Genomic DNA, 111467 nt, shown 5'->3' with positions numbered 1-111467 from the left:
GACCTCGATCACTGGCTGACCCCGGGTGCCGCACACGAGGTCGACTCCCCCGCGGCGACGGCCTACGCCGAGCGACTCGGCGCCCTCACGTGGGGTGGCGCCCTGGTGGCCCACCACTACACGCGCTATCTCGGGGATCTCTCCGGAGGCCGGGGCATCGGCAAAATCCTCGATCGCACCTTCGATCTTCGGGGCGCGGGACTTGCATTCTATGAATTTCCGGTGCGGCCCAAACCGTATAAGGACGCCTATCGTGCCCGCCTCGACGCGCTGCGTCCCGACGCCGACGAAATCGATCGCATAGTCGGCGAGGTGAAATACGCCTTCGGCCTGAACCAGGCCCTCTTCGATGAACTGTCCGACGGCGTGCCGGACCGTCGGCGCTGAATCACACTTCGGCGGAACCCCAGCGAACCCGTGCGGCAACGAACCAGGTGCCGTCGAAGAGCGCCTCTCCCCCGAGTTCGTCGGCCAGTTGCCGGCCGCCGAGGTAGCGCTTGTAGACGCGGTGACGCGATCCGTCATTCAAGGTCCGCTCTTGCCATTGCTCGGGTTCCACGCCGGCGCGAAGCGCTGAGTCGATGACGATCAGCTCCCCCGCCACCCGGCGTACCTCAGTCAGAAAGGCTTGGCGTTCATCGGCCGGCAGGTGCCCGTAGAAGTGGCCGGTCAAAACGCGGTCGAAGGCCTTGCCCGCGAACGGCAACGACAACGCGTCAGCGACGATCGCCACGCCGTGCGGCAACCGCGATTGGGTCAACTCGACCATCGCAGGGCTTTGGTCCGCTCCCACCACGAGGCCACGCAGATGACGGGTCAAAAAACCGCTACCGCAAGCAACGTCCAGCGTGCGCGCGGCCGGCAGGTCGGCAACCAAGCTGACCACCCGATCGACCTCGGCGCTCCACCCTGGCCGGTCACGCTGGGCGAAATGCCCTTGTCCTAAATACCATTCGTCGTATTCGGCGGCGCGCCGATCGTAATAGGCTGCGGTATCAGGGTCTCGGGCAAAGGCCGGGGATGTTCGCGACATATCGTCAGTCTTATCGACGCCACCACCGCTGGCCACCCATTTACGCGCGCTGACTCTTCTAATGGGTCAGACCTGGTTGAATCCGCCATCGGCGGTGACGGTGGATCCGGTGGTGAAGCTGGACAGATCGCTGGCCAAAAACACTGCGGCATTGGCGATCTCGGTGGGCTCGGCGAAGCGGCCCAGCGGGATGGTGCCGATGCGGCCGGCGCGGAACTCCTCGATCGAAGCGTCGGGATCGGTCTGCGCGGCCAGCGCGTCGCTGCCGGGGGTGGCCGTGGACCCGGCCACGATGACGTTGACCCGGATGTTGCGGCCGGCGAGTTCGTTGGCCCAGGCGCGGGCCAGGGATCGGACGGCGGCCTTGGTGGCGGCGTAGATGCTCAGCCCGGGGCGGCCGCGGTCGGCGGTGGTGGAGCCCGTCAGAATGACGGAGGCGCCGTCGTTGAGCAGCGGCAGCGCCTTTTGCACGGTGTAGACGACGCCCTTGACGTTGGTGGTCAGCAGCGCGTCGAGGTCGTCATCGGTGATTTCCCCCAGCCGCGCCACCCTCGTCGATCCGGCGTTGGCCATCACGATGTCGAGGCCGGTACCCGCTGCCACGACCTCGGCGTAGAGCCGGTCCAGATCCTCCGGCGTTCCGACATCTCCGCGCACGGCGGTCACGCGAGGGCCCAATGTGCTTGCCGCAGCATCGAGTTCAGGCTGGCGCCGACCCGTGATGAACACCCGGGCGGCACCCTCGGCAAGAAATCGTTCGGCGGTGGCCAACCCGATCCCGGAGTTGGCGCCCGTGATGACAGCGGTCTTGTGGTCGAGCAATCCCATTCGGTTCTCTCCTCGAGTCGGCGTGCCGTCACCGTTGAAACCGCGGCCGCGAATTCGCGCGCGCCGCCGCCTCGATGATGCCGTGGATGACCTGCGCCGACACCATCGCCCCCGTGCGTCCTGCCCGTCGAGCACGGGATCACCGATCGTGAACCCCGAAACCTCACCCGACACGTTCTCATCCGAACTCGTATTCTCTGCAGCATGATCGCCGCCTTGATCCTGACGCCGAGGTCAGCGCGCAGCCCGCTGCGGGCGGCCGGCAAATCCGCGCGCTAGGCCCGGTGCGGACGCGTGGCGGCTCTGGCACTGGCGCTTGCCGGTCTGGCGTTTCTCGACTCGCTCAACGTGCTCAACGTGGGAGTGGTTTCGGCGGTCATCTTCGACAGCCGGCTGGGGCGCCGGTCTCCGCTTCCCGGCGCCTTGAGTTACGTCGCGGGCGTGTTCGCGGTGACGACCACATTCGGCGTGTGCACCGTACTGGGCATCGGCTTCATCACCGAGGTCCTCGACTTTCACCTGACACCGGCCATTCGTTTCCGGGGCGAACTGCTGCTGGGCATCGCGTTGATCTGCTTGGCCTTCTTTCCGTTGACCGCACAGTCGTCGGCACCCGGCTGGGCGCTGGCGGCGATGCGGCAACGGCCCTGGCTGCTCGGATTTCTGGGGCTGGCGGTGGGCAGTGGCCAGGCCCCTACCGCCGTGCCCTATCTCACCGGCTTGGCGATGCTCGCCGCGGTGCACCCGCGGCCGCCGCTCTGGCCGTTGGTCATCCTCGTCTACTGGGCCATCGCCCTGTCGCCGCCGCTGCTGATCCTTGCCCTCTCGATGAGAAAAACCATGCGGGCCCAGCGCATTCAGCGCGCGATCGTGCGCGCCCTCACTCGCTACGGGCCGATGTCGGTGCGGCTGTTGTTCCTGGTTTTCGGAACCGGGCTCATCGCCGACGCAATCGTCAACCACAGCGCGCTGTGGTGAGGTGGTACGACTTCTCATCTGATGCACAGCGAGCTGGATTACCTTGTCGCGTGTGACCGATCGCCACGAACGCGCAATGTCCTTCGGCTCGATCGCCGAGGACTACGACGGGCTGCGGCCGCAGCCTCCGCAGCAGGCGGTGGACTGGCTGCTGCCGTCGGACTGCGAGCTGGCCGTCGACGTCGGTGCGGGCACCGGCCTGTTCACCCGCACGCTCGTCGGCCGGGCAGCGCAAGTCGTCGCCGTCGAGCCCGATGCGCGGATGCGAGCGGTGCTGGCCGAGCGGTCCCCCGGAGTTCGCGCCGTGGCGGGCACCGGTGAGTCGATTCCCCTCCCGGACAACTCCGCCGACGCGGTCTTCGTCTCCTCGGCGTGGCACTGGATGGATCCCGACCGGGCCGTCCCGGAGATCGGCCGCGTGCTGCGCGACCGCGGTCCGTTCGGGCTGATCTGGACCAGTCGCGATCGCGACGTGGACTGGGTCCGCGACCTCGAGGTGCTGCCCAAGGACGACACGTCCGATCTGGATGCGCCCGACCGCTTCCGCCGGCGCCACGAGAACGTCGTACTGCCGGATCCGCAGATATTCCACAACGTCGCGCGCGAGACGTTCGATTTCGTGCGCACGATGACGGTCGACGACATCGTCGCGATGCTCGCCACCTACAGCCGGGTGATCATCGCCTCCCCCGACGACCGCGCGCAGCGGCTCGACAACGCCCGAGCCATCTTGACCGAGCGTTTCCCCGGCGCCGACGTGATCGACGTCCCCATGCAGTCCCGGTGCTGGCGCGCCGATCGGATCGCCCGCGGCCGCTAAGCGCCGCTTGGACGTTCCGTTTGCCGATGTCGTAGACAGCGGGGGGTTAAGCGCGTAACTTCTGCCGCATTCACTTAGGAGACGCAATGACGGTGCAATCCGTATTGGCCGAGGTCCGAGAAATCCCCGGTACCGGTGACGTGATCCCGATCTTCGATCCCTCCACCGAGGAACAGATCAGCCAGTTCACCGACGGCGGTACCGAAGCCGTCAACGAGGCGGTCGCGCGCGCGAAAGCGAGCGCCGAGTCCGAAATATGGTCCGGGAAGCCCGATTACGAGCGAGCCAAGGTCCTGTGGCGGGTCGCCGACCTGATCGACGAGAACGCCGAGCTGCTCGCCGAGCTCGAAATGCTGAACGCCGGGATGTATCCCGCTCAAGCGCAGATGCAGGTGAAAATCGGCGCCGAGTGGTTCCGCTATTACGCCGGCTGGTGTACCAAGATCGACGGCATTGCGCGCGATGTGAACACCGGCGGCCTGACCGGCGTCGATTCGCACATGCACACCTATACGGTGCGCGAGCCCTACGGCGTGGTCGGGCTGATTTTCCCGTGGAACGGCCCCGTGTTCAATTTCTGCGCCAAGCTTGCGCCGTCGCTGGCGGCCGGGTGCAACAGTGTGGTGAAACCCGCTGAGGAGACGCCACTTTCGGCGCACGTGCTGATGCGCCTGCTGGCCGAGGCCGGAATCCCGGACGGGGTGGCCAACCTGGTCAACGGATACGGACACACCGTCGGCGCGGCGATCACCGCGCACCCCGACGTGGAGAAGGTCGCCTTCACCGGCTCGACAGAGGTGGGCCGCGCGATCGTGCACGCCGCGGCCGACAGCAACCTCAACAAGGTCACCCTCGAGCTCGGCGGCAAGTCACCGGTGCTGATTTTCGACGACGCGAAACTGAAGAAGGCCGTCCCGATGTCGGCGTTCGGCACGTTCGTCCACTCGGGGCAGGCCTGCGTGTGCGGCTCCCGCATTCTGGTGCAGCGTGGTGTGTACGACCAGGTCGTCGAGGGCATGGCGATGGTGGCGAATGCGATGAAGATGGGCGGCCCCAACGAAGAGGGGACCATGAGCGGACCGCTGATCAGCCAGAAGCAGCTCGACCGGGTGCTGGGCTACCTGGAGCAGGGCAGGTCCGACGGCGCGGAAATCGTCACCGGCGGCCACCGCCTCGATCGCAAGGGCTACTTCGTGCACCCGACGGTCGTCACCAACGTCGATCCCGACACCAGCCGGCTGTTCCAGGAAGAGATCTTCGGGCCCGTCGTCACGGTCCTGCCCTTCGACGACGAGGACGAGGCCGTCGCGTTGGCCAACAACAGCACCTACGGGCTGGCCGCCACGGTGTGGACCAAGGACCTCGCCCGCTCCCATCGACTGGCCAAGCGGCTGGCGGCCGGAACCGTCGGGCTCAACTGCGCTTTTCCCTACGACCACTCGATGCCCTTCGGCGGCTACAAGCAGTCCGGCTGGGGCCACGAGTCAGGCAAGGCCGGCATCGAGACCTACCTACAGACCAAGATCGTCTGGGCACAGATGTAGCGGCCTCACGCCTGCGGCCCCTCCGGCGGCCAGACCGTCCCGGGCGACGCCTCGCCGGGGCTCTCGAAATCGCCGCGAGACAGCGGCACCCACCGCTCGCTCGGTGCGGGCTGCTCCGACGACGGGAAGTCGCGCAGACTGCCGGTCGGCTTGGCGTCCCACTTGGCGAACGTCAGCGGCGTCTGCAGCCAGGCGTGCAGCAGGTTGTAGGCCGACTCGAGCGAATCGATGTGAGTGCGCTCCCAGCCATGGCTGCCGTCGAGGCCGAAGCCGACCAGCGCGGCGCGGGTGTTGGCACCCGCTTCGATCGCCGCCGCGGCATCGGACCGGTAGTAGCGAAAAACGTCGCGGGCGAATGGGATTCCCTGCTCGCGGGCCAGCCGGCAGAGTTTGCGGGTGAGGTGGTAGTCGAACGGGCCATGCATGTCGGCCATCGGGATCGTCACGCCGTCCTCGAGGGAATGCTGGCCGGGCGCGCACACCGCGTTGTCCACCGAGACCAGCTCGGCGACATCGGCGGGCAAGCCGTGACTGGCCCCGTGGCCGACCTCCTCGGTGATGGTGACCATGATCGTGGTGCGGTGCGGCAGCACCACCTTGTTCTCGGAGAAGTTCTTGGCCAGCGCGAGCGCTATCGCGACGCCCGCCTTGCCGTCCAGATGGCGTGAGACGATGAAGCCGTCGGCGGTGAGCTCGGGGCTGGTGATCAACGCCACGAAGTCACCGACCTGCAGGCCGAGCCGAACCAGGTCCTCGCGCGAGGACACTTTGCGGTCGATGCGGACCTCGACGTGCTCCCAGTTGGTGGGTTGTGTGTCGATCTCATCGCCGAATGCGTGCCCGCTGGCCTTGAGCGGCATGACCGTGCCGGTGATGAACTCATCGGGGTCGTCGATGAAAATGCGCACCCGGGCGCCCGCGGCGAACCGCGCCGAAAAGGTGCCGACCGGGACCAGTTGAAGGCGGCCGTTGTCCTTCAGGTCGCTGACCATGCAGCCGATGGTGTCGGAGTGAACCACTATGGCGCGGTCGATGGTCGCGGACTCACCCGGCAGTTCGGCGGTCAGCGCGCCGCGCCGGGTCAGCGTGAACGGCACCCCGAAGTGGTCGAAGATGTCGCCGATCACCTGCATCACCGCATCCGTGCGTCCCGACGGGCTCGGGGTCTGCAGCAGCGCCAGCAGGGTGTCGATCATCCAGGTGCGGTCGGCCTCGGCCATGGCCGCGATCTGGCCCACGTTATCTCCTCTCGAGTCGCCTCCGAACGCGTTCAACCTACCGTGTGAGCGGCACCGAACGCCCGTCGCGGCGGGCGCCGCACCACGGCTGCGGGCGTTCGATATGTCCGCTGCCCCTAAGAAGCGGATTCCATCTGGGCGATCAGATCCGCGAGGGTGAGGATGCGCTGGGCGTCGCGCACATGCAGGCTCTCGATCATGCGGCCGTCGACGGTGATGACGCTGGTGCCGGACGCCTGCGCCTGCTCGTAGGCCGAGACGATCTTGCGGGCGTCCTCCACTTCCTTGTGTGAGGGACCGAACAGCTCGTTGGCGGGGGCGATCTGCGACGGGTGGATCAGGGTCTTGCCGTCGAAGCCCATCTCGCGGCCTTGCCGAGCCTCGGCCCGGAATGCGCCGTCGTCGGTGACGTCGTTGAACACGCCGTCCAAGATGACCTTTCCGGCCGCCCGGGCTCCCAGCAAGGCCAAGCCGAGGGCGGGCACCGCGGGTGCGCGCCCGGGCACGTGCAGGCCGTGCAGCTCGTTGACCAGGTCGTTGGTACCCACCACCAAACCGGCCAGGCGATCGCTGGCCGACGCGACCTCCTCGGCCCGCAGAAAGGCCCGGGGCGTTTCGATCATCACCCACAGCTGCAACGACTTCGGCGCTCCCAATGCGTCCAGCGCGTCGGCCAGCGCTCGAACCTGTTGACCCGTCTCGACTTTCGGCACCAGCACGCCGTCGGCGGCGGAACCGGCCACCGCCGCCAGGTCGTCGTCGTGCCAGTCGGTGTCCAAGCCGTTGATGCGCACCACGACCTCGCGGGGCCGGTAGCTCTCTGACGAGATCGCGTCACACACCGTCATCCTCGAATCGGCTTTCGCGTTGGGACCCACGGCATCCTCGAGGTCGAAGATCAGCACGTCCGCCGGCAGCGTCTTACCCTTCTCCAGCGCGCGCGGCTTGTTGCCGGGGAGGTACAGGGCGGATCGGCGCGGGCGCAGGGTCGGTGCCATGAAAGCGATTCACTTCCTGTCGTCGTTGGAGCGGGAGAGTCACGAGCGTGCGCGACGGGTGTGGGGTGCGCGCGGCCTAGGCAGAAAGTACCCTTCGGTACCGGTGGAGCCGTGCGCCGGTGGTCAGCGGTCCGGCAGGCGAAATGGCCGACGCCGCGAGTGGATCGGCGGAAGGGGAAAACGAATGTCATCATTAGGCTCGGCGCGGAGCGAGGGCGACAGCTGGGACCTGGCGTCCAGCGTGGGGGCGACCGCCACGATGGTGGCGGCCTCCCGAGCGCTGGCGTCCCGTGAGCCGGACCCGTTGCTGGACGACCGATTCGCCGAGCCGTTGGTGCGGGCGGTCGGGCACCCCTTCTTCACCCGCATGCTGGACAACGAAATCCCGCTCGAGACCGACGACATGCCGATGACCCTGCAGCAGCGGCGCGAGCAGATGACCGTGCGGACCCGGTATTTCGACGACTTCTTCGGCGCCGCCACCGCGGCGGGCATACGGCAGGCCGTCATCTTGGCCGCCGGGCTCGACGCGCGGGCCTATCTGTTGGCGTGGCCCTCGGGCACCGTGGTTTTCGAGGTCGACCAGCCCGAGGTGATCGCCTTCAAGACGAACACGCTCGCCCGGATCGGTGCCGAACCGACCGCCGAGCGCCGCACCGTCGCAATCGACCTGCGCGACGACTGGCCAACGGCGCTGCGGGACAGCGGCTTTGACGCCGACTCGCCCACCGCCTGGATCGCCGAGGGTCTACTGCCCTACCTACCGCCCGACGCCCAGGACCGGCTGCTGGACAACATCACCGCGCTCAGCGCGCCGGGCAGCCGGCTGGCCACGGAAAACATCACCGACATGAGCGTGTTCACCGACGAACGCGCTCGGGCGATGCGCAACACCTGGCGTCAGCACGGGCTCGACATCGACGTCGCCGAGCTCGTCTGGCTTGGCGAGCGCCGCCCGGCCGGCGAGCACCTGGCCGACACCGGTTGGAACGTCACCCGCCACCCGACCGAACAGGTCTATGCCGAGTACGGATTCGTGCTGCCGGACAACGAAATCCTCAAGGAGTTCCGTCACTCGATCAGTTACCTCAGTGCCGAATTGGGCTGAGTCCCAGCGGTTTCGGTGGTAATCCACGTCCGCTAGGACTTGGCTTCGCGCCACCCCCGCTCGAACGGCAGCCGCCATGCGTTGGGCGCGATGAGTTGGTGAATCGCGTTGGGCCCCCATGTGCCTGGCTGATACAGCTTGGCGGGCGGCGGGTCGCTGAGCAGATCTTCGGAACGCTCCCATAATGATTCGATGCCCTCCGCGGTGTTGAACAGCGTGTGGTCGCCCCGCATCGCATCGAGGATCAGCCGTTCGTAGGCCTCGAGCACGTCCACGACGGTGTCGATCTCCTGGGAGGAAAACTGCATGGACAGCTTGTCCAGCTTCATGCCCGGGCCGGGCCGCTTGCCATAGAACGACAACGAAACCTTCGAGTTGTCGGCAAGGTCGAACGTGAGGTGATCGGGGCCCTGCGTGCCCACACCCGATCCGGGCGGAAACATGGTCCGCGGCGCCTCTTTGAACGCGATCGAGATGATGCGGATGCCCTCGGCCATCTTCTTGCCGGTCCGCAGGTAGATGGGCACCCCCGCCCACCGCCAATTGTCGATGCCGACCTTGAGGGCGATGAAGGTTTCGGTGTCGGAATCCTTCGCCACGCCGTCCTCGTCGCGATATCCGTTGTACTGACCCCGAACCACGTTGGCCGGCTTGACCGGCAGCATCGACCGGAACACCTTGTTCTTTTCCTCGCTGATGGCAAACGGCTCGAGCGCCGTCGGCGGCTCCATCACCACGAACGCCATCACCTGGAACAGGTGGGTCACCACCATGTCCTTGTAGGCCCCGGTCTCTTCGTAGAAGTTCGCCCGCTGCTCCAAGCCCTTGTCCTCGGGGATGTCGATTTGAATGTGATCGATGAAGTTGCGGTTCCAGATCGGCTCGAAGAGGCCGTTGGCGAACCGAAACGCCAAGATGTTCTGCGCGGCTTCCTTGCCCAAGAAGTGGTCGATGCGGAAAATCTGGGATTCCTCGAAGGTTTCGTGCACGAAGTCGTTCAGCGCCACGGCGCTGGCCAGATCGGTGCCGAACGGTTTTTCCATCACCACCCGCGACCGTTCGACCAGCTTGGCGTCGCGCAGCATGGTGATCACGGCGCGCGCCGCCTTGGGTGGAACCGACAGATAATGCAGGCGCCGAACGTTAGCCCCCAGATTCTCCTCGGCCTGGGCCACCGCCTCGGCCAGTGCCTCGGGTCCGGCGCCCTGCGGGACGTAGCTGATGATGCCGGCGAAATTGGCCCACTGCTCGTCCGTCAGCTTGTGCGAGCCGAAGGAATCGATCGCCTCCTTGGCGATCTCGCGGAATTCCTCCTGACTCAGGTCCTCCAACGACGTGGCGACGATTTGAATATTGGGCGCTAATTCCGACTGGTCCAGGTAGGCCAGGCCGGGGATCAGCTTTCGTTTCGCCAGATCGCCCGTCGCACCGAAAAGGACGATGACATGCGGGTCGAGCGCATCGGCGTGGTGGCGACGCGGGCGGGCGTCGGCAGCTGGGTAAGCGATGGTCTGAGGTTTCTCGGTAGCCACTCTTGCGATACTTCCACCGTCGCGGCGCTGTGTCTCGTCCGTCTCACGGCCGCCCGATTCTGGTTAGCAATCGCCCGATCGGGTATGGAATAGCGGCGGGTTCCCGGCGCCGGGGCCCGTCTCCCCACCCACGCCAGTTGGAAAGCGATATGACCAAACCCGACAAAGACCCGCTGAGCCGCGCGCAGGAGCTGGAAAACATCGTCGACCAGCTCGAGGAGAAGGTTACCGAGGAAAGCGAAGCCGAAGGCGTTCCCGGCAACCGCAGCGACCGGGAGCAAGCGGCCGTCCGAGGTGCCACCAACGAGCCGCCGGACTGATCGGCCGCCGGCCCGGCTCGCCGAGCACGCTCATTCGCTCGGGAGGTCGATGGCGTGCGCCTTCAGCGTCGTCAGCAGCTCGGGCGCGGGCCATTCGTTGGCCCGGTAGCGGACCGGACTGATTCCGGCAACGGGCAGGATGCCCACCACGTCGACGACCGTCGCGAATGGCACGGTGAACTTGTCGGACACGTTCGACGGATCGCCGACCAGAAAAGTCACGTAATCGGTCTGCGGCAGCTCCCACGGGATGCCCTGACCCCACGCCGCGGTGCTGCGCCGGCCCCAGGCCGTTTCGATCATCTGTGCGTCGCCGACGTATTGCGGGAACAATTCGCGCTCATAGTGCTCCCGCAAGAATTCGGTCTGGTGGCGGTATTCCTTTGTGGCCAAGAGTGTTCGGGCCCGCAGCGCCAGCTCGCGCAGCGGGTGCGGCCCGGCCTGATCAAACGGCGCGATGATGGTGCCCTCGATGGTGTAGCCCTGCGGCGAGATCGGCTGCTCGGCATCGAGGTACATCTGCTCGGCGACCTCGAAGAGGTCCCCGGCGTCGTCGGGCGCGTCGGTGCCCAGCAGCAAGACACCGTCGCCCGGGAAAAACACCAGCGGACGGGGGCCGCCGGCCACCGCCAGCGAACCCAGCCACCCGGTGGCCAGGATCATCGAATCGATATAGGTGCCGCCATCGGCGTCCTTCAACAGGAACTTCTCACCGGGCGCGAAGGTCTGCTGCTGCGCCGACAGGTTCTCCCGGGCGACCGCGAAGGCCTGATCGCCGGTGATGCCCCAGGCACCCGTTTCCGCCGGTGTCACCATGGCCCGCACGGTCGGCAGGTCGACCACGACCATCTCGTTGATGAAGGGAAACACCGGGCGCACCCACGGCTGGGCGCCGGTGTTGACCAAGTGATTGACGTAGCTCTGCGGGCGCAGCACCGGCCTGAGCAAGGGTTGGGCCTCGGCCCAATCCTGCGGCGCCGTCGGCGGTTGCTCGGTTGCCATGTCCACGATGAGTGCTTTCCTGCTCTTGAACAGCGAACACGCACGTTACACCCTGCGCGGGCCGACACAAGTCACCTTTTTCGGCGTGGGCGCGGTCGGCCTCAGGTCGCGACGGGTGGGCCGAACCAGGTGCCGAGGGCCCGGTGCAGCGCCGTGTCGGCGCGGGCGCCGACCCAGGCGACGTGCCCGTCCGGTCGGATCAGCACCGCCGGCGGCGCGCTGACCGCCCCTAGCGCCGGAAGTTCGCATGGGCCAACATGTTTCGCGTCGACCAGGTGCACCCGGTCCGCCCAGGACACGATGTCGATGCCGCCGGCGTCGCCGAAATTAACCAGCACCGGACGGGCGTCTCGCAGCAGGTCGAACACGCGCGACGAACCGTCGGCGGTGAGTAGATCCAGGTCGGGCATGCGGCGCCCCACCAGCGGGTGCCCCTCCCCCAGGTCGTAGCGGATGTCCAAGCCCGACATCATCGCCGCGAAACGCGAGCGGGGTTCGTCCATGTCGAGCAACTCGGTCACGGTGTCGCGCAGCGCCTGGGTGCGGTCGTCGGGGCGAAGGAGCGCCATCTGCGCCAACGCGTTGCGCAGCACACGCTGGGCGACCGGATGCCGTTCGGCGTGATAGGTGTCCAGCAGACTGTCGGGTGATGTCTTGGTGACCACCTGGCCCAGCTTCCAGCCCAGATTCACCGCATCCTGCACGCCGGTGTTCAGGCCCTGCCCACCCACCGGGTGATGGATATGCGCGGCGTCGCCGGCGAGCAGAACCCGCCCGCGCCGATAGTTCGCGGCCTGTCGCGCCGCGTCGGTGAACCGGGAAATCCAAGCGGGACTGTGGATCCCGTAGTCGGTTCCGTATACGGCGACGAGCGCCTCACTCAGCTCGCGCAGCGTGGGTTCGGACGGCGGCCCGAGGCGCCGCTCGGTGACCATGATCCGAACCGGTCCCCCCTCCTCGGCAACCGAAAGGGCATGGACACCGAGCGCGTCGTGGCGGATGCCCCACTGCGGGGATTGCTCGGCCGCGGAGTCCATTTCGGCTTCGGCGAGCAAATAGCTCGTGGTCGCCTCCCAGCCCGGAAACTCGATGCCGGCCGCCTTGCGGACGACGCTGCGTCCGCCGTCGCACCCCACGACATACTGCGCCCGCAGCATCCGGTGATCGGACAGTCCGACGTCGGCGCCGTCGTCGTCCTGCGCGACGGTCGCCACCTCTTCGCCCCGATAGATCGGCACGCCCAGCTCGTCGACCCAGTCCGCCAAGATACGTTCGATCTCGTTCTGCCACAGCGCGAGTCCGTAGGGATGCCGGGTGGGAAAGTCACTGATGTCCAACCGGATCTGGGAGAAGCCGGCGACCTGAGCCACCTGGCCCCGGGACAGAAACCGATCGGCGATGCCACGCTGATCGAGAACCTCGATCGTGCGGGCATGCAGCCCGCCGGCCCGCGTCCCGACCAGGTCCTGGCTGGTGCGCCGCTCGATTATGGCGGCGTCGATTCCCGCCAAACCCAGTTCGCCCGCCAGCATCAGCCCCGTCGGGCCGCCCCCTACAATGAGCACCGCGTGCTCCATGTCGCCGTGCGAGTTCTCCGCTGACCGCCAAACGCCCACTTCGCTACCCCGATTCGATTGAATTCTGGTTGAGGACAGCGATTTTGCATCAGCACCCGGGTCTTGCGGCAAGCCCCCGGATGCGCTATAGGTTGAAAGTGGCGGGGAACATCGATCACCAGCGGTCGCGCAGGGCGTCGATCGCGCGGTAAATCCGCTGCTCGCTGACCGGGCGGGGCGTGCCGAGTTGCTGGGCCCACAGGCTCACCCGGAATTCCTCGATCTGCCTGGCGACATCCCGGACGTCGGCGGCCGCCTTGGCCGCCTGCGGCAGCTCGCGCATCAGCTCGGCGTAGGCATCCTGCACCGCGTGCACCCGGCGCATGCGCTCCCGATCGGCCTGGACCGCACGGGACAGGCCTTCTAGGCGGCGGCGGATCGCGAGCAGGTAGCGGGCGAGATCGGCGAGGTGGGCGGCCCCGGTAGCGGCGACGAAACCGGCCGGCAGCAGCCGATCCAGCTGCGCGCGGACGTCGGCAATCGCGTCGACCTGCGCGGCCGGCGGATTCGCGGGCACCTGGAGCTGCACCTCCTGGGCGGCGGTCAGCACCTTCTCGACCCGGCCCACGATGTCGACGGTGGTGGGCGACAAGGACTTTGCCGCCCGCTGCTGCAGCGCGGCGAACTCCGCGCGCGTCCACACCGGCGCCGACACGAGCGCGTCGGCCGCGGCGTCGGCGCAGTCCTCCAGCAGCGCGGACAGGTCACCGTCCGGATTGCTGCCGAGAACCAACCGGGTGCGTGGATCAAGTTGACGCACAATGGCTTTGGTCGGCGACGCGATGCTCAGGCGAATCAACCGCCGGATCCCGGGTCGCATCGCCTGCTCCTGCTCGAACGACGTGGCGAACACGCGCAGGTCCACGCCGCCGCCCGCGTCGACGAATGCGGGAAAGCCCCGCACGGTGCGCCCGCCGACCGTGCGTTCGGCGACCCGCGGCAGTTCGTCGAGGTCCTCGGGCCAGCCCCGCAACCCGGTCCGCTCCAGATCACCCGCGACCGCATGGGCGACGGCCTGCTGGGCCGGCGTCGTGAGCCGTTCCTGCAGCACCCGCAGATCCTTGCCGCGCGCCACCTCGGCGCCGTCACCGGACTCGACCGCGAACGTCACCCGCAGATGCGACGGCAGCTTGTCCAAGTCGAAGGCATCGACGGGCACCAATACCCCGGTGCGACGGCGTAACTCGCGTTGCAGCGCCGGCAGCAGCGGCTCACCGCCCGGGTCGATTGCCGCCAGCACCGCGCGCGCGGTGTCGGGGGCGGGAACGAAGTTGCGGCGCAAGTCTTTCGGCAGTGAGCGGATGAGCGCGGTCACCAGCTCCTCGCGCAGCGCCGGCACCTGCCAGGCGAACTCGTCGCCGCCCAGGCGGGCCAGCACGTCGATCGGCACGTGCACGGTGACGCCGTCGTCAGCGGCGCCCGGCTCGAAGCGGTAGGTCAATGGCAGCGCGACATCGCCCGTCCGCCACGTGTTCGGCCGATCCGCGGCGGCCGTCTCGTTCGTGCGCAGCAGGTCGGCGCGGGCGAAGGTGAGCAGGTCCGGCGTCTGGTGGCGCTGCTTTTTCCACCAGGCGTCGAAGTGCCGCGCCGAGACGACATCGGCGGGGATGCGGGCGTCGTAGAGCGCATAGATCTCGCCGTCGCCGACCAGGAGGTCGCGCCGCCGGGCGCGCTCCTCCAGCTCCTCGAGCTCCGCGCGCAGCCGTGCGTTGTCGCGAAAGAAGTGGTGACGGGTCTGCCAGTCGCCTTCGACCAGCGCGTGGCGAATGAACAGCTCCCGCGCCAACATCGGCTCGATGCGTGCGTATCCGACCCGGCGGCGCGCGACGAGCGGCAGCCCGTACAGCGCCACCCGCTCGTAGGCCATCACCTCGCCGCGCTTGGCGTCCCAATGCGGTTCGCTGTAGGTGCGCTGCACCAGGTCACCGGCGGCCCGCTCCACGAGCTCGGGCTGGATGCGGGCGGCGGTGCGCCCGTACAGCCGGCTGGTCTCGACCAGCTCCGCCACGACGACCCAGCGCGGGGGCCGCTTGCTGAGCGCCGAGCCGGGCGCCAGCACGAAATGCGAGTTGCGCGCGCCCAGATACTCGCGGGTGTCTTCGCGGCGCATACCCACATGCGACAGCAGCCCGGCGAGCAGCGCCGCGTGCACCCGGGCCGGATCGGCCGGCTCGTCGGACGCGGCGTCCTCCACGATTCCCAGGTCGCGGGCGATGCTGCGCAGCTGCCCGACCAGGTCCTGCCACTCGCGGATGCGCAGGTAGTGCAGAAAGTCCGAACGGCACATCCGCCGAAACGCATTGCCGGATAACGACTTCCGCTGCTCGCGCAGATAGCGCCAAAGGTTGAGATAGGACATGAAGTCGGAGTGCTCGTCGGCGAAGCGGGCATGCTTTTGACGGGCCGCCTCCTCGCGGTCGCTGGGCCGCTCCCGCGGGTCGGGAATCGTCAACGCAGCGGCCAGCACCAGCATTTCGCGCACACATCCCTCGGTCTGTGCCTGCAGGATCATCCGGCCCAGCCGCGGGTCGACGGGCAACCGCGCGAGGCGGCGGCCGAGGTCGGTGATCGCGCCGTGCTGGTCGAACGCGCCCAGTTCGGCCAGCAGCTGCACACCGTCGCGCACGCTGCGCCGGTCTGGCGGATCGAGGAAGGGAAACTCGTCGATGTCGCCGAGCTGCAGCGCCGCCATCTGCAACAGCACGGCCGCCAGGTTGGTCCGCAGTATCTCGGGATCGGTGTAGCGCGGCCTGGTCGCGAAGTCCTGTTCGGAGTACAGCCGGATGCACACGCCGGGCGCCACCCGGCCGCACCGGCCGGCCCGCTGCGCGGCGGACGCCTGCGAGACGGGCTCGATCGGCAGCCGCTGCACCTTCAGGCGCCGGCTGTAACGGGAGATGCGGGCGTTGCCCGGGTCGATCACATAGCGGATCCCGGGCACGGTCAACGACGTCTCGGCGACGTTGGTCGCCAGCACGACGCGGCGCCCGGTGTGGGGCGCGAACACCTTCTGCTGCTCGGCGGTGGGCAGCCGGGCGTACAACGGAAGCACCTCGGTGTGTTTGAGGACGCCGCCCAAAGCCTCTGCGGTGTCTCGGATTTCGCGCTCACCCGACAGAAAGACCAGGATGTCCCCCGGCGGCTCGGCCTCGAGCTCGGCGATGGCGTCGACGATCGCCTCGACCTCGTCGCGGGTCTCGGTGCGCACGATCTCGTGGTCGGGGTCGTCGGGATCATCCTGCGTGTCGACCGGTACGGCAACCTCCAGCGGCCGGTAGCGGATCTGCACCGGATACGTGCGTCCCGACACTTCGATGATGGGCGCGGTGGTGCTGAGCCCGTGCTCGGCTCCGCCGCTGGGCCCAGGTTCGGCTCCACCGAAGTGGGCGGCGAAGCGCTGCGGCTCGATGGTCGCCGAGGTGACGATCACCTTCAGGTCGGGCCGGTGCGGCAGCAACTCGCGCAGGTAACCGAGCAGGAAATCGATGTTGAGGCTGCGCTCGTGGGCCTCGTCGAGGATCAGGGTGTCGTAGCGCAGCAGGCGGCGGTCGCGCTGGATCTCGGCCAGCAGGATCCCGTCGGTCATCAGCTTGATCAGCGTGCGGTCGCTGACCTGGTCGGTGAACCGCACCGTGTAGCCGACGACGTCGCCGAGCGGGCTGCCCAGCTCGTCAGCGATGCGTTGTGCGACGGTGCGGGCGGCCAGCCGGCGCGGCTGGGTGTGCCCGATGGTTCCGCGGACACCGCGGCCGGCCTCGAGGCAGATCTTGGGCAGCTGGGTGGTCTTCCCCGACCCGGTCTCGCCCGCGATCACCACCACCTGATTCGCCCGGATCGCCTCGGCGATCTCCTGCCGCCGCTCGCTGACCGGCAGGTCGGGGTAGGCGATCGCGGGGACCGCGGCGTGGCGCGCGGCGACGACCGCCTGCGCGGCCGCGATCTGGTCGGCGAGCCGCCGCAGCTTCTCGGCCGGGGCCCCGCGCAAATTCTTCAGGCGCCGGCCGAAGCGGGCCGCGTCGCGCAGCGTCACACCGTCGAGCTGTGTGCGCAACTGCGCGACAGACGGTTCGGCCACTGCTGCCACGATAGGCGTCATCCGGCGGCGCCGGCCACGAGGTGTCGGCGACGCTGCAGAGGTCGACGTGGTGTCAGAATGGCGATGCAGCAATTCGCCGCACGTCGCCAGCACGGGGGTGACGAGGAGACTTAACGGAATGCGTCACAGTTTCGGTGGCCCGTACGGCGGTCGGGATACGCGCCGATATCGATTGCGCCTGCGCGCCGATGCGGGGACGGTCTTCTACCGCACACAACAGGCGCGGATGCTGCGAATCTTCTTGGGAGCCACCACATTCCTGTACGCCTACGGGGTGGTGTTCACCTTGTTCCCGATCCGTTCGGGGCTCACCCTGTCCAATCCGACAGGCGGAATCGTTGCGGTCGGGCTCGGTGTGGGTGCGCTAGCCTTACTGGCCGCCCGGCCCGACAAACCAGCGCCCGCGACGGTAGCGGCGATCGTGGCCACACCCATCGTGATGGCGTTCCACCGCGCGATCGTTGCCGAGTTCGTCTGCCTGATCGGACCGATGTTCCTGGCGATGTACCTGCGCGCGTTTTACTCGCCACGCCGCGGAGGGACCCTGGTGGCTGTGCTGACCGGGCTGTCGGTTGCGGCACTCGCGGTCGCGCCCACGCCGAAGTTGTGGATCGACTACGTCATTTTCGTGGTCGCGATCATCGGCGCGGCTGAATCATTCGGGTTGCTGACGCGCGCCCTCGTCGCAGCGGCGTGCACCGATCCCCTCACGGGCCTGCTCAACCGCGCAGGGTGGGAGATCGCCACCGCGGACCTGTTGGCGCGATCTCGTTCTGCCGCAACCACTGTCACCGTGATCGCGATGGACATCGACAACTTCAAAAGCCTCAACGACACCCAGGGCCACGTAGCCGGCGACCAGCATCTGATCAGCTGCGCGGCTTTATGGCGACAAGTCGCGCCCGCCAATGCCGTTCTGGCCAGGTTTGGCGGCGATGAGTTCGCGGTGTGCATCGCCGACCGTCGTCCAACGGGTGCCGAAGCGGAGAGGTTCATTGCTTGCGTCCACGAACACACGCCAGGCACCAGCGTCGGCACCGCAACCCGCAGCGGTGAGGGCGCGGACATCACCTCGATGTACGCGGCTGCCGACGCGGAGCTGTACAACGTCAAGCGTGAGAGACGCGGCCCCGATCTGCGGCCGTCGCGAGGTTGACGGCGGCTGAATCCGGGTATCAGGTGGCGAGTGCATCGAATTTGGATGCCGGCTTGCGGGGGAAGTGATCGGCGATGGTCGGTTGGCTGGACAGGCTGCAGCGACGTAATCGAGTCGTCGGCGTGATCGTCGGTGTCGTCTACAAGTACAACGACGATCAGGGCGGTTACCTCGCCGCCCTGATCACCTATTACGGGCTGGTGTCGCTGTTTCCGCTGCTGCTGCTGTTGACCACCGGCCTCGGGGTGGTGCTGGCCGGCAGACCCGATCTGCAGGCGCAGGTGCTGCACAGCACCCTGAGCCAGTTCCCGGTACTCGGCGACCAGCTGCACCACCCCCAGGGGCTCAGCGGCGGAGCGGTGGGCGTGGCCGTCGGGTTGCTCGGCGCGCTCTACGGCGGCCTGGGCGTGGGACAGGCGCTGCAAAACGCGATGGACACGGTGTGGGCGGTGCCGAAGCACAAGCGCCCCAACCCGATTCGGTCCCGGCTGCGTAGCCTGCTGTTGCTGTTGGTGCTCGGCTCGGCCGCCATCGCGGCCACGGTGTTGGCCGCGGCGGGCCACGCCACCAGCGCGCTCGGCGTCTTCAGCAAGATCGGCCTCGCACTGGCCGCGGTGGCGATCAACGCGATGATCTGCCTGGTGGCCTTTCGCGTGACGACCGCACGCGCACTGACCTACCGGCAGGTGTTGCCCGGAGCGGTTGCCGCGGCGTTCATTTGGCAGATGCTGCAGTGGTTCGGCGCCGGCTACGTGGCGCACACCGTGAAAAGGGCCAGCGCCACCAATAGCGTGTTCGCACTGGTGTTGGGGGCGTTGGCGTTTCTGTTCCTGACCTCGGTGGCGCTGGTGATGTGCGCCGAGATCAACGTCGTCCTGGTGGAGCGGCTGTACCCGCGCGCCCTGCTCGGCGCATTCACCGACGACGCGGATCTGACGATGGCGGATCGGCGGACCTACACCAAGAAGGTCAAAGCCGAACGGGTCAAAGCCTTCGAGCGGGTGCATGTTCATTTCGACGACATCAAGCGGTTGCCCGCGAAAACCGTTGGGCGCCTTGGCGCGGTCCATGACTTTCGCCGCCCGCGCACGCCATGATGCGGGCTTGTTTCCCGGTGTGTGGCGAGGGCGTTGGCGTGGCGCAATAGTCTGCAGTGATGAGTCTGGTCACCTATGAGCTGCACGACCACGTTGCCACCATCACCCTGAACCGCCCGGAGGCCCGCAACGCCATCAACGGCGCGCTCCGCCAGGACCTCAACGCCGCCTGGGATCGCTTCCGCGACGACCTGGACGCCTGGGTCGGGATTTTGACGGCCAACGGCGGCGTCTTCTGCGCCGGCGGCGACCTCAAGGACGGGGAAGGCTCGGTCGGGACCTTCGGTGGCACCTTCTGGGAGAAGCCGACCATCAACTCCTTCGAATCCGGCATGGAACTGTTCAAGCCGACCATCGCCGCCGTGCACGGTCCCTGCATCGGCTACGGGGTGACCGGGGTGTTGTTCTGCGACTTCGTCATCGCCAGCACCGAGGCCACGTTCTGCTTTCCCGAGGTGTCGATCGGGGTGCCCACCATCGTCGGGGCCATCCGGCTCCCGCAACGGGTGGGCTGGGCCAACGCGATGGAGTTGCTGTTGACCGGAAAACCCATGAGCGCCGAGCGGGCCAAGGAGGTCGGTCTGGTGTGGAAGCTGGTCGAGCCCGACCAGCTGCAGGCCGAAGCCCAGGCGTGGGCCCGCACGCTCACCGAGGCCGCACCGCTGGCCCAGCGGGCGACCAAGGAAGTGGCGTGGCGGACCGCGGACATGGGCTGGATCGAATCGGTGCGCTTCGGCGAGACCATGCGCAAGGTGGCCGGTGCGACCGAAGACGTCGCCGAGGGATTGCGGGCCTGGGCCGAGAAGCGCAAACCGCAGTGGCGTGGGCGTTGACGCTCAGAAGGCGTACCGCACTCGGCACGCGGGCAGCGTGACCGCGAGCAGGTCGGTCAGGTCCTGCACCCAGCGTCCCTTCCACGGGCTCTTGTAGCGGACGTTCCACTGCCCGCTCTGGCTGCGCTTGAGCTGTTGCAGGTCCGGCCGCCACAGCAGCTCCTCCCCCTTGGGATGCCAGCCGAGGTTGACGTCGTGCAGCTCCTGGTTGTGTGTCAGGAAGGTGACCTCGGCCGCCAGCTGGCGCTTGGTGCGCTCGCTGGTGTTGTCGGCGACCTGTTGCAGCAGCTCGGCCCAGTCGTCGCGCCAGCCGTCGTAGACGATGACCGGGCTGAGATTCAGATGCACCTCGTAGCCCGCCTCGACGAAGTCGTCGATGGCCGCGATGCGGTCGGCGATCTTCGAGGTGCGGATGTCGACCAGGCGCGATGCCTGCGCCGGCATCAGGCTGAACCGCACGCGGGTGCCGCCCCTGGGGTCAAGGTTCAGCAGGTCGCGGTTGACGAGCTTGGTCGCGAAGCTGGCCTTGGCATTGGGAAGGCGGGCGAACAGCTCGATCAGGTCGGCCACGTTGTCGGACACCATCGCATCGGCCGAGCAGTCACTGTTCTCCCCGATGTCGTAGACCCAGTCGACGGGATCGCATTGATTGGGCTCGGGTTTGACGCCCTGACGGGCGGCGTGGCGTTCGAGGTAACCGGTGATCTTCTCGATGTTCGCAAACACGGTGATCGGGTTGGCGAAGCCCTTGCGGCGCGGGACGTAGCAATACGAGCACGCCATCGCGCACCCATTGGCCGTCGAGGGCGCGATCCAATCGCTGGACCGCTCGTTGCGGCGCGCCGACAGGCTCTTCTTCTCGCCCAGGACGAGCACTTCTCGTTTGATGCGGACCCAGTCCTCGACGTTGCCCTCGTTGCCATACAGGCCCGGAATCGCCTGGTGCGAGGCGACCTGGATGCGCTCGGCGTCGGGAAATCGGTCCAGCACCTGGCGCGCGCGGGGGAACCGGTCGATGTCGGGCTCGTGGTAGATCCGCTTGATGTCGAGAAGACGGTCCGTGAGGTCGGCCGGCGCCCGGTGCGCATTCGTGTCTTCGGCGAGCGTGGGCGGCATGTTTATCCAACGCCCGCCCGCCGGGCGCGGTTCCATCGGGCGGTGGCGAACCGGTGACGCCGTGGCCTTGACTGGTGGGATGGGTCAGCGATTGCGTGACGAACTGGTTCGAGTGCTCAGCGATGGCGGCCGCGGCGCCGACCACGCCGAGACCGCCCTCGGCGACGGACCGATCGGGCAGCGGCTGGAGGCGTCGATCCGCGCGTTGGCCGAGCATCGCGGGCCGCGCAGCAGCATCTGCCCGTCGGACGCCGCCCGCGCGGTGGGCGGCGACGACTGGCGCGCGTTGATGGACGACGCCCGCCTGGCCGCCCGGCGCCTCGCCAGATCGGGTGACGTGGAGATCACCCAGCGCGGCAACGCCGTCGACCCCGACGGCGACTGGGCCGGACCCATCCGCATCCGCACCACCGGGACCTAGCAATTAGCACTGGGGCGCAACGTCTTTCGTCTTCCCACCGGCGTCCGGCCGGCCTAGCGCCAACCGCCGGAACCGCCGGAACCGCCGATATGACAGGATTTCGGCATGAGTGCACGCGGACTTGCTCGCTTGGTTGGTATCCCGGTTCTGATGATGTGGGCGCTGCTGAGTGCACCCATCGGCGGCCCCACAGCCGCCGCCGATCCCTGCTCGGATGTCTCGGTGGTTTTCGCCCGGGGCACCCATCAGGAGCCCGGCCTCGGCAACATCGGACAGGCCTTCGTCGACTCGCTCACCTCGCAGCTCGGCGGTAAGTCCGTCGACGTCTATGCGGTCAACTACCCGGCCAACGACGACTATCACAACAGCGCCAACGCGGGCGCCGCCGACGCAAGCACACACATCCAGGACGTCATCGCCGGCTGCCCGAACTCGCGCATCGTGCTGGGCGGCTACTCCCAGGGCTCGACGGTGATCGATCTGGCCACCAACGCGCTGCCACCCGCGGCGGCAAACCACGTCGCCGCCGTCGCCCTCTTCGGCGAGCCCACCAGCCAGTTCTCCAGCATGCTGTGGGGCGGTCAGCCGCTACCGACAATCAATCCTGCCTATAGCGGCAAGGTCACCAGCTTGTGTGCGCCCGACGACCCGATCTGCTCCGGCGGCGGCAACATCATGGCCCACGTTTCCTACATCGACGCCGGGATGACGGCCCAGGCCGCCACGTTTGCGGCCGACCGGATCAACCAGGGCTCGCCGCAAACCTAGAGGCGGCCTCAGTCCTTCGCCCGCTCCTCTTGCCGTTGCCGCTTCTCGGCGGCCGCCAACTCGGCCACCCGATCCGCCTCGGCGCGCGTGGCGGCCGCCTCGCCGAGCTTGTCCTCGGCTTCGTCGACCTTGGCGGCCGAGGCCTTGGCCGCGGCCTTCTCGGCGGCCTGAGTCCGGCTTTCCACCTGGCGCTTGGCTGACTCGACCCCCTGCTTGCGCTTGGCGGCCGCCTCGTCGGCGCGCTGCTTGGCCGCGGCGCTCTGCTGCTGCGCCGACTGCGCCGCCGCACGCTTGCGCTGCTCGGCGTTGACGCGTGCCTCTTTGACCTCCTGCTTGGTGGCCTGCTGCGCCTCCTCGCGCTCGCGGATCGCCTCGTCGCGGGCGCCCTTGAGCTTCGCGTCGGCCTGTTCCTTCCGGGCGGCGGCCCTGGCATCCAATTGAGCCGCACGGCCCAGCGCGTCGCTGCGATCGACCAGGGCGGTCCCCCGTTCGACGATCGCCGGATCACCGAGCGCGTTGCCCACCGTGGTGTCGAGCATGCCCAGGGAGCGCTCGTAGAGCAGTCGCGCGGGAGCTTCCGTCGGGATGCGGTTGACCACCCGATCCTCGATCAACTGCAGCGGGAACCGGGCGAGCTGGTAATGAAACCGCAGAACTGCCAACGGGACTTCGGAAATTTTCATCAACTTCTCCTGGGTAAGGCCCGCCGTCAGGGCAGGTCGGCTTCGTCGGTCACGTTCTGGGCATGGCGTCGCAGACGGTCGGCTTCCGACCCGTCGTTGCGGGCCACCTGAACCGAGGTCTGATGCTCGGCGACGGCGTCGACGATGTCCTCGGACGCTTCGCGGATTTCCGCGCGCTCTTCAGCCTTGGCTTGCTGGATCTCGCGCTGCGCGTCCACCTCGGCCTGGGTCTTCGCGGCGGTGGCCTGCTGAAGGGCCGCGCGGTCGGCCGCGCGCTTCTGCGCGGCCTCCTGGGCCTCGATCGAGTTCTCGGCGGCGACGGCCTGGGCGTTCGCCGCCAGGCGTTGCTGGGCGCCTTCGACCCTGGCCTCGGCCGCGTCCTCCTGCGCCTGCTTGACCTGGGCTTCTGCCACGGCCTCCGCCGCGTTCGCTTCCTTGCGCTCATGCGCCTGGGTCTGCTCGAGTTGGCCCTCGGCGGTCAGCGATTCGTTGCCCGTAACAGCGCCGACGACCTCTTTTGCCTTGCCTTTGACCGAGTCGATCAGGCCCCTGCGCGCTTCGTCGGCCTTGTTGTGCTCACTCATCGAAATACTCCTTGAGGGTTGGCCAAGAACGTTCGTTCGTGCCACGGTGTGTGATTCCACGGACGGGGCCGCTCAAACATCGGCGTGTCCGGGGTCATGCGCAATCAAGCGGCCCGAGCGCGGGTATTGGTGATGAATTGCCAAGCGCCATTGGATGTTTCGTGTGGATCGCCCGGTGTCGTGCGTGATCCCAACAAAGGGCGATACCCTGGCCCGCATGGCCGTCGAGTCCACCATGCTCGCCCTGGGCACTGTCGCGCCGGATTTCACGCTGCCCGAGCCGGCCACCGGCCGCACGCTGCGCCGCGACGACCTGTCGGGGCCGGCCCTGGTCGTCACCTTCATCTGCAACCACTGCCCGTATGTGAAGCACGTCGCCGACGGGCTTGCCGCGCTGGGGCGTGACCTCGCCGAGCAGGGCGTTGCAATGGTGGGCATTTCGAGCAATGACGTGGCCACCTACCCGCAGGACGGTCCCGAGCAGATGGTCGCGGAGGCCCGCGACCACGGCTGGACCTTCCCCTACCTTTACGACGAAACCCAAGACGTCGCCCGCGCCTTCTCGGCCGCCTGCACGCCCGACACGTTCGTTTTCGACGGCGACCGCCGGCTGGTCTATCGCGGCCAGCTCGACGATTCGCGACCCGGCAACGGCCGGCCGGTCACCGCCGCGGACGTCCGTGCCGCCGTCGACGCGGTGCTGGCCGGGCGACCGGTGAGCCCCGAACAGCGTCCGTCGATCGGATGCGGCATCAAATGGCGCTGAGGCGCGGTTAACAGCGGCGATTGCGGGTAGCTGGGCCCTTGAGCGGGTCGCCGAGGCCTACGGCGCCATGGACGAGCGTCGCGCCATTCAAGACCTTCCTGCAACCCTAGGTGAGGTCGGTCACTGACCCGGCCGGCCCGGGCAGCGGCCGCGTCTCTTCGGCTAACGTCGACCCTATGTCCAAAGTCTCCGGAAACGACCTGATCGACGACGTCACCCCTGGCGACATCATCGCCGTGGACCGCGGTTCGGGTGAACAGCCCTACAAGGTCGTTTTCAAGGATTCCAGCGACGCGGGATATCTCGTCACGTTCGAGGCCGATGGCGGCGAAACATTTCAGCTCGAGCTGCCCGCCGGCACCAGGGTGACGAGATCGCTCGAGGCCAAGTGGGAGTCCGCGCAGAGCCCCACCCAGAACTCGCAGAGTTAAGGCCGCCAGCGCGGCAAGCGCGCCCGAACATGTTGTCGGGCAGGGCTTTCCGCTAATCGACGCGCACCGTGCGGGGGCCGGCGCGGACTGACACCGTCGCGTGCGCCGATCGGTTCGGCCAACTCGCTGCAGCGCGCTCGGTTTGGGTGGCCCGTGGGCGGGTACCGCCATGCCCCGACGGAGGGAGCACGCGGTGAGCTATCTAGAGTCCGCCAAGAAGCAAGTACTGGGCGCCGTGAACAAGGTGATCGACCTGCCGTCCCGGCAGGGCAGGGCGCAAACGGTCACCATCGCGTGCCCGGTCGAGCGCATCGAGCAGTTCTGGCGCGACCCCGACCAGTTGTCGGTGGTGCTCGGTGACATCGCGGAGATCGACGTCGACGAACGGGATCGCTATCGCTGGAAGATGTCGGCAGAGCCGCCCGTTGAGTGGAAGTCCACGCGGGTAGCCGAGCCCGGCGCAGTGCGCTTCGTCGGCCAGGGCAACGAGATCGCCGTCCGGTATCGGCCCGCCCCACACGAGCTCGGCACCGAGGTGACGCTGCGGATCAAGGCCCCGGCGCCCGCGCTGTTGTCCGGCGCCGCGGCTTTCAAGATCCTGTACCGGCTGCGCGCGTTGATGCAGACGGGCGAGGTGCCGACCATCCGGTCCAACCCCAGCGCGCGGAAATCCGCGCGGTAAGCGAAGGCTCAACATGCGTGCACTGTGCTGGAACGGCGTCAATGACCTGTCCGTGGAAACGGTCGATGACCCGAAAATCCTGAACCCGCACGACGTGATCGTCGAAGTCCGGCTCACCACGACCTGCGGGTCGGACTTGCACTTCATCGACGGCTATCTGCCGGGCATGCGGGCCGGCGACGTGTTCGGCCATGAATTCATGGGGGTGGTGGCGGAGACGGGTCCGCAGGTGCGCGACACCAAAGTCGGCGACCGCGTCGTGGTGCCGTCCTTCATCGCATGCAACCAGTGCTGGTATTGCGATCATGAAATGTATTCGTGTTGCGATACAACGAATCCCAATGCCGAACTGCAACAGCCGTTGTTGGGATACCCGTCCGGCGGTATCTACGGATACACGCACCCGTTCGGTGGCTACGCGGGTTCGCACGCCCAATACGTCCGGGTGCCTTTCGCCGACGCGAATTGCTTTGCGATTCCCGGTGATATCACCGACGAGCAGGCGCTGTTCTTATCCGACGCGGTGCCCACCGGCTTCATGGGCGCCGACTTCTGCGACATCGCCGGTGGCGACACCGTCGCGGTCTGGGGTGCCGGCGGCGTCGGCCTGATGGCCGCCAGGAGCGCCCTGCTGTTGGGCGCCGAGCGGGCCATCGTCATCGACCGCATCCCGGAGCGGTTGGCCCTGGCGCGCAACGAGTTCGGGCTGGAGACCATCGACTACAAGGCGGTCGACAGTGTGCACGAGACGCTCAGGGAGATGACCGGCGGCCGCGGACCCGATGGCTGCATCGACGCCGTCGGCATGGAGGGCCACGGCACCGGGGTACAGCAGCTCTACGACCGGGCCAAGCAACTGCTGCGCATGGAGACCGACCGCGCTTCCGCGCTTCGCCAGGCGATCCTGGCCTGCCGCAAAGGTGGAGTGGTGTCCGTGCTCGGGGTATACGGCTTGACCGACAAGTTCCCGACTGGGGTGTTGACCAATAAGGGCCTCACCCTGAAAACCGCTCAACAACACGGACAACGCTATATAACCCGGCTGTTCGATTACGTCGAGCAGGGCGACCTCGACCCCGCCAAGCTGATCACCCACGACGTGTCGCTGGAGGACGGGGTGCGGGCCTACGAGCTGTTCAAGAACAAGAAGGACAACTGCATTCGGGTGGCGATGCGACCGAATGTCCCCAGCGCCGCCCGCGACGAAAGGGCCGCAGCCGATCATGACCGCGCAACCTCCCGATCCTGACCCGACGCAGATCCCCGGCCTCGAGCCCGGAGGAGGCACCGCACCGGGCGCCACCCCCCCGGCCGCGCCCCAGACCTCGGGGGTGTCTGCGCCGCAGCCGCCGAACACCCGACGATTCACTCCCAGTCTCGTGCTGACCGTGGTCGCCGTCGGCGTCTTCGTCCTCGCGTTCATCGCGGTGGCGGTGTTGCTGGTGATGAAGATGACCGGGGCGGCGGGCTAGCATGCCGAAACCTTTCGCGCCGGCTCCTGATTACGTTGGCCGGGTAGCGGGCATAGCCAAATGCATGTCCGACGATGCCGCGCAGGCGCCACAGGAGAATCCGGAGAAGGACCAGTCGCAGTGGGTGACCGGCGACGAGCCCATGACCGGCCCGCAGCGCAGCTACTTGAACACGCTGGCGCAAGAAGCGGGCGAACAGGTCCCCGAGAATCTCACCAAGGCCCAGGCCTCCCGCTTGATCGACGAGCTGCAACAACGAACCGGGCGGGGTGGCTCATGACCATCGGTGCCGACGACGTCCGGCGATTGCTCGCCAGCAAGGACGCGGACACAGCGCTGGTGGTGGTCGAGGGGCGTGCCGCGGTCGTCGCGCCGGCGGATCTGAACTCCGACGAGTACCGGGGCGCCCTGCAGGTCGCGACGCGCGAGGAACTGGTGCAGCGAGTCGGGCACGCAGAGCTGTCCGACCGCGAGTTGGTCGAACAGGCCGAAGAACTCGACACGGCGGTGCGCAATCTCGGTGGCTGACGCCACGAAGGCGGTGCGCCGATTCGGACGGCCGGTCTATGGCGCGATAGTGACGGCGTCACCGACGCGGATGACGCCGTTGGTCACCACGGCGAGGTAAACGCCCGCGCACGCCTGTTTGCCGTGACCGCCTGTGTCCAAACGGTTTTCGGCGGCGGGGATCCGAAGCGCCTGCGGAGCCCGGGGTAACGGGCCGTGCTCGAGCGTGGGCACCACGCAGCGTGACGTGGCCGTCAGGACGCGCAACCGCGTCTGACCGACGGCCATTTCGCCGCCAACCCACTCGTTTTCGGCGTATGGCGGATAGTCGGGCGGTGTCGCGATCACCACATTCGGGCGGTAGCGCAGCGCCTCCACACCGATGTGATCGAGGGTGGCCGTCGTGATCGCGTGCAACGGGGCCTCGTCGGTGAACGATTCACCCGGGGTGGTGGCGGCGATCCGCAGAATGCGGCCACCGACCTCGGCGTCCAGACCGAGTTCGAGCAGTTGCTCCGGATCGGGGCGCACCAGTGTCGCACCGTCGGGGCGCTGGGCGATCAGCCGCACCCGCCGTCCCGTCAAGCGGGAGATCAGCTCGTCGACGCCGGGATCGTCGGCGGCCACGTCGGTCCCATCGGGCAGCCTGATGCGCACTCCCCGGGCGTCCGCGTGCGCGGTGCACGTCAGGAGATCGCGCCATAGCCGGGGATTCTTGGCGCTGGCCACGTGCCCCGTCTCACCGTCGAGCAGTGCCAATCGTCGGTCGCCGTCGGCGCCACGCTCGTCGACCGGCAGGCAATCGAGGGTCTCGCCCAGCATCGACTTGACCGGATACCGAAGCAATGCCTGCACCCGCATCGGCACCGCCCCGGAAGCGTTGGGGACGGACGACTTCTCCATGAGGTACCTCGCTCGGTAGTACTGCACACTGTGCCCGAAACCGCCTGGCGTTACCAGTGATCAGCCGCGGGACGCCGTGACGACGATCGACTGATCACTGGTCTGCCAGGCGGCCATGAACGCGGTGACGCTGACCTGTTCGTCGGCGTGGTCGATGCCGGGGTCGTTGAGATGAACGATATCTCTGCCCGTGTCGATGCCGGTGACGACCAGGAAGTGGTCGGCCTTGGTGCGCTGGTCGTCGGCGTTCAAGATCACCGAGGAGTTGACGAACGCGATGATCTTGCGGTCCTCCGCCAGATATTGCTCGAGCAGGGGCAGGCCGTTGCGATCCCGGTCGGACTCCGCGGTCATCTCCGCTTTGATACCGAAGTGGTCGAGCAGGATGACCAAGTCGGCCATCGAGACGCCGCTGTCCGGTCCGGAGTGGCTCGGGTCGTTGCGCGGCGCGTAGATAGGCCCCGGATTGGCCCCCGACGGTGTCGACTCCGCCAGGTCCAGCATCTGCCGCTCGGTCGGCGCGTTGCCGGTGAGTTCACCCACGACGTCGGCGACCGAGACGAGGCCGCAGTTGTCCTCGAGCGACTGCGCCACCCAGTGCTTCGCCGCGGCGGCGGGGTCGCCGTACACGCCGGATGCCGTCGTCGGCGCAGGGCCGCCCGAACGGGCGAGAGGTGTACTGCTCTGTGCCGCAACGACTTTCGTCACTGAGGTGGTAGCGGCCGTGGTCGCCGGCGGGGCGGAGCCGCACGCCACCAGCGGCGCACCGGTCAGGGCGATGCACGCGCCCGCCACCGCCACTCGGGCGAGCCGGAAGGTGAACATGAGGGCTAGGAGAATCCCGTCGACGGTCGGATGGCCAGCAAACGGTAACACCCGTACCGCGCCGCCATGGCCGATTGACCGGTGAACCGTTGTGCCCGGATCAGCTCGGCAGCAGGCGCTTTTTCTGCTCTTCGAATTCCTGCTGCGTCAAAATCCCCGCGTCACGCAGCGACGCGAGTTCGCGCAACTCGGCGGCGATGCTGGTGATGGGACCCCCGGCCACAACCTGCGGCGCGGCCGGCTCGTTCGCCGGGTCCTTCTTCGGCTCGCGCTTGGCCTTGCCGGCGTCGGCGGTCCGGGCCCGCTCGCGACCCAGCGCACCGCCGGTGCCGGCCATTGCGCGCCCGGCCATGCTCGCCACGGCCATCTCGCCGAACAGGCTCCCGGCGCCGCTGGGCGCGGCCGCGGCGGCCGCCTCCGCGGCGGCACCGGCGGTGGTGGTCGGAAGCACCAGGGCGGCCGGGCGAATTGCCGGGGCGGCCGCGGTCCAGCCGGGCGGCACCGAGAGGCCGCCGACCGTGTTCGCCTGGCCCAGGCCCGCCGACGCCAGCGTTCCGAAGCCCCCCGCCGGGTTGGTGATGACCGGAAACGGCGACGGCGGCACCGGGCCCACTCCCGGAAAGGACTGGACCCCGGCCCAGCCACTGACGATGTCGTCGGTGTGGAAACCGGTCAAGGTGCCCGCGATGTCGAACGGAAGGGCGACCGTGGCCATGGGCGCATCGACGCCGATCCCAACCACTGATGCCGGCCCGTCGAGGAAATAGGTGATGAGATCGGCTCCCAAGTCCAGCCCATCCAGGGCCGTGGGGTCGGCGGCGACGGCGTTGGGCGTGGCCGCAAAGTTGCTCAGCAGGTTGGGCACCGCCGAGAACGATTGCTGGGCCACCGCATTGCGGGTGCTGCCGGCCGCGGTGCCGGTGGCCTGGGCTACCGCCTCGGATTGCGCGGCGTCGGAGTTGGTCGTCTGGTCGGGTGGGGTGAACGGCGTCAGCCGCGTCGCCGCCGCCGCGGAACCCGCGTAGCCGAACATGGCCCCGGTGTCGCGCGCCCACATCTCGGCGTACTCCGCCTCGGTCGTGGCGATCGCGGGCGTGTTCTGCCCGAGAACGTTGGTGGCGACGAGCGTCGCCAACAGGGTGCGGTTGGCCGTGACCACCGGGGGCGGCACCGTCTCGGCGAACGCCGTCTCGTAGGCGAACGCCGCGGTTCTGGCTTGGTTGGCGGCCTCTTCGGCCTGGGCGCCGGTGGCCCGCATCCAGTCCAGGTAGGGGGTGATCGCGGCGACCATGGACGCCGCCGACGGGCCCACCCACGGGCCGGACGTCAGGGCCGTGATCTCGGCCTCGTACGAGGTCGCGGTCGATTGCAGCGCGGCGGCCAGTTCGTCCCAGGCCATCGCGGCGGCCAGCATCGGTCCCGACCCCGGACCGGCGTACATCCGCGCGGAGTTAACCTCCGGCGGTAGTACCGCGAAGTCCATGTCGTTCTCCTCCGATTGCCTTCACTGACCGCGACGACCTCGATGCGCGTCGTATGGGGATAACCAGCCGAGCAGCAAACAAATCGCATTCCCTCCGGTGCTGCCAGTGCCGCGAGCGAAGACGGCGGAATAAGACCGTCCCCAGCGCTAGCGGACCGGTCTTACGCGTTGCAGGTGCCCCCACGTCAACGATTACAGCGAAACTGTTGCCGTGGGTTAACGATAGGTTACCTGCACATGACGGCGGAAACTCACAAGGGTTCTGCTCGTATTGCGCAAATCACTCTCAGCCGGCCCTCAACGGCATCTGCCCGGGCCGCGCTAGCCGCTCCCACGCGGTTACCCGCAGCCTGCCCGTCGACAAATCCGTGGTCAGCGGAGTACCCGCGCGCCCAGACAGTCGGGCGGCCCTCCCTTCTGCTTGGATTTGATCCCATCCCCGCGAGTGAGGTCTGTTGATGAAAGTTGTGCTGGCCGGCTACGGCAGCCGCGGCGACGTCGAGCCCTGCGTTGCCGTCGCCCGCGAGCTGCGTGGGCGAGGACACGATGTCGTGATCGCGGTCCCGCCCGACAAGCTCGCCGTGGCCGAGTCGGTGGGGCTGGCTGCGGTCGCCTACGGGCCCGACAGTCGCGAGCAGATGAACATGGCCACCACCTTCGTCCGTAATGTGCAGAACCCGATGAGCGCGTTGCCGCAAGTCATCGAGCGGGTCACCACGGTGTGGACCGGCAAGAGCGAGACGCTGGCCTCCCTGGCGGCCGGTGCCGACCTGCTGGTGGCCGGGATGAACGAGCAGCGGCTCGCCGCCAACGTCGCCGAACATGTCGGCATCCCACTGGCAGCGCTGCACTTCTTTCCCGCCGAGACGTTGGAACTGGGCCGGCTGCAGTCGGACGTCACCAGCGCGGCCGAGGGCGCGCAGCGGCGGGCGCTCGGACTGCCCGGCACCCCGTCGGCGCAATCGTCGCTGGAGATCCAGACCTACGACGAGCTGCTGGCGCCCGAGCTGGCCAAACAATGGGCCAGGTCGGGATACCGGCGGCCCTTCGTCGGGTCGCTGACCCTCGGTCTGCCCACCGACGCCGACGACGAGGTGTTGTCGTGGATCGCCGACGGGACGCCGCCGATCTATTTCGGATTCGGCAGCACGCCCGTCACCTCCCCCGCCGAGACGGTCGCCGTGATCAGCGCGGCCTGCGCGCAGATCGGCGAGCGGGCGTTGATCTGCAGCGGCCCAAACGATTTCACCCATATCCCGGCCGCCGACCACGTGAAGATCGTGGAGACGGTGAACCACGGCGCGGTGTTTCCGGCCTGCCGTGCGATCGTGCACCACGGCGGTGCCGGCACCACCGCCGCGGCCCTGCGGGCGGGCGTGCCCATGCTGATTCTCTGGCTGTGGCTCGATCAACCAATCTGGGCCGACGCGATCGGCAAGCTGGAAGTCGGCGTGGGACGGGCGTTCTCGGCCTCCACCCTGGATTCGTTGGTCGCCGACCTGCGCTCGGTGCGTTCTGCGCACTACCTCAGCCGCGCCAGGGAGGTCGCCACCCGGCTGAGCAAACCCGCCGAAAGCGTGGCGGCGGCGGCCGACCTCCTCGAAGGCGCCGCCCGCCGGGCGTAGCGGAGCGCCGGTTCATCCCAGCGGTGGTGCAAAGCCGGAAGGTCGTGTAGAAGGTTCTGGTGCAGGATCCGCCGAATGCGTCGTTCGACCCGCTGATGCTGCGCGAAGCGATGATCCGGCGGCTGTATCGGCGCTTGTCGGCCGAGGGCCACATCAGGGTGCCTGCCGTGCCGGCCCTCATCGACGAGTACGTCGCGCTGTGCGGCAACGTCTGCGCCACCCTGGGCGTCTGGTACACCCCGGAAAACTCCGCTCGGTTGCGGGCGGCGCTGGAAGTCGAGTTGGCGAAGGCCTTCAAGGCCTCCCCCCGTTCGGAGGTATTGATCTCGTATCAGGCTCCGTTCGGGACGGACGTGAATTTCCGGGTCCAAGCCGACTGGCGCACGGTCGAGGCCGATTACGACCAGTGGGTGCAGGTCCGCCCGCCGCCGTTGTTCGGCACCGAGCCGGATGCACGCGTGCTCGCCCTGGCGGCCGAGGCGGCCGACCCTTCGGCCTATCGGGTGCTGGACGTCGGCGCGGGCACCGGACGCAACGCGCTGGCCCTGGCCCGGCGCGGGCATCCGGTCGACGCGGTCGAGATGACCGCCAAGTTCGCGGAGGTGATCGTCGCCGACGCCGCCGGCGAATCGTTGAGCGTGAACGTCATTCAAAGCGATGTCTTCACCGCGATGGAGGGTGTACGCGAGCGCTATCAGCTCATGGTGCTCTCGGAAGTGGTGTCCGACTTCCGCACGACGCGCGAGTTGCGCGGCATGTTCGAACTCGCCACCGAATGCCTGGCGCAAGGCGGCCGGCTGGTGTTCAACACCTTCCTGGCCCGCGACGGCTATGTCCCCGACGACGCCGCCGTGCAATTCAGCCAGCAATGCAACAGCATGATCTTCACCCGCGACGAGGTGGCCGCCGCGGCGGCCGGCCTGCCCCTCGAACCGATCGCCGACGACTCTGCCTACGAGTACGAGAAGGCCCGGTCGGCTTCGGACACCTGGCCGCCCACGGGATGGTTCGAGGGATGGGCCGGCGGCCTCGACGTGTTCGACGTCGAGCTTGGCGACTCCCCAATCGAATTGCGCTGGCTCGTCTTTCAAAAGAAGGGCTGAGTTCGGGCGCCGGTCTATGCGGTCAGATCGCGGGTGGCCGGCCCTTCCAGCAAGGTGCCGTCGGGCGCGAACCGCGACCCGTGCAGCGGGCACTCCCACGCCTTGTCGGCGTCGTTCCAGTTCACGATCCCGCCAAGGTGCGTGCACACGGGCGAGACGCGATGCTCGGTCCCGTCGACGCGGCAGCGCGCCTCCAAATGCCATGGCGGGCCGCTCACCACGCCGCCTTCCCCGTTGACGGGGCTGCGGCGGTGAGTCCGTATCGACGGGGTGATCCAGCCCTTCGTCAGGTTGAAGCCGACCTCGAGGTTGGCCTGCAGGGCGGTCGTCAACCCGGTCAACTCGTGCGGACTCCAGCTGGCGAACGCGCGGGCCCAGTCCATCCGCCCGCCCAGGATGCGGCTCGACAGTGCCAGCGCCGCGGCGGCCCCGTTGGTCATCCCCCACTTGTTGAAACCCGTTGCGACAAAGATGGTTTCGCTGTTCGGCAGGATCGGACCCACATAGGGTAGATGGTCGATCGGGGTATAGTCCTGCGCCGACCAGAAGTGGGTCTGCACGGCGCCCGGGTAGTGCTTGCGTGCCCACGCCGACAGTTCGTCGAGCGCCTGGGACGGACTCTTCTCGCGCCCCACGGTATGACCGGCGCCGCCCACGATCAGCCGCTCCCCGTCCGCGACCGGGGCGTACCGCACCGAACGGGTCGGCGAGTCGGTGGAGATCATCATCGGGCGGGTGATGTTGCCCGGAACCTTGAAGGCCAGGCAGTAGGACCGGCTGGGCTTCACCCGAGCGAAATAACCGCCGCGATCCAGGATCGGGATGCCGGTGGCCAGCACCAGCTGGCGAGCCTGCAGTTCGACGTCCCGCTCGGCGGCGTCGTTGACCTGCACGCGGACCTGCTTGCCGCGCCAGGAGACCCGACGCACCCGGGTGCGCTCGACCAGCCGTCCGCCGCGGTCGAGCAGCTCGACGGCCAGCGAGTCGAGGAAGGGCATCGGGTCGAACTGCGCCTGGTCGGCCAGCCGCACCCCGCCGTGATAGGGGAACGGCACGTCGGCGTCGTCGTCCCACACCGCCGGCAGGCCCACCGCCTGACACGCGGTCAGTTCGGCACGCGCCCGCGGAACGCCCCGCACCGACTGGGCGTAGGTGTAAGCGTCCTCGCGCTGCACGGCGACGCCGTTGGCCTCGCAGTGCGCCAGCACCCACTCCTGGCCTTCGCGGTTGCCGTCCACGTACGCGCGCGCGAGGTCCCGGCCATGCCGTGGTAGCACCTTGGAGAGCTGACTGCCTTGCAGCAGGCTGATTTTGGCGGTGGTGTTCCCGGTCGCGCACGCCCCCACCGTGCGCGCCTCCAGCACCAGCACGTCCTTGCCGGCGCGGGCCAGTAGGACGGCCGTCATCAGGCCGGTGATGCCGGCGCCCACCACGATGACATCGGCGGACACCGAACCTTGGTCAAGCGGGCTGGCGGTCCAGGGCTGTTCGCTTCGTTCTGTCATCCACAAAGAGGTCACGGCTTTGCTGATACCCCGGCCCGGCCCGTGGAAACGCACCCGGCGGGCTCACGCCCGCTTCAACCGCGCTTTGGCCTCCTTCACCGACTCCGCGGCGGCTCGGCTCACCTGCCGCGCCTCGTCGTAGTCCGTTTCGGCGCGGTCGAGTTCCCGTTCGGCCGCCCGCAACGCCCGCGCCGCATCGTCACGACGCCGGCGGGCGCCATCTCGTTCGGCTTGTCGCAGCGACAACGCGTCATCGGCCTCGGCCTTGACGCGTTCGGCGGTGTCGACGGCCGCGCTCAGTTTCTCGCGCCGTTCGGTTTGCGCCTTGGCGTCCGCCGACCGCTTCGGAGCCGGGGCGCCGGGGCGCTTCGCCGGTTCGCTCGGAGTCCCCGCCGGTTCCGGCGCGGCCTCGCCGAAGCCACCGAAACCCGACCACTGCTCGGGCCGGGTCAACCGGCCCAGGCGGTCCCCGATCTGCGGGTCGGCGATGGCGGCCTGCAGCGTGCTGGTGAGGTCTTCGCGCACCGCCGCCGACGGTTGCTTGAGATCGGCCTCCTCGAGCGCCTTGCGGGTGAGCTCGTCGATGAGTTTGCGTTGCTCGGCCGTCAGGTCCCGGATCCGTCCGCCATCCATCGCCGCATGCGCGGCGCGCAGTCGCTCCCCGAGGTCGGCGAGTCGCCGCCGGGTGTCCGCGTGCCGCAGCGCCAGCCGGTTGACGACCCAGGCGGCCGTCGTCGGTTTGTTGGCGGCGGAAATCCGTTTCGCCGCGGCGGTATCGCCGCGCTGTTTGGCGGCGGCGGCCAGTTTGGTGCGTTGCGCGGTGAACTCCTTCGGCGCCACCTCATAGAGGCTGTCGAGTTCGTCATCGGCCATGACGCCATGATCTCGCGCGCACGCCGGTTGCCGGCCCCGGTTACCCCGGGCGGTTTAAAAACCGCATGTCGCGGGATACCTCACCTACAACATCGACTTCGCCGGGCAGAATTCTCAGGCCTGCGAGAACCAGAAAGCAGGGATTCGGCAGCTTCATGATGTCCAAGAACAGCGATCAGTTCGTCGGCCGGATCCTGCGGGTCAGCCGGCCTCGCCGACTCTTGCTCGCGGTCTGCGTGATCGTCGCCGCGGTGGCCGCGATATACGTTGTGTCGACCACACATTGTCTGGGCGCTCACTGCGGGCAGGGCGGCGCGCCCGCGAAAACCGCTGGGCCGGCGCAGATAACGATCACTCCCGCCCCCGACTCGCATGACGTCGACCCGGTCGCCCCGGTCACGGTCAAAGCCGAGAACGGAACCCTGACCGGTGTCGAGATGGTCAACGAGAGCGGCAAGCCGATCGAGGGCGTCATGACACCCGACAACACGGTGTGGAAGCCGACGGTCCCGCTGGGCTACGGACGCACCTACACCCTGACCGTCACCAGCAGTGGCGTCAGTGGTGTTGCGGCCAAGCAGGTTTCGTCGTTTTCCACGCTGAAGCCGTCCAATCAGACCAAGGTGTCGTTCACCGCCACGTCGGAGGCCGCGCTGCGCGACGGCGGCACCTACGGCGTCGGAACGGTGATCGTGGCGCACTTCGACGAGAAGATCGCGGATCGCGCCGCCGCCGAGCGACAACTGTCGGTGACCACAAACCCGAAAGTCGAGGGATCCTGGTACTGGGTCGACGACCAGAACGCTCATTGGCGGCCCGAGCACTACTACGCGCCCGGCACGACCGTCACCGCGGAGGCGAAGATCTACGGAATAGCGTTGGGCGACGGCCTGTTCGGGCAGGACGACACCAAGGTCTCGTTTCGGATCGGCGACGCACACGTCTCGATCGCCGATGACGCCACCCACCAGGTCAGCGTCTTCGACAACGGAAACCTGGTGCGCACGATGCCGACCAGCATGGGAATGGGCGGCACGGAAAACGTCGGCGGCAAGACTATCTCGCTGTGGACCCCGTCCGGGGTCTACACGGTGCTGGACAAGGGCAATCCCGTCATCATGGACTCCTCGACCTTCGGCCTACCCAAGAACTCCCGGCTCGGATACCGCGAAACCATCAACTGGGCGACCAAGATCAGCAGCGACGGCATATATCTGCACGAACTCGACGCGACCGTATGGGCCCAGGGCCACCGCGACACGTCGCATGGCTGCCTGAACCTCAACGCCGACAACGCGAAATGGTTCTTCGACTTTTCGGTACCGGGCGACGTAGTCGAGGTCCGCAACAGCGGCGGGCCACCGCTGACGCTGGCCCAGAACGGCGACTGGACGCTCAGCTGGGACGACTGGCGCAAGGGCAGCGCCCTGAAACCGACCTGAGCCCGCAGGTGATCCACCTCATTCGTCGCCTCGTGTTGTGCCCCACTTCACAATAAACTCTTGACTCGTTCCAATTAAGGCGTCATATTGGTGGCGTGTCATCGACGGCCGATTACGCGGGCAGGTTGCGGATGGCCGATCTGCGGGTCACCCGGCCCAGGGTTGCCGTGCTGGAAGCCGTGGACGCCAATCCGCACGCCGACACCGAGACGATCTTCTCGGCGGTACGGGTTGGCCTGCCCGATGTTTCGCGTCAAGCCGTGTACGACGTGCTCAATGCGCTGACCACCGTCGGTCTGGTTCGGCGCATCCAGCCCCTGGGCATGGTCGCGCGCTACGAATCGCGCGTCGGCGACAACCACCACCACGTCGTGTGCCGATCCTGCGGGATCATCGCCGACATCGACTGCGCCGTCGGTGACGCTCCCTGCCTGACGCCCTCGGACGACGACAACGTTCTCGATGGCTTCGTTCTCGACGAGGCCGAAGTCATCTACTGGGGCCTGTGTGCCGATTGCTCGACGACAGGTTCTTAGATCACAGCCCGTGATCGCAGCCCGATTCACCCACCCTCGAAAGGAATGCTGTGTCATCTGATACATCCGCCAGCCGCCCTCCCCAACCCGACGCCGGGTCGGCTAGCAACAGCGAAAGCGAAAACCCAGCAATCCCTTCACCGCAGCCCAAGTCGAGCGCCCCGCGGACCAACCAGGACTGGTGGCCCAACCAGGTCGATGTGTCGCGCCTGCACCCGCATGCTCCCCAGTCCGACCCGCTCGGCGAGGACTTCGACTACGCCGAGGAGTTCGCCAAGCTTGATGTCGAGGCGCTCAAGGCCGACATGATCAAGCTGCTGACCACCTCGCAGGACTGGTGGCCCGCCGACTACGGCCACTACGGTGGCCTGTTCATCCGGATGAGCTGGCACGCCGCCGGCACCTACCGCATCTATGACGGCCGCGGTGGCGGCGGCCAGGGCATGCAGCGCTTCGCTCCGCTCAACAGCTGGCCGGACAACGCGAGCCTGGATAAGGCGCGCAGGCTGCTGTGGCCGCTGAAGAAGAAGTACGGCAACAAGATCTCCTGGGCGGACCTGCTGCTGTTCGCCGGGAACACGGCCCTGGAATCCATGGGGTTCAAGACGTTCGGCTTCGCCTTCGGCCGCGAAGACGTCTGGGAGCCCGAGGAGATTCTCTTCGGTGAAGAGGAAGAGTGGCTGGGAACCGACAAGCGCTACTCGGGTGAACGCGACCTCGCGCAGCCCTACGGTGCCACCACTATGGGTCTGATCTACGTCAATCCGGAAGGCCCCGAAGGCAAGCCGGACCCGGTCGCGGCGGCGATCGACATCCGCGAGACCTTCGGCCGGATGGCGATGAACGACGAGGAGACGGCCGCGCTGATCGTCGGCGGCCACAGCTTCGGCAAGACGCACGGTGCCGGCGACGCCGACCTGGTCGGTCCGGAACCTGAGGCAGCCCCGATCGAACAGCAGGGGCTGGGCTGGAAGAGCTCGTTCGGCAGCGGCGTGGGCAAGGACGCCATCACCAGCGGCCTCGAGGTGGTCTGGACGCCGACGCCGACCAAGTGGGACAACTCCTTCCTGGAGACGCTGTACGGCTACGAGTGGGAGCTCACCAAGAGCCCCGCCGGGGCCTGGCAGTTCACCGCCAAGGACGGCGCGGGCGCCGGGACCATTCCGGATCCGTTCGGTGGGCCGGGGCGCGCCCCGACGATGCTGGTCACCGACATCTCGTTGCGGGAAAGCCCGATCTACCGCGACATCACGCGGCGCTGGCTGGACCACCCCGAGGAGCTGGCCGACGCCTTCGCCAAGGCGTGGTACAAGCTGCTGCACCGCGACATGGGACCGGTCACCCGCTTCCTGGGGCCGTGGATTCCCGAACCGCAGCTGTGGCAGGACCCGGTGCCGGCCGTCGACCACGCGCTGGTCGACGAGACGGACGTTGCGGACCTGAAGAGCAAGGTCCTGGCGTCCGGTCTCTCCGTTCAGCAGCTGGTCAAGACCGCCTGGTCGGCCGCGGTCAGCTACCGCAACACCGACAAGCGCGGTGGCCCGAACGGCGGGCGGCTGCGACTCGAGCCGCAGCGGAGCTGGGAGGTCAACGAGCCCTCCGAACTCGACAAGGTGTTGCCCGTGCTGGAGCGGATCCAGCAGGACTTCAACGCCTCGGCCTCCGGCGGGAAGAAGATCTCGATCGCCGACCTGATCGTGCTGGCCGGTTCCGCGGCGGTCGAGAAGGCGGCCAAGGACGCGGGCTACGAGATCTCGGTGCATTTCGCCCCTGGGCGCACCGACGCCTCGCAGGAGAGCACCGACGTGGAGTCGTTCGCCGTGCTCGAACCGCGGGCCGACGGGTTCCGCAACTACGCGCGGCCCGGCGAGAAGGCCCCGCTCGAGCAGCTCTTGTTGGACCGGGCCTACATGCTCGGTGTGACCGGTCCGGAGCTGACGGTGCTCGTCGGCGGGCTGCGCGCGCTGGGCGCCAACCACGGCGGCAGCAAGCACGGTGTGTTCACCGACCGGCCGGGCGCGTTGACGAACGACTTCTTCGTCAACCTGCTCGACATGGGCACCGAGTGGAAGGCCTCGGAGACCGCGGAGAACGTCTACGAAGGGCACGACCGGGCCTCCGGCGAGCTCAAGTGGACCGCGACCCCGAATGACCTTGTGTTCGGCTCGAACTCGGTGCTGCGCGCGCTGGCCGAGGTTTACGCCCAGGACGACAACCACGGCAAGTTCGTGGAGGACTTCGTCGCGGCGTGGGTGAAGGTCATGAACAACGACCGGTTCGACCTCAAGTAAGACCCGGTCACCGGCAAGAAACGGCACCCCGCGAGCCATGCGCTCGCGGGGTGCCGTTCCTTCATGCCGCCCTCTCTCATGGACGATGCGCCCGCGATCTCGCGACACGTAAACCACGCACACGACACGCCGCGATCGGTCGCCCTGGTTTATGTCTCGTGCGGCGGAGAAGGACTTCTAGGTCAGCGATCCAGGTCCCACTGCCCGAAATCGGCGGCGAGGACATCGTCGACGTCGACATTGATGCCGCCCAGCAGCGGGCCCGGATTTCCCGGGCTGTTGACGACCGTTTGGTAGAGCACAGCGGCGGGTTCGCGCTCGCCGTGCGACCACGACCTGGTCTGCCACGCCCACTGGTGCCCGGCGCTGGTGGACGGCCCGATCACCCCGTCCCTGATGGCCCACCCGCACGCCCGGGCATGCCCGTAGATGCCGGTGCGACCCACACCCAGCACCGAGTTGATGCCTCGAAACCATTGGACGGCAACGCTATTCCACGTGTTGGCGTCGATGTCATCGTCGACGCTGAAAAAGATCGGGGCCGAGTTCGGGCCGCCGGCCGCCGAGTGCAGCTGCATGGCCGTGTGGGCGTCCGCGACGCCGCCGTCATAGCCGCGGGTGAGATCCGACGGGTCCGGCCAACCGGGCTTGCCGTATTGGAAGTTGCTGACGATATGCAGGCCCGCCGCGCGCAGCGCATCGGCGTACTCCCGGGTCAGCGGCTTGGCTTCGAAGTTGGCGCCCGGCCGCGACTGCGACACGTAGTTCACCACGCCGTCATAGCCCGCCGACTTGATCTCCTCCGGTGCGATCCTGCGCTCGGCGAAATCGATCAGCCTCATGCCGGCCGCCGAGGCTTTCGGGGCGGCGGGGCTTGCCGCCACCGCGCCCAGGCTGAGCAGGGCCGGCGCCACGACATAGGCGCCGGCGTATTTGAGGACCTCGCGCCTCGACGGCGACCACCGATCGCCGCGTCCACCCGGTCCGGCCGAATCCCGCACCGCGCGATGGTAACAAAAGGCACGGGCCTTCCTCAGAGCGATCTTCGCCGGTCAGCGCCGCTGGGCCGAGGCGCCTCGCGTGCGGAACCGACCGGTCGGAAAGCGGGCGGACACCGGCCAGTGGCATGATCTTTGCGTGTCGGACATCCCGGGGGCCGCCTGCGCGAGGGACGGTGGGTTTCCGGCTCGTTGCGCACGATTAGGTGATCGAACTATAGTCTGGACACATGTCCAGTTTGCTGTCGCGGAGTTCGGGAGTCCGTTGACCGCGATGTATTCGGCGCCATTCCGCGGTCATTTTCCAGCAAAGAAGAGTTGAGTATGCGAATTGCCCTGCTGTCCTACCGTAGTAAGACACATTGCGGCGGACAGGGCGTCTACGTGCGCCATCTCAGCCACGGCCTGGTGGAGCTCGGCCACGACGTCGAGGTGTTCTCCGGCCAGCCGTATCCCGACCTGCTCGACCCGCGGGTCCGGCTCACCGAAGTGCCCAGCCTCGACCTGTACCGGGAACCCGACCCGTTCCGGGTGCCGCGGCCCAGCGAGATTCGCGACTCGATCGACCTGCGGGAATTGCTCACCACGTGGACCGCGGGCTTTCCCGAACCGCGGACGTTCACGATGCGGGCCGCGCGGTTACTTGCCCAGCGCACAGCCGATTTCGACGTCGTCCACGACAACCAGAGCCTGGGCACCGGATTGCTGCGCATCGCCGAGGCGGGACTTCCCGTGGTGGCCACCGTGCACCACCCGATCACCCGCGACCGGGTGCTGGATCTGGCGGCAGCGCGATGGTGGCGAAAACCGTTGGTGCGCCGCTGGTATGGGTTCTTGGACATGCAGCAGGAGGTCGCCCGCCACATCCCCGACCTGTTGACGGTCTCCTCGTCGTCCGCGTCCGACATCATCGCCGACTTCGGCGTCGCGCCCGACCAACTCCACGTGGTGCCGCTGGGCGTGAACACCGAACTGTTCAAACCGGGATCGGGCCCCCGCGAGCCCGGCCGCATCATCGCGATCGCCAGTGCCGATACCCCGCTCAAGGGCGTCCGCACCCTGCTGCAAGCGGTCGCCCGGCTGCGCACCGTGCGTGATCTCGAGCTGCGGCTGGTTGCCAAGGTGGAACCCAACGGCCCGACCCACAAACTCATCGCCGAACTCGGGATCTCCGACATCGTGCACATCACCAGCGGGCTGTCCGACGCCGAGCTGGCCGCCCTGTTCGCCTCCGCGGAGGTCGCCTGCATTCCGTCGCTCTACGAAGGCTTTTCGCTCCCAGCCGTGGAAGCCATGGCCAGCGGCACCCCGATCGTCGCCAGCCGGGTCGGTGCCCTGCCGGAAGTCCTCGGGACCGACGGTGCTTGCGCCGAACTGGTGCCGCCCGCCGACGTCGATGCGCTGACCCACGCGCTCGGTGAACTGCTGGACTCACCGGAAAAGCGCCGCAGCCTCGGGAAGGCGGGACGAACCCGCGCCGTCAACGTCTTCAGCTGGGAAGCCGTGGCCGCGCAAACCGTTCGGGTCTACGAGCGGGCGATCGCACGCAACGCGCAGAGCGAAGCGCCATGCTGACAGTCGATTTCGACCGGCTGGGGATCGGACCGTCGAGCAAGGTCATCGACGTGGGTTGCGGAGCCGGCCGGCACGCGTTCGAAGCGTATCGCCGCGGCGCCGACGTCGTGGCCTTCGATCGCGACGAGGCCGAATTGCGTTCGGTGGACACCATTTTGCGCGCGATGGCCGAAGCCGGCGAGGCGCCCGCCGGTGCCTCGGCGAAGGTGGTCGTCGGTGATGCGCTGAAGTTGCCCTACGCCGACGAGACGTTCGACTGCGTCATCGCTTCGGAGATCCTGGAGCACATTCCCGACGACGACGTGGCGATCGCCGAGCTGATCAGAGTGCTCAAAGCCGGTGGCACGCTGGCGGTCAGCGTCCCACGGTGGCTGCCCGAGCGCCTGTGCTGGTTGCTGTCCGACGAGTACCACGCCAACGAGGGTGGCCACGTACGCATCTACCGGGCCAGCGAGCTGCGCGGCAAGATCGCCCGCGACGGAATGGCACTGACCCACACCCATCACGCCCATGCGCTGCACTCCCCGTTCTGGTGGCTCAAATGCGCTGTGGGAGTGGAGAACACCGACCACCCCGCAGTGACCGCCTACCACAAGCTCCTGGTTTGGGACCTGATGCAGCGGCCCAAGATCACCCAGCTGGCGGAGTCGCTGCTCAACCCGCTGGTGGGCAAAAGCGTAGCGATGTACTTCGTCAAGCCGCAGGAGGCGAAAAGCCAGGCGACTGAGGGATATTCAGTTGCATCGGTCTAGTGTGCCAGCCGTTGCGGGGGTGTTGACTCCCGAGCAGTGCCGCCAGACCGCGCTTTCCATCGCCGCCGCACAGGAATCGACTGGTGCCATCCCCTGGTTCGAGGGCGGGCACACCGATCCGTGGGACCACATCGAGTGCGCGATGGCGCTGACCACCGCCGGACTGCTGGAGCCGGCGCGCGCCGCGTTCGACTGGAGCCGGCGCACCCAGCGCTCGGATGGATCCTGGCCCATCCAATTCCGGTCGGGGGTCATCGAAGACGCCAACAGCGACAGCAATTTCTGCGCCTACATCGGCGCCGGGGTGTGGCACCACGTGCTGGTCACCGGCGACGAGTCATTCGCGGCGGAAATGTGGCCGGTGGTGCACAAAGCAATCGACTTCGTCATCGACATGCAGGTCGGTTACGGCGAGATCGGTTGGGCCCGAAGCGAAGCCGGTGTGTTGCCGGAGGCCCTGCTGACCGGGTGCTCGAGCATCTACCACAGCATCCGCTGTGCGCTTGCCCTGGCCGCGTTGGTCGGCGACCCGCAGCCGGAGTGGGAGTTGGCGCTCGGCCGTCTGGGGCACACCATCTCCGCGCATCCCGAGGTGTTCACCGAAAAGGACCGCTACTCGATGGACTGGTACTACCCCATCCTCGGTAGCGCCTTGCGTGGCCCGGCGGCGGCCGCGCGCATCAAGCAGCGTTGGGATGCCTTCGTGGTCGACGGCCTGGGCATCCGGTGCGTCGGCGACCGCCCGTGGGTGACGGGTGCCGAAACCTGCGAGCTGGTGATGGCGCTGGACGCGATCGGGCAAAGCTCCGACGCCCACCGTCAGTTCGCCGCGATGCAGCATCTGCGCGAGGACGACGGATCTTATTGGACGGGACTGGTTTTCGCCGACGGCAAGCGGTGGCCGGAAGAGCGCACCACATGGACGGGCGCGGCCGTGATCTTGGCGGCGGACGCCCTGTCGAACACCACCGCCGGTGCGGGCATCTTTCGCGGCGACGAACTGCCACTGGGTTTGCAGACCGACTTCGACTGCGAATGCGTGGTCACCGGCCCCGGCCGGTAAGCCCCGGGCTGGCTAGACCCGCTCCCCCGGCTGACCGCTGACTCGTTCGAGCAGCCGCAACGATCCGGTGGCCGATACCTCCCGGAACTGTCCGGAATCGAGTGCGCGGCAGTAGATGTAGTAGGGCGGGCGCCCGCCGTCCTTCGGGTCGGGAAATACGTCGTGGATGACCAGCGCCCCACCGGGGGCGACCCACTTGGCCCAGCCGTCGAAGTCCTGGTTCGCGGCGGCTTCGCTGTGGCCGCCGTCGATGAACAGGAACTGCAGCGGCGCCCGCCACGCCCGTGCCACCAGCGGCGACTTGCCGACGATCGCGACGACGTGATCGTCCAACCGGGCGGTGTCGAGCGCCCGGCGAAACGTCGGCAGCGTGTCGAACAGGCCCGTCACCTCGTCCACCATCGACGCGTCGTGATACTCCCACCCGGCCTGGTGCTCCTCGGACCCGTGGTGGTGGTCGACCGTGTAGAGCACGCTGCCGGTTTGTTGGGCGGCCGCACCCAGCAGCAGGGTGGATTTGCCGCAGTAGGTGCCGATCTCGACGCCCAGACCGCCGCCGAGATACCGCAGCGCGGCGTCGTACAACGCGCGCCCCTCGTCGGCCGGCATGAAACCTTGTACCTGCTCGGCCAGCGCGAACAAGCGCTCGGGCGCACTCGCGTCGACGTGACTCATCAGCTGAACCTATCGCCTCGATCGCCGCTGCCGACACCGTGGTCGCTGTTCGCGCTCAGCGATCACCGGAGCTCTGTTGACCGGGTGTGCGGCGGCCAGAGCGCCTTCGCCTTAACATCATGGACGTGCGCGCCTTGCTTATCCGCAAATTTGCTGGTGTCGGACTCGCCGCGGTCACGGCCGCGGCCGTCGCGTTGCTGCCCGCCACGGTGCTGCCGCCCGGGGCCCCGGGGGCGGCGCCACCGGCCGCGGCCGCGAACTGCCCGCCGGTACAGGTCGTGTTCGCCCGGGGGCGCAACGAATCGCCGGGGCCGGGTGTGCTGGGCAACGCGTTCATCAGCGCCCTGCGGTCCAAGGTGAACAGGACCGTGGGCGTGTACGCCGTGCAATATCCCGCCGACACCGAGGTCGCCCAGGGCGCCAACGACATGAGCCACCACATCCAGGACATGGTCAACAGCTGCCCAGACACCAGGTTGGTGCTGGGCGGTTATTCGCTGGGCGCGGCGGTCACCGACGTTGTGCTGGCGGCGCCCATCGGCGCGTTCGGTTTCGACAGCCCGCTGCCGCCGGGCATCGATCAGCACGTCGCCGCCGTCGCCCTGTTCGGCAATGGCAGCCAATGGGTGGGTCCGATCACCAACTTCAGTCCCGTCTACAACGACCGGACCATCGAGTTGTGCCACGGTGCCGATCCCATCTGCAACCCCGCCGACCCGAACACGTGGAAGGAAAACTGGCCGCAGCACCTCGCCGGGGCCTACATCGACGCGGGCATGGCCAATCAGGCCGCCGACTTCGTCGCCAACAAGCTCTGAGTCAGGCGGCCGCCGCTTGCGTTTAGCCCGGCACAGACGGGTACTAGGAACTCCAGGTGCGCGCGGAGGGACTAGCCATTGCCGGATGACCAGATCGTCGACCTCAGATCCGCGCTGGCGCGACTGGCGCGCCACGACAAGCAGCTGATCGAGACCGACCATCCGATCGACCCGATCGGGGAACTCGCCGGCGTCTACCGCCGCATCGGCGCCGGCGGCACCGTCGAACGACCGACGCGCATCGGACCGGCCATGATCTTCAACAACGTGACCGGCTTTCCGGGCTGGCGGGTGCTGGTCGGGTTGATGGCCAGCCGCAAACGCGTCGGCATCCTGCTCGAGTCGCCGGCCGACCGGCTTACCCAACGCATGGCCGATGCCTACGAAAACGCCTTGGGCCCAGCGGATTTCACTGGTGACAATGCGCCCTGCCAAGAGGTGGTCCATCGCGCCGATCACCCGGACTTCGATCTGCGTACCCTGCTGCCCGCGCCCACCAACACCGACCTGGACGCGGGGCCGTACTTCTGCCTGGGTTTGGTGCTGGGCAGCGACCCCGAACTGGGCACCGATGTCACCATCCACCGGCTGTGCGTGCAGGGCCGTGACGAGATGACGATCTTCTTCGCACCCGGCCGCCACATCGACGCCTTCCGGCAACGCGCCGAGGCCGACGGACGCAAGTTCGAGATCACGGTCAACATGGGCCTGGACCCGGCGATCCCGCTGGGCGCCACGTTCGAGGCGCCCACCACCCCGCTCGGCTACGACGAGCTCGCCATCGCCGGCGGCTTGCGCGGCAAACCCGTCGAACTGGTCAAGGGCGTCACGGTCGACCAGAAGGCGATCGCCACGGCCGAGGTCGTCATCGAGGGCTACATCATCCCCGGCGAACGGCAGGCCGAAGACCAGAACACCCACACCGGACACGCCATGCCGGAGTTCCCCGGCTATGACGGCCCGGCCAACCCGGCCTTGCCGGTGATCAAGGTGACCGCGGTGACCACCCGCACCGATCCGATTCTGCAGACCCTGGTGGGCCCCGGCGAGGAGCACGTCAGCCTCGCCGGAATCCCCACGGAGGCCAGCATTTTCCACGCCCTGCACGCCGCCATGCCCGGCTTCGTCACCGACGTCTACTCCCACAGCGCCGGCGGCGGTAAGTTCCTGGCCGTCCTCAAGTGCAACAAGACCAAGGCCTTCGATGACGGCCGCGCGCGCCAAGCCGCGCTGGTGGCGTTGGGCGTCTATTCGGAACTGAAGAACGTCATCCTGGTCGACGGCGACGTCGACATCTTCGACAGCGACGACGTGCTGTGGGCGATGCAGACCCGGATGCAGGGCAACCGCGACATCGTCACCATTCCCGGGGTGGCCGGTCATGTTCTGGACCCGACCCAGCAGCCCGAGTACGACCCGACGCTGCCGGCCAAGGGCACCACGTGCAAAACGATTTTCGACGCCACCGCACCGTTTCGCATGCAAGCCCAGTTCGAACGGGCGCACTTCCGCGATGTCGACCCCCGCCCGTATGCCCCCGATCTGGACTTGGAGTATCCGTGATGACCCAGCCGAACCAGCCCGACCGCGTCATCGTGGGCATCACCGGAGCCACCGGAATCGTCTACGGCGTGCGGGCGCTCGATGTGCTGCGCAGCGTCGGCATCGAAACCCACCTCATCGTCACCCGTGCCGGGCACCTGACCCGCGCCTACGAAACCGATCTCACCCGGGAGCAGATCGAGGCCCGCGCCGACCACGTGTACAGCGTCACCGACGTCGGCGCCCCCATGGCGTCGGGTTCCTTCCTGACGCGGGGCATGCTGATCGCGCCCGCATCGATGCGCAGCGTGGGCGAGATCGCCAACGGCGTGTCCAGTTCACTGCTGTCCCGGGCCGCCGACGTCGTCCTCAAGGAGCGTCGCCGCCTGGTGCTCATGGTGCGCGAGGCTCCGCTGAACCTGATCCACCTGCGCAACATGGCGACGATCAGCGAAGCCGGCGGCACCATCTTCCCGCCGGTGCCGGCCTTCTACTTCCGGCCCACCAGCCTCGAGGACATCGTCGATCACTCCGTCGGCCGGGCCCTGGACCAATTCGGCATCCACACCGATGTCTTCCCGCGCTGGGACGACGACCTGCGCCGGACCGTGATGCAACACGAGATGCAACACGAAACGCCGGAAGTGCCGGAATCGCAGAAAGCACCGGAAGTGCCGACGGGCCACGCCTAACGCAGGTTGGTGGGGTTGAGGTCGTCGGGCATCTGCTGGCCGGCGTCCTCGTAGGCCTTCTTGATCGCGGCCATCGCCGGCGCGCCGTAGTCGCGCTTCTTCGCGACCACCATGTCGTAGCTGGTGCGCAGCGAATCCAGCTGGCCGCGGAATTCGGGAATCACGTGGCGGCCCATCAATTCGTAGCTGCGCAGCGTGGCCTCGCGGTCCGCCCAATCCCCGGCCAGCACCAAAAAGCCCCCGAACCCGCCGGTGATGTTCTGCAACCGGTGCAGGGCCTCGATCATGTCGTCGGGTGTGCCCACGATGGCGGCGTCCTCCTCGATCTCCTGCTCGAGCGTGTAGTCGTTCTTCAGCCCGGCGACCCGTTTGAAGTATCCGACGCGTTCGGCCTCGCGCCCCTCGATCACCTCGGCCTTGGCCTGTTCGCGGGTGGGCGCGAGATGGGCCCGGATCACCAGGCGCCATTCGTCGCGGCGCAGTTGCTTGCCGCTTTCGGCGGCGGCCTTCTCGCCGAGCGCCCAGTGCGCCGCCAGGTCCTTCTTGCCGCCGATCAGGCCGGCGCCCAGCGATAACACCCCCACGCCGTGCGTGCCCGCGGCCGTCATGCCCGACGGCGAGGTGCTGGACGCGACGGCGATCGGCATCGACCCGTTGACCGGAAGCAGCTGCAGCCGAGCCTCATTCAGGGTGAACCAGTCGCTGTGATGGGTGACGACCTCACCGGCGAGCAGCCGGATGATCACGCCCAGGGCCTCGTTCATCCGCGGGCGCTGCGTGCTGGGATCGATGCCCATCATCGTGGCGTCGGAGATCAGCGCCCCGGGCCCCACGCCCAACATGGCCCGGCCGTGGGTCAGGTAGTCGAGCTGCACGAACCGGTCGGCCACCATCATCGGGTGGTGATACGGCAGGCTGACGACCCCGGAGCCGAGCTTGATCCGCCGGGTCCGTTGCCCGGCGGCCGCCAGGAACATCGCCGGATCGGCGATGTTCTCCCATGCCGCCGAGTGGTGCTCGCCCACCCACGCCTCGTCGAAGCCCCACCGGTCGCACCATTCGATGAGCTCGAGGTCCCGCTCGTAGGTGGTCAACGGGCTCTCGCGGACCGGGTGGTAGGGCGCGATGAATGTTCCGAACCTCAACATGCCGTCCTGCTCCTATGATCTACGTCAACGTTCATGTTCAACTGATGACAGCAAGGGGCGCCTCGATGCTCGATCCCGCCGCATACCGCACCATCGATGTCGCCGTGGACGGCGCGACCGCCGTCGCCGTGCTGACGCTGAACCGGCCGGACAAGGCCAACGCCGTCGACGACGTGATGCATTCGGAGCTGTCGCGGGTGTTCGCGGCGGCCCAAGACGACGTCCGGGTGCGCGCCGTCGTGCTGACCGGGGCGGGCCGGACCTTCTCCGCCGGCGGCGACGAGTCCAGCGATCGGCAGTACGCGTCCAGTTCGGGACGGACCCCGATCGAGGAGGCGCGCCACATCGTCGACGACATCGTCGGGCTGACCAAGCCGCTCGTCGCCGCCGTCAACGGCCACGCCATCGGGCTGGGCGCGGTGCTGGCCACCCTGGCCGACGTCTCCTACGTCTCGGAGCGGGCGAAACTCGGTGACCTGCATGTGCACGCCGCGCTGCCGGCGGGCAACGGGGCCGCGGTGATCTGGCCGCTGCTGGTCGGGCTCAACCGCGCCAAATACTTGCTGATGACCGGCGAGGTCCTCACCGCGGCGGAGGCCGAACGCCTCGGGCTGGTCACCCGCGTCGTCCCGCCGGCCGATGTGGTGCCGTCGGCGCTGGCGATGGCGCAACGACTCGCCACGCTGGCCCCCCAGGCGGTGCAGGGCACCAAGGCCGCGGTGAATCGGCTCCTCGCGATGGCCTCGGGCGCGGTCCTGCCGTTCTCCCTCGCGCTCGAGGCGGCCGCCATGGAGCATGACGACTTCCGCGCCGCGATGGCGAAGTTGGGCCGCGCGTGAGGCTTGCATCAATAGGGACGCTAGGACCCTCCCTGGGAATTGTCAACGTCAACGTTCACGTTGACAAGCGGGTTAATCCTCAGGTCAGTCCCCCGGATGGCGTATTTTGACAACGCGACACCCGCACACCAGGAGGCCGACGATTCCCGCCGCACGCCAGCAGAGCGACAACGCGCGGCGCCGCCACGAGCGGCGCACGGCTGACCGCCGCGCGTCCAACGAGCGCTGGCAGACCATCCTCAAGGGCGCCGCGGAGGTGTTTCGCCGAGAGGGGTTCGCCCGCGCCCGGCTGGAGGACGTCGCGGTCGAGGTGGGCATCAACCGCGCCTCGCTCTACTACTACGTGGGCACCAAAGAGGAATTGCTGGTCGCGCTCATCGAGCAGCCGGCCTACGAGATGACCCGGCACTGCCGCGACGCGCTCGAATCGGATGCGCCACCCGAGCAGAAGCTGCGTCGCGCGCTGGACTCCTACATCAGCGACTTGGCCACCTATCCCGAGCTCTTCCTGCTGTTCGGCGAAAGTCAGCACATCGCAACGATTCCGGAGGCACAGGGCATCGTCGCCAACGCCGACGCCTACGGCAAGACGCTGCTGGCGATCATCGAAGAGGGTGTGGCCGGGGGCGTGTTCCGCTCGGATCTGGATCCTCGGCTGGCCATGCTCGGCATCCTGGGCATGCACAACTGGATCCACCGTTGGTATGTCCCCGGCGGGCGCAACTCGCTGACCGAGATCGGCGACGCCTTTGCGGCCATGGTGCTGTCCAGCCTGCGGCCCTGATCCCCAGACTGTACGCAATCGCACCCTCTGTGCGGCGACGAACTGCGTTGACGCGGCGCTTGAGCCTAGGATTGAATGCAATCTGCAGTAATGCTTGGTCCATGCCGTCAGCCGAGAGGAGACGCGATGCCGCGTCTGAAGCCGATTCCGCGCGATGAAGTCACCGACGAATTCACGTTGAAGATGTATGACTTCATGTTCGGCGACCGTGACCCGGTGGCCGAGCCCGGCACGGTGGGCGGCACTCCGGGCAACTGGTGGACGGTGATGGCGCAGTCCCCCGCCGCGCTGCGCCACGCCGTGCGCGGCTTTCGCCTCTACCGCGAAGAGGTGTCCATCCGCGCCGATCACCGCGAGCTGGGCCAGATCCGGGCGGGCTGGGTGGTCGGCAGCCAGTTCGTCTTCTCCCAACACTGCAAGGCGTGCCGGTCGGCGGGGTTGTCCGAGGAGAAGATCGAGGCGATCCCGTCCTGGCAGACGGCGGACTGTTTTGACCCGGCCGAGCGGCTGCTGCTGGCCTACACGGATTGCCTTGCGGGACAGCACGGCCGGGTGCCCGAGCGGCTGATGACCCAGCTGCGGGAAGTTTTCAGCGACACCGAGATCCTCGAATTCACCTACACCACCACCATGTACGTGATGCACGCGATCATGTCCCGGGCATTGCGGCTGGAATTCGACGATGTCGACGACCCGACCGTCGAGGTCGTCGACCCGGAAGGCGGCGGTGTGCTCGACATCGGCGCAGCGACGTCCGGGGGTGACTGAGGTGAGCGAGATGGACGGCCGCTCGCAGCTGGCGTACCGGCTGATCAGGCGTGCCATCGCCGAGGGCGAGTTCGAGCCGGGCTCGCGCCTGGTCGAACAACGCATCGGCGAGATGTTCGACCTGTCCCGCACCCCGGTGCGAGAAGCGTTGCGGGCCTTGGCCGCCGACGGCCTGGTCACCATCGAGCGCAACCGCGGCGCCATCGTGGCCACCATGTCCGAGACCGACATCCGCGACCAGTACGAACTGCGCGCCCGCCTGGAGTCGCTGGCCGCCGAACGCGCCGCGACCCGGATGCGCGACGATGGCATCGCGGCACTGGACGCCGCGATCGTCGAGTTCGACCACGGCATCGAGCTGGTATCGAAGGGTTCGGCCGACGCCGGGCTGCGCCGGATCACCGCCGCCAACAGCGCCTTTCATCAGGCCATCGTGGTGGGCGCCCAGCATCGGCGGCTATCCGCTCTGCTGGAGCACGCCGTCGATATCCCCCTGGTGTATCAGGTGTTTCGGCATCAGACGCGGGAGGAACGGGAGCGGTCGAATCTGTTCCACCGCATGGTGCGCGACGCGATAGCGGCGGGGGAACCGCTGCGCGCCGGTGCGCTGATGGCCGAGCACATCCTGCAGGGCCGCGATTCCCTGCTGTCGTTGAGGTCGCAGCGGGGTCGCGAGACCGAAACGCACGCTTCGTGACCGTCGGCCTCGGTGACCGGTTTCGGCTGGACGGCCGCGTCGCCGTCGTGACCGGGGCGACGTCCGAATTGGGGCTGGCGATCGCGCGAGCGCTCGGGGCGGCGGGCGGGCGAATTGCGTTGGCAAGCCGGCGCCTCGATGAGCTCGAAGGGCGCTGCGCCGAACTGCGCGACGACGGCATCGACGCCGCCGCCTTCCGGGTGGACGTGAGCGATCACGAATCGTGCACGGCGGCAACGGATCTGATCATCGATCGGTTCGGCGGCGTGGACGTGCTGGTCAACAACGCCGGTGTGGGCACGGCCGCACCGGCGACGCGCGAGGACCCGGCGCAGTTCCGGCGCACCGTCGAGGTCAACCTGATGGGCGCCTACTGGATGAGTCAGGCGTGCGGGCGATCGATGCGGCCCGGTTCGGCCGTGGTGATGATCAGCAGCATCCTGGGGCTGACCACGACTTCGCTGCCGCAGGCCGGCTACGTGTCGAGCAAGGCGGGGCTGCTGGGACTCACCCGCGACCTGGCCCGACAGTGGACCGGCCGCAAGGGCATTCGGGTCAATGCGGTGGCGCCGGGATTCTTGTCGACCGGCCTGACCGAACTCACCCCCGACGGGTTCAACGACGACTTCGTCGCCACCCGGGTACCGGCGGCGCGGTTGGGTGAACCCGACGAGGTCGCCGCCGCGGTGCTGTTCCTCGCCAGTCCGGCGGCCTCATTCGTCAGTGGTGCCGTGCTGCCCGTTGACGGTGGCGCCCTGATCACCTGACCGGCGAGCGAACAGCAGGCCGCGCAGGTGTTCGGTGACGGCGGGGTCGATCAGTTCCGGCTCGTAGAGCAGGTCCGGCGGGAAGTACAGCACGATCTCGTCGATGCCCGCCTGCTGCCACCCGGCCACCCATTCGTCGAACGCCTGCACCGACGACCAGATGGGGTCGGCCGTGGTGGCCGGGCTGCCGGCCAGAATCTGGCGACGGATGGTCGCGGGGTCGCGGCCGGATTCGGTGCAGAACTCGTCGAGGGTGGCCGATCGCCGCGCGGTGAGCTCCAGCAGCCGCGGCGACGACAGCCCCCATCCGCCGAACGAGCTCCAGATATCGCCGAACCGGGCCACCAGCTGCAGGCTCGAACGGGCATGCGCGGCAACACAAATCGGGGACCGGGGCCGTTGCAGCGGCGGCGGTCGCAACCGGAAATCACTCACCCGGTAGTGGGCGCCGGAAAAGTCGACCGGTTCGGCGCGCAGCAGCGCATCGATCAGTTCGACCGCTTCGGCGAATCTCTCCGCGCGTTCCGCGCGCGGCCAGGCCGCGCTGCCGACCATTTCGTGGTCGGTGGGGGCATAGCCGGCGCCGAGGCCCAATTGCAGCCGCCCACCCGACATGTTCTCGACGGTGAGGGCCTGGCGCGCCAGCATCACCGGGTGCCGCAGAACGACGTTGGACACCAGCGGCCCGAGCAGGATCCGGCGGGTGCAGTTGGCCAGACCGGCCAGCGTGGTGAACGCTTCGAACCAATTCGACCTGGGTGCTTGCGGATTGGCGCCGTGATCGTCGATCCAGAGGCTGCGAAAGCCCATCTCCTCGGCCCGTTCGCAGCGGTCCACCAGCGTGGCCCAGGAGACATTGGGAAACAGCAGCGCCCCGAAGTCGGTCACCGGCCCGCGGGCAGGGTTTTGGTGTGGGCTTCGTCCTCGGCGCGGCGACGGGCGTCGCGCTCCTGCAGGAATTGCTGGGTGGCACCGACGATCGCGTTGGTGATGTTGCCCATCAACGTCTCCCGGTGAAAGATCGTCCAGTCGCGGCTGCGTTCCAGCGGCTCGAGGCAATCCTGAAACACCGGCATGACGTAGCGGCTGATCATCTCGTAGGAGCGCAGCGTGGCCTCGCGGTTGGCCCACTCGTGGGCCATCAACAGATAGGTGCCGAAGCCGCCGGATTGCCGCTGCAGCCGGCGCAGCTGCTCGATCGCCATGTCGGGAGTGCCGATCACGCCCACGCCGGTCTCATTGACGGCAGACACGATGTCTTCGCCGGGGTCGAAATCGCCCAAAATCGGTATGGCCCCGACGTTTTGGAAGTAGTCCACCCACTGCGCCAGACCCACCTCGACATCCTTGCGGGCCTGTTCCACGGATTCGGCGATGTGCATCGGCCCGCACATCCGCCAGCCCTGACGGCTCACCGTGGTTCCGTGCGCGGCGGCGGTTTCGGTTGCGGTGCGCCAGTTGCGGGCCAGCGCATCGAAGGCCTTCTTCTGGGTGGCCGCGATCGAGAGCAGTCCGATGCCGAACTTGCCGGCGGCCACCGGGCCCGACGGCGACGCCGTCACCGCCACGCTGACCTCGATGTTGGGCTTGCTGTACGGGCGCAACTGCAACCGGGCGTCACGCAGCCTGAACCAGTCGGTCTCCCGGTTGACCGGGGCTTCGTCGCGCCACAGTTCGAGCACCGCCTCTAGGGATTCGAGCATCATGTCGCGCTGACGGGTGGTCTCGATGCCCATCATGTAGGCGTCGCCGGGCAGCGCGCCCGGTCCGACGCCGACGATCAGGCGCCCGCGGGTCAGGTGGTCGAGTTGCACCATGCGGTCGGCGAACATGAACGGGTGGTGATACGGCAATGAGGCCACCCCGGTGCCCAGCCGGATGCGCTTGGTGCGGGCCGCGGCCGTCGCGATCATCAGGTCGGGCGCGCCGATGATTTCTGTTCCGCCCGAGTGGTGTTCGCCGAACCACGCCTCCTCGTAGCCGAGTTCCTCGACTGCTTCGACCAACTGCAGGTCGCGCTCGAATGCGAGCGTCGGATTGTCGCCGACCATGTGGTACGGCGCGATGAAGACACCAAAGCGCATGGCCTGAATCTACGTCTACGTTCACGTTCATGCAAGCAGCCGCCGTCGTGACGATCAACGGCAGGGCGGGATGGGGGTCTCAGTCCAGCGCGGCGGCGTGCCGCGCCAGGCGCTTGGCGCGTTCCATGTCGTAGTGCTTGCGGGTCACGAGCCGCTGTGCGAACAGTCCGCCGCCGGATTGCACGTTGGTCACCAGGTGCCAGCCGCCGTAGGAATCGGCGGTGGTGTCGCGGATGGCGTGGAACAGCTTGGCGCGGGCGTCGCCGGACACGTCGGCCGCTCCGGTCAGGTATTTGCGCAACTGGGGGCCGATGTCCGGGTTGTCCAGGTCCGCCATCGACGGTGTGGTGATCACCCCGCCGCCGGCGATGTCGTGCAGATGCCGGATCATCAAATTGAAGTTCGCCGCGCCTAGGTATTTGGTCGCGTTCGTGTACAGGTCGTCGGGATAGTAGTAGCCCTCGGGCGTGGTGTGGGCGTTGCTGATCGCGGCCTCCATGCCGGCCCGCAAGTTGGTGGCATGGATCATCATCTCGTCGATCTTCTCCCGGATGTGTGACACCCGTGCGGTCCCATTGGCTTCGGCCATCAACTGCGCCAGGCCCACCATCTCGTCGGCCTGTTCCACCATCACCGCGGTGCCGCCGAGGCGCTCCCACAGGCCCAGCGAGTGCGCGAAGATGCCGGCCTGTGCGGCAACGCCATCGAGGAACACGTGCTCGGTCGGGACGAACACGTCGTCGAAGATCACGAACCCGTCCGGCATGCTGCGCCGCGCGCTCACCGGGTAGTCGCGCTCGTCCCCGCCGCGGGCTTGCACGGTGCGGCTGATGACGTGCACCCCCGGGGCGTTGACCGGTACCGCGCACGCGATCGCGTAGTCCTCCTCCCCCGGCTTCATCGACTTGGTCGGCATCACCATCAGGTGATGGGCGAACGGTGCCGCGCTGATGTGAAGTTTCGCGCCGCGGATCACCACGCCGTCGTCGCGGCGCGCCACCACGCGCACGTACTGGTCGGCATCGTCCTGCGCGGCTGGCGCCTTGGATCGGTCGCCCTTGGAGTCGGTGATGCATTCGGCGATTCGGATGTCGTCCCGGCGGGCTTGTGCCACATAGGAGTTGATGCGGGCGACGTACTCGGGGTGGGCGTCGGCCAGCCGCGCCGCCGCCACCACGAGCGTCATGAGCGACTGGTAGGTGACGTTGAGCAGCAGGTCCATGCTGGTGAGGATCGGCACCCGGTCACGTAGTTCCGCGACGCTGCGCGGCGCCTCCACCAACGGGTTCACCGCGTCGCCGTCGGGCCGGTAGTACTGGTCGTATCCGGCGGCCACCGCGTCGAGCGCCGGCGCCAGCAGCGGATCGGTGTCCATGTCGGCGACCAGCTTGCCGTCCTGGTAGACCCGCCGTCCGTCGCGGAGTGAGTTCTTGTACTGCTCGCCGGTCATCATGGTCGGTGCGCTCTCCTCTATCGGCTGGTCCGCTGGTTGAAGGGTGTGTCACGGTCGGGGTCGGCCTCGCGGGGCAGCCCGAGCACGCGCTCGGCGATGATGTTGCGCTGGATCTCGGAGGTGCCCCCGGCGATGCAATACTTCTTCATCTCCAAGAATGACCGCGTGCCCGAAGGCATTTCGGTGTCGACGGGCCAGCCCATGGTGAGTTCGGGAAGCAGATCGACGCGGATGCGCCCCGCGCGCTCGTGCAGGTCGGCGCTGACGAGTTTGCGGATGGAGTCGATGGCCCCGGGGTTGCGGTCCGCGGCGACGCTGGCCCGAAAGCCGGCGCTCTGCAGTGCGCGTTCGTCGACGAGCATGTGCTGCAGGCGATCTCGCACATCGGCCCGTTGCCATGCGCCGCTGCGCACCGCCTCCGCGATGAGCTGGTCGGCCACGCCGGGGCCGACGACGGGAGGCCCGGTGAGGCTGTTGCGTTCCTGCATCAGGGTGCTGATGCCCACCTTCCAGCCGGCGTTGAGCGGACCCAGGCGGGCCGCGTCCGGCACTATGACGTCGGTCAGGAAGACCTCGTTGAATTCGGCGTCACCGGTCATCTGCCGAAGCGGCCGCACGTCCACTCCGAGCGTGCGCATGTCGAGCAGGAAATAGGTGATGCCGGCATGTTTGGGCAACGTCGGATCGGTGCGCGCCATCAACAGCCCGAAATCGGCCGTGTCGGCGAACGAACTCCAGATCTTCTGGCCGTTGATTAGCCAGCGGTCGTCATCGATACGCACGGCCGAGGTGGACAGCGACGCCAGATCCGATCCGGCGCCGGGCTCGCTGAACAGCTGACACCAGCGGTGATCGCCGCGGGCCAGCGGCCGCAGGTAGGTGTCTCGCTGCTCGTCGGTGCCCCACTGCAGAATGGTCGGACCCGCCAGCCATACGCCGACGAAGTCCTCCTCGGGCCGGTCGACACCGCGGCGGCGCAACTCCTCCACCGCGGCACCGCCTTCGTCGCGACCCAGGCCGCGGCCGCCGTATTCGGTCGGCCAGGTTGGTGTGGCCCAGCCGGCCTCGCCGAGGCGGCGATACCAATCTCGCTGCACCGCAGAGTATTTCTCGCCCGGCGGCGGCGGGGCGTGATCGCGCACGATCGCGTCGGTCAGGTTGTCGGCCAGCCAGCGGCGCAGCTCGTCGAGCGCCGGCGATTCGCCCCGGGCCTGATCGGATACGGTTTCCGTTGCGGTCGAACGGCTTTCGGCCACGGCCGTGCCGAGCCGGTGGCGGTGGGCCGACGGCGTCCCGAACAGGTACTGGTTGGCCTTGGCGCGGCGCAGGTACAGATGTGCGACGTGCTCCCAGGTGTAGCCGATTCCGCCGTGCAGCTGGATCATCTCGGCGGCGTTGTGCAGTGCGGCTTCCCCGCACGCGGCCGCGGCGACGCTGACGGCGAAGTCCGCGTCGGCCGCGCCGCCGGCCAGCTGCCGGATGGCATACCAGGCGCTGCCGGCGCACAATTCGGCCCGTACCGCGGCGTCCGCGAGGCGGTGCTTGAGGGCTTGGAACGCCCCGATCTGCCGGCCGAACTGCCGCCGATCCAACAGGTACTGCTTCGTCAGGGCGACGCACTGCTCGGCGAGCACGGCCTGCTCGGCGGCCAGCAGCGCCGTCGCGCGCAGCCGCACCCGGGCCAGGACCGCTTCGGCCGCCGCCACGGCACCGACCTGTCGGGCCGGTGCGCCGCTCAGCCGGAGATTGGCGAGGCCGCGGCTGGTGTCCAGGGTGGACAACCGCTCCCGGTCCACGCCGTCGGAGCCGGTGACGGCGTACAGCGTGGTGCCCCCGCCGGTGTCCGCAGCGACCAGGACGATCTGGGCGTCGGCGCCGTCGGGGACGTGGTGGAATTGGCCCGACACCACCCAGTTCGGCCCGTGCCGCTCGGCGTGGCCGGTGCCGTCGGCGAGGGTGGCGGTCAGCTCGCCGGCGACCAGGCCGGGCAGCAGTTCGGCGCACACGGCGTCGTCGCCGCAGGCCAGCAGCGCTTCGGCGGCCAGGCAGGCGGTGGGCAGGTAGGGCACCGCGCCCAGTTCCCGCGCGAGTTCTTCGCAGACGACGGCCTGTCCGTACAGCCCGGCGCCGCTGCCGCCGTACTGCTCCGGCACCGCGATGCCGAGCAGCCCCAATTCGGCCAGCTCGGCCCACCCCGCGCGGCGTGCGGCCGCAGCACCGACGTGCCGCGTCTCATGCAGCGGAAGGCGCTTGGCCACGAGTTTGCGCACCATGTCACGCAGGTCGTCGAGTTCGGAGGCAGACGACAGCGCGTCCAGCGAGACGGCCATTTTGTATACAGTAGGGCCGATTTGACGGGTGTCAATGTTCGATGGCCAGCACGGTATCGCCGTGCGCCGCTCGTTGTATGCAATCTCGGCCCGGAGCGCGGCGGGTGACAATGCCCGATGCCGCAGCCGGGGTCAGCCGGGAAAAGCGGTTTACGTCGCTGGTCGGTCCCGGCGGCCGGCCGGCTTCAAATACGGAAGAATGCCGGTGGCATGCGCACCGATCTACGGAAACGCACGGTAGTGGCACCCGGATATCTCTCGACTTGGACTTGAGACTTTGCGACCGAAGCGGCGTGCGCAATTCGATGGCTGCGCGTCAAATGCCACGGACCGCCTTTTCAGAGATGAGAAACGCGGCCACCACAATTCGTGGCGGAATTCAGGCCGGGGTGTTGCCGCTCGAGTAGAGCTTGAAGTTGCGGACCAGCGGAACGACCGGGTTGCCCGCTGCGGCGCGCTGGCGCGCGCGAAATGAGGGATGACGACGCATTGCCGCATTGCGTTCGCGTTCGCGACGCTGCGCGGCGGCCCATGCTGGATGGGACTGAAGGAAAATAACCGTGCCTTCTGGTGTATTCGCCACGATCGTCACTCCTCTCAGTACCACCCGCAAAAGCTACAACAGTGTGGTTATCGGATCGTGATTCCAGAATGCCCGCCGAATCCTGAGACCAAACCACCCGCCAAGGTGAGAATTGGCCGTGAATTTGCGCGCGTAATCCGTTGCCACTGCCGTGCTGTCGTCCACGCTGGTCCGACCGCGATCAGAACCATAGCGACGGGCACCGACAGAATTCCGTTTCAACCTCGTGCCCGGTGGGCTGCTAGGGTCCCTTGCTTATGCCGGAGATTGATCGCCGCCGCATGATCTTGACGACCGGGATCGGGGTGCTGGCAGCAGCGCTGCCCACCTCGAACGCCTGGGCCTCCCCTGCCAGACAGGACGAGCCTGCCGGCCGGATACCGCCGCCCGCCGCGCCCAGCGGCCAATCCGGGAACTACATCTTCTCGGACGAATTCGATGGTCCGGCGGGGTCGGCCCCCGACGCGTCGAAGTGGGCGGTGGCCAAAGCCCGCGAGACGATCAAGGACCCGACCTATTGGGAGCTGCCCGAGCACATCGGGCAGTACCGCGACGATCGCCGCAACGTGTTCGTGGACGGGAATTCCAACCTGGTGCTGCGCGCCGCCAAGGACGGCCCCACCTACTTCAGCGGCAAGGTGCAGAGCCTGTGGCGCGGCGGCGTCGGCCACACCTGGGAGGCCCGGATCAAGTTGAACTGCCTGACCGCGGGCGCCTGGCCCGCGTACTGGCTCGGCAACGACGATCAGGGCGAGATCGACGTCATGGAGTGGTACGGCAACGGCAAGTGGCCGTCGGCCACCACCGTGCACGCCAAGGCCAACGGCGGCGAATGGAAGACGCACAACATCGCGGTGGACAGCGCCTGGCATACCTGGCGCACGCAGTGGGACGAGGCGGGCATCCGGTTCTGGAAGGACTACACCGAGGGCGCCGCGCCCTACTTCGACGTGCCGGCGAGTTCGCTGCCGGACTGGCCGTTCAACGGTGCGGGCTACACGGTCTATCCGGTCTTCAACCTGGCGGTGGCCGGATCGGGCGGGGAAGACCCGGGCCCGGGCAGCTACCCCGCCGACATGCTCGTCGACTGGATTCGCGTCTGGTAGGGCGGCGCGCCCTCAGTGCGTCAGCAGCGCGACCGCCGTCGTCGGCCTGCCACCCGGACGGCGCAAATCCGATCGCAGCCAGGCGAACGGGCGCATGAAGATCGGTAGTCGGCCGAACCGTTTGGCGGCCACCAGCAGCGATTCCGCTTCGACGGCTCGCCAGCCGAGGTCTTCGAAGAAGGCCAACCCGTTTTCGGGCGCGAACTTGAAGGGTGCGTTTTCCGAAATCCCGGCGACGTTCTTGTTGATCCGCTCTTTGAGACCGGGAAAGGCGAAATCGATCATCCACCAGGTGACCTCGGGTCGCTTGATCGCACCTGAAATGGCGGCGACGTCGGAGGCCTCCAGGTACATCGACAGCCCCTCGGTCAGCACGAAGGCCTTCGTCGCGCCGGCCAGCGCCTCGTCGAGGAAGGCGTCCCGGGCGTGTGGGTCGGCGAGGTCGACCGCGACGCGGTTCAGCCGGCAGCGCGGTGTCTGATCGGCGAGGATTTGCGTCTTTTCGGCGAGCAGCTTGGGTAGGTCGGCCTCGATCCAGGTCAGATCGGGTGGGAGCTCCAAGCGATAGGGCCGCGTGTCCAGGCCGGCGGCCAGGTTCAGGACGCGGTCACAGCCCTGGGCGAGTGCGGCTGCGATGGCATCGTCGATGAGCTTGGTCCGTGCGACCAGCCACCAACCGCTGCGGTCCGTCCAGGGAACTCCCGCGACGATCGCGCGGCCGTGCTCTCCCGCGAGACGTTCGGCGAGCGGGTCGCTGAACAGCGCGTCGGGGCGCAGCGTTTCGGTTGCCCGGTGCAACGCCGTCCACCGGGCGGTATCGGAAACATGGGTGATCGTGTGCCCTGGACCAGACATACGTTGCGTTATAGCAGTACCGGCGCCGCCCTATTGGCCGGCCCTGCCTCCCGCGAACCACGCGGCGGTCACCCCACGGGTCGCGGGCGGTGGAAGAACGGCGTCGGGCGCGCCGAGGCGACCGACTTTGACGGTCCACGCCGACGACGAGCGATCGATGCAGGATCCGGCACCCTGACTGGGCAGCCACAGCACGGCCAGGTCACTACCGGCGCCGCCGCATCCGTAGACGCCGACGTACCCATCGGCGCGCCCGCCCCACGCGCCACCGTTGCGCAGCAGGCAGCGGGTGCCGTCGTCGAGGGTGAGCGCGAACGGGTCCGGGTCGGCGGTCGGGTGCACGGGCGGAAGGTGACCGTCGAAGGTGACCCGGTGCATTTGCATGTCCCACGGATTGTCCACGCACAGAAGCGATCCCGGCGTGGAGGGCCAGCATGTGCCGGCTCCGGCCGCGCTCGGCGAACAGTAGTAGACGTTGTCGGCCACCGCCGACGGCGACGGTTCCGAGCAGTCGCTCGCCTGCCCGACGTTGCCCGGCCCGGACGCCACGTGGTAGCCGTTGATCGCTTCACCGCTGGGCCCGACGGCCATCACCGTGATCGACTGGGTGGGCGGCGGATCCGCCGCCGCGGGCCCGGCCGCCGCCGTTGACAGCGTCGGCAGGGCGAGCGCGGCAACGGTGAAGATCCGGGCCACACAGCGCGTCACGTTCATCGAGCCAACCCCTTCGTCAGGCCCCCTCCTCCAGGGTAGGACGCGCCGTGGATTCGGCGGGCCGGTTTGGGCGGCGACGCGTGATTGGGATCGGTAGCCGCGGGCCGGGGCTGTACTTGCTGCCATGACGCCGCCAAGGAGGTGGCGACCCAGGAAAGGAAGACAGCAAATGAACATCGTGCCGACCAGCATCCAAGAGCAGATCAACCGCGTCGATCGGCAGCGCAGCCTGTACATCGGGATCAGCACCGGGCTGCTTGCGCTCTGGAGCGTCTACCGACTGATCTGGATGCTCTACCTCGGAATGACTTTCGGCTGGTTCTTCGGCGCGATGGCCTTCCAGGTGGTGTTGTGGGGTGTGATCGGCACGGCCGCCGCGGTGGCCTCCGTCGGATTCCTCACCCGCTACAACAAGGGATCTTGACTCGTCTGACGGCCGTCGGAGAAGTCCCGGACCTGGTACGGGTCCGGGACTTTCCGTTGTGGCGCAATTGCTTTAGAGCTGAGCCCAGACCGACTTCGTCTTGAGGTAGATCTCGAGGCCCTCTTTGCCGAACTCGTGACCCCAGCCGGACTGCTTGTACCCGCCAAACGGGACATCGTGGTCGAACACCAGCTGGCAGTTGACCTGCACGCTGCCGGCCTGCAGTCGGCGCATGATCCGGTGGGCCCGACCGAGGTTCTCCGTCCAGGCGGTGGCCGCCAAGCCGTAGGTGGTGTCGTTGGCCAGCGCCACCGCCTCGTCTTCGTCGTCGAACGGCAGGATGGTGACCACCGGACCGAAGATCTCCTGCTGGTAGAGCCGCATGCTGGTGTCGACGTTGGTGAGCACCGTCGGGTGGACGAAGTAGCCCCTGCGGTCCAGCCGGTGGCCGCCGGTGACCACCTCGACGCCGTCGCTGCGGCCTTCGTCGATGAAGCCCATGACCCGGTTCAGCTGCTTCTGGCTGATCAGCGGCCCGCTGACACAGCCCTCCTCGCTGGGGGCGCCCAACTTGAACGAATTCGCCATCATCGCAATGCCTTCCACGACCCGGTCGTAGACGCCGCGCTGGGCGAAGATGCGCGACCCGCATACGCAGCCCTGGCCGGAGTGCACGAAGATGCCCAGCGACGCCATCATGATGGCGTTGTCCAGGTTCGCGTCGTCGAAGATCAGCACCGGCGACTTCCCGCCGAGTTCGAGCGTGACCTTCTTCAGGTTGTCGGCGGAGGCCCGCACGATCTCCTTGCCGACTTCGGTCGAGCCGGTGAAGGCCACCTTCTCGACATCGGGGTGCGCGGTGATCGCGGCGCCGGCGGTGTGGCCGTATCCGGTCAGCAGGTTGACCACCCCCTCGGGCACCCCGGCCTCGTGGATGAGCCGGTCCAGCAGCAGCGCCGACAGCGGGGTCTCCTCGGCCGGCTTGACGAGCAGGCTGCCGCCCGCCGCCAGGGCCGGTGCCAGCTTCGCGCTGGCGTTGAAGATGGGGCCGTTCCACGGAAAGATCAGTCCCACAACGCTGTACGGCTCCTTCAGCGTGTAGGCGTGCATGTTGACGTAGTTGTCGGTGGCGATGCCGTCGGTCTTCACGTCGTAGGCGACGCCGTTGATCTTCGAACACCAACCGGCGTAGTAGCGGAAGAACTCCGAGCAGGTCGACATCTGCAATTGGGCCTGCAGCAACGGCATGCCGGTGTTGAGCGAGTCCAGTTGGGCGAACTCCTCGGCGTGCTCGTCGATCAGTTCGCCGATCCGCCACAAGATCTTGGCCCGCTCGCGGCCCGGCAGCTCCGCCCAGACGCCGGACTCGAAGGTCGCCTTCGCTTTGGCCGCTGCGTCATTGACCGCTTCCTGCCCGCAGTCGGTGAACTCGGTGATCGTCTCCTCGGTCGCGGGATCGATGACCGCGATGACGTCCCCCGTTCCGGGGCGCTTGCGAATGTCGTCCAATACCGCCTGCACCGTCATCTGATCCCTTTCGTCTTGCCAGTCGTGGCGCCCCGGCGCCCCGTGCGCTCAGTGCTGAGCACTTGCTTAGCATTGTGCACACGGCTGGTCAAGCATCCGCACGCGGATGGGCTCAGCGCGATTCCTGGATGCGGATGAGGTTTCCGGCGGGATCGCGGACGGCGCAGTCGCGAAGCCCATACGGCTGGTCGGTGGGTTCTTGGACGATGTCGACGTCGCCGGCCTGCAGCCGTTCGAAGGTGCCGTCGAGATCCTTGGTGGCCAGCAGCAGCGTGGCGTAGCTGCCCTTGGCCATCATCTCGGCGATGGTGCGGCGCTCCTCGTCGGTGATGCCGGGATTGGCGGCCGGCGGGTTCAAGACGATGGACGTGTCCGGCTGGTTTGGCGGACCCACCGTGATCCAGCGCATCGTGCCCTTCCCGACGTCCAGACGAACTTCAAAGCCGAGGACGTCGCGATAGAAGGCGAGCGATGATTCCGGGTCCGTGTGGGGAAGGAAACTCGAGTGAATGGTGATGTCCATGCGGTCAGGTTAGGTGCGGTCCGATGGCGGCTGCTTCTCGATTCCTGATCGGTCTGGTCACCTGTTTGACCACGCATGGCGGCATGCCCGCCAGCGCGTCAGCAGCCTGGCGGCGGTAGGTGCTGGGCGGCACACCGACCAATTCGGTGAATCGGGTGCTGAAGGTGCCCAGCGACGAGCAGCCGACCGCGAAGCAGACCTCGGTCACGCTCAGGTCGCCCCGGCGCAGCAGCGCCATCGCCCGCTCAATGCGACGCGTCATCAAATACGAATACGGCGATTCGCCGTAGGCACGCCGGAATTCGCGGCTGAGGTGGCCGGCGGACATGTGCACCCCGCGCGCGAGCGCTTCGACGTCCAACGGCTGCCGGTAGTCCCGGTCGATGCGGTCCCGAACGCGGCGCAACAGGACCAGGGTGCGCAGGCGCTGCGCTGCGGCGTCCGGTGTGTTGGTCACCTACGTGATGCTGCCACCCCGACCTGTTGAGGGCGCACCTCTCTCGGGGTGTTTCGTCCTCAGGCCATTGTGGCGCTGCGCCAGGCCAGCGGGTTCAGCCCGCGGTAGGGGTCCTGCCCGCGCAGCCGGAGCAGGTCGGCCAGGATGGCTTCCAACTGCAGCCGGGCCCGCTCCCTGACGATATCCACCCACTGTTCGTTTTCGACGCCGAGCGGCGTCGTGGTGTCGATCGCAGGGCCGAACCGCAGATACATCCGCTGCGGGCGCGGGATGAGCGTCGGCCCGATCCCCCGCAGCCACGGCATCGCCATGTCCTCCCGGCCATTCAATCGCCGGCTCAGGGCCGCACTGACTTTCGCGTATGCGCTGTCGCGGGTGGTCCAACTGCGATACACGTCGTCGCCCCCGACCAGGCCGACCGGCACGATCGGGTAGCCATTTTCGACCGAAAGGCGGGCGAAGCCCGAGCGCCCTTGCCAGCGCAGCGTGTACTCCTCGCCTTTGAATTTCGCGATCTCGCCTCCGCCGCCGGGGAACACCAGGATGGTTTCGTCGTGGCGCATCAGTTCACGCGCATTCTCGGGTGCGCCGATCACGCCGCCGAACGCCGCCATCAGATCGGCGGGCAATCCGCGCAGCCGCCCGAAATTCCGGTCGGCCAGTGGCCGTACCCGCGTTCCGATGCTGCGCCGCACCGCATCCGCAATCAGAAAGACCTCGGAGCCGAGCTGAGTGTGGTTGCCCACCAACAGGAATCGCCCGTCCGGCGGCAGATTCTCCAGCCCGTCGACGTACGGACGGGACAGGTTCAGCACGGGGTGCAGCCCATCGGTCACCGCATCGAGCACCCGGCGCAGCGCCCGGACACGCTCGCCGGGGTCGGTGATGGCGACGAGATCGGGTCCGTCACTCATGGTCGGCGGGTCCCTCCGGACGCGAGAACACGACGGCGTGCGACGGCATCCCGCGTCGCCGCGGCGAAGCCAACACCTGCATCCGGATGTCGGGGCCGGCGCTGTGGCCGAGGGCCTCGAGCGCCGACGTGCTGTAGGCCCGCAACGCGCTGATGAACCCGTCGTGCAGGCACGGGTGTATCCACGACCACGGCAACAGCACCAGGTTCACCGGCAGCGTCACCACCGGAAACAGCAACGTGGCCAACGGACTTCGCCTCTTGAGGTCGATGACCAAGAACCGCTTGCCTACCCGGGTGGCCTCGGCGATGGCACGACAAGCCACTGCCGGCGACAGGTGGTGAAACGCCATCGCGAACACCACCAGGTCATAGCTGTCGTCCGCGGCGTCGATCGCCGTCGCGTCGATCAGTTTTGCCTGCGCGCGTGGATGAGCGCCGAGCGCACCGGCGCCGATGTTGGCCACCGAGGTCGCGTCCACATCCGAGACGGTGACCGTCGCCGTGGGGTGCAGCTCCAGAATTTTGGCGGACAGTTTGCCGTGACCCGCGCCCAGTTCCAGGACGCGGGGGTTGGCGATGTCGGCCACGACATCCAGGGCCATCCGCGCGAACGTCTTGCTGGTTGGTCAGCGTGCCGATGCGATCCAGCATCCCGATGACCTTCTGCTTGACCTCGTCGGCGACGTCCTCGCGATCGAGGTACTCCGGCGTATTGGTCTCGAACCGGCGATCCAGCCACGACGCATCGGGTCCGCCCCGCGGCATCGTCGCGACCGCAGCTTGATCGAGTGTTCTGGCCGTTCCCATCGCCCCGTCTCCTTTGCGCTTTGCGGTGTGCTCCCACCACCGTAACAAACGAACCAGTTCGTCCGCCTATGATGAGTCTGTGAGGACCACCACTGAGCTGCGCGGCGAAATTCTCGCCGCCGCTCGCGCGGAATTCGCGCAATACGGATTGGCGGGCGCCCGGATCGACCGCATCGCGCGGGCCGCCAGTGCCAGCAAGGAACGTTTGTACGCGCATTTCGGCGACAAGGAGACCCTGTTCCGCGATGTGGTCGCCGCTGACGGCGCGGAGTTCTTCCGCGCCGTTCAGGTGCGCCCCGACGCGGTCCCCGAGTTCGTCGGTGACATTTTCGATCTCGCCCAGAACCGGCCGGAACACCTGCGGATGATCACCTGGGCGCGGCTGGAGGGCTTTCCGCTCGACAAGCCCGAGTTCGACGGCGAGTCCCCGCCCGACAGGGCGGTCGCGGCGCTGGAACGCGCCCGCCTAGACGGTCACGTCGATCCGTCGTGGGACCCGAGGCAGCTGCTGGTGCTGCTGTTCGGCATCGGGCTGGCCTGGGCCCACTGGCCCGACCCCGACGCGGCGACCACGGACGCGGACGTCATCGCACGCCGCCGCGCCGCCGCGGTGGAGGCCGCGGCCCGGCTTATCCAGGGCCGAGCCTGATGTGTTCGCCGATAATGTTGTGCCGCAACCGGTTAGACGCCAACGAGCTCCGGGTGGTACTTGGCCGCCATGCGACGGATTCCGTCGCGCCAGTCGACCGAGGTGCCGCCGATGAGCTCGTGCATCCGGTCGATGGTGGTGGGATTGCCGCGTAGCGCTTGCTCGCTCGGCTCGAAGACCGGTTCGGCGCCGATTAGGGACCCGAGGTAGTCGCACCACTCCTGCAAGCTGACGGTCTGGTCTCCGCACCAGTTGACCGTGGTCGCCGGGACCGACGCGGCCTCGAGCAGCTTGGGGATGGTGGCGATGATGTCGTCCTCGTGAATGGGGTTGTAGCGCGCGGGCTCACCGGGCGGGACGGGAATCGGGATGCCGCCCAGCATCATCTCCATGTGATAGAACGGCCAACCACCGTTGTTACCGTAGGGAACGTTGAGCCGCGCGATCGTGGTGGGCAGGCCGAGAATGCGAGCCGCCGACCGGGCCACCACTTCCCCGGCGATCTTGGAAATGGAATAGGTCGGAAAGAGTGGCTTGTGGTTGTCGCCCAGGGCGGACCGCTCGCTGCGCGGCTCGTCGTCCGGCGGGTCGTAGACGGCCGCCGACGAGCAATGCAGGAAGGCCTTTGCGGTGCGACAGTGGGCCATCAGCAGGCCGACCGACTCCGCGTTGGCCGCAAGGTCCTTGTCCCAGCTTCCGCTCTTGGCCACCGCCAGGTTGAGGACATAGTCGAAATCGGTTGGCACACCGGTGAAGTCGCCGGCCGCGAGATTCACCTTCTCGCAACGGATTCCGGCCTTCTCGAGGCCTTCACGCGCGGCGGTGTCGGTGAACCGGGCGATCCCCCAGACCTCGTTGTCGCCGGCAAGCGCCCGGGCGATCGGGGTGGCGATTTGACCGGTCGGGCCGGTGATCAGGATTTTTGCGCCGCGCATGGGCGCAATGGTATGCGGTGACGAAACTGGATGTTGCATAACCGTCCACCCTTGTTTGGGGTGGTTGCGGCCCCACGTCGTGAACTTTCGCGCATTTTGCTCACGAGAGCGATAGGGTCTTTGCATGGCCGCCACAGGCCGCATCGACCTGCGACTCGGCACCCAGGTACTGCTGGTGCAGCTCGTCGTCGTGACGCTGACGTTGATCGTCGCGTTTGGTTTGTTCGCCGCATTCAACCGTCACCGTCTCGACGTCGAGTACGGCGTTCACGCCTTGGATATAGCTCGGGTAGTGGCCTCTTCCCCGACGGTCATCAACAACATCTCCCGCTACAACGACACCCCGTTGACCGCAAGCCCTGCACTGGTCGACGAACTTGCGGTCGGTCCAATTCAAAGCGTTGCGTCACACGTCGAACAGCGCACGCACGTGTCGTTTGTGGTGATCGCCAACATGCGTGGCATCAGGCTCGCCTCTCCCGATCGGCACAATTTGGCCCGGATGGTCGGTAGCGATATCACGCAGGCCCTTGCCGGGCGCGAGGAGACATTTCATGAAATCACGGTCTACGGCCGGTCGATAGTTGCCAGGGTTCCGGTGCTGGACGCGGGTTCTGATCGTGTGCTGGGTTTCGTCGGCGTTGGCATCTCCACGAGGGCGTTCGATGAACAGTTTTCTGGCAATCTGCGCGTGCTGGCCGCGATGGGAGGAGTTCTCCTGGTGGTCGGTGTGGTCGGCTCCGTGTTGCTGGCCAGGCGTTGGCGAGGGCTGACGCTGGGTTTGCGGCCGGCCGAGATCGTCGAGCTGGTGCGCAGCCAGACGGCGGTGCTGCAAGGCATCGGCGAGGGCGTGCTGGCAGCCGACACCTCCTGGAACATCACCTTCGTCAACGATGAGGCGTGCCGGCTTCTCGAGATCGGTAGCGACACAGGCGGCTCCGTCGATGACATCGGGTTGACCCCACGGGTCCGTGACGTTTTCAAAGCGGCCGATTCGGCGCCAACGCTGGCCAATGTCAGTGGTCGCATCGTAGTGGTCTCCGCGCGGCCGGTATTGCGAGAAGGACGCGAACTGGGAACCGTGCTGGTGGTGCGGGACAGAACCGATGTCGAATCACTGACGCGGCAACTCGACGCGGTGCAGGTGATGAGCACCGTGCTGCGCGCACAGCGCCATGAGTTCGCCAACCGTCTGCACCTACTGAACGGGCTGTTGCACGGCGGCCATGTCGACGAGGGGTTGCAATATCTGGAAGAGCTTCTCGGCTCCGGCCCGTTGGGATCCGCGCTACCGGGCATCGACTCGATCCGCGATGCGTACCTGCAGGCCTTTTTGGCGGCCAAGGCTGCGGCCGCGCGCGAAGCCGGCGTGACGCTGAAGATCGGTGAGAACACCTGGGTGTCAGGCCGGCTCGTGCTGCCAGTCGACGTCACCACCGTGGTGGGCAACCTGCTGGACAACGCCATCGATGCCGCTCGGGTGAGCGATACCGAGCCCAGAGAAGTGGAAGTCGAGCTATTGCAGGACGGTTCGACGCTGCATGTCACGGTGGCCGACAGCGGCGACGGCGTCGCGCCCGAGTTCGTTGGCGATCTGTTCACCGAGGGCAGGACGACCAAGCCGGACTCCGGCATCCCGGGCGGCCGGGGTATCGGGCTCGCGCTGTCGCGTCAGATCAGCCGCTCGCTGGGCGGCGATCTATGGCTGGCCAGTCCCGGGAACACCGAGATGCAGCTGCAGGGCGCGGAGTTCATCGCTCGACTGCCAGGCGTGATGGTAGAGGAGGCGCAATGGGCGACGCAGACCTGACGGTGCTGGTCGTCGATGACGACTTCCGCGTCGCCAATATGCACGCGGAGGTCGTCAATACGCTTGGCGGCTTCACGGTGGTCGCCACCGTCAACACGCTCGACGCCGCGCGCAAGGCCGACGCCGTCGATCTTGCGTTGGTGGACGTCTACCTACCCGACGGGTCCGGAATTGATCTTGTCCGTGAATTACGCGGCGACAGCATGGTACTGACGGCGGCAACCGAGGCCGCCACGATCCGAGCAGCCATGTCGGCCGGGGCTCTGAGCTATCTCGTGAAGCCGTTCGCGACCACAGACCTCGCCGCGCGGCTGGCCGGCTATGCGCGGTACCGCAAAATCCTTTCCAGCCCCAATCTGAGCTCCAGCGACGTGGACGCGGCACTCGACGCGCTGCGCCCGAGGATTGCTCCTTCCCAGCCGGCCACCCTGGCGGCTTCCTCCACCAAACAGCTTGTGCTGCAAGCCTTAGGAACATCGAACAAGCCGATGTCGGCGGCGGAAGTTTCTGCTGCGATCGGGATATCGAGGGCAACCGCCCAACGGTATCTGGCGGCGTTGGCCAGCACCGGTGACCTCACCGTGGGCCTGCGTTACGGAGCCACGGGACGACCCGAGCAGGAATTCGTAGCGATCGACAAGCGACGAAGGCGTCTACCCCGCTGAGTGATCGCCTTGCCGGGCCACCAGTTCGCCCGGCCGAGCATTGCCGCCAGAGCCGGCACCGTAATGGTGCGCACCACAAAGGTGTCGACCAACAGCCCTACACCGATGATCATCCCGGTTTGCACCATGGAAGACAGGCCGCCGAATAGGAGCCCGAACATCGAGGCCGCGAAAATGATGCCGGCCGAGGTGATGACACCACCGGTCGAACGAACGGCACGGATGACTCCGCTTTGGACGCCCGAGGCTGACTCCTCGCGAATTCGTGAGATCAATAGCAGGTTGTAGTCCGCTCCGACGGCGACCAGCACGATGAACGCCATGGCCGGCACGTTCCAATAGATGGCCTGATGGAGCACGAATTGGAAGACGACGACTCCCACGCCCAACGCCGATAGAAACGAGATCACCACGGAGGCAATAAGATACAGCGGAGCCACGATGGAGCGCAGCAGTGCGACGAGGATAAAGAAGACAACCGCGAGCGTCACGATGACGATCAGACGAACGTCGTCGTTGAAGTAGCTCCGCATCGCGCTGTACATCGCGGTGGTGCCGACGACCGATATCGATGCATCCGCGAGTGAGGTATTGGGCTGGGCGCCGCGAGCAGTATTGAGGATCGACGCCACCTGATCCATTGCGGTTGTGCTGAACGGATCGAATTTCGTCTCGACGATGAAGCGCACCGAACGCCCGTCGGCCGAGATGAGCATCTTCGCGGCGTTTTTGAAGTCGTCCGACGTGATCACCTTGGGCGGGATGTACATGCCCGCCATGGCGGTTTGCGACGCGTCACGATTCATCGAGAGCAGCAGGTCGGCCGCCTGGTTCATTCCGACGCCCATCTTCTTGGTCTGTTCGACGAGTGTGCGCACTCCCTGGTCCAGCCGCTGGCTCCCGTCGGCGAGCGCGTCGGCACCTTGTTGCAGCCGAACCAACCGTTGGGGCACGTCGGTATTGCCTGCCGCCGCCAACAGTGCGCTCAGCCGCTGCATCATCGTCGCGAGCCGTTGCACCACAGGGGCTATCTGCGCAATCAACGTACCGCCGTTTCGCGCCGGGGCTAGCTGTTGCAGTTGCGCGCGGCCAGCAGTGCACGCAGGGTCTGCATTGCATTGCGGACTCACGTTCAAGGCGTCGATCATGGGGCCGACCGCGTCAACGGCACCGTCGACCAGCGCCGCGGCGGACCTGGTGTTCGCCAGCCCATGCAGGGTGTCCAAGAGCTGCGACGCGGCGGCCAGCTGCTGTCGCACCTGGTTCAAGGTCGTGCCGAGTTCCATTGCTGGCCTGGCGGCAATATGGGTCTGGTCGCGAACCTGGCCGAGACTTGCCGCCAGTTTGTCCGCGCCAGCGGTCAATGCGTCGAGGTCGTCGCTTCTGCCGGAGACTTGGGTTGAGGCATTCTCGAGGTTGGTGCCGACCTGTCCGGCTTGAAAACTCAGTTTTGTCTGATCGAGCGGTTGGCCGTTGGGTCGCGTGACGCCGCGCACCGCAGCGATATCGGGCAGCTGCGAAACGCGTTGGGCCATCTGCTCCAGGTCGGCCAAGGCTTGTGGGGTACGGAGGTCACGTGGCGAGCGCACGTAGATGTACTGCGGCAGCAGTGCACTGGTCGCGAAATGACGTTCCATCGCGGTGAAGCCGACATTGCTCGGTGCCGATTGCGGCAGCTGCATACGGTCGTTGAAGGTAGGAGATAGGAAGGCGGCGCAGGAGGCCAGCGCGACCAGCAGTGCCAGACTGATCAGGAGATGCATCTTGGGCCGGCGAACGATCAGCACTCCTGACCTCTGCCACAGCCGGCCAGTCAGAGCTTTTCGGGGCGCCACCCAACCGCGCCGGCCTGCAAGGACGAGCGTGGCGGGCAACAACGTGATCGCGGCAAGAAAGGCGATCAGGATCGAGATAGCAAGTGCCGGGCCAACAGTTGTGAACGCGGGTAGGCGGGTGAAGATCATGCCCAAAAAAGTGAGGGCGACCGTGGCCGCCGAGCCGGCAATGACCTTGCCAATGGAGGTCAACGCTTTCTGTACTGCGAGGTCGGAGTCGGCACCCGACCGCAGGTACTCGTGGTAACGGCTGATCAAGAAAACGGCGTAATCGGTGCCGGCGCCGACGATCATCGCGGTCAGCAGTGCGATCGTCGGTGCGGACACACCTAACCCCAGCTGATTCAGCGCGGACACTATGCCCTGGGCCGAGGCCACCGAAAATCCGATGGTGAGCAAGGGCACCAACACGGTGACCGGGCGCCGATAGATCACCGACAGGATGGTGAGCACCAATGCGGCGGTGGCGATTTCAATCAAGTGCGTGTCGTGGGCCGTCACGATTGACATGTCACCGACGATGGCGGCTTGTCCGGTCACCTGCGCGGTCAGCGCGGAGCCCGTGGCGGAGCGTTCGGTGACTGCTGCGATCCGCTGATAAGCCTGAGAGGACTCCGGGGAGCCCGCGGGCGCTTTGAGGTCCACCGCAAGGTAGAACGCCTTGTTGTCGGCACTGACCATCGAAGGGCGCAGAGCGGGCATGGTGACGAGGTCGTGCACGCCGGCCACATCGCGGGTATCGGCGCGCAACCTGGCGGCCAGCCTGCCATAGACCCCCTCGTCGGCGGGTGTCAGCCCGTTGCCATCGGTGAGCACGACGATCAGGATGTTCTGCGCGGATTCACCGAAATCCTTGGCCATCTGGTCGGCCGCCGCCAGGTCTTTGGCCGGAAGTGCCTGAACGGTTTGATTTTCCACCACCTTCGTCAGGGAGGGGAAGGCCACCGCCAGAACGCCGACTGCCGCGAGCCAGACGGCGATCACGAGCCAAGGTGCACGGCTGATGAGGCGACCCAGCACAGCAAACGCGTCGCTGCCTGTCGAGACCTTGGGGGTGATCGATTGCGTGGCCATGGCCAACCTTCATTCGTGTGGGTGCGGTCGAGGGGGCGGCTTCTGATGCCGCTTTCGTGGGTGGCCTTTTACCGGCGTCTATCCGGCGGCCACGAATTCGGGGCTTCGCCAGTTCGTGGTGCAGGTGAGCGAGAAGTCGCTCAGCGTGTCCGAAATCATCTGCTGCAGTTCGTCTGTCATGTTTCCAGGTTGGTATGCAACGACGGAGACGAAGACCCGTCCGTGTGTTATGCCGGAGAGCAAGCTGAGCAGCCCGCCGGTATGGTGCATCGTCGCCTTGGTCATGCTGGGGTAACGCATCTTCATGGCGAAGTAGTCGGCGTCGGTGCCGTCTGGCCGGTTGGCGGCCGGGTTGACGACTCCGAGGTTGGACGACGCGGTGGTCGTATTGCCAACGGCCAGGCCGATCATTCGCTTTACCAACCACTTCGGTACCAGGGGAACGATGGGCAGCAGCGCGAACCGTTCGTCGGGCACCTCCTGGCGGTGAGTCAGCGCGTGCTTGGTTGCGGCGCGGATCTCCTGAAGGTCCGTCGCCGCTGACAGCGGGTCGACAGTGATGTCGATACCGGTGATCGCGTTGGCGCGGGTATCACCGGGCACGCGGTCGTTGACGGGTATTGCCACCACCGCCGAACCGTCGGCTGCGACCCGCCCCATTCGGTGGGCCAGGCGTGCCGCCAGTCCCACAAGCAATGCGTTGCCAGTTCCCCTGAGCGTCTGTGCGCGTCCGTACCACTCCTGCGCGTCGACGAATACCGTTGCCGTCGGGACAGTTACGAGTTCGTCAGTCCCGACGAAAGGCAGCTGTGTCCCATCCGGTGCAGGGGTGCCAGACCCGTCACGACTCTGGCTGCGCAGTAGCGTCCGTGTGCCTGCGGTGATGGCGCGACTGATCGCGGGGATGTCGCGCATCGTCTGGCGGCTGTCCTCGCGAAGCGCGCGCCACCGGGAGCGCGATTGCGCGGCGGGCCATGTAATCACGTCGTCCAGACCGTCGGCCGCATCCGCCAATGCCTCGCAAAGCCCGACACCGTCGGTGAGGCAATGTGAAATGACCAGGCTGATTCCCGCGCCGCCCTCAGCGAACGGCAGAACGGCGAGGTGCCATTCGGGTCCGTGCTCGCAATCCAGCGGGGTGCTGGCCTGCTCGTCCAACCAGGCGTCGAACTCGGCGCGGGAACGGGCGCGGGCGACGATCTCGAGGCCGGATGAGCGGCCGGGCGTTACCCAGCGGTGCCGGCCGCAGGGCACCGGTGACCGTTCGATGCGACGGGCTAACCGTCCTCGCTCAAGATGGTGGTGAAACCGCCGCACACCATCGACGTCGATGGTCCGGTCGTAGACCCAGACGCATTGAAGCACGTTGCTGGTTCCGGTGGCCTGCTCGCCGAGGAAGTGGATCTGGTCCACCAGGTCGATGACATTGGTCATTGTGCTTATCCCTTCGGGTTAGAGGGTGATTGCGGGTACGGCGTGGCTCGAGTTGGCGTGGTCTGCAACCACATCCGCCCACCGCGAAGTGGTCTCGGCGACGGCGGCGAATGCTTGCGTCAATGCCGAGATGTAACGATGTACCGAATCGCGCGCGGTCGGGTTATCCGGAAAGGAGATGGTCACGGTGGTTTTTGCCGCGTGCCGGTTGATCCAGATGTTGATCCCGCCGTGCGACAAGTTGTCGCCGTAGGCGCCGAAGTTCGTTTCTTCCCACAATGCGGCGATCGGTATCTTTCGGAAATCAAGAAACGACACCATCATGGCCGGGCGCGTGGGCAGCTTGATGGCCGGCTGATCTGGGGTCGTCAACTCCAAGACCCGTTCCAACGGCACGCCGGCAAGATGTTTCGCGGAGTCAAACGCCTTCTGGGCTGCCGGCGCCGACTCGAAGAAACAGCCGGCACCCGTCGGCACGGTCACGGGAATGAGACTGGCGAACCACCCGACACTCATCGTGTCGACCCCGGGCGTCCGCGTGTCGTACGGCGTGAATCCGTAATAGGTGTCGGCGCCGGTGAATTCGCGTTCGGCCAGGGCTGCGCAGGCCAGAATTCCACCGCTGAATCGGGCGCCGGCTGCGCGACAGACGGTGTCGAAGGACTCCGTCTGGGCCGCGTCCAGCAAGTCGACAGTCAGAAAGTCGCCTCGGTTGCTGGCCCACGTGTCGCCGAGCGGCAACGGGAAGCTCGGCCAGTCACCGTCGGTGTCGTGCGCGAATTTGAGCCAATCCTTGACCTGCGGGGACGACGAGGTCAGGCCGGCCAGCTGCTCGTGTTGGCGCATGGTGTAGTCGCTGTAGCTCCCGGCTGGGGGAAGCGTGAGCGGTGCGGCAAGCTGCGAGCGCTGGTAGGCGAGGTGAATGTCGAGGAATATCAAGCTGCCGGAGATGCCGTCGATGTGGAGATGGTCGACGCTGGCGTAGAACGTGAAGTATTCGCTGTGCTGGATGGCGCCGAAGGTAAAGCAATCCCATTCGAGGGTTTCCGGCGTTGTCGTCATTGCATGCGCCCTTATCTGCGCCACGTCCATATTCCCGGACTGCACCGGGAGGAATTCGACGGCTTCCACGTCGTCGATGGCATGTCGGACCACGTCGTCACTATCGAATTCGAACCAGTTGTGGTAGGTGTCGTGACGACGAACATGCGCATTGATTGCGGCCGTCATCGCCGCGATGTCACACACACCGGGGATGTCCCACGCCACGACCATCAAACGGGGCAGCTGCCTGCCCATCGCCTTCGCGTAGTGAGCGATTCGCACGTGTTGGAACTGCTGGTAAGTGGCAGGCAGGTCCGATCGCGGTGCCGTACGAGCCGCCTCACGCGCTACTGCCGAGGCAGTCCATGTGACTACCGGCCCATGGGCCGGTTGCCATCCGTTGATGCTGCCCAATGCGACCATTTCCTCGCTCCTTGTCTTTCAACATCGACATTTAGTACGTTGCACATGAATGGCAGAACCGGCCATTTGCGGATAAACTTCGCGCCCGCGTGCATTTCCAGTGGTTCCGTAATCGTGCGCCGTACTCGGATATGTTGTGCAATCCGAACGTACGACGCCGCTTAGAGCTGTGTCGCTGTTGTAGTCAATAGTCACCAAAAGCGACGATTTCCTGGTTTTGCGCATTGTGCTCATCCGTCGCGATGGGCGGCGATTGATGCGCATCAGCTGACCGCCTGCCGTCAGCCGCCTCGAGGAACGCGGTGGGGTTGATCTCGAGGATCGGTTCAGGGGCCAGCCATTGCCACCGCCGGTTAGCCGTGTGCGCAACTGGCCGGCGCCCCCGGCGCCGGCGGGTTACAGCCCGGGCTGGTCGTCGATGATGCCCAGCCAGATCTGGGCGGCGTCGATGGCGACCTTCTCGCTGATGAAGGCGTGCTGCGTTCCGGTGTAGATGTCGCGGAAGGCGCGCTCCAACCGGCTGCCCTCGCGGATCGAGCTGGTCCCGGCGACCAGATGCGCCCATTCGGCGCAGCCGCGGGCGGTGTCGGTGGCGTAGACGGCGGCCACCCGCATGTCGGCGCGAAGCGCCGGGGTGAGGTCCTGTCCCGATGCCACCGCCGCCTCGGCGGCGGTGAACGCGTCGAGCACCAACAGCCGGGCCGCGCGCCAGGCCGCGCGGTGATGCGCCAGGCCCTTCTGGAAGGTGGGGCGGCTGGCCAGCGACGCCATGTCGCTCATTCGGAACTTCGTCGCGGCCAGCTCTTGGACATCGTCGAGCATGCTCTTGGCCACGCCCAGCGCCCACGACGCGTGCCCGGCCGCGGTCACCGGCATCAGTCCCATCCGGGTGGCCGGCGACGTCCCGCGGTGGGGCTGCCGCACAAACAGTTCAAACGTGCGCCTCTCGGGCACGAAAACGTCTGCGGCGCTGTAGTCGTAGGAACCGGTTCCCTTCAGTCCCTGCACGAACCAGCCGTCGTTGAAGCTGATCTCGTCGCGCGGAATGACGGCGACCCGCATCGCGGGGAAACCCTCACTGATCCAGCGCATCTCGCCGTTGTCCATCGGCAGGAACCCGGCGGCAACATATTCCGCGTGCCCGATGCCCGAGCCGAAGTTCCACGCGCCGCTCACCCGGTAGCCACCGTCGCCGGCGGCGCCCTGTCCGTTGGGGAAGAACTGGCCGCCCAGGGTGACCCGGTTGTCGTGCGCGGTGAACACCTCGGCGAAGCCGTCGTCGGGCAGGTATGCCGCCGCGGCGAACGACGAGGGCAGATTGGCGATCCCCACCCAACCGAATGACCCATCCTGCCAAGCCATTTCGATCCAGGTCTCGATCATCTCGGTGAACGACGGCTCGACGCCACCGGCCGCCACCGGGTTGAACGCCGACATCAGCCCGCTGGCCCACATCGCATCGACGATCGCCGGGGACAGCGTGCGCAGCCGCTCCGATTCGGCGGCTTCGGACTGCACCAGGTCCCGCATACCGCGGGCCAGCGCCACCACCCGGTCTGTTGTGTCGGCGATCGAGGTCATGGGGGTGACCGTATCAACCACTCCCGGTTTTGCGAACGAAATCACCCGTCGTGACAGGTCGTTTACCGTGTGGGTGGTGCGCTGGATTGTCGACGGCATGAATGTGATCGGAAGCCGTCCCGATGGCTGGTGGAAGGACCGCAACGGTGCGATGGTCACCTTGGTGGAAAGGCTGAATCAGTGGGCGTCGCGGCAAGGAGAAACGGTGACGGTGGTTTTTGAGCGACCGCCGTCGAGCGCCATCACGTCATCGGTGATCGAGATAGCGCACGCACCCAGGGCGGCCGCGAATTCGGCCGACGACGAGATCGTCCGGCTGGTCGCGGCCGACGCCGCGCCGCACGACATTCGCGTCGTGACATCCGACCGCGCGCTGACCGACCGGGTGCGAAGCCTGGGCGCATCGGTTCAGCGGTCGGAAAGCTTCCGCGACCTCGTCGATCCGCGGGACCGATGACCACCGCCGAACCCGGTCCACCGGGCAACCGGGTCTGCGCGCTGGCGCACATCGACATCCCGATCATCCAGGCGCCGATGACCTATATCGCCGGCGCCCAACTGGCCGCTGCGGTGTCGAACGCCGGTGCGCTGGGAATCATCGAGACCACCTCGGATCAGGGACGAGCCGACCTGCGGCGGGTGCGCGAACTGACCGCCGGTGCCGTCGGCGCGAACATCGCGTTGCTGTTCAATCGTGATCCGGCGATGCTGGACTTGCTTGTCGCCAACGACATTCGCTTCGTGACCACCTCCGCCGGCAGCCCGTCGATTTTCACCGAACGTCTGCACGATGCGGGCATCACGGTGTTCCACGTGGTAGGCACCCTGGCCGCGGCCAAGAAGGCCGTCGATGCCGGCGTGGACGGGCTGGTGGTCGAAGGCGTCGAAGGAGGCGGATTCAAGAATCGGTTCGGCGCCTCGACCATGGTGCTGCTGCCGTTGGTGGCCGCCCACGTCGACGTCCCGATCGTGGCCGCGGGCGGGATCTGTGACGCGCGGTCCATGGCGGCCGCCTTCGTCCTCGGCGCGGACGCGGTGCAGATGGGCACCCGGCTGCTCGCGTGCGCGGACTCGCCGGTGCACGGCAACCTCAAGCAAGCGGTCGTCGACGCCGACGAGACCGGCACGGTGCTGCTCCCCCTCGACGGCAACCGGATGATGCGCGTCATCCGCACGCCCGCCGCCGAGCGGCTCGACGCCGCGACGTCCGCCGAAGCGGGCACCGCGGCCCTACAACGCGTGCAGCGGCTCTACTTCGACGGCGACCTCGACGCCAGCGTCGCCAACACCGGCCAGGTGGCCGGGCGCATCGAGGACCTGCCCCCGGCCGCCGACATCATCGAGCAGATGTGGCGAGGCTGCCGCGAGGTGCTGGCGGCCACGTCGCAGCGCGTGGGGCGGGCCGAACTCGAACAGGCCTGACTGGCAGCGGGCGCGGATCAGCCCGCGGCGGCCAGAGCCGCGTCGTAGTTGGGCTCCTGCGCGATCTCGGGCACCAACTCGGTGTAGGCGACGTTGCCGTCGGCCCCGACCACCACGATGGCGCGCGCGAGCAGTCCGGCCATCGGGCCATCGGTGATCGTGACGCCGTAGTCCTCACCGAAGCTGTCCCGGAACGCCGACGCGGTTTTGACGTTCTCGATGCCCTCGGCGCCACAGAACCGTGCCTGCGCGAACGGCAGGTCCTTCGAGACGTTCACCACGGTCGCCCCGCCGCCGGCGGCCCGCTCGTTGAAGGTCCGCACGCTGGTCGCGCACACCGGCGTGTCGATGGACGGAAAGATGTTGAGCACCAAGGGCTTACCGCCGAATTGCTCGCTGCTGACCGCGGCCAGATCGCCGCCGACCAGGCTGAAGGCCGGGGCTTTGGATCCGACGGCAGGCAGCTCGCCGACAGTGTTGATCGGGTTTCCACGCAACGTTATCTGTGCCATGGGCAACAGTCTGCCAAGGCCGTCGCGGCCGCCACGGGGCAGGTCCCATGTCCTAATTGGTGGGGTGCATGGCGTAGACGACGTGCCCCGCGTGGCCAACACTGAATCCATGCCTCGCAAGGTGGTGATCGCCGGCTTCCCCGGTGTGCAGGCGCTCGATGTGGTGGGCCCGTACGACGTGTTCACCAGCGCATCGATGTTGACCGGCGGCGGGTATGACGTCGCTGTCGCCTCGGTCGGCGGCCAACCGATAGCCACGGCGACCGGGCTGGCCTTCGTGACGACGCCGCTGCCGGACCCGGCCGACCCGATCGACACAGTGGTGCTGCCCGGCGGCGCCGGCGTGGACGAGGCACGCGCCGACGCCGAGCTCGTCGCCTGGATCAAGGCCGTCGCCGGCCAGGCCCGCCGCATGGTGACGGTGTGCACCGGTGCGTTTCTCGCGGCCGAGGCGGGGTTGCTGGACGGGCAGCGGGTGACCACACACTGGGCCTTCGCCGAACGGTTGGCGGCCCAATTCCCCGCGATCGAGGTCAACGCCGACCCGATCTTCGTGCGGAGCTCGCAGACCGTGTGGACCGCCGCGGGCGTCACCGCCGGCATCGACCTGGCGCTGGCGCTGATCGAGGACGACCACGGCACCGAGGTCGCGCAAACGGTCGCCCGCTGGCTGGTGCTGTATCTGCGCCGACCGGGCGGCCAGACGCAGTTCGCGGCGCCGGTGTGGATGCCGAGGGCCAGACGGGATTCCATCCGCGAGGTGCAGGAGGCGATCGAGGTCGACCCGGGCCGTCCGCACAGCATCGGTGATCTGGCCCGCCGCGCCGCGATGAGCCCGCGCCACTTCACCCGCGTGTTCACCGCCGAAATCGGCGAGGCGCCCGGCCAATACGTCGAACGGATCCGCACCGAAGCCGCGCGCCGGCAGTTGGAGGAGACCGACGACACCGTCGTCGCCATCGCCGCCCGGTGCGGCTTCGGCACCGCGGAAACCATGCGGCGCAATTTCCTTCGCCGCGTGGGTATTTCGCCCGATCAATACCGCAAGGCTTTCGCCTGACACCGAAAGGACGACACCGATGACCCAAATCGCCATCGTGGCCTACCCCGGATTCACCGCGCTCGACATGATCGGGCCGTACGAGGTGCTGCGCAACCTGCCCGGCGCCGAGGTTCGCTTCGTGTGGCACGAGGCCGGACCGATCACCGCCGACTCCGGGGTGCTGGTCATCGGCGCCACCCACTCGCTGGCCGAAACACCCTCCCCCGACGTCATTCTCGTGCCCGGCGGGCCGTCGACCCCGGTGCACGCACGCGACGACGCGTTGCTCGACTGGCTGCGCCGGGCCCACGGCAGCGCGAGCTGGACGACGTCGGTGTGCTCCGGGTCGGTGATCTTGGCGGCCGCGGGGCTGCTGGACGGCCGGCGGGCGACGTCGCACTGGCTGACGATCCCCGCGCTCAAGGCATTCGGCGCGGTTCCGGTGGCCGACGAACGGATCGTGCACTCCGACGACATGGTCACCAGCGCCGGCGTGTCCGCCGGGCTCGACCTCGCGTTGTGGCTGGCCGGACAGATCGCCGGCGAATCCCGCGCGAAGGCAATCCAGCTCGCGCTCGAATACGATCCGCAGCCGCCATTCGATTCGGGCCACATGTCGAAGGCCTCGGCGACGACGAAGGCCGCCGCGACGGCGCTGCTGTCCCGTGACAGCGTGAAGCCCGCCAACGTGAAGGCCACGACCCTGCTCGCCTGGGAGCAGGCGCTGGACAAGGTCCGGTCGCGGCGGCGCAGGCGGCCGCTGGAGAGCATGACGTAACTGGGGAATGCGCTAGCGCCGGTGATAGCGCTTCGCGCACAAGCACTCTCGAGCCAGAGCCTAGCCGCTAGGCGCCGGGCTGCAGGATCTCGGTGGTGGCGAGCTGCCCGCCGGCCTGCAGCCACGCCGCGACGACGCCGGGAGCGTCACGGTCGGGGTTGTAGATGTCCTCCTCGCTGGAGAACAGCCCGTCGCCGGCATAGACCAGGCGGGTCCAGTTGGGGAACCAGAACGGCTCGCCGTTCGGATCGCTCGGGTGGTCGAGCAGGTTCTTGATCATGACGACGACGGCGTCGTTGTCCTCATCGTGGGCGATCCAGTCACTGGGAAACCGCATGTGCGGGAACGGCGCCATCACCGCGACGATCCAGTCGCGAACCGCCTCGCGTCCGTGGAAGACGCCGTAGTGATGCTCGGTGTAGACGACGTCTTCGGTGAAGAGGTCCGCGAACGGCCGCCAGTCGCCCGAAGCGCTGCACCCTTCGACGACCTTGGTGTAGTTCTCGACGGCTTCGTCGATTTCTGCCCTGGTGAAGTTGCCCATAGCGGACACACTAGAACGTGTTTCGGTTTTGGGTCGCTCGTATGAATGGGGAGGTCGGATGAACGTGTTGGACTTGTTCAGCCTGCGCGGCAAGCGGGCGTTGGTGACCGGGGCGTCCAGCGGCATCGGCAGGAAAGTCGCGCAGGCCTACGTGCAAGCCGGCGCCCACGTCGCCATCGCCGCGCGGAATGTCGAGGCGCTGGAACGCATCGCCGGCGAGCTGGCGGCGGACGGCGCCGGCAAGGTCCTGCCGATCCGATGTGACGTGACCCAACCCGACCAGGTGAACAGCATGGTCGACCGGGTGACCGCGGAGCTGGGCGGGATCGACGTCGCGGTCTGCAATGCCGGCATCATCGCGGTCGTCCCGATGCTGGAGATGTCGCCGGAGGAATTCCAGCGGATCCAGGACACCAACGTGACGGGAGTCTTCCTGACCGCGCAGGCGGCGGCCCGGGCGATGGTCGCCCAGGGGCGCGGCGGCGTCATCATCAACACCGCGTCGATGTCGGGCAGCATCATCAACGTTCCGCAGCAGGTCGGTCACTACTGCACCGCCAAGGCGGCCGTCATCCAGTTGACCAAGGCCATGGCGGTCGAATTCGCGGCCCACAACATCCGGGTGAACAGCGTCAGCCCCGGCTATATCCTCACCGAGCTGGTCGAGCCGTTAACCGAGTATCACCGCCAGTGGGAGCCGAAGATTCCGCTCGGCCGCATCGGTCGCCCCGAGGAACTCGTCGGCCTGTACGTCTATCTGGCCAGCGAGGCGTCCAGCTATATGACGGGGTCGGACGTCGTGATCGACGGCGGCTACACCTGCCCCTAGCTCACCGGCCCTATCGCTCGAGCTCGCCGGAGATCCCGCGTTCGAGGTTGGCCTGCGTCGCCGACGGCAACACCAGCAGGCCCTGGAGTTCGTTGCGGGCCACATCGTAGGCGCGTTGACGTTCCTGGGCGGCCGCGGCGGGGTCCGCCGCCACCCGTAACAGGCTCTGCGCCCGTGCAATTCGCTGCTGGTCCGCGCTGGAGAAATCGGTGCGGCGGCGGCGAATCGCCTCGGCCTCGGCGGCGTCGAACGCCGTGACGTAGTCCTCGACCGCGGCCATGTACCGAGCGGCGCCGTCGCGGTCGTCGAGCAGATCCTCGGCCTGCGCCGGCCGCAGAAAGTCGGCCCGCAGCTTGGCCTTGTGGAACGCGATCGTGTTGGCCTCGCGCATGTCGGTCATCAGCGGAAAGTCCAGCAGTTTGGCGACATCGAGCTCGTATTCGAGCCAGCGGGCATCCGTGCGGCCATGCTCATCGAGGACGCGCCGGATCGCGCGCCACTGGGCCGCTTGATTTCCGCCCGCGCCGTCGGCCGCGGGCGCGCCGGGCAACGGTTCCCGGCCGAACTCCCGCGACCGCTCGTCGGCGCGCCGTCGGTAGCTGCCGAACGCGCGCACGGCGGCGACGATCGCGCCCGTCAGCGGCAGGATGACGATCAACAGCTCCGCCAACCGGAATATCAGACCCACATCGCCAGGATGCCAGCAACTCCCCCGGGTTGACCCCGGGTCAGCGGACGCCCAGGGTGCCGGCGAGGTATTCCGTGCGACAGGCCCGGCGGGCCAGCTTGCCGCTGGTCGTGCGCGGGATGGCGCCGGCCGGCAGCAGACGGACGTCCGACACGCTCAGGCCGTGTCGCTGTGCGACCGCCGCCCGGATGGCCTCGATCGCCGGTTGCGGGTCCTGACGGCTGGTGCCCGCCGCGCGTTCGGCGACCACCACCAGCCGGGCGGCATCCGGGTCATCGTCGGCCGGCACGGAAAACGCCGTCACGTATCCGCGCCGGACGATCTCGGAGGCTTCGGCGACGGTGGCCTCGATGTCCTGCGGGTAGTGGTTGCGGCCGTCGATCGTCACCAGGTCCGCTATCCGGCCGGTCACGTACAGCTCACCGTCGAGATACACGCCCAGGTCCCCGGTGCGCAGCCAGGAGCCGTCCAGATCGGCGCCCTCGCCGTGGCTGCCGTCGGCGAGCCGCGACTGCAGCTTGGCGCCGAAGGCCCGCCGCGTCTCGTCGGGCCGTCCCCAGTAGCCCCGTCCGACGTTGTTGCCCTGCAACCAGATTTCGCCCACCTGGCCGTCCGGCACCTCCGATCGCCTGGTGGGATCGACGATGACGGCCCATTCGCTGCGTGCGACCTGACCGCACGACACGTGCGCGACGGCCCTGGAATGATCGGCGACGACGCGCACCGCCGATCCGGCGCCCAGCAGTTCCGAGTCGAAGTACACCGCCGTCGGCTCGGCGGCCGGGGCGATGGTCGCGACGAACAAAGTGCCCTCGGCGATGCCGTAGGAGGGTTTGAACGCGGTGGGCGGCAACCCGTAGGGCGCGAACGCCTTGGTGAAGGTCTTGATGGAGTCGATGCTGACCGGTTCGGAACCGATGATCATCACCACGTTGCGCAGGTCGATGTCCGCCTCGGGGCCGGGCAGTCCGCGCTGCGCGGCCCACTCGTACGCGAAGTTCGGTGCGGCGGTGACGACGTTGCCCTGTCGGGACCCGTCGGACAGCGCCTGGATCCATCGCTGCGGGCGGCGGACGAAGGCGGCGGGAGACATCAGCGTGGAGTGGCCGCCGTAGACCGCCGGGAAGCCGATCATCGACAAACCCATGTCGTGGTAGAGCGGTAACCAGCTGACGCCGTGGGTGTTTCGGTCCAGTAGGTCGATCGACAGGATCATCTGGACCAGGTTGGTGCCCACCGCGCGGTGGGTGATTTCGACACCGACCGGCGGGCGGGTGGAGCCCGAGGTGTACTGCAGGTGTGAGACGTCGTCCATGCCGAGCTCGGTCGGCGCGAACGACTCCCCCGCCGCGTCGGGTATCTGGTCGATGGCGATCACCTGCGGCCGGCGCAGATGTGGATGGCCGGCCAGGAACGCCTCCACCGCGCCTTGGGCGGCGGTGGTCGTGAGGACGACGGTGGGCTCCGAATCCCGCAGCGCGGTATCGAGGCGTTCGGCGTGCCCGGGCAGCTCCGGGGCGAACAACGGCACCGCGATGGTTCCGGCCTTGACCGCCGCGTAGAACCCGGCGACGTAGTCGATGCCCTGCGGCGCAAGGACGGCAACGCGCTCACCGCGGCCCGCGGCCCGTTGGATGCGTGCGCCGATGGCCTGCAGCCGCGCACCGAACTGGGTCCATGTCACCGCGTCGGCTTCGCCCCGCGCCGAACGGCTGAAATCGAGGTAGCGGTACGCCACGGTGTCACCGACGTTCGCGATGTTGCGGTCGATGAGCGAGATCAGGTTGACCCCGGGCGGCAGCACCACCCGGCCCGCGGCGTCCAGGCAGTCCTCGATGCGAAGGAGGCCACCGGCAGCCGGGCCGTCCTGCCGGGAGCCGCGATCCATGACTGCAGTCTAGGCAAGCCGAGGCGGCGGTCTGCGCGCCGGTGAATCGGCAAACAGCAAGAGCGGCGCGGGCATTCGCCGCCTCGGGCGGGTGCTCGATCACCGGGCGCGCGGCGACGGTCAACCCGATCCGGCCATCGGCCGGGGCGGGCGGTAGCCTACCGGCGAGCGGCGTCCAGGGCCGTCCGTTTGCTACCACCAGGAGTCGTCATGCCGGGCCGCAACTATTCCTTCGAAGTCACCCGCACCAGCAGTGCACCCCCGGCGACGGTGTTCCGGCTGGTGGCCGACGGCGCCAACTGGTCGCAGTGGGCCAAGCCGATCGTCGTGCACTCGAGTTGGGCGCGCCAGGGCGACCCGGCGCCCGGTGGCATCGGGGCCGTCCGCAAGGTGGGCATGTGGCCCGTCTACGTGCAGGAGGAAACCGTCGCCTACGAGCCGGATCGTCGCCACGCCTACAAGCTGGTGGGCCCGCGCACCCCGGCCCAGGATTACGGCGGCGAGGTGGTCCTGACGCCGAATGCGGCGGGCGGGACCGACATCCGCTGGACCGGTTCGTTCACCGAAGGCGTCCGCGGGACGGGTCCGCTGATGCGCGCCGCCATGGGTGGAGCGGTCCGGTTCTTCGCGGGCCGGCTGGTGAAGGCGGCCGAGCGGGAATCCCGCGCCGGGCGCTGACCGTCCCGCACCCGCATGACGGCCGCGTGAAGCGGCCGCCACGCTTCGATTCACGAATCACGGGTTGTTGAACTGGTTTTCGTACGTTTGTTGTTGCTGCATGTCTTGATTGAACTGCTGCTGGGCCTGCTCGTTCTGCTGTTCGGCCTGTTGGATGGATTGCTGTAGCTGCTGCTGCAGTTGATCGTCGCCGTCATCGGTCGCGAAACCGCCGGTGAGACCGGGTGAACCGGCGGCGTCCGTCAGGCGCACCGAACCCCAACCCGGCACGATCGCCGGTGTAGCCGCGTCGTACAGCGCGAGTACGGCCAGGGTGGCAGCAATTCCGAAGACGCGGGTGATCGCGGGGCCAAGGGTGTCGGTGGTCATTCTCCAGGTATGCGCCGCGTCTTTAGCTGCCCACTGGGAGGCGGCTGTCGTCTCGGTATGAAGCCTCGCAATGAGCCGCTATCTGGACTCGACCTCGTCCTGATACTTCTTGGTCATGTGCGCGACGGCGTCCAGCTGCGACTGCGCCAGGTTCTCCCGGGCCTGGCCGGCGCGCGCGGCGGCGTCCAGCGTCGGCTGCGCCTGGCCCTGGAAGTGCGGCATCACCTCGGCGGCGAACAACTCGGCGGACCGTCGGGTGGCGGCCGGGTTGGCCCACTCGTGACCCATCTGCAGCATGCAGCCGAATCCACCGGACTGGTCCCAGAGCCGCTGCACCTGTTCGCGCGCCCGCTCCGGCGTGCCGATCACGCCCGCGCCGTTCTCGTTGATGACGTCGATCATTTCGTCGAGCTGCTCTCCCGGCATCGTCATCTGCGGGAACGCCGCCACCTTCTGGAAGTACCGGAACCACGGCTCGATGCCGAACTTGACCTCCTCGCGGGCCTGCTTCTCGGTCTCGGCCAGGTGGAACAAACCGACCAGGCTCCAGTTCTTGCGGTCGACCTGCGTGCCGAAGGCCGCGGCGCGCTCCTCGACAATGCCCCAGTGGTAGGACAGCGCGTTGAAACCCTCGACGGTCAACGTCGCCCCGATGGACAGCAGGCCGATGCCGTGCTTACCCGCCAACCGCGCGCCCGTCGGTGAGGCGACCGCCGCGACCGACAGCGGGATGCCGCCGTCGGTGTACGGGGCGAGCTGCAGCTTGGCATCGTAGAGCTGATGGGTGGCGGTCTTGGCGCTGACCGTCTCGCCCGCCAGCAGCCGCACCACGATGTCGAGATTGGTCTCCAGCAGCTCACGCGTATCGGTCGGGGTGAGTCCGATCATGGACGAGTCGCTGGGCAGCGAGCCCGGCCCGACGCCGCCGATGATGCGGCCGTGCGTGAGGTGATCCAGCAGCATCAGCCGGTCGGCGACCCACAGCGGATTGTGATACGACAGCGAGATGACACCCGTGCCGAACCGGATTCGCTTCGCGCGTTCGGCGGCGGCGGCGATGAAAATCTCTGGGGAGCTGATGATTTCGCTACCCGCCGAGTGGTGTTCGCCCAACCAGACTTCGTCGAAGCCCAGCGCGTCGAGATGCTCGACGAAGGCGAGATCGCGTTGCAGGGCCAGCGTCGGATTGGTGCCCGCGCGGTGGAACGGGGCGATGAAGTATCCGAACCGCAGCTTCGACATTGAAGTCCCCTTGCATCCGAGTTGGCAGAACCATAACTCGGAATGCGGCTTGGGCCCTAGGTCCAGACAAGGGTTCAGCCGATGGGGCCAGGTGATCCCGGCCCCACCGGCTAGGGAGCAAGTCTTGGTGTTTGCGCTTTAGCGCCGGCTCATCGGGTGATCAGAAACCGCCGCAGACGTTGCCGACGCAACCGCCGCCACCGCCCGGTCCGCCGCCACCACCGCCCACGCCCGGAATGCTGCCGCCGCCCCCGCCGGGACCGCCGCCACCGGTCGGGCCGCCGGGCACGCCGCCGCCACCGCCACCGGGACCGCCGCCACCGGTCGGGCCGCCGGGCACGCCGCCGCCACCGCCATTAGGGCCACCGCCGCCGGTCGGGCCGCCCGGCTCACCGCCGCCGCCACCGGGTGCGGTGGAGGGCGCCACGCTGGAGGACGGTGTAGTCGTCGGGGTCGTGGTGCTGCTGCTGGGGCCGCCCTTATGTCCGCCACCGCAGGCGACCGATAACACGAGCATCGCCGCACCGCCGAACAGTGCGACCGCCGTCCTCGGTCCAGATCTCATCAGATCCCCCATCTCCACATGCGCCACTTCGCGCCGCCCACTTTTTCTTACCCAGCGGCCTCGCCGCGCAAACAGATTCGGGCGGCGAAATCGTGCCGGACGAAAATGGCCCATCACGCAGGTGTGATGGGCCATCGCGAACAGCGGTCGGCTAGCAGTTCGATCCTACGATGCAGGCCGCGAGCGTGCCGATATGCACGCCGGGGACGGTCGTGCCGGGCTGCGGCATCGCGACGCTGGCTGGCGGATGCGTCGCCGCCGTCGCTGCGTTGCCGGTTTGGCTAACGCCCACGGCACCGAATTCGACCGCCAGAACAACCGCTACCGCACCACCGAACACCGCGATCGCCTTGTTGATTGGGGTCCCCATCAGGCGCTCCTCTCTGTTCCGGGGCGTTTGTTAAATCTGAGCGCACGTTTGTTACTAGCTAAATCCTACACCTGTGCAACTGTGCGCAGGGTAAATTTTTGGCATCGTGTCGCACGGCGAACCGGGGCACGTCGAATGCGCGGGTGGCGGGAGCGGCCCGCGCCGGGCTCGGGCGGCGCGCTGGTGCACGTCGACGCTGGATGATGACTCCGTTAGCGGCGGCCGCATCGGTCGATCGGGCGGCCGCCGTCGGGTGGCTGGCTAATCTTCCTTGGTGATCAGCTTGCGCAGCGCGACCCGGTCGGGCTGCAGCAGTTCGGCGATGCGGGGCCGGTTCACCTCGGCGACGATGATCTCGCCGACCTCCTGGTAGACCTCGCTGAAGATGCCGTGCGACTTCATCTTCGACGTCTGATACTGGTTGTCCTCGGTCGGCGTCACATAGATCACCGCGTCGGCCTTGAAGCGGTGCACCAGCCAGAGGTGGATCAACGTCATCAGTCGCTTCTGCCGCAGCTTCTCGGCGAAGGTGTTCTGGTCGCGGACCTGAAGGATGCTGCGGCCGTGCCGGTCCTTGATCGGGTCGACGACGACGTTGGCCAACTGCTCGTCGTCGTTGCCGTAAATCCCGAGTTCCAGCACGTCCGAGCCGGCCCGGCGGGGCCGCAGCTGCACGCGCAGCTTCTCGCCCAGGCTGTAGTTCTCGCTCCACATCGCCAGCCACTCCTCGAGCAGCTTCTTCGGCACCTCGGTCTGTACCAGGTGCTGGTGCTGGGTCGATCCCTCGCCCATCGCCTTGGTGGTCGCGGTGCGACCCGATGAGGCGGTCAGCGCCGCGTCGCTGCGCGGCCCGCCGACCAGGGTTTGCGGTGTGCGGTAAGGGGATTCGACCAGACGCATCTTGCGCTGCAGGCGGGCCAGCGCCAGCATGCCGTCCTGTTGCAGCGAGGTGGCGAACTCTTCGGCCGCGACGCCATCGATCTGGTGGCCGCCGTAGGTGATGAAGTTGAAGACGAAGCCCATCTTGCCCAGTTCCTCGGGGAACTGCTTCATCTGCTCGTCGGTCATGCCGGTGGTGTCCCAGTTGAACGACGGCGACAGGTTGTAGGCCAGCATCTGGTCGGGGAACTCGGCGTGGATGGCGTCGGCGAACTGCTTGGCGTCGGCCAGGTCGGCGGTCTTGGTCTCCATCCAGAGGATGTCGGCAAACGGCGCAGCAGCCAGTGACTTCGCGATGGCGTACGGGATGCCGCCGCGGATCTGGTAGTAGCCCTCAGGGGTCTTCGACAGCTCGCAGTCCCAACCCGGGTCGACGCCCAATTCCTTCGCCTTGGTCTTGGCCGAGTACAAGGAAGCGCGTGCCGCGAACGCCCGCCACTCGTCCACGCTCATGTCGGCCGGCTCGCCCTCGCTCGCATCGAATTCGAGCACCTCGGCCACGGCCTCGCCGTAGGTCATCAGCCCGGCATCGTCCTCCCAGGCCGCCACGAACCGCGACTCGACCTGGTCGAACAGGTCGTCGATCGACTTTTGACCGTTCTCGCGCCAGGTGTTGACCGCGTCGGAGATGACGCCCTGGATGCCCTGGCGCTCCAGCCAGGCGCCGGCCTCGGCGTACTCCCCATCGGGCAGCGCATAGAGAAGGTGACCGTTGAGGTCTTTGACGCCCAGCTCGTAGAAGCGACGCACCATCGCCAGGAAACAGGACTTGTACGACGGGATGTTGAGGTTGGTGGCGCCGAGCAGGAACGGCTGATCGCGCTCGTCGGCCCGGCTGTCGAGCAGGTTGGCCGCCTCGGCATCGGTGCGGGCGACGATGATGCCCGGCACCTTCATGATGTCGAGCTGGAAGCGCGCGGCGTTGAGGCGTTTGATCTGCTCGTCCGACGGCACCAGCACCTTGCCGCCCTGGTGGCCGCACTTCTTGGTGCCGGGACGCTGATCCTCGATGTGGTACCCCGGGACCCCGACCTCGACGAACCGGCGGATGAGGTTGCGCACGTGCGGGTCACCACCGTGGCCGGTGTCCGCGTCGGCGATGATGAACGGCCGGTAGTCGTATTCGGTGGCGGTCGCCCGCTGCTGCTCACTCATGTTCAGGCGCAGGTACTGCTGGTTGCGGTCGGCGGTCAGCAGCGCGCGCACCAGCACCGCGGCGTCGTCGGGCACCTGGCTCAGCGGGTAGCTGGCGAGGTCGGGGCCGGGATCCTCGGTGGTGGAACCCTTGGCCGACGTCGCCCAACCACCGAGGTAGATCCCCTCGATGCCCATCCGCTTCATCGCGACGGCCTGGCCGGGCGAGTACGGACCGAACGTGGTGATGCTCTTCTTCTCGGCGAACAGCTCGCGCAGCCGCTCATAGAACGCGGCCGCCGCGTTGCGGGCGACGGTGTAATCGGTGGGGATGGTGCCGCGTTGCTCTGCTACCTGGCGGGCCGTGAAGAGGCGCGTGATGCGAGAGAAGCGCGGGTCGTCGAAGTATTGCTGCGTGGCAGCGACCTCGTCGTCAAACGATGGCCGGACTTGCGTGTCCTTATCAATGATCGCCATGTCTTCGCTCCTTCGCGCGCATGATTCCACTGAACGTGAGTCTATCCCCGGAAACGGCGGTTCAATCAGGGCTCGAACGACTTGAGCCAAAACTGTTGCCCCGCCATGTACTTGCGAGAGCTTTTCGGTGGCGGACTCGTGACCGGCGTGAACCACCGGATGGCTGAGGACGTTGGGACAGCGAGGCACCGCGGCGCGGTGCGGTTTCAACGCCTTGGGAGACAATACCTTTCGATACGGTATCGATCACGGGGCCGCCGCACGACGGGCCAGCCAGTCTCGCTGGCGCCGGACGAATCTTGCGTCGACGACGCTGCCATGGCCGGGGACGTAGATCGCCGTGGGCCCACCGACCGCCAGTAGCCGATCCAGGGTCGTGGGCCAGGCCGCGATATCGGAGTCGGCGTCGATCGCGGGGTCGCCGGACTGCTCCACCAAGTCACCGGTGAACACCACGGTCGGATCGCCGCCTTCCGTTGCGGGCACGACCACCACCAAGTCCGACGCGGTGTGGCCCCGGCCGAGGTGGGCGATCGTCACCGCCCGGTCCCCCAGGTCGATGACGGCGTCGTGACCTCCACCGCGCGGGGGCCGCAGAGCCGCGATCGCCGCGTCCACTTCCGCGGGGTCGCCGCCATGACGCAGCGCGTCCTGGCGCAGGTCGCCGGTTGACGAGGAAAGGTATTCGACCACCTCGGGGGCGCAGAAAACCTTCGCCCCGGCGAACAGCGACGCACCGAGTACGTGGTCAAAGTGCTTGTGCGTCAACACGATATGGGTCACCGGGCGCCCGGCAAGCAGCCGGACGTCGGCGTCGATCGCGGCGGCCTCGGTGAGCGTGGTCCCGGTGTCGACGAGCAATGCGCCGGTGCGGCCCCACACCAGCCCGACGGTCACGTCGCAGAACGGAAGCCGGCAGCGACGCGCGGTGGCGGTCAACCGTTCCCAGGCGAGTTGCACAGCCTCCGAAGGTAGCCGCCCCGGCAAGCGGTCGCCGCCCGCTTCTTATGTCGGACATGGTTGACATGTCGGAAATTCCCGACGTATGTTGGCGGACGTGCACAGCGTCGATCGCGTCTTCCTCGCCCTGGCCAATCCGGTGCGGCGCGAACTGCTGGAGATCCTCGCCGCCCAACCGCTATCGGCGGGAGAACTCAGCGATCGCTTCGAGCTCAGCCGCCCCGCCGTCGCCGAGCACCTCAAGGTGCTGCGTGACGCGGGACTGGTCGCCGACCGGCCGCAGGGGCGTCATCGCATTTACCGCCTGACCGCCGAGCCGTTGGCAGACCTCGGCGACTGGCTGCATCCCTTCGAGAAGTTCTGGCGCGGCCGACTGGCCAAGCTCGCCGAGGTAGCACAGGAGCTGGAATGACCGAAACGTCACGGCCCGCGACGGTCCGGGTCGATCAATTCGTCGCGGCGCCACCGGCCACCGTGTGGCGATTGCTCACCGAACCCGCGCTGATAAAGCTCTGGTGGGCCGAGGGGCAGGTGGCCGCGGTGGTGGGACACCAGTTCACGCTCGACATGCCGGGTTATGGCAAGCAGCCCTGCACGGTGCTCGAGGTCGACGCACCGCACCGGTTCGTCTACACGTTCACCGCGGCCTGGACGCTGACCTGGCGGTTGGAAGCCGAAGGCGACGGCACCCGAGTCTTCTTGGAACACAGCGGCTTTGACCTCGGCGACGGCCGCATGGCCCGGGCGTTCGAGCGCATGGGGCCGGGATGGCGCGACGTCGTCCTGCCCCGACTCGCCCAGCTCGGCGCCCAGACGACTCGCTAGACCCCACCGTGGGACTGGTTTCGGGGCAGACCGCTCGGGCTATCACCCCGGAATGGCTATCACCGATTCCCGCGAAGTCGTCATCGAGGCGACGCCCGACGAAATCATGGAGGTGCTGTTCGACCTCGAGTCGTTGACCGAGTGGTCGTCGGCGCACAAGAAGGTCGAGGTACTTGAACGTGACGACCAGAACCATCCGAGGCGATCCAGACAGGTCGTCAAGCTCGTCGGCGTCAGCGACGAACAGGAGCTCGCCTACACCGTTCACGACGACGGCGTCGGCTGGACGTTGGTCAGCTCCAAACAGCAACGCGCTCAAGAGGGTCGGTACACGCTGACCCCCGAGGGGGATGGCACCCGGGTCCGTTTCGAGCTCACGGTCGACCTGGTGGCGCCCGTCCCCGGATTTCTGGTCAAGAAGGGGGCCAAGAGCCTGATGGACACCGCCACCGAGGGACTGCGCAAGCGGGTCCTCGAAGTCGAGCAGCGCGGCAAGTAGCTTGGCCTCGCGCGGGTGAAATTGGGCCCTTCCCGAGTGTGGGCGCGCGAGTCAGACTGGTAGTCATGGAACCTACGCCGGCGGGAAGGCCGCACCGAATCGCAGCGATCATCGGTGTGCTGGCGATGGCGCCGACGCTGGCCGGCTGCGGCGGCCACGGCGATGGCCACATGACGACGTCGTCGGCGCCGAAGATCACCACCCTCGGTCGCACGGCGCCGCGCGCGCCCGCCGACGGACCGCTGACCATCGGCAGTCCCGCTTTCGCCGACGGGGCCCCGATCCCGGTGCAGTACACCTGCAAGGGCGCCGACATCGCGCCGCCGTTGGCGTGGTCGGCGCCGCTGGGTGCGGCCCTGGTGGTCGACGACCCCGACGCCGTCAATGGGCTGTACGTCCACTGGGTCGTCGTCGGAATCCCGCCTGGTTCCGGAAGCACCGCCGATGGTCAGACCCCGGCCGGGGCGACCGCGCTGCCCAACACGGCCGGCCAGCCGGCGTACAAGGGGCCCTGTCCCCCGGCGGGAACCGGTACGCATCACTACCGGTTCACCCTCTATCAGCTGCCCAACGACTATCAGCTGCCCGCCGGCCTGGCCGGGGTGCAGGCGGCGCAGACTATCGGCGGCGCCGCGACCGCGCAGGCTCAGCTCACCGCGGTCTTCGGCGGCTGATCGGGCCCGTCACGACGCATCGTCGAGAACCTGATAGGCGGCGTTGTAACCGGGAGTGAACGTGATGCCGGGCCCGCCGTGGCATCCGGCGCTGGCGAGATAGAGACCGTCGATTTCGATGGGCATGTCGACAAAGCCCTTCGGGCCGGGCCGGTTCGGGCCCATCAGGTCGGGGTGGAGCAGTCCGTGGCAGAAGTCGCCCGAGGGCGCGCCGAACATGGTGTTCATGTGGTAGGGCGCGAAGGTGATGTGGCGGATCACGATGTCCTTGAAGTTCGGCGCCAATCGGGTGATCTTGTCGATAACCCGTTGCGCCATCGCGTTTTTGAGATGGCCATGCTGGTCGCGGGCGACTTCGACCGGAAACGCGTAAGCGAATGCGCTGGCCGCGTGCTTGCCGGGCGGCGCCATGCTGGAATTGTGCACCGACGGGATCTGCATGCCCATCGACGGGTTGTCCGGAATGACGCCCCGGCGGCAGTTTTCCCAGTGCAGCTGTTGCTCCTCGGGTGACCCGAAGATTCCGACCGACTGTTGCATGCCTTCCTCATTGAGGAACTCATAGGGCGGGGCGAATTCGGGCAGCCCGTCCAGCGCGAAGTGGATCTGCACGAACGAGGCCCGGTGATCGCGGCCGGAAACACGCGAGACCAGTTGTGCGGGAACGTGTTCGGGCGCGATCAGCTCGGTTGTTCCGGCGATCTCGCCGACGACGTCACCGCGAGTCTGGATCTGGTGCGCTCCGGCCTGGCGCCGCTGGCCTGACGGCACCCCCGACCGAAGCCGTCACTGGTTTGCCGCGGCGTCCACGGCCGCCTCGATGAAGCGCCGCAGCACGGGGCCGTTGGCCCGCTTCACAAACGCCAACGCGACGGGAATGTCGGGCGCGCCCCGCAGCGCGACGAACCGCACGCCGGGGTGGATGTTGCGCCTGATCGCAACGTCGGGAATGACCCCGATGCCGCGGTCGGCCGCGACGGATTCGATCCACTCGTCGAAATTCTTTGTCTCGACTATGGTTTCCGGCCCATCCCCCGCCGGCCACGACCAGGGCCCGGTGGTACCACTGGCCGTGTTGACCACCAGCGGCCAGCGTGGCACCTCGGCCCAGTCCAGCTTCGCCCGCTTGGCCAGGGGCGAATGCACCGAACACACCGCCACCCGGGGCTCATCGAAAAGGTGCACGATTCGAACGGCGGTCGAGGTCACGTGGCCGCGCACCAGGGCGATGTCCACCCGGCCCTGCTGGACCGCCCCGAGTGCGTCGTCGGTGCGGATCAGGCTGACGGTGGTCCGGGTGGTCCGCTCGAACCGCGCGACGGTGTCCTGCGCCCACGGGTCGGGCAGCAGCCAGCTGAATCCGAGGCGGATGCTCGCTTGTTGCCGGACGGCGTCGACCCCACGCCCCAGCTCGGCCAGGACCCGCTCGACGTGACCGAGGAAGACCCGCCCGGCCGGGGTGGTCGCCACATGGCGCGAACTGCGGTCTAGCAGCGACGCTTCGAGCGCGTCTTCGAGCTGTTTGATGGTTCGGCTCAGCGCGGGCTGGGTGATGCTGAGCTCCTGCGCGGCCAGCGTGAACGATTCGAGGCGGGCCACCGCTTCGAACGCCCGGAGGTGACGCAACTCGACTCGCCCGGACTGCACCGCGTCCATGCTCGATGAGCATAGATCCTTCACACAAGGCATTTCACGCGGGATTCCCGAAGACCTAACGTCGGTTGCACTGGGAGCGCAATCCGCGCTGTTGTTCGCAGGAGGAAAAATGCCGCTGTTGTACATCGACCTCATCGAGGGTCGTACGCCCTCGGAGGTTCGCGCCCTGCTGGACGCGATCCACGACACGGTCGTCGAGGCGTTCGGCGTTCCGCCGCGGGATCGTTACCAGGTGGTGCATACCCACCCGGCACATGAAATCGTCACGCTGGACACCGGTCTGGGCATCGATCGGTCGTCTCGCCAGGTGATCTTGCACGTGGTAAGCCGACGGCGGCCGCGCGAGCTCAAGCAGAAGTTCTACGAACTGCTGGCGTCGCGCCTCGCCGACCGGTGCGGGCTCGACCCCGCCGACCTGATCGTCTCGGTCACCGAAAACGACGACGAGGACTGGTCTTTCGGCCACGGGAGGGCCCAGTTCCTCACCGGTGAACTCAAGTGAGCGCCGCCACGGGGTTGCCGACACGCCTGACCGACCTGTTCGGGATCGAGCACCCGATCCTGCTCGCGCCGATGGCCCTGGTCTCCGGGGGCCGGCTGGCGGCGGCGGTGACACGGGCGGGCGGACTGGGGCTCATCGGTGGGGGCTATCCCGACGCCGAATGGCTGCAGACGCAGATCGACCGGGCCGCCGGCGCCCGGGTCGGATACGGGTTCATCACCTGGAGCCTGGCCCGCAATCCGGGGGTGCTCGACGTCGCGCTGGAAAGGGATCCGGCGGCCGTGATGCTGTCGTTCGGCGAGTTGGCGCCCTTCGCCGATCGCATCCATGCGGCCGGCGTTCCGCTGATCGCGCAGGTGCAGAACCTAGATCAGGCCCGTCGCGCGCTCGATGCCGGTGCGGAAGTCATCGTGGCGCAGGGCGGCGAGGCCGGCGGGCACGGCATGAGCGTGCGGTCGACCTTCACCCTGGTGCCCGAGGTCGTCGACTTCGTGGCGGACCGCTCTCCGGCCACGTTGGTGGCGGCCGCGGGTGGCGTAGGCGATGGCCGCGGATTGGCCGCCGCGCTCGCGTTGGGCGCCGACGGCGCCGTAGTCGGTACCCGGTTCTGGGCGACGCCGGAAGCGCTCGTCTCACCCCAAGCGCAGCGGCGCGCAGTGGCGGCCGGCGGTGACGACACCGTGCGCACCCGGGTCTACGACGTCGTGCGCCGCCTCGATTGGCCCACCGGATACACCGTGCGGGCCCTGAACAACGCCTTCCTGGACACCTGGCACGGCAACGAGGCCGAGCTGTCGGCGCGGCTGCCCGAAGCGATCGACGCCTACGAAAAAGCGGTAGCCGCAGAGGATTTCGATACCGCCGCCATCCTCACCGGCGAAGGGGTGGGGCGCGTCCGCGAGGTTCGGCCCGCCGCGGAGATCGTCACCGAGATGGTCGGTGACGCCAACCGCATCCTCAACCGCGACCCCGCGCCCTAGACAGCCGAGCGACGAGTCTGGTTTGCTCAGCTGGCTAGCTTGTTTCCGCCTTGTCTGCGCGGGCAGGAGTGCGCGATGGCCCGTATCAACGTCCCGGATGGCCCCGGCGGTGAAGCCGCCATGATCGACGACTGTGTCGCCGCATCCGCCAGTTGTCCGGGATACCCTGCGCGCCAACGCCTTTGCATCGACAAGTCCTGCGCCATCGACCTCTGATCACCCATCGGAAAGGAACCCATGGACATCGCCACCGTCGACGAGCTGCTGAGCACCACACGGTCGGTCCGCAGACGCCTCGACCTGACCCGCCCGGTCGGTCGTGACGTGATCCTGGAGTGCATCCAGCTGGCGATGCAGGCGCCCACGGCGAGCAACACGCAAAACTGGCGCTGGCTGGTCATCACCGACGCGGACAAGCGCGCCGCGATCGCCGAGATCTACCGCAGCATCGGCGCCCAGTACCTGGCCTACGCGGCCGACAACGCGACCGACGCCCAAACGCAGCGGGTGTACCAGAGCGCGATGAGCCTGACCGAGACGCTGGCGGAGGTGCCCGTGCACGTCATCCCCTGCCTCACCGAGCGCATCGACACCGCGGAACCGGGCATCGCCGCGGCGGCCTGGGCATCCATCATCCCCGCGGGGTGGAGTTTTCTGCTGGCGCTGCGCTCGCGCGGGCTGGGATCGGTGTGGACGACGATGCATCTGTTCAAGGAGAAGGAGGTCGCCGAACTGCTCGGCATCCCGCCGACCGTCACGCAGGCGGCGCTGTTCCCCGTCGCCTACACGATCGGCACCGACTTCCGGCCGGCCAAGCGGCCGCCCGCGGAGACCATCACGTACTGGGACACCTGGGAACGGCCCGTCGGAGCCAGCTGATGCAGTCCTACACCGTGCGATTCCACGTCGATGCGCCGCCGCGCAAAGTGTGGCGGGTGCTGCATCCGCCGGCCCCACCGAACGCCCCGCGGCCGCGGGTGCTCGAGTGGCCCAACGGCAGCATGGAAATCCTCAACGAGGGCAACGAAGCCGGCGAGGGCCTGGTCCGGACCTGCATCTTCGAAGTGCCCAAATACCTGCTGTCCGGCGGTAGGGCGCGATCCTGGGAAACCGTGACCGAGGCCGAGCTCAACAAGCTGTCGCGCTACGTCGCCGTTGGCGCCCCGCTGTGGTCGCGGGCCGAGGGATATCACCGGCTCGAAGAGCAGCCGGACGGCACCACCGTGCTGACCTTCCACGAGACGTACCACGCCTACAACCCGGTGCTGCGCTTCTTTCTCGAACGCCCGGTGCACGCGAAGATCTCCCGCGACAACCTCGCGACCTACGAGCACGCGCTCGGCTACGCGGGCCGGGTCCGGCGGCTGGATTAGCCGTTCTTTGCCACTCCGCAGATTTCACAACGATATGAATTAGGTTGTCCGCCCCGGTACCCTCGATCTCTATGGGTGGAGTACCTGCTGCGGCGAGGGTGGTCGCTGCGAGTCTGATGGTCGCGGGCTGGGCCGCGTCCACGGTCGTCGCCAGCGCCGATCCGGACGAGACGCGGGGGCCGGCGCCCGGGCCGGCACCTTCGGCGTCGCCGTCGCCGGCCGCGTCCCCGGGGGCCTCGCCCGCGCCGGCGGAACCGAAGACGTCCATCGACAAGGACGGCATCTACGCGGTGGGTAGCGACATCGTGCCGGGCATATACAGCTCCGGGGGTCCCGTCGGCGACGGCACCTGCTACTGGAAGCGGACCGGCAACCCCGACGGCAACATCATCGACAACGCCATGTCCAAGAAGCCCCAGGTCGTGCAGATCGATCCGGGCGACAAAGCGTTCAAGACCTCGGGCTGCCAGCCCTGGCAGCTGACGCCGGACGCCGCGGTGCCGTCGAGCGCGCCGCCCGCGGGTGTGCAGGGCACGCTCGGCATCCTCAACAGCCTGCTGGGCGGGGGTGCCCAGCGGGCGCCGTCGGCCTCGCCGGCCCCCCAGGCCCCGGCGGCTTCACCCGCCTCGCCGGCCCCGCAAGCGCCGGCGGCTTCCCCCGCTTCGCCGGCCCCGCAGGGCGCGCATTCCTGATCGACCCTGATCGACCCTCGGCCCGTTCCGCGGCCGGGCCGTTTTCGTTACCGTGGCGCCGTGGCACCTTCGCAGCAGATTGTCGTCGTCGGCGCCGGCGTCAGCGGGCTGACGTCGGCCATCTGTTTGGCCGAGGCCGGCTGGCCGGTACGGGTATGGGCGGCCGCCACGCGCAAGCAGACGACCTCGGCGGTGGCCGGCGCCGTCTGGCTCCCCCCACGACCCGCCGATCGCGCAGCCGAGACGCTGGAGTGGACCGAGCGCTCGCTGCGGGTGTTCACCGATCTTGCCGACGATCCCGACTCCGGGGTCCAGCTGGCGCCGGCGCTGGCCGCCGGTGACCTGACCGCGACCGAGGCGATGTCATCGGCGGCGGCGGCGTTGATTCCCGACCTGCGGCCGGCCGACCCGGCCGATCTCCCCGAGGGCTCCCGCACCGGGTTTCGCGCGACCCTGCCCATGATCGACATGCCGCACTATCTCGACTACCTGACCCGACGGCTGGCGTCGGCCGGCGGCGAAATCGAGGAGCATCCCGTGCGGACGCTCGACGAGGCCGCCGACGCCGCCGAAATCGTCGTCAACTGCGCCGGGCTGGCCGCCGGCGCGCTGGTCGGCGACGACACCATGCAGCCATTGTTCGGCCAGCACGTGGTGCTCACCAATCCCGGTCTGCGGCAATTGTTTGTGGAAACCGACGGCGGCCCGGACTGGACCTGCTACTTCCCCCATCCGCAACGGGTGGTCTGCGGCGGCGTCAGCATCCCCGGGCGCTGGGACACCGCGGCCGACCCCGACGTGACGCAACGCATCCTGCGGCGCTGTCGCCGCGTCGAGCCGCGCCTGAACGACGCCGAGGTGATCGAGGTGATCACCGGCCTGCGTCCCGACCGTCCTTCGGTGCGGGTGGAAGCCGAGCCGCTGGGGCGGGCGCGGTGCATCCACAATTACGGGCACGGCGGCAACGGCGTCACCTTGTCCTGGGGTTGCGCGGGCGATGTGGTGAACCTGGCCAATGACGGCTAGCGCCGGGCGCCGGTACGCCGAATCACCAAGGACAGCAACCAACTAACGATCGACAGTACGATCGCGGCCCAGATCGCGGTCCACCAGAAGTGATCGATCTGCAATCCCCAGTGCGTGGTGTGCTCGGTGATCCGCGCGGTGATCCACAGCATCAGCGCATTGACGACGACATGGAACAGGCCGAGCGTCAGGATGTACAGCGGGATCGACAGGATCTGGACGATCGGCTTGATGAACGCGTTGACCAACCCGAAGATCACGGCGACGACGAAGATGATGCCGACGCGTTCCAGCTTCGTGTCCCCGCCCACGAAGCTAAGGCCGTGCACGAAAAGGGTGACGATCCACAGCGCCAGGCCGGTCAACGCGGCGCGCAACAGAAATGGGCCCATGGTCGCAAATCCTGCCACCCGTCGGGGCCGGGAGTAAGCGGCGCAGCTCAGTTCAGATTGTAGAAGCGCTGCGCGTTCAAGCCGCCGATCTTTTCCCGCGAGTCCTCACTGAGGTCGGTTCGCGTGCGCAGGTGTTTGGTGCTCTCCGGCCACTCACCGTCCCAGTGCGGGTAGTCGCTGGCGAACATGATGAAATCGTCGCCCAACACGTCGATCACGCCGGGCAGGATCGGTTCCTCCGGCTCGCACGTCACCCAGATGTTGCCCGCGGCCAGATAGTCGTGCGGATCGCGGCGCCAGCCGCCCTTGACCCAGTCGCCGCGCTTTTCGAAATGCTCGTGCAGTCGGTCGATGAAGAACGGGACCCAGCCCGCGCCGGCCTCGAGGAAGGCGACCCGCAACTCGGGGTGGCGCTCGAAGACGCCGCCGGAGACCATCGCGGTCATCGCCGTCATCTGATCGAAGGGGAAGCTGACGCAGTGCACCTGAATGTAATTCGTGAAACGGTCCACACCGATCTTGGGCAGGTGAATGCCCGGGGCGCCGTGCACCCCCAACGGCATGCCGAGCTCGACGGCGGCGGCGTAGAACGGATCGAGGTCGGGGTGGTCGAGGTTGCGGCTCTTGAGCGCCGGCGGCACCAAGGTGGCAACCAGCCCGAGCTCTTTGGCCTCCGTCATGACGTCGACGGCGACGCGGCCGTGCTCGATCGGTGTGACGGCGACGCCGCGCAACCGGCCACCCGATGAGGCGCAGTAGTCCGCGATCCACTGGTTGTACAGCCTCGAGAATCCCGCGGCGAACTCCGGGTCCTCGAGGCTGGGCGCGCACAACCCCATGCTGGGATACAGCACCATCGTGTCGATGTGGTCGCGATCGGCGTCCCCCAGCACGCCCTCGGGTGAGCGGCAGTTGATGTCGGGCGCCCTACTGATCCCGTGTTCGGGCGGGCAACCCGCGCCCGGACCCGTGTCCTCGGGGTAGTTGCGGCCCTCGAGCGTCAATCCCGGCCGGCCGTCGGTGCTGGGCCTGACGTGCTGCGGCCATCGTTTGATCGCTTCGATTGCCAGCGAGGAATTCTCGGCCACGTGTCCGTCGGCGTCGATGATCCGCATGTATCCGGAACTTACTCTCGCGGTCCACATGGTGAAACAACTCGCGCCGGCGCGCTGGGTAAGCCACGATGCTGACGTGACCACACCACGCCCTCGTCAGAAGTTGACCGCCGATCAGCGAAACTCCTTCATCGCGGCGCTACTGGGCTGGACGATGGACGCCTTCGATTACTTCATCGTGGTGCTCGTCTACGCCGACATCGCCAAGACGTTCCATCACAGCAAGGCCGAGGTCGCGTTCGTCACCACGGCCACCCTCATCATGCGGCCCGTCGGCGCGCTGCTGTTCGGCCTCTGGGCCGACCGCGTCGGCAGGAGGCTGCCGCTGATGGTCGACGTGATGTTCTATTCCGTGGTCGGCTTCCTGTGCGCATTCGCCCCCAATTTCACCGTGCTGGTCATCCTGCGATTGCTGTACGGCATCGGCATGGGCGGCGAATGGGGGCTGGGCGCCGCGCTCGCCATGGAGAAGGTTCCCGTCGAGCGGCGCGGGTTCTTTTCCGGGCTGCTGCAGGAGGGGTACGCGTTCGGCTACCTGCTGGCCAGCGTCGCTTCGCTGGTGGTGATCGACTGGATCGGGCTGTCGTGGCGGTGGCTGTTCGGTCTGAGCATCGTCCCCGCGTTGATCAGCCTGGTCATCCGCTACCGCGTGGAGGAGTCCGAGGTGTGGGAAGCCGCCCAGGATCAGATGAAGCTCACCAGCACCCGGATCCGCGACGTGCTGCGCAGCGGCGCCATCATCCGTCGGTTCATCTACCTGGTGCTGCTGATGACGGCCTTCAACTGGATGAGCCACGGCACGCAGGACGTCTATCCCACCTTCCTGGGGGCGCACGCCAATCAGGGCGCCGGTCTGTCCAGCACGACGGTCAAGTGGATCGTGGTGGTCTACAACGTCGGCGCCATCGTCGGGGGCCTGGTCTTCGGCACGCTGTCGCAGCGCTTCAGCCGCCGCTACACCGTCGTCTTCTGTGCGATCCTGGCGCTGCCCATCGTCCCGTTGTTCGCGTACTCGCGCAGCGCCGCGATGCTGTGCCTGGGTTCGTTTTTGATGCAGCTCTTCGTGCAGGGCGCGTGGGGCGTGATTCCCGCGCATCTCACCGAGATGTCGCCGGACGCCATCCGCGGCCTCTATCCCGGGGTGACCTATCAGCTGGGCAACCTGCTGGCGGCGTTCAACCTACCGATCCAGGAACGCCTCGCCGAATCGCACGGCTATCCGTTCGCGTTGGCGGCCACGATCGTGCCGGTGCTGATCGCGGTGGCGGGGCTGACGCTGATCGGAAAGGACGCCACCGGAATCCGGTTCGGCACCACCGAAAGCGCTTTCCTGGCAAGCGAAGTGACGTGACGTGACGCTAGCCGCTGTTGTCCAGTAGGCGTCGCAGCAAGTGCATGGCCACCGTGGTCGAGCGCTCCCGGATATCCGAGCGGTTGCCGGGTAGCCGCAGTGTGCGGGTATCGGTCCGGCCGGCGGCCGTCACGCTGAAGCAGACTGTGCCCACCGGCTTTTCCTCGGTCCCCCCGCCCGGGCCCGCGATTCCGGTGATCGCGATCGCGGTGTCGGCGCCGAAGCGTTGCAACGCACCCGCGGCCATCGCCTCGGCGACCGGCTCGGACACCGCGCCGTGCGCGTCGATCAGCGCGGGGTCGACGCCGAGCAGCTCCACCTTCGCCTCGTTCGAGTAGGACACGACGCCGCCGGCCACGTAATCCGACGACCCGGGCCGGTCGGTCAGCCGCGCGGCCAGCAGGCCCGCGGTGCAGGACTCCGCCGTCGCGATCCGATGGCCGGCCAGCAGCTGGGCCACCAGATCGTCGACGCGCGAACCGTCCTCGGAGTACAGCTGATGCCCGTGCCGCTCGCGCAGCAGCTTGGTCAATTGCGCGTACGCGTCCGCGGCGTCCGGCTCGTAGCGGGTGACCATCTCGATCTCGCCGCGCCGCAGGCAGGTGGTGATCTCCAGTTGTTCGAAGCCGGGCACGGCCGTTTCGGCGTCGCGCAGCGTTTCGGCCAGTCCCGACTCCGGCAGCCCGAACATGCGCAGCATCTCCTGCCGATAGACGGTCCGGCCGGCGATCGCCTCCTGCGCGGCGGGCGTCTCGATGGCCGTGTGCCACATCGGCTGCAGCTCGCGCGGCGGACCCGGCAGCACGATCACCGTCGGCTTGCCGGGCACCACGACGCCGGGAGCGGTCCCCACCGGGTCGAGCACCTGCGCCCCGGCCGGCACCATGGCTTGCTTGCGATTGGCTGCCCGCAGCGACTCGAAAGTGCCGGGATCCAAGGCGGATTGGAACGCGGGATTGCGGCCCATCAGCTTCTTGAGGATGTTGGCGATCTTCTCCTCGACCTCGGCGTCCAACACCAACTCGCGCTCGCAGAAGCGCGCGACCACCTCGACGGTCATGTCGTCGGCCGTCGGCCCCAGGCCCCCGCTGGTGACGATCAGGTCCACGCCCTGGTCGGCCAGGAACCTCAGCTGCGCTTCGATGTCGGCCGGCCGGTCACCGCAGATGGTGATGTGGCCCAGCTCGACGCCCAGCTCCAAGAGGCGATCGGCGATCCAGGGGCCGTTCGCATCTTGAACCCGACCGGTCAGGACCTCGGTTCCGGTGACAACGATTCCTGCGCGTGTGCTCACCGCCCCGAGCCTACGCATCGGCTCCGAGGACGTTCGTCCGGAAGCCTAACGGCTCAGGTCGGTACAGCTAGCCCTCGGAAAGGTAACGCTCGACGGTGGCGACCTTCTGCGTCATCGCGTCGGTCGTCCCGGCGCGCCAGTCCGCCTTGATCACCGTGCTGACCCTGGGCGCCCGGGCGGCCACCGCCTCGACCGCACGCTGCACCACGGCCATGACCTCCGCCCAGGTTTCGCCTTCGATGACGGTGAACATCGCATCCGTCTTGTTGGGCAGCCCGGAATCGCGCACCACCCGAACCGCTTCGGCGACGATCTCACCGACCCCCTCGCCCACCCCCATCGGGGTGACGGAAAACGCGACGAGCACAGACATTCATCGAGCGTACCCAAGATCCGCGGGGCCGGTCTGGCACCATCGAGGCCCATGCGGGTGTTGGTGCAACGGGTTTCGTCGGCAACGGTCTCGGTGGACGGCGCGGTGGTGGGCGCGATCCGGCCGGCTGGTCAGGGCCTGTTGGCATTCGTCGGTGTCACCCACGGCGACGACGGCGACAAGGCGCGACGGCTCGCTGAGAAGCTCTGGCAGCTAAGGATTCTCACCGACGAACGCTCCGCGGCCGATGTCAACGCGCCCATCCTGGTCGTGAGTCAGTTCACGCTGTACGCCGACACCGCCAAGGGTCGCCGCCCGTCGTGGAACGCGGCCGCTCCAGGAGCGGTCGCCGAGCCGCTGGTGACGGAGTTCGCCGAGGCGTTACGGCGGTCGGGCGCCGAGGTGCAGACCGGGGTGTTCGGGGCGAACATGCAGGTCGAGTTGGTGAACGACGGTCCGGTGACGGTGCTCTTGGAGCTGTGAGCCCGCCCCCACGGGTACCGTGGACCCGGCGGCTTGTCGTCGCCGGCGCCGACGGGAGGGCAACCATGAGCACGACACCCGAATTCGGGTCACTCCGTTCCGACGACGACAACTGGGACATCGTCAGCAGCGTGGGGTACACGGCGCTGCTCGTCGCGGGATGGCGAGCGCTGCACGCCGTGAGCCCGCGGCCGCTGGTGCGCGACGAATACGCGAAAGTCTTCATTGCCGCCTCGCAGGACCCGTATCTGGCGAGTGTGCTTGCCAACCCCGGTACCTCCGACGACGAGACGGCCTTCCCGCGCCTCTACGGAGTCCAGACCCGCTTCTTCGACGACTTCTTCGAGGCCGCGGCAGCCGCGGGCATCCGGCAAGCGGTGATCGTTGCCGCCGGCCTGGATTCTCGGGCGTATCGGCTCCAATGGCCGCAAGACACAAGGGTTTTCGAAGTCGATCTCCCGAAAGTCCTCGAATTCAAGGCCCGCGTCCTCGGCGAACAGGGCGCGACCCCGAAGGCCCGTCGCGTCGAGGTCGCCGCCGATCTGCGTACCGACTGGTCACGGCCGTTGGAAGCGGCCGGGTTCGACGTGGAGACCCCGAGCGCCTGGTCGGTGGAGGGGGTGCTCCCCTACCTCACCGACGAGGCGCAACACGCGCTTTTCACCCGGATCAGCGGGCTCAGCGCGCCGGGCAGCCGGATCGCCATCGGCGCGCTGGGATCGCGACTGGACCACGACCAGCTCCACGCCCTGGAGGCGAGCCACCCCGGGGTGAATGTGTCCGGCAATGTGGACTTTTCGGCCCTGACCTATGAACCCCAGTCTGACCCCGCGGAGTGGCTCGCGGCCCACGATTGGGCCGTCGAACCCGTCCGCAACACGCTCGACCTACAGGCCGGCTACGGCATGACCCCGCCTGACGTCGACGTCAAGATCGACAGCTTCATGCGGTCCCAATACATCACGGCGACCCGCTGACCACCTAGGGTTTCAGCAGGATCTTCACGTCGTCGCCCGAACGCGACTCCGCCGTCGCGTAGCCCTTGGCCGCCTCGTCCAACGGCATTGTGGTGGTGAAGATCCCGTCGACGTCGAGCCGGCCCGATTGCAGCAACGGAATCAGTTCCGGCCAGGTGCGCTGCACCGGTGCAGTGGTGAACCGCACCGTCGTGCTGCGGATCAGGCAGCCCAGCGCGTTGAGGGGAAACGGATTCATGTCGTGCACGCCGACCACCGAGACTGTGCCGCCGGGCCGGACGGCGTTGATCGCCTCGGTCAGGGAGGCGTCCGTCGCGACGGCGTCGATCACCGCGTCGGCGCCACGGCCGCCGGTGGCGGCCAGGATCGCCTCGAGCGCGGGCGCCTGCACCGGCGTCGCGCCCCACTGGGCGGCCCGCTGTAGCCGGCCTTCGACCTGATCGACCGCGTAAACCGTTGCGGCACCTTGAAACAGCGCGCTGCGCAGCGAGCACAGGCCGACCGCGCCCAGGCCGATCACTGCCACCGTGCCGCCGAAGGGAATGTCGGCCCGCTGCGCCGCGGCCCAGCCGGTGGCCAGGTTGTCGGTGAGCAGCAGTGCCTGTTCGGTGCTGATGCCCTCGGGCATCTTCAGCAGCTGGAAATCCGCGGCGGGCACGGCGAGCAGGTCGGCCTGCGCGCCGCCGAGCACGCCGCCGCCGAAGATCTGAAATCCGGAGTGACACATCACCGGATCGCGGGTGGCGCAGCCCGCGCACGCGCCGCAACCGGTGACCGACGAGACCATCACCTGATCGCCGACCTTGACGTCGCGCACCTGCGGCCCGGCTTCCACGACGGTGCCGACCGCTTCGTGGCCGAGCGCGATCGGGTCGGGCATCGGAAAGTCGGCCTCATAGAAGTGCAGGTCGGATCCGCAGATGCCCGCGGCGCTCACCTCGACGACCGCTCCGTCGGGCCCCGGAAGCGCCGGATCGGGGCGGGTGTCCACCCGAATGCTGCGGGGCCCGTCGACGACTACGGTGCGCATATTGACGTGCTCACTTTCCCTGTCGCGCCGAATCTTTCGTTCGGACTACAAACTGTGACCAATCGGGCTCGCGCACCGCCGACCAGTATTCGTTGAGACGCCATGGGCTCACCGTGTGGATCTCCCCGTCGGCGTTCTTGAAATACGAATGCTTGACCGCCGGATGCGACCACACCATCTTCTTGATCTGGGTCTGCGTCCGCCGGTGCCAATCGGTGGCGGCCTCGGGTTTCGGTTCGAGCGAATGCACGCCGGTTTCGGCCAGTCGGGCCAGGCACTGGTCGATGTAACGCATTTGCAGCTCCGACTGAAATATGAGGCTGCCGCCATGGGCCAGATGAGTTCCCGGGCCGTAGACGATGAAGAAGTTCGGGAACTCCGGCACCGTGATGCCGAGGTAGGCGTATGGCCGGTTCCCCCACATCTCATGCAGATCGGTGCCGTTTCGGCCGGTGACCTTCAGCGGCCAGAGCACGTCGGTGTGCCGAAACCCGGTGGCGTACACGATGACGTCGACGTCATGAGCCACACCGTCGCCTGTGACGATGCCGTTTGGCGTAATCTTGTCGATGGGTGTGCGGACCAATTCGACGTTGTCGCGCTGCAGCGTTCGCAGCCAACTGCCGTTGTCCTGCAAGGTGCGTTTGCCGCAGGCGGGATAGTCCGGCATCACCTTGGCCAGCAACTCGGAATCCTCGCTCACCTGACTGGTGATCCACTGCGAGAACATCATCTGGGCGGCGGCGTTGATGTCGCTGACGGCGTGCTCCTGGTCGGCGTAACCCGGGTCACCCTCGGCCGCGTCGAGACCCTTGTCGGAGCCGGGCCAGAGCACCAGGAAGCGATACCACCTGCCGTAGAACGGAAGATGGCGCATCGCCCAGCGCACCCCGTCGCCGACCTCGTCGTGATACATCGGGTTCGGGAACATCCACTGCGCGGTCCGCTGAAACACGGTGAGGTGCTCCACGTCCTCGGCGATCGCGGGGGCGATCTGGAATCCGCTGGCGCCGGCGCCGACGAGCGCGACCCGCTTGCCGTTGAGATCTACCGAATGATCCCAGGCCGCCGAGTGAAATGACGGCCCCGCGAAGGTGTCCGCGCCGGCGAACTCGGGGATGTTCGGACGGTTCAGCTGCCCGACCGCGGTGATGAGCGCGCGGGCGCGCACGGTGGTCGCCCGACCGTCGGACGAGCGCAGCGAAACGCTCCACGCGCCGTCGTCGTCATTCCATTCGGCCGCGAGAACCTCGGTCCGCCAACGCACATGGTCTGCCAGGCCGTGTTTGTCGATGACCTTGGTGAAATAGTCTTGCAGCTCGTATTGCTCGGCGAAGAAATGCGTCCAGTCGTTGTTGGGCTCGAAGCTGTAGCAATAGAAATGGTTCGCCACATCCACCCGAGCGCCGGGATAGCTGTTCTCCCACCAGGTTCCGCCGGGGCCCGCGTTCTTCTCGATGATGGTGAACGGGATGTTGGCCTGCTTGAGGCGCACGCCGGCCAGGATGCCCGATTCGCCGCATCCCACGACCAGGACCGGAAGTTCGGCGGTGCGCTCGGCGGGCAATGTGGCGGGCCGGCGAGGGTCGACGCCGTCGAGGTCGAGCTCTTCGGAGATCAGCGACAAGTAGTCGTCGGGCACGTGTTCGCAAGCCGCCCAGTCCATCATCTCCCTGATGAGTTCGGGGCTCAGCGGCTGCGGTTCGGGGCAACCGCGGTCGCGATACTCGGTGATGACCGACAGCGCCTCGGCGCGCGCCCGCGCCTTGTCGTCCTCTGACATGAACCCCTGGACCTCGTTGAGAAAGATGCCCATCTGCTTGAAGTCGCGGATGAACCGTGGCTCGCCGGTGATGTGGACGAGCGAGAGCAACAGCGTGGGAATGCTGACATCCTCTAGCGCGGCGGCGATCTCGGGTGTGGATGTGGTGAAGGGATCGCCGGCGTAGCGGCTGCGCATCACGGGAGATCCTCTCGGTGGCTTGGTAGCCAATTACGCTACCCATAGTTTCGTAATTGGCAGGACTACGCTACCCGGTCGCTCGGCGCGGGATCAAGACGTTCGCAGCTCCGGATCGTCGCCGCTAGGGATCGTCGTCGTCCTCGTCCGCGAGGATTTCTTCGGGGTGATGGAAGGTGTTGGTCCGCGGTTGGCCGCGGTCGAGGTGTGGTGGGGGGATCCATTCGGTGTCGCCGTTGGCGCGTTTTTGGGTGGTCCAGCCCTTCTCGAGGAGGCGGTGGTGGGGTCCGCAGGCCAGGGTGAGTTGGTCGATGTCGGTGCGGTGAGTCTTGACCCAGTCTTGGACGTGGATGCTCCTATGCAGCGTCAAGTGTGTCGAGTGATGGGTTGAGGTCGGCTTGGAGGGCTCGGTAGAGCTCGCGCACGACGGCTCGTTTGAGGCAGCGGATGACTTCTTTTTTGGATTTGCCTTGTTCGGTTCGTCGGTGAAGGTAGCGCTTGGTGGGTTCGTGCCATCGCATTCGGTTGATGATGATGAGGTGGATCGCGCTGTTTGCGTCGCGGTCTCCGCCGCGGTGGAGGCGATGTCGGGTGGTGTTGCCGCTGCTGGCGGGGATGGGCGCGACGCCGCAGAGTCGAGCTAGTGATGCTTCGGATTTGAGCCGTTCGATGTTTTGGCCGGCTGTGGTGAGGATCTGGCCGGCTGCTTCGGTGCCGACGCCGTTGATGGCCAAGAGGTTTGGGGTATTGCGGGTGAGGAGATCGTCGAGTTCTTGGTTGGCTTCGGTGATTTCGTCGTCGAGCATCTGGATGCGTTTTGCCAGGCGGCGCAGCATGCGGCGGGCGTTGATGGTGGGGTCGTCGAGGGCGGCGTCTTTGGGGATGCGTAGTTGTGCGCAACGGAGCACTAACGCGGCCCGGTCATAGCCAGATAACTTCGCGCGCAGTCGTTCGGGCGCGCATCCCAGCAGACCGTGGATCTGATTGAGGGCGGATCGGCGTGCTTTGACCGCGCTGCGGCGGGTGGCGCGTATTTGTCGGACGGCTTCGACGTAGCCCTGGCGGGCTTTGGGTGTGGTGGTCGCGGACTCGCTTAAGACGGCCCGTGCGGCGTTGATGGCGTCTATTGGGTCGGATTTTCCCTGTCGGCGCCGGTCCTGGCGATTAGGTCGTGATACCTCGATCACGGTGATCTCGTGAGCCTGCAGGTAGCGTTGCAGTCCTGCGCCGTAGGAGCCGGTCCCTTCGAGTCCTGCTTTGATGACG

General features: G+C 67.5%; 110 protein-coding genes and 5 pseudogenes (1 of these 115 running past the window's edge). 59 read left to right on the top strand and 56 right to left on the bottom strand.

What is annotated here, in order from left to right; genetic code table 11:
* On the top strand, nt 1–387 hold the 3' portion of the coding sequence (locus A5622_RS03930; protein WP_066876788.1) for a heme oxygenase (biliverdin-producing). The gene continues 267 nt to the left of window position 1, outside the view; 387 of the gene's 654 nt are visible here — the last part of the coding sequence; the start codon falls outside the window, past its left edge; it ends in the stop codon at nt 385–387.
* A gap of 1 nt (nt 388) precedes the next feature.
* On the opposite strand, the gene A5622_RS03925 is transcribed toward A5622_RS03930, so the two are convergent.
* Together A5622_RS03925 and A5622_RS03920 are read right to left on the bottom strand one after the other, a co-directional pair.
* Nucleotides 389–1069, bottom strand: a complete 681-nt coding sequence (locus A5622_RS03925; RefSeq protein ID WP_156752827.1) for a class I SAM-dependent methyltransferase — start codon at nt 1067–1069, stop codon at nt 389–391.
* 30 nt (nt 1070–1099) lie between these two features.
* On the bottom strand, nt 1100–1861 hold the full coding sequence (locus A5622_RS03920; RefSeq protein ID WP_066876785.1) for an SDR family NAD(P)-dependent oxidoreductase: 762 nt from the start codon (nt 1859–1861) through the stop codon (nt 1100–1102).
* A 294-nt stretch (nt 1862–2155) separates the two neighbouring features.
* Between A5622_RS03920 and A5622_RS03915 the strand changes: the two genes are divergently transcribed.
* The 3 genes from A5622_RS03915 (at nt 2156) to A5622_RS03905 (ending at nt 5203) form a co-directional block, all read left to right on the top strand.
* A complete protein-coding gene (locus A5622_RS03915) occupies nt 2156–2839 on the top strand; it encodes a GAP family protein (protein WP_066876783.1) in 684 nt (227 codons plus the stop codon).
* A 52-nt stretch (nt 2840–2891) separates the two neighbouring features.
* On the top strand, nt 2892–3659 hold the full coding sequence (locus A5622_RS03910; protein WP_066876781.1) for a class I SAM-dependent methyltransferase: 768 nt from the start codon (nt 2892–2894) through the stop codon (nt 3657–3659).
* 86 nt (nt 3660–3745) lie between these two features.
* Entirely contained in the window at nt 3746–5203 is a 1458-nt protein-coding gene (locus A5622_RS03905; RefSeq protein ID WP_066876780.1) for an aldehyde dehydrogenase, read from the top strand.
* A 5-nt stretch (nt 5204–5208) separates the two neighbouring features.
* Here the strand turns inward: A5622_RS03905 and A5622_RS03900 are convergent, their stop codons facing one another.
* Entirely contained in the window at nt 5209–6441 is a 1233-nt protein-coding gene (locus A5622_RS03900) for an osmoprotectant NAGGN system M42 family peptidase (protein ID WP_066863061.1), read from the bottom strand.
* A 116-nt stretch (nt 6442–6557) separates the two neighbouring features.
* Entirely contained in the window at nt 6558–7439 is an 882-nt protein-coding gene (locus A5622_RS03895) for a CoA ester lyase (protein ID WP_066876778.1), read from the bottom strand.
* A gap of 184 nt (nt 7440–7623) precedes the next feature.
* Here A5622_RS03895 and A5622_RS03890 point away from each other — a divergent pair, with 184 nt between their 5' ends.
* Nucleotides 7624–8547: a class I SAM-dependent methyltransferase gene (locus A5622_RS03890; protein ID WP_066876776.1), complete on the top strand. Its 924-nt coding sequence runs from the start codon at nt 7624–7626 to the stop codon at nt 8545–8547.
* Between the two features lie 32 nt (nt 8548–8579).
* On the opposite strand, the gene zwf is transcribed toward A5622_RS03890, so the two are convergent.
* Nucleotides 8580–10079: a glucose-6-phosphate dehydrogenase gene (gene zwf, locus A5622_RS03885; RefSeq protein ID WP_066863071.1), complete on the bottom strand. Its 1500-nt coding sequence runs from the start codon at nt 10077–10079 to the stop codon at nt 8580–8582.
* Nucleotides 10080–10216: 137 nt separating this feature from the next.
* Between zwf and A5622_RS29525 the strand changes: the two genes are divergently transcribed.
* On the top strand, nt 10217–10399 hold the full coding sequence (locus A5622_RS29525; protein WP_197497982.1) for a hypothetical protein: 183 nt from the start codon (nt 10217–10219) through the stop codon (nt 10397–10399).
* A 30-nt stretch (nt 10400–10429) separates the two neighbouring features.
* Here the strand turns inward: A5622_RS29525 and A5622_RS03880 are convergent, their stop codons facing one another.
* The 3 genes from A5622_RS03880 to hrpA form a co-directional block, all read right to left on the bottom strand.
* Complete coding sequence (locus A5622_RS03880) at nt 10430–11407, bottom strand: hypothetical protein (RefSeq protein WP_066876775.1); 978 nt, start codon at nt 11405–11407, stop codon at nt 10430–10432.
* Nucleotides 11408–11502: 95 nt separating this feature from the next.
* Nucleotides 11503–12978, bottom strand: coding sequence for an FAD-dependent monooxygenase (locus tag A5622_RS03875; RefSeq protein ID WP_066876877.1), 1476 nt, complete (start codon nt 12976–12978; stop codon nt 11503–11505).
* A gap of 154 nt (nt 12979–13132) precedes the next feature.
* On the bottom strand, nt 13133–17092 hold the full coding sequence (gene hrpA, locus A5622_RS03870; protein WP_066876773.1) for an ATP-dependent RNA helicase HrpA: 3960 nt from the start codon (nt 17090–17092) through the stop codon (nt 13133–13135).
* A gap of 193 nt (nt 17093–17285) precedes the next feature.
* Here hrpA and A5622_RS03865 point away from each other — a divergent pair, with 193 nt between their 5' ends.
* The 3 genes from A5622_RS03865 (at nt 17286) to A5622_RS03855 (ending at nt 20199) form a co-directional block, all read left to right on the top strand.
* Entirely contained in the window at nt 17286–18269 is a 984-nt protein-coding gene (locus A5622_RS03865; protein WP_066876875.1) for a GGDEF domain-containing protein, read from the top strand.
* 74 nt (nt 18270–18343) lie between these two features.
* Nucleotides 18344–19366: a YihY/virulence factor BrkB family protein gene (locus tag A5622_RS03860; protein WP_066876771.1), complete on the top strand. Its 1023-nt coding sequence runs from the start codon at nt 18344–18346 to the stop codon at nt 19364–19366.
* A 59-nt stretch (nt 19367–19425) separates the two neighbouring features.
* Nucleotides 19426–20199: an enoyl-CoA hydratase/isomerase family protein gene (locus A5622_RS03855; protein WP_066863089.1), complete on the top strand. Its 774-nt coding sequence runs from the start codon at nt 19426–19428 to the stop codon at nt 20197–20199.
* A 3-nt stretch (nt 20200–20202) separates the two neighbouring features.
* Here the strand turns inward: A5622_RS03855 and A5622_RS03850 are convergent, their stop codons facing one another.
* Complete coding sequence (locus A5622_RS03850) at nt 20203–21315, bottom strand: spore photoproduct lyase family protein (RefSeq protein ID WP_066876769.1); 1113 nt, start codon at nt 21313–21315, stop codon at nt 20203–20205.
* 79 nt (nt 21316–21394) lie between these two features.
* Between A5622_RS03850 and A5622_RS03845 the strand changes: the two genes are divergently transcribed.
* Together A5622_RS03845 and A5622_RS03840 are read left to right on the top strand one after the other, a co-directional pair.
* Nucleotides 21395–21736 (top strand): DUF3253 domain-containing protein, encoded by a 342-nt coding sequence (locus A5622_RS03845; protein ID WP_082972307.1) that lies wholly within the window; start codon nt 21395–21397, stop codon nt 21734–21736.
* Nucleotides 21737–21841: 105 nt separating this feature from the next.
* The gene (locus A5622_RS03840) at nt 21842–22504 is read left to right on the top strand and encodes a cutinase family protein (RefSeq protein ID WP_066863095.1); all 663 of its coding nucleotides are present in this window, start codon (nt 21842–21844) and stop codon (nt 22502–22504) included.
* A gap of 8 nt (nt 22505–22512) precedes the next feature.
* Here the strand turns inward: A5622_RS03840 and A5622_RS03835 are convergent, their stop codons facing one another.
* Together A5622_RS03835 and A5622_RS03830 are read right to left on the bottom strand one after the other, a co-directional pair.
* Complete coding sequence (locus A5622_RS03835; RefSeq protein ID WP_066863100.1) at nt 22513–23187, bottom strand: IF2 family translation initiation factor; 675 nt, start codon at nt 23185–23187, stop codon at nt 22513–22515.
* 26 nt (nt 23188–23213) lie between these two features.
* Nucleotides 23214–23771, bottom strand: coding sequence for a CsbD family protein (locus tag A5622_RS03830; protein WP_066876767.1), 558 nt, complete (start codon nt 23769–23771; stop codon nt 23214–23216).
* 217 nt (nt 23772–23988) lie between these two features.
* On the opposite strand from A5622_RS03830, the gene A5622_RS03825 reads away from it, so the two are divergent.
* From A5622_RS03825 to A5622_RS03795, 7 genes are all read left to right on the top strand, one after another.
* Nucleotides 23989–24537 carry a thioredoxin family protein gene (locus A5622_RS03825; RefSeq protein ID WP_066876871.1) on the top strand — a complete coding sequence of 183 codons (549 nt, stop codon included), beginning with the start codon at nt 23989–23991 and terminating at the stop codon, nt 24535–24537.
* 176 nt (nt 24538–24713) lie between these two features.
* Entirely contained in the window at nt 24714–24968 is a 255-nt protein-coding gene (locus A5622_RS03820; protein WP_066863108.1) for a hypothetical protein, read from the top strand.
* 193 nt (nt 24969–25161) lie between these two features.
* Nucleotides 25162–25650 carry a hypothetical protein gene (locus A5622_RS03815; protein ID WP_066876765.1) on the top strand — a complete coding sequence of 163 codons (489 nt, stop codon included), beginning with the start codon at nt 25162–25164 and terminating at the stop codon, nt 25648–25650.
* A gap of 13 nt (nt 25651–25663) precedes the next feature.
* Nucleotides 25664–26899: a zinc-dependent alcohol dehydrogenase gene (locus tag A5622_RS03810; RefSeq protein WP_066863114.1), complete on the top strand. Its 1236-nt coding sequence runs from the start codon at nt 25664–25666 to the stop codon at nt 26897–26899.
* Complete coding sequence (locus A5622_RS03805) at nt 26874–27122, top strand: DUF6480 family protein (RefSeq protein ID WP_066876763.1); 249 nt, start codon at nt 26874–26876, stop codon at nt 27120–27122. Before A5622_RS03810 ends, A5622_RS03805 begins: the two co-directional genes overlap by 26 nt.
* A gap of 64 nt (nt 27123–27186) precedes the next feature.
* Entirely contained in the window at nt 27187–27402 is a 216-nt protein-coding gene (locus A5622_RS03800; protein ID WP_066863121.1) for a DUF3072 domain-containing protein, read from the top strand.
* The gene (locus tag A5622_RS03795; protein ID WP_066863124.1) at nt 27399–27650 is read left to right on the top strand and encodes a hypothetical protein; all 252 of its coding nucleotides are present in this window, start codon (nt 27399–27401) and stop codon (nt 27648–27650) included. Before A5622_RS03800 ends, A5622_RS03795 begins: the two co-directional genes overlap by 4 nt.
* 36 nt (nt 27651–27686) lie before the next feature.
* Here A5622_RS03795 and A5622_RS03790 read toward each other — a convergent pair whose 3' ends face one another.
* The 3 genes from A5622_RS03790 to A5622_RS03780 form a co-directional block, all read right to left on the bottom strand.
* Complete coding sequence (locus tag A5622_RS03790) at nt 27687–28532, bottom strand: MOSC domain-containing protein (RefSeq protein ID WP_066876761.1); 846 nt, start codon at nt 28530–28532, stop codon at nt 27687–27689.
* A 60-nt stretch (nt 28533–28592) separates the two neighbouring features.
* Nucleotides 28593–29357, bottom strand: a complete 765-nt coding sequence (locus tag A5622_RS03785) for a C39 family peptidase (RefSeq protein ID WP_066876759.1) — start codon at nt 29355–29357, stop codon at nt 28593–28595.
* Nucleotides 29358–29457: 100 nt separating this feature from the next.
* Nucleotides 29458–30840, bottom strand: coding sequence for a PPE domain-containing protein (locus tag A5622_RS03780; RefSeq protein WP_066876757.1), 1383 nt, complete (start codon nt 30838–30840; stop codon nt 29458–29460).
* 458 nt (nt 30841–31298) lie between these two features.
* Between A5622_RS03780 and A5622_RS03775 the strand changes: the two genes are divergently transcribed.
* Nucleotides 31299–32465 (top strand): glycosyltransferase, encoded by a 1167-nt coding sequence (locus A5622_RS03775; protein WP_066876755.1) that lies wholly within the window; start codon nt 31299–31301, stop codon nt 32463–32465.
* 59 nt (nt 32466–32524) lie between these two features.
* Nucleotides 32525–33568, top strand: a complete 1044-nt coding sequence (locus tag A5622_RS03770; protein WP_066876753.1) for a bifunctional 2-polyprenyl-6-hydroxyphenol methylase/3-demethylubiquinol 3-O-methyltransferase UbiG — start codon at nt 32525–32527, stop codon at nt 33566–33568.
* A 14-nt stretch (nt 33569–33582) separates the two neighbouring features.
* Here the strand turns inward: A5622_RS03770 and A5622_RS03765 are convergent, their stop codons facing one another.
* Both A5622_RS03765 and A5622_RS03760 read right to left on the bottom strand, forming a co-directional pair.
* Nucleotides 33583–35073: an FAD-dependent oxidoreductase gene (locus A5622_RS03765; protein WP_066876751.1), complete on the bottom strand. Its 1491-nt coding sequence runs from the start codon at nt 35071–35073 to the stop codon at nt 33583–33585.
* Nucleotides 35074–35136: 63 nt separating this feature from the next.
* Nucleotides 35137–35946: a hypothetical protein gene (locus tag A5622_RS03760; RefSeq protein WP_066876749.1), complete on the bottom strand. Its 810-nt coding sequence runs from the start codon at nt 35944–35946 to the stop codon at nt 35137–35139.
* A gap of 155 nt (nt 35947–36101) precedes the next feature.
* Here A5622_RS03760 and A5622_RS03755 point away from each other — a divergent pair, with 155 nt between their 5' ends.
* The 3 genes from A5622_RS03755 to katG all read left to right on the top strand — a co-directional run bounded on the left by A5622_RS03755 (nt 36102) and on the right by katG (nt 40215).
* On the top strand, nt 36102–37388 hold the full coding sequence (locus A5622_RS03755; protein ID WP_066876747.1) for an Ig-like domain-containing protein: 1287 nt from the start codon (nt 36102–36104) through the stop codon (nt 37386–37388).
* Between the two features lie 95 nt (nt 37389–37483).
* A complete protein-coding gene (locus A5622_RS03750) occupies nt 37484–37924 on the top strand; it encodes a Fur family transcriptional regulator (protein ID WP_156749292.1) in 441 nt (146 codons plus the stop codon).
* Between the two features lie 50 nt (nt 37925–37974).
* On the top strand, nt 37975–40215 hold the full coding sequence (katG, locus tag A5622_RS03745) for a catalase/peroxidase HPI (RefSeq protein WP_066863153.1): 2241 nt from the start codon (nt 37975–37977) through the stop codon (nt 40213–40215).
* 182 nt (nt 40216–40397) lie between these two features.
* Here katG and A5622_RS03740 read toward each other — a convergent pair whose 3' ends face one another.
* Entirely contained in the window at nt 40398–41216 is an 819-nt protein-coding gene (locus A5622_RS03740) for a DUF1906 domain-containing protein (protein ID WP_066876745.1), read from the bottom strand.
* A gap of 321 nt (nt 41217–41537) precedes the next feature.
* Between A5622_RS03740 and A5622_RS03735 the strand changes: the two genes are divergently transcribed.
* The 3 genes from A5622_RS03735 to A5622_RS03725 are packed head-to-tail and all read left to right on the top strand — an operon-like array spanning nt 41538 to nt 44603.
* The gene (locus tag A5622_RS03735) at nt 41538–42788 is read left to right on the top strand and encodes a glycosyltransferase family 4 protein (RefSeq protein WP_066863159.1); all 1251 of its coding nucleotides are present in this window, start codon (nt 41538–41540) and stop codon (nt 42786–42788) included.
* Nucleotides 42782–43540, top strand: coding sequence for a class I SAM-dependent methyltransferase (locus tag A5622_RS03730; protein WP_066863162.1), 759 nt, complete (start codon nt 42782–42784; stop codon nt 43538–43540). Before A5622_RS03735 ends, A5622_RS03730 begins: the two co-directional genes overlap by 7 nt.
* Nucleotides 43527–44603 carry a prenyltransferase gene (locus A5622_RS03725; protein WP_066876743.1) on the top strand — a complete coding sequence of 359 codons (1077 nt, stop codon included), beginning with the start codon at nt 43527–43529 and terminating at the stop codon, nt 44601–44603. Before A5622_RS03730 ends, A5622_RS03725 begins: the two co-directional genes overlap by 14 nt.
* 12 nt (nt 44604–44615) lie before the next feature.
* On the opposite strand, the gene A5622_RS03720 is transcribed toward A5622_RS03725, so the two are convergent.
* Complete coding sequence (locus tag A5622_RS03720) at nt 44616–45278, bottom strand: class I SAM-dependent methyltransferase (RefSeq protein ID WP_066863167.1); 663 nt, start codon at nt 45276–45278, stop codon at nt 44616–44618.
* Between the two features lie 119 nt (nt 45279–45397).
* On the opposite strand from A5622_RS03720, the gene A5622_RS03715 reads away from it, so the two are divergent.
* From A5622_RS03715 to A5622_RS03705, 3 genes are all read left to right on the top strand, one after another.
* Nucleotides 45398–46096, top strand: coding sequence for a cutinase family protein (locus A5622_RS03715; RefSeq protein WP_156752826.1), 699 nt, complete (start codon nt 45398–45400; stop codon nt 46094–46096).
* Between the two features lie 78 nt (nt 46097–46174).
* Nucleotides 46175–47659: a UbiD family decarboxylase gene (locus A5622_RS03710; RefSeq protein ID WP_066876741.1), complete on the top strand. Its 1485-nt coding sequence runs from the start codon at nt 46175–46177 to the stop codon at nt 47657–47659.
* Nucleotides 47659–48330, top strand: coding sequence for a UbiX family flavin prenyltransferase (locus tag A5622_RS03705; protein WP_066876739.1), 672 nt, complete (start codon nt 47659–47661; stop codon nt 48328–48330). Before A5622_RS03710 ends, A5622_RS03705 begins: the two co-directional genes overlap by 1 nt.
* On the opposite strand, the gene A5622_RS03700 is transcribed toward A5622_RS03705, so the two are convergent.
* On the bottom strand, nt 48327–49478 hold the full coding sequence (locus A5622_RS03700; RefSeq protein ID WP_066876735.1) for an LLM class flavin-dependent oxidoreductase: 1152 nt from the start codon (nt 49476–49478) through the stop codon (nt 48327–48329). The two genes, A5622_RS03705 and A5622_RS03700, sit on opposite strands and share 4 nt — an antisense overlap.
* 44 nt (nt 49479–49522) lie before the next feature.
* Here A5622_RS03700 and A5622_RS03695 point away from each other — a divergent pair, with 44 nt between their 5' ends.
* From A5622_RS03695 to A5622_RS03675, 5 genes are all read left to right on the top strand, one after another.
* Nucleotides 49523–50317 carry an enoyl-CoA hydratase/isomerase family protein gene (locus A5622_RS03695; protein WP_197507942.1) on the top strand — a complete coding sequence of 265 codons (795 nt, stop codon included), beginning with the start codon at nt 49523–49525 and terminating at the stop codon, nt 50315–50317.
* Between the two features lie 106 nt (nt 50318–50423).
* Nucleotides 50424–51101: a TetR/AcrR family transcriptional regulator gene (locus tag A5622_RS03690; RefSeq protein WP_231997928.1), complete on the top strand. Its 678-nt coding sequence runs from the start codon at nt 50424–50426 to the stop codon at nt 51099–51101.
* A gap of 126 nt (nt 51102–51227) precedes the next feature.
* Nucleotides 51228–51869, top strand: a complete 642-nt coding sequence (locus tag A5622_RS03685; RefSeq protein ID WP_066876734.1) for a carboxymuconolactone decarboxylase family protein — start codon at nt 51228–51230, stop codon at nt 51867–51869.
* A gap of 10 nt (nt 51870–51879) precedes the next feature.
* Nucleotides 51880–52566: a GntR family transcriptional regulator gene (locus A5622_RS03680; RefSeq protein WP_066876865.1), complete on the top strand. Its 687-nt coding sequence runs from the start codon at nt 51880–51882 to the stop codon at nt 52564–52566.
* Nucleotides 52563–53333, top strand: coding sequence for an SDR family NAD(P)-dependent oxidoreductase (locus tag A5622_RS03675; RefSeq protein ID WP_066876732.1), 771 nt, complete (start codon nt 52563–52565; stop codon nt 53331–53333). Before A5622_RS03680 ends, A5622_RS03675 begins: the two co-directional genes overlap by 4 nt.
* Here the strand turns inward: A5622_RS03675 and A5622_RS03670 are convergent.
* From A5622_RS03670 to A5622_RS28870, 5 genes are all read right to left on the bottom strand, one after another.
* The gene (locus A5622_RS03670; RefSeq protein WP_066876731.1) at nt 53280–54221 is read right to left on the bottom strand and encodes an LLM class flavin-dependent oxidoreductase; all 942 of its coding nucleotides are present in this window, start codon (nt 54219–54221) and stop codon (nt 53280–53282) included. The genes A5622_RS03675 and A5622_RS03670 overlap by 54 nt on opposite strands.
* Nucleotides 54218–55417 carry an LLM class flavin-dependent oxidoreductase gene (locus A5622_RS03665; protein WP_066876730.1) on the bottom strand — a complete coding sequence of 400 codons (1200 nt, stop codon included), beginning with the start codon at nt 55415–55417 and terminating at the stop codon, nt 54218–54220. Before A5622_RS03665 ends, A5622_RS03670 begins: the two co-directional genes overlap by 4 nt.
* Nucleotides 55418–55496: 79 nt before the next feature.
* Nucleotides 55497–56870 (bottom strand): 4-hydroxyphenylacetate 3-hydroxylase N-terminal domain-containing protein, encoded by a 1374-nt coding sequence (locus A5622_RS03660; protein ID WP_066876729.1) that lies wholly within the window; start codon nt 56868–56870, stop codon nt 55497–55499.
* Nucleotides 56871–56887: 17 nt separating this feature from the next.
* Nucleotides 56888–59200, bottom strand: a complete 2313-nt coding sequence (locus tag A5622_RS03655; RefSeq protein WP_066876728.1) for an acyl-CoA dehydrogenase — start codon at nt 59198–59200, stop codon at nt 56888–56890.
* Nucleotides 59201–59579: 379 nt separating this feature from the next.
* Nucleotides 59580–59792 carry a hypothetical protein gene (locus tag A5622_RS28870; RefSeq protein ID WP_156749290.1) on the bottom strand — a complete coding sequence of 71 codons (213 nt, stop codon included), beginning with the start codon at nt 59790–59792 and terminating at the stop codon, nt 59580–59582.
* Nucleotides 59793–60040: 248 nt separating this feature from the next.
* Here A5622_RS28870 and A5622_RS03650 point away from each other — a divergent pair, with 248 nt between their 5' ends.
* On the top strand, nt 60041–60889 hold the full coding sequence (locus A5622_RS03650) for a family 16 glycosylhydrolase (RefSeq protein WP_066876724.1): 849 nt from the start codon (nt 60041–60043) through the stop codon (nt 60887–60889).
* 12 nt (nt 60890–60901) lie between these two features.
* Here A5622_RS03650 and A5622_RS03645 read toward each other — a convergent pair whose 3' ends face one another.
* Nucleotides 60902–61744 carry an SAM-dependent methyltransferase gene (locus A5622_RS03645; protein WP_066876720.1) on the bottom strand — a complete coding sequence of 281 codons (843 nt, stop codon included), beginning with the start codon at nt 61742–61744 and terminating at the stop codon, nt 60902–60904.
* A 30-nt stretch (nt 61745–61774) separates the two neighbouring features.
* The gene (locus A5622_RS03640) at nt 61775–62458 is read right to left on the bottom strand and encodes a hypothetical protein (RefSeq protein ID WP_066876716.1); all 684 of its coding nucleotides are present in this window, start codon (nt 62456–62458) and stop codon (nt 61775–61777) included.
* A 169-nt stretch (nt 62459–62627) separates the two neighbouring features.
* Between A5622_RS03640 and A5622_RS03635 the strand changes: the two genes are divergently transcribed.
* The gene (locus A5622_RS03635) at nt 62628–62882 is read left to right on the top strand and encodes a hypothetical protein (RefSeq protein ID WP_066863208.1); all 255 of its coding nucleotides are present in this window, start codon (nt 62628–62630) and stop codon (nt 62880–62882) included.
* 72 nt (nt 62883–62954) lie between these two features.
* Here A5622_RS03635 and A5622_RS03630 read toward each other — a convergent pair whose 3' ends face one another.
* The 5 genes and pseudogenes from A5622_RS03630 to A5622_RS03610 form a co-directional block, all read right to left on the bottom strand.
* Nucleotides 62955–64409: an aldehyde dehydrogenase gene (locus tag A5622_RS03630; protein ID WP_066876715.1), complete on the bottom strand. Its 1455-nt coding sequence runs from the start codon at nt 64407–64409 to the stop codon at nt 62955–62957.
* A gap of 112 nt (nt 64410–64521) precedes the next feature.
* Entirely contained in the window at nt 64522–64932 is a 411-nt protein-coding gene (locus A5622_RS03625; protein WP_066876714.1) for a VOC family protein, read from the bottom strand.
* A 4-nt stretch (nt 64933–64936) separates the two neighbouring features.
* Entirely contained in the window at nt 64937–65389 is a 453-nt protein-coding gene (locus A5622_RS03620) for a helix-turn-helix transcriptional regulator (protein WP_066863218.1), read from the bottom strand.
* A 59-nt stretch (nt 65390–65448) separates the two neighbouring features.
* The gene (locus A5622_RS03615; protein ID WP_066876713.1) at nt 65449–66303 is read right to left on the bottom strand and encodes a lysophospholipid acyltransferase family protein; all 855 of its coding nucleotides are present in this window, start codon (nt 66301–66303) and stop codon (nt 65449–65451) included.
* Nucleotides 66296–67112, bottom strand: a pseudogene (locus A5622_RS03610) (class I SAM-dependent methyltransferase). Before A5622_RS03610 ends, A5622_RS03615 begins: the two are co-directional and overlap by 8 nt.
* A 79-nt stretch (nt 67113–67191) precedes the next feature.
* Between A5622_RS03610 and A5622_RS03605 the strand changes: the two are divergent.
* Nucleotides 67192–67761: a TetR family transcriptional regulator gene (locus tag A5622_RS03605; protein ID WP_066876712.1), complete on the top strand. Its 570-nt coding sequence runs from the start codon at nt 67192–67194 to the stop codon at nt 67759–67761.
* 32 nt (nt 67762–67793) lie between these two features.
* Here the strand turns inward: A5622_RS03605 and A5622_RS03600 are convergent, their stop codons facing one another.
* Nucleotides 67794–68696: an NAD(P)-dependent oxidoreductase gene (locus A5622_RS03600; protein ID WP_066876711.1), complete on the bottom strand. Its 903-nt coding sequence runs from the start codon at nt 68694–68696 to the stop codon at nt 67794–67796.
* A gap of 124 nt (nt 68697–68820) precedes the next feature.
* On the opposite strand from A5622_RS03600, the gene A5622_RS03595 reads away from it, so the two are divergent.
* Both A5622_RS03595 and A5622_RS27800 read left to right on the top strand, forming a co-directional pair.
* The gene (locus tag A5622_RS03595) at nt 68821–70506 is read left to right on the top strand and encodes an ATP-binding protein (RefSeq protein ID WP_197498113.1); all 1686 of its coding nucleotides are present in this window, start codon (nt 68821–68823) and stop codon (nt 70504–70506) included.
* Nucleotides 70488–71171 carry a response regulator gene (locus tag A5622_RS27800; protein WP_082972422.1) on the top strand — a complete coding sequence of 228 codons (684 nt, stop codon included), beginning with the start codon at nt 70488–70490 and terminating at the stop codon, nt 71169–71171. Before A5622_RS03595 ends, A5622_RS27800 begins: the two co-directional genes overlap by 19 nt.
* Here the strand turns inward: A5622_RS27800 and A5622_RS03590 are convergent.
* From A5622_RS03590 to A5622_RS03575, 4 genes are all read right to left on the bottom strand, one after another.
* Entirely contained in the window at nt 71099–73990 is a 2892-nt protein-coding gene (locus A5622_RS03590; protein WP_369829214.1) for an RND family transporter, read from the bottom strand. The two genes, A5622_RS27800 and A5622_RS03590, sit on opposite strands and share 73 nt — an antisense overlap.
* Nucleotides 73991–74158: 168 nt before the next feature.
* Nucleotides 74159–75514, bottom strand: a complete 1356-nt coding sequence (locus tag A5622_RS03585) for a hypothetical protein (protein WP_066876709.1) — start codon at nt 75512–75514, stop codon at nt 74159–74161.
* Nucleotides 75515–75532: 18 nt separating this feature from the next.
* Nucleotides 75533–76981, bottom strand: coding sequence for a condensation domain-containing protein (locus tag A5622_RS03580; RefSeq protein ID WP_066876708.1), 1449 nt, complete (start codon nt 76979–76981; stop codon nt 75533–75535).
* 396 nt (nt 76982–77377) lie between these two features.
* Nucleotides 77378–78562 carry an acyl-CoA dehydrogenase family protein gene (locus A5622_RS03575; protein ID WP_066876707.1) on the bottom strand — a complete coding sequence of 395 codons (1185 nt, stop codon included), beginning with the start codon at nt 78560–78562 and terminating at the stop codon, nt 77378–77380.
* A gap of 76 nt (nt 78563–78638) precedes the next feature.
* Between A5622_RS03575 and A5622_RS03570 the strand changes: the two genes are divergently transcribed.
* Together A5622_RS03570 and A5622_RS03565 are read left to right on the top strand one after the other, a co-directional pair.
* Nucleotides 78639–79019: an NYN domain-containing protein gene (locus A5622_RS03570; RefSeq protein WP_066876860.1), complete on the top strand. Its 381-nt coding sequence runs from the start codon at nt 78639–78641 to the stop codon at nt 79017–79019.
* Nucleotides 79016–79984 (top strand): nitronate monooxygenase family protein, encoded by a 969-nt coding sequence (locus tag A5622_RS03565; protein WP_066876706.1) that lies wholly within the window; start codon nt 79016–79018, stop codon nt 79982–79984. The genes A5622_RS03570 and A5622_RS03565 overlap by 4 nt, the downstream gene beginning before the upstream one ends.
* A gap of 17 nt (nt 79985–80001) precedes the next feature.
* Here the strand turns inward: A5622_RS03565 and tpx are convergent, their stop codons facing one another.
* Nucleotides 80002–80496 (bottom strand): thiol peroxidase, encoded by a 495-nt coding sequence (gene tpx / locus A5622_RS03560; protein WP_066863254.1) that lies wholly within the window; start codon nt 80494–80496, stop codon nt 80002–80004.
* Nucleotides 80497–80605: 109 nt separating this feature from the next.
* On the opposite strand from tpx, the gene A5622_RS03555 reads away from it, so the two are divergent.
* Together A5622_RS03555 and A5622_RS03550 are read left to right on the top strand one after the other, a co-directional pair.
* Nucleotides 80606–81556: a GlxA family transcriptional regulator gene (locus A5622_RS03555; RefSeq protein WP_066876858.1), complete on the top strand. Its 951-nt coding sequence runs from the start codon at nt 80606–80608 to the stop codon at nt 81554–81556.
* Nucleotides 81557–81575: 19 nt separating this feature from the next.
* Entirely contained in the window at nt 81576–82316 is a 741-nt protein-coding gene (locus A5622_RS03550) for a DJ-1/PfpI family protein (RefSeq protein WP_066876705.1), read from the top strand.
* A gap of 67 nt (nt 82317–82383) precedes the next feature.
* Here A5622_RS03550 and A5622_RS03545 read toward each other — a convergent pair whose 3' ends face one another.
* Nucleotides 82384–82860 (bottom strand): nuclear transport factor 2 family protein, encoded by a 477-nt coding sequence (locus A5622_RS03545; protein WP_066876703.1) that lies wholly within the window; start codon nt 82858–82860, stop codon nt 82384–82386.
* A gap of 58 nt (nt 82861–82918) precedes the next feature.
* Here A5622_RS03545 and A5622_RS03540 point away from each other — a divergent pair, with 58 nt between their 5' ends.
* Complete coding sequence (locus A5622_RS03540) at nt 82919–83689, top strand: SDR family oxidoreductase (RefSeq protein ID WP_066876701.1); 771 nt, start codon at nt 82919–82921, stop codon at nt 83687–83689.
* A gap of 10 nt (nt 83690–83699) precedes the next feature.
* Here the strand turns inward: A5622_RS03540 and A5622_RS03535 are convergent, their stop codons facing one another.
* A complete protein-coding gene (locus tag A5622_RS03535) occupies nt 83700–84377 on the bottom strand; it encodes a hypothetical protein (RefSeq protein ID WP_066876699.1) in 678 nt (225 codons plus the stop codon).
* 40 nt (nt 84378–84417) lie between these two features.
* The gene (locus A5622_RS03530) at nt 84418–86265 is read right to left on the bottom strand and encodes a fatty acyl-AMP ligase (protein ID WP_066876698.1); all 1848 of its coding nucleotides are present in this window, start codon (nt 86263–86265) and stop codon (nt 84418–84420) included.
* A 210-nt stretch (nt 86266–86475) separates the two neighbouring features.
* Here A5622_RS03530 and A5622_RS03525 point away from each other — a divergent pair, with 210 nt between their 5' ends.
* Complete coding sequence (locus A5622_RS03525; protein ID WP_066863270.1) at nt 86476–86943, top strand: SRPBCC family protein; 468 nt, start codon at nt 86476–86478, stop codon at nt 86941–86943.
* Nucleotides 86944–87000: 57 nt separating this feature from the next.
* Here A5622_RS03525 and A5622_RS03520 read toward each other — a convergent pair whose 3' ends face one another.
* The 6 genes from A5622_RS03520 to A5622_RS03495 form a co-directional block, all read right to left on the bottom strand.
* Entirely contained in the window at nt 87001–87312 is a 312-nt protein-coding gene (locus A5622_RS03520; protein ID WP_066876697.1) for a hypothetical protein, read from the bottom strand.
* A gap of 78 nt (nt 87313–87390) precedes the next feature.
* A complete protein-coding gene (locus A5622_RS03515) occupies nt 87391–88554 on the bottom strand; it encodes an LLM class flavin-dependent oxidoreductase (protein ID WP_066876696.1) in 1164 nt (387 codons plus the stop codon).
* A gap of 160 nt (nt 88555–88714) precedes the next feature.
* On the bottom strand, nt 88715–89119 hold the full coding sequence (locus A5622_RS29985) for a hypothetical protein (protein ID WP_066876856.1): 405 nt from the start codon (nt 89117–89119) through the stop codon (nt 88715–88717).
* Between the two features lie 151 nt (nt 89120–89270).
* Complete coding sequence (locus tag A5622_RS03505) at nt 89271–89489, bottom strand: hypothetical protein (protein WP_066876694.1); 219 nt, start codon at nt 89487–89489, stop codon at nt 89271–89273.
* Nucleotides 89490–89750: 261 nt separating this feature from the next.
* Nucleotides 89751–92039, bottom strand: a complete 2289-nt coding sequence (gene aceA, locus A5622_RS03500; RefSeq protein WP_066876686.1) for an isocitrate lyase ICL2 — start codon at nt 92037–92039, stop codon at nt 89751–89753.
* Nucleotides 92040–92285: 246 nt separating this feature from the next.
* Nucleotides 92286–92999, bottom strand: a complete 714-nt coding sequence (locus A5622_RS03495; protein WP_066876684.1) for an MBL fold metallo-hydrolase — start codon at nt 92997–92999, stop codon at nt 92286–92288.
* An 85-nt stretch (nt 93000–93084) separates the two neighbouring features.
* Between A5622_RS03495 and A5622_RS03490 the strand changes: the two genes are divergently transcribed.
* The 4 genes from A5622_RS03490 (at nt 93085) to A5622_RS03475 (ending at nt 94997) form a co-directional block, all read left to right on the top strand.
* Nucleotides 93085–93411, top strand: coding sequence for a helix-turn-helix transcriptional regulator (locus A5622_RS03490; RefSeq protein WP_066863289.1), 327 nt, complete (start codon nt 93085–93087; stop codon nt 93409–93411).
* Nucleotides 93408–93824, top strand: coding sequence for an SRPBCC domain-containing protein (locus A5622_RS03485; RefSeq protein WP_066876683.1), 417 nt, complete (start codon nt 93408–93410; stop codon nt 93822–93824). Before A5622_RS03490 ends, A5622_RS03485 begins: the two co-directional genes overlap by 4 nt.
* Before the next feature lie 52 nt (nt 93825–93876).
* Complete coding sequence (locus tag A5622_RS03480) at nt 93877–94323, top strand: SRPBCC family protein (protein WP_066876681.1); 447 nt, start codon at nt 93877–93879, stop codon at nt 94321–94323.
* Nucleotides 94324–94388: 65 nt separating this feature from the next.
* Nucleotides 94389–94997 (top strand): YbhB/YbcL family Raf kinase inhibitor-like protein, encoded by a 609-nt coding sequence (locus tag A5622_RS03475; RefSeq protein ID WP_066876679.1) that lies wholly within the window; start codon nt 94389–94391, stop codon nt 94995–94997.
* A 9-nt stretch (nt 94998–95006) separates the two neighbouring features.
* Here the strand turns inward: A5622_RS03475 and A5622_RS03470 are convergent.
* Together A5622_RS03470 and A5622_RS03465 are read right to left on the bottom strand one after the other, a co-directional pair.
* Nucleotides 95007–95687: pseudogene (locus A5622_RS03470) on the bottom strand (phytoene desaturase family protein); the annotation flags it as partial.
* 96 nt (nt 95688–95783) lie between these two features.
* The gene (locus tag A5622_RS03465; protein WP_066876670.1) at nt 95784–96653 is read right to left on the bottom strand and encodes a LysR family transcriptional regulator; all 870 of its coding nucleotides are present in this window, start codon (nt 96651–96653) and stop codon (nt 95784–95786) included.
* A 109-nt stretch (nt 96654–96762) separates the two neighbouring features.
* Between A5622_RS03465 and A5622_RS03460 the strand changes: the two genes are divergently transcribed.
* From A5622_RS03460 to A5622_RS03435, 7 genes and pseudogenes are all read left to right on the top strand, one after another.
* Nucleotides 96763–97155, top strand: coding sequence for a tautomerase family protein (locus A5622_RS03460; RefSeq protein ID WP_066863303.1), 393 nt, complete (start codon nt 96763–96765; stop codon nt 97153–97155).
* Entirely contained in the window at nt 97152–98135 is a 984-nt protein-coding gene (locus tag A5622_RS03455; protein WP_082972050.1) for a nitronate monooxygenase family protein, read from the top strand. Before A5622_RS03460 ends, A5622_RS03455 begins: the two co-directional genes overlap by 4 nt.
* A gap of 75 nt (nt 98136–98210) precedes the next feature.
* Complete coding sequence (locus A5622_RS28865) at nt 98211–98351, top strand: hypothetical protein (RefSeq protein ID WP_156752825.1); 141 nt, start codon at nt 98211–98213, stop codon at nt 98349–98351.
* 21 nt (nt 98352–98372) lie between these two features.
* Entirely contained in the window at nt 98373–99014 is a 642-nt protein-coding gene (locus A5622_RS03450) for a nitroreductase family protein (RefSeq protein WP_066876668.1), read from the top strand.
* Nucleotides 99014–99508 carry an SRPBCC family protein gene (locus A5622_RS03445; RefSeq protein ID WP_066863309.1) on the top strand — a complete coding sequence of 165 codons (495 nt, stop codon included), beginning with the start codon at nt 99014–99016 and terminating at the stop codon, nt 99506–99508. The genes A5622_RS03450 and A5622_RS03445 overlap by 1 nt, the downstream gene beginning before the upstream one ends.
* Nucleotides 99509–99546: 38 nt before the next feature.
* Nucleotides 99547–100098, top strand: a pseudogene (locus tag A5622_RS29520) (hypothetical protein); the annotation flags it as partial.
* Between the two features lie 162 nt (nt 100099–100260).
* Nucleotides 100261–101226, top strand: coding sequence for an FAD-dependent oxidoreductase (locus tag A5622_RS03435; RefSeq protein ID WP_066876666.1), 966 nt, complete (start codon nt 100261–100263; stop codon nt 101224–101226).
* On the opposite strand, the gene A5622_RS03430 is transcribed toward A5622_RS03435, so the two are convergent.
* Nucleotides 101223–101618 (bottom strand): phage holin family protein, encoded by a 396-nt coding sequence (locus A5622_RS03430; protein WP_066876664.1) that lies wholly within the window; start codon nt 101616–101618, stop codon nt 101223–101225. The two genes, A5622_RS03435 and A5622_RS03430, sit on opposite strands and share 4 nt — an antisense overlap.
* 47 nt (nt 101619–101665) lie before the next feature.
* Nucleotides 101666–102733 (bottom strand): amidohydrolase family protein, encoded by a 1068-nt coding sequence (locus A5622_RS03425; protein WP_066876663.1) that lies wholly within the window; start codon nt 102731–102733, stop codon nt 101666–101668.
* On the opposite strand from A5622_RS03425, the gene A5622_RS03420 reads away from it, so the two are divergent.
* On the top strand, nt 102732–104084 hold the full coding sequence (locus A5622_RS03420) for a sialate:H+ symport family MFS transporter (protein ID WP_369827447.1): 1353 nt from the start codon (nt 102732–102734) through the stop codon (nt 104082–104084). The genes A5622_RS03425 and A5622_RS03420 overlap by 2 nt on opposite strands.
* 7 nt (nt 104085–104091) lie before the next feature.
* Here A5622_RS03420 and A5622_RS03415 read toward each other — a convergent pair whose 3' ends face one another.
* Nucleotides 104092–105396, bottom strand: coding sequence for a competence/damage-inducible protein A (locus tag A5622_RS03415; protein ID WP_066876660.1), 1305 nt, complete (start codon nt 105394–105396; stop codon nt 104092–104094).
* 49 nt (nt 105397–105445) lie between these two features.
* Nucleotides 105446–105751, bottom strand: a complete 306-nt coding sequence (locus tag A5622_RS03410) for an MTH1187 family thiamine-binding protein (protein ID WP_066863327.1) — start codon at nt 105749–105751, stop codon at nt 105446–105448.
* Between the two features lie 51 nt (nt 105752–105802).
* On the opposite strand from A5622_RS03410, the gene dtd reads away from it, so the two are divergent.
* Together dtd and A5622_RS03400 are read left to right on the top strand one after the other, a co-directional pair.
* Nucleotides 105803–106234: a D-aminoacyl-tRNA deacylase gene (dtd, locus tag A5622_RS03405; RefSeq protein ID WP_066876658.1), complete on the top strand. Its 432-nt coding sequence runs from the start codon at nt 105803–105805 to the stop codon at nt 106232–106234.
* 65 nt (nt 106235–106299) lie between these two features.
* Nucleotides 106300–107211 (top strand): SAM-dependent methyltransferase, encoded by a 912-nt coding sequence (locus tag A5622_RS03400; RefSeq protein ID WP_066876656.1) that lies wholly within the window; start codon nt 106300–106302, stop codon nt 107209–107211.
* Here the strand turns inward: A5622_RS03400 and A5622_RS03395 are convergent.
* The 4 genes and pseudogenes from A5622_RS03395 to A5622_RS03380 all read right to left on the bottom strand — a co-directional run.
* Nucleotides 107122–108241: pseudogene (locus A5622_RS03395) on the bottom strand (alcohol dehydrogenase catalytic domain-containing protein). The gene A5622_RS03400 and the pseudogene A5622_RS03395 overlap by 90 nt on opposite strands.
* A 10-nt stretch (nt 108242–108251) precedes the next feature.
* A complete protein-coding gene (locus tag A5622_RS03390) occupies nt 108252–110201 on the bottom strand; it encodes an NAD(P)/FAD-dependent oxidoreductase (protein ID WP_066876652.1) in 1950 nt (649 codons plus the stop codon).
* Between the two features lie 124 nt (nt 110202–110325).
* Nucleotides 110326–110550 (bottom strand): annotated as a pseudogene (locus tag A5622_RS03385) (hypothetical protein); the annotation flags it as partial.
* A gap of 7 nt (nt 110551–110557) precedes the next feature.
* On the bottom strand, nt 110558–111467 hold a 910-nt coding region (locus A5622_RS03380), incomplete at its 5' end, for a transposase (protein ID WP_066876648.1).

The organism is Mycobacterium sp. 1245801.1, from assembly GCF_001673055.1.
GTDB classification, from domain to species: Bacteria; Actinomycetota; Actinomycetes; order Mycobacteriales; family Mycobacteriaceae; genus Mycobacterium; species Mycobacterium europaeum_A.
The sequence above is the reverse complement of the archived record's forward strand: the minus strand, read 5'-3'. Positions and strand labels throughout refer to the sequence as shown.

What these genes read in the sequence shown, in the direction of transcription:
- A5622_RS03505 (WP_066876694.1), bottom strand. Translation starts at nt 89,489, where the DNA reads ATGGGGACCCCAATCAACAAGGCGATCGCGGTGTTCGGTGGTGCGGTA.
- A5622_RS03695 (WP_197507942.1), top strand. Translation starts at nt 49,523, where the DNA reads ATGACAGCAAGGGGCGCCTCGATGCTCGATCCCGCCGCATACCGCACC.
- A5622_RS03735 (WP_066863159.1), top strand. Translation starts at nt 41,538, where the DNA reads ATGCGAATTGCCCTGCTGTCCTACCGTAGTAAGACACATTGCGGCGGA.
- A5622_RS03705 (WP_066876739.1), top strand. Translation starts at nt 47,659, where the DNA reads ATGACCCAGCCGAACCAGCCCGACCGCGTCATCGTGGGCATCACCGGA.
- A5622_RS03875 (WP_066876877.1), bottom strand. Translation starts at nt 12,978, where the DNA reads ATGGAGCACGCGGTGCTCATTGTAGGGGGCGGCCCGACGGGGCTGATG.
- A5622_RS03845 (WP_082972307.1), top strand. Translation starts at nt 21,395, where the DNA reads ATGGGTCAGCGATTGCGTGACGAACTGGTTCGAGTGCTCAGCGATGGC.
- aceA (WP_066876686.1), bottom strand. Translation starts at nt 92,039, where the DNA reads ATGGCGATCATTGATAAGGACACGCAAGTCCGGCCATCGTTTGACGAC.
- A5622_RS03655 (WP_066876728.1), bottom strand. Translation starts at nt 59,200, where the DNA reads ATGGCCGTCTCGCTGGACGCGCTGTCGTCTGCCTCCGAACTCGACGAC.
- A5622_RS03445 (WP_066863309.1), top strand. Translation starts at nt 99,014, where the DNA reads ATGCAGTCCTACACCGTGCGATTCCACGTCGATGCGCCGCCGCGCAAA.
- A5622_RS03600 (WP_066876711.1), bottom strand. Translation starts at nt 68,696, where the DNA reads ATGCGCGGCGCAAAAATCCTGATCACCGGCCCGACCGGTCAAATCGCC.
- A5622_RS03795 (WP_066863124.1), top strand. Translation starts at nt 27,399, where the DNA reads ATGACCATCGGTGCCGACGACGTCCGGCGATTGCTCGCCAGCAAGGAC.
- A5622_RS03760 (WP_066876749.1), bottom strand. Translation starts at nt 35,946, where the DNA reads ATGGCCGATGACGAACTCGACAGCCTCTATGAGGTGGCGCCGAAGGAG.
- A5622_RS03850 (WP_066876769.1), bottom strand. Translation starts at nt 21,315, where the DNA reads ATGCCGCCCACGCTCGCCGAAGACACGAATGCGCACCGGGCGCCGGCC.
- A5622_RS03430 (WP_066876664.1), bottom strand. Translation starts at nt 101,618, where the DNA reads ATGGGCCCATTTCTGTTGCGCGCCGCGTTGACCGGCCTGGCGCTGTGG.
- tpx (WP_066863254.1), bottom strand. Translation starts at nt 80,496, where the DNA reads ATGGCACAGATAACGTTGCGTGGAAACCCGATCAACACTGTCGGCGAG.
- A5622_RS03645 (WP_066876720.1), bottom strand. Translation starts at nt 61,744, where the DNA reads ATGTCTGGTCCAGGGCACACGATCACCCATGTTTCCGATACCGCCCGG.
- A5622_RS03420 (WP_369827447.1), top strand. Translation starts at nt 102,732, where the DNA reads ATGTATCCGGAACTTACTCTCGCGGTCCACATGGTGAAACAACTCGCG.
- A5622_RS03545 (WP_066876703.1), bottom strand. Translation starts at nt 82,860, where the DNA reads ATGGGCAACTTCACCAGGGCAGAAATCGACGAAGCCGTCGAGAACTAC.
- A5622_RS03640 (WP_066876716.1), bottom strand. Translation starts at nt 62,458, where the DNA reads ATGAACGTGACGCGCTGTGTGGCCCGGATCTTCACCGTTGCCGCGCTC.
- A5622_RS03575 (WP_066876707.1), bottom strand. Translation starts at nt 78,562, where the DNA reads ATGACCTCGATCGCCGACACAACAGACCGGGTGGTGGCGCTGGCCCGC.
- A5622_RS03400 (WP_066876656.1), top strand. Translation starts at nt 106,300, where the DNA reads ATGAGCACGACACCCGAATTCGGGTCACTCCGTTCCGACGACGACAAC.
- A5622_RS03830 (WP_066876767.1), bottom strand. Translation starts at nt 23,771, where the DNA reads ATGAGTGAGCACAACAAGGCCGACGAAGCGCGCAGGGGCCTGATCGAC.
- A5622_RS03550 (WP_066876705.1), top strand. Translation starts at nt 81,576, where the DNA reads ATGACCCAAATCGCCATCGTGGCCTACCCCGGATTCACCGCGCTCGAC.
- A5622_RS03450 (WP_066876668.1), top strand. Translation starts at nt 98,373, where the DNA reads ATGGACATCGCCACCGTCGACGAGCTGCTGAGCACCACACGGTCGGTC.
- A5622_RS03460 (WP_066863303.1), top strand. Translation starts at nt 96,763, where the DNA reads ATGCCGCTGTTGTACATCGACCTCATCGAGGGTCGTACGCCCTCGGAG.
- A5622_RS03765 (WP_066876751.1), bottom strand. Translation starts at nt 35,073, where the DNA reads ATGACAGAACGAAGCGAACAGCCCTGGACCGCCAGCCCGCTTGACCAA.
- A5622_RS03730 (WP_066863162.1), top strand. Translation starts at nt 42,782, where the DNA reads ATGCTGACAGTCGATTTCGACCGGCTGGGGATCGGACCGTCGAGCAAG.
- A5622_RS03810 (WP_066863114.1), top strand. Translation starts at nt 25,664, where the DNA reads ATGCGTGCACTGTGCTGGAACGGCGTCAATGACCTGTCCGTGGAAACG.
- A5622_RS03490 (WP_066863289.1), top strand. Translation starts at nt 93,085, where the DNA reads ATGTTGGCGGACGTGCACAGCGTCGATCGCGTCTTCCTCGCCCTGGCC.
- A5622_RS03800 (WP_066863121.1), top strand. Translation starts at nt 27,187, where the DNA reads ATGTCCGACGATGCCGCGCAGGCGCCACAGGAGAATCCGGAGAAGGAC.
- A5622_RS03715 (WP_156752826.1), top strand. Translation starts at nt 45,398, where the DNA reads ATGGACGTGCGCGCCTTGCTTATCCGCAAATTTGCTGGTGTCGGACTC.
- A5622_RS03685 (WP_066876734.1), top strand. Translation starts at nt 51,228, where the DNA reads ATGCCGCGTCTGAAGCCGATTCCGCGCGATGAAGTCACCGACGAATTC.
- A5622_RS03630 (WP_066876715.1), bottom strand. Translation starts at nt 64,409, where the DNA reads ATGACGGTGCAGGCGGTATTGGACGACATTCGCAAGCGCCCCGGAACG.
- A5622_RS03530 (WP_066876698.1), bottom strand. Translation starts at nt 86,265, where the DNA reads ATGGATCGCGGCTCCCGGCAGGACGGCCCGGCTGCCGGTGGCCTCCTT.
- A5622_RS03485 (WP_066876683.1), top strand. Translation starts at nt 93,408, where the DNA reads ATGACCGAAACGTCACGGCCCGCGACGGTCCGGGTCGATCAATTCGTC.
- A5622_RS03650 (WP_066876724.1), top strand. Translation starts at nt 60,041, where the DNA reads ATGCCGGAGATTGATCGCCGCCGCATGATCTTGACGACCGGGATCGGG.
- A5622_RS03755 (WP_066876747.1), top strand. Translation starts at nt 36,102, where the DNA reads ATGATGTCCAAGAACAGCGATCAGTTCGTCGGCCGGATCCTGCGGGTC.
- A5622_RS03680 (WP_066876865.1), top strand. Translation starts at nt 51,880, where the DNA reads ATGGACGGCCGCTCGCAGCTGGCGTACCGGCTGATCAGGCGTGCCATC.
- A5622_RS03540 (WP_066876701.1), top strand. Translation starts at nt 82,919, where the DNA reads ATGAACGTGTTGGACTTGTTCAGCCTGCGCGGCAAGCGGGCGTTGGTG.
- A5622_RS03580 (WP_066876708.1), bottom strand. Translation starts at nt 76,981, where the DNA reads ATGGTCGCATTGGGCAGCATCAACGGATGGCAACCGGCCCATGGGCCG.
- A5622_RS03890 (WP_066876776.1), top strand. Translation starts at nt 7,624, where the DNA reads ATGTCATCATTAGGCTCGGCGCGGAGCGAGGGCGACAGCTGGGACCTG.
- A5622_RS03625 (WP_066876714.1), bottom strand. Translation starts at nt 64,932, where the DNA reads ATGGACATCACCATTCACTCGAGTTTCCTTCCCCACACGGACCCGGAA.
- A5622_RS03480 (WP_066876681.1), top strand. Translation starts at nt 93,877, where the DNA reads ATGGCTATCACCGATTCCCGCGAAGTCGTCATCGAGGCGACGCCCGAC.
- A5622_RS03425 (WP_066876663.1), bottom strand. Translation starts at nt 102,733, where the DNA reads ATGCGGATCATCGACGCCGACGGACACGTGGCCGAGAATTCCTCGCTG.
- A5622_RS03835 (WP_066863100.1), bottom strand. Translation starts at nt 23,187, where the DNA reads ATGAAAATTTCCGAAGTCCCGTTGGCAGTTCTGCGGTTTCATTACCAG.
- A5622_RS03700 (WP_066876735.1), bottom strand. Translation starts at nt 49,478, where the DNA reads ATGTTGAGGTTCGGAACATTCATCGCGCCCTACCACCCGGTCCGCGAG.
- A5622_RS03825 (WP_066876871.1), top strand. Translation starts at nt 23,989, where the DNA reads ATGGCCGTCGAGTCCACCATGCTCGCCCTGGGCACTGTCGCGCCGGAT.
- A5622_RS03390 (WP_066876652.1), bottom strand. Translation starts at nt 110,201, where the DNA reads ATGCGCAGCCGCTACGCCGGCGATCCCTTCACCACATCCACACCCGAG.
- A5622_RS03585 (WP_066876709.1), bottom strand. Translation starts at nt 75,514, where the DNA reads ATGACCAATGTCATCGACCTGGTGGACCAGATCCACTTCCTCGGCGAG.
- A5622_RS03855 (WP_066863089.1), top strand. Translation starts at nt 19,426, where the DNA reads ATGAGTCTGGTCACCTATGAGCTGCACGACCACGTTGCCACCATCACC.
- A5622_RS03920 (WP_066876785.1), bottom strand. Translation starts at nt 1,861, where the DNA reads ATGGGATTGCTCGACCACAAGACCGCTGTCATCACGGGCGCCAACTCC.
- A5622_RS03820 (WP_066863108.1), top strand. Translation starts at nt 24,714, where the DNA reads ATGTCCAAAGTCTCCGGAAACGACCTGATCGACGACGTCACCCCTGGC.
- A5622_RS03520 (WP_066876697.1), bottom strand. Translation starts at nt 87,312, where the DNA reads ATGACCACCGACACCCTTGGCCCCGCGATCACCCGCGTCTTCGGAATT.
- dtd (WP_066876658.1), top strand. Translation starts at nt 105,803, where the DNA reads ATGCGGGTGTTGGTGCAACGGGTTTCGTCGGCAACGGTCTCGGTGGAC.
- A5622_RS03660 (WP_066876729.1), bottom strand. Translation starts at nt 56,870, where the DNA reads ATGATGACCGGCGAGCAGTACAAGAACTCACTCCGCGACGGACGGCGG.
- A5622_RS03615 (WP_066876713.1), bottom strand. Translation starts at nt 66,303, where the DNA reads ATGAGTGACGGACCCGATCTCGTCGCCATCACCGACCCCGGCGAGCGT.
- A5622_RS03635 (WP_066863208.1), top strand. Translation starts at nt 62,628, where the DNA reads ATGAACATCGTGCCGACCAGCATCCAAGAGCAGATCAACCGCGTCGAT.
- A5622_RS03895 (WP_066876778.1), bottom strand. Translation starts at nt 7,439, where the DNA reads ATGGCACCGACCCTGCGCCCGCGCCGATCCGCCCTGTACCTCCCCGGC.
- A5622_RS03775 (WP_066876755.1), top strand. Translation starts at nt 31,299, where the DNA reads ATGAAAGTTGTGCTGGCCGGCTACGGCAGCCGCGGCGACGTCGAGCCC.
- A5622_RS03860 (WP_066876771.1), top strand. Translation starts at nt 18,344, where the DNA reads ATGGTCGGTTGGCTGGACAGGCTGCAGCGACGTAATCGAGTCGTCGGC.
- A5622_RS03565 (WP_066876706.1), top strand. Translation starts at nt 79,016, where the DNA reads ATGACCACCGCCGAACCCGGTCCACCGGGCAACCGGGTCTGCGCGCTG.
- A5622_RS03555 (WP_066876858.1), top strand. Translation starts at nt 80,606, where the DNA reads ATGCCTCGCAAGGTGGTGATCGCCGGCTTCCCCGGTGTGCAGGCGCTC.
- A5622_RS03720 (WP_066863167.1), bottom strand. Translation starts at nt 45,278, where the DNA reads ATGAGTCACGTCGACGCGAGTGCGCCCGAGCGCTTGTTCGCGCTGGCC.
- A5622_RS03840 (WP_066863095.1), top strand. Translation starts at nt 21,842, where the DNA reads ATGAGTGCACGCGGACTTGCTCGCTTGGTTGGTATCCCGGTTCTGATG.
- A5622_RS03415 (WP_066876660.1), bottom strand. Translation starts at nt 105,396, where the DNA reads ATGCGTAGGCTCGGGGCGGTGAGCACACGCGCAGGAATCGTTGTCACC.
- A5622_RS03410 (WP_066863327.1), bottom strand. Translation starts at nt 105,751, where the DNA reads ATGTCTGTGCTCGTCGCGTTTTCCGTCACCCCGATGGGGGTGGGCGAG.
- A5622_RS29985 (WP_066876856.1), bottom strand. Translation starts at nt 89,119, where the DNA reads ATGAGATCTGGACCGAGGACGGCGGTCGCACTGTTCGGCGGTGCGGCG.
- A5622_RS03785 (WP_066876759.1), bottom strand. Translation starts at nt 29,357, where the DNA reads ATGTTCACCTTCCGGCTCGCCCGAGTGGCGGTGGCGGGCGCGTGCATC.
- A5622_RS03595 (WP_197498113.1), top strand. Translation starts at nt 68,821, where the DNA reads ATGGCCGCCACAGGCCGCATCGACCTGCGACTCGGCACCCAGGTACTG.
- A5622_RS03475 (WP_066876679.1), top strand. Translation starts at nt 94,389, where the DNA reads ATGGAACCTACGCCGGCGGGAAGGCCGCACCGAATCGCAGCGATCATC.
- A5622_RS03515 (WP_066876696.1), bottom strand. Translation starts at nt 88,554, where the DNA reads ATGTCGAAGCTGCGGTTCGGATACTTCATCGCCCCGTTCCACCGCGCG.
- A5622_RS27800 (WP_082972422.1), top strand. Translation starts at nt 70,488, where the DNA reads ATGGGCGACGCAGACCTGACGGTGCTGGTCGTCGATGACGACTTCCGC.
- A5622_RS03805 (WP_066876763.1), top strand. Translation starts at nt 26,874, where the DNA reads ATGACCGCGCAACCTCCCGATCCTGACCCGACGCAGATCCCCGGCCTC.
- A5622_RS03790 (WP_066876761.1), bottom strand. Translation starts at nt 28,532, where the DNA reads ATGGAGAAGTCGTCCGTCCCCAACGCTTCCGGGGCGGTGCCGATGCGG.
- A5622_RS28865 (WP_156752825.1), top strand. Translation starts at nt 98,211, where the DNA reads ATGGCCCGTATCAACGTCCCGGATGGCCCCGGCGGTGAAGCCGCCATG.
- A5622_RS03525 (WP_066863270.1), top strand. Translation starts at nt 86,476, where the DNA reads ATGCCGGGCCGCAACTATTCCTTCGAAGTCACCCGCACCAGCAGTGCA.
- A5622_RS03905 (WP_066876780.1), top strand. Translation starts at nt 3,746, where the DNA reads ATGACGGTGCAATCCGTATTGGCCGAGGTCCGAGAAATCCCCGGTACC.
- A5622_RS03465 (WP_066876670.1), bottom strand. Translation starts at nt 96,653, where the DNA reads ATGGACGCGGTGCAGTCCGGGCGAGTCGAGTTGCGTCACCTCCGGGCG.
- A5622_RS03780 (WP_066876757.1), bottom strand. Translation starts at nt 30,840, where the DNA reads ATGGACTTCGCGGTACTACCGCCGGAGGTTAACTCCGCGCGGATGTAC.
- A5622_RS03665 (WP_066876730.1), bottom strand. Translation starts at nt 55,417, where the DNA reads ATGCGCTTTGGTGTCTTCATCGCGCCGTACCACATGGTCGGCGACAAT.